The organism is Pseudomonas sp. NPDC078416, from assembly GCF_050268485.1.
Lineage (GTDB): Bacteria > Pseudomonadota > Gammaproteobacteria > Pseudomonadales > Pseudomonadaceae > Aquipseudomonas.
On record NZ_JBNNGV010000018.1, the window covers coordinates 1 to 114,152 of the forward strand.

General features: G+C 60.6%; 97 protein-coding genes. 51 read left to right on the plus strand and 46 right to left on the minus strand.

The annotated features are described in order from the left end of the window. The first annotated feature begins 388 nt into the window (after positions 1 to 388). The 4 genes from ACQKEN_RS16225 to ACQKEN_RS16240 all read left to right on the plus strand — a co-directional run bounded on the left by ACQKEN_RS16225 (position 389) and on the right by ACQKEN_RS16240 (position 3,975). Positions 389 to 1,711 (plus strand): MFS transporter, encoded by a 1,323-nt coding sequence (locus ACQKEN_RS16225; RefSeq protein WP_427686973.1) that lies wholly within the window; start codon positions 389 to 391, stop codon positions 1,709 to 1,711. 245 nt (positions 1,712 to 1,956) lie between these two features. Continuing rightward, positions 1,957 to 2,421 (plus strand): hypothetical protein, encoded by a 465-nt coding sequence (locus ACQKEN_RS16230; protein WP_427686975.1) that lies wholly within the window; start codon positions 1,957 to 1,959, stop codon positions 2,419 to 2,421. Between the two features lie 406 nt (positions 2,422 to 2,827). Continuing rightward, a complete protein-coding gene (locus ACQKEN_RS16235) occupies positions 2,828 to 3,151 on the plus strand; it encodes a hypothetical protein (RefSeq protein ID WP_133772376.1) in 324 nt (107 codons plus the stop codon). 200 nt (positions 3,152 to 3,351) lie between these two features. Next, on the plus strand, positions 3,352 to 3,975 hold the full coding sequence (locus ACQKEN_RS16240; protein ID WP_122536018.1) for a flavin reductase family protein: 624 nt from the start codon (positions 3,352 to 3,354) through the stop codon (positions 3,973 to 3,975). Here the strand turns inward: ACQKEN_RS16240 and ACQKEN_RS16245 are convergent, their stop codons facing one another. Both ACQKEN_RS16245 and ACQKEN_RS16250 read right to left on the minus strand, forming a co-directional pair. After that, positions 3,976 to 4,215, minus strand: a complete 240-nt coding sequence (locus ACQKEN_RS16245; protein WP_427686978.1) for a hypothetical protein — start codon at positions 4,213 to 4,215, stop codon at positions 3,976 to 3,978. Between the two features lie 118 nt (positions 4,216 to 4,333). Further along, entirely contained in the window at positions 4,334 to 4,687 is a 354-nt protein-coding gene (locus ACQKEN_RS16250; protein ID WP_427686980.1) for an antibiotic biosynthesis monooxygenase family protein, read from the minus strand. Positions 4,688 to 5,057: 370 nt separating this feature from the next. On the opposite strand from ACQKEN_RS16250, the gene ACQKEN_RS16255 reads away from it, so the two are divergent. Further along, a complete protein-coding gene (locus ACQKEN_RS16255; protein WP_427686982.1) occupies positions 5,058 to 6,011 on the plus strand; it encodes an AraC family transcriptional regulator in 954 nt (317 codons plus the stop codon). A gap of 42 nt (positions 6,012 to 6,053) precedes the next feature. On the opposite strand, the gene ACQKEN_RS16260 is transcribed toward ACQKEN_RS16255, so the two are convergent. Beyond that, on the minus strand, positions 6,054 to 7,685 hold the full coding sequence (locus tag ACQKEN_RS16260; protein ID WP_427687117.1) for a 5-guanidino-2-oxopentanoate decarboxylase: 1,632 nt from the start codon (positions 7,683 to 7,685) through the stop codon (positions 6,054 to 6,056). 142 nt (positions 7,686 to 7,827) lie between these two features. Here ACQKEN_RS16260 and ACQKEN_RS16265 point away from each other — a divergent pair, with 142 nt between their 5' ends. Then, positions 7,828 to 8,715 (plus strand): LysR substrate-binding domain-containing protein, encoded by an 888-nt coding sequence (locus tag ACQKEN_RS16265; RefSeq protein WP_427686984.1) that lies wholly within the window; start codon positions 7,828 to 7,830, stop codon positions 8,713 to 8,715. A gap of 460 nt (positions 8,716 to 9,175) precedes the next feature. After that, a complete protein-coding gene (locus ACQKEN_RS16270) occupies positions 9,176 to 10,681 on the plus strand; it encodes an MDR family MFS transporter (protein ID WP_427686986.1) in 1,506 nt (501 codons plus the stop codon). A gap of 18 nt (positions 10,682 to 10,699) precedes the next feature. On the opposite strand, the gene ACQKEN_RS16275 is transcribed toward ACQKEN_RS16270, so the two are convergent. Then, the gene (locus ACQKEN_RS16275) at positions 10,700 to 11,560 is read right to left on the minus strand and encodes a cache domain-containing protein (RefSeq protein ID WP_427686988.1); all 861 of its coding nucleotides are present in this window, start codon (positions 11,558 to 11,560) and stop codon (positions 10,700 to 10,702) included. Between the two features lie 217 nt (positions 11,561 to 11,777). After that, positions 11,778 to 12,437 (minus strand): TetR family transcriptional regulator, encoded by a 660-nt coding sequence (locus ACQKEN_RS16280; protein ID WP_427686990.1) that lies wholly within the window; start codon positions 12,435 to 12,437, stop codon positions 11,778 to 11,780. Positions 12,438 to 12,691: 254 nt separating this feature from the next. Between ACQKEN_RS16280 and ACQKEN_RS16285 the strand changes: the two genes are divergently transcribed. The 3 genes from ACQKEN_RS16285 to ACQKEN_RS16295 are packed head-to-tail and all read left to right on the plus strand — an operon-like array spanning position 12,692 to position 18,453. After that, positions 12,692 to 13,852, plus strand: a complete 1,161-nt coding sequence (locus ACQKEN_RS16285) for an efflux RND transporter periplasmic adaptor subunit (RefSeq protein ID WP_427686992.1) — start codon at positions 12,692 to 12,694, stop codon at positions 13,850 to 13,852. A gap of 3 nt (positions 13,853 to 13,855) precedes the next feature. Further along, positions 13,856 to 16,990, plus strand: a complete 3,135-nt coding sequence (locus tag ACQKEN_RS16290; RefSeq protein WP_427686993.1) for an efflux RND transporter permease subunit — start codon at positions 13,856 to 13,858, stop codon at positions 16,988 to 16,990. After that, the gene (locus ACQKEN_RS16295; protein WP_427686995.1) at positions 16,987 to 18,453 is read left to right on the plus strand and encodes an AdeC/AdeK/OprM family multidrug efflux complex outer membrane factor; all 1,467 of its coding nucleotides are present in this window, start codon (positions 16,987 to 16,989) and stop codon (positions 18,451 to 18,453) included. The genes ACQKEN_RS16290 and ACQKEN_RS16295 overlap by 4 nt, the downstream gene beginning before the upstream one ends. Positions 18,454 to 18,534: 81 nt before the next feature. Here the strand turns inward: ACQKEN_RS16295 and pcaD are convergent, their stop codons facing one another. From pcaD to pcaR, 6 genes are all read right to left on the minus strand, one after another. Further along, the gene (gene pcaD / locus ACQKEN_RS16300; protein WP_427686997.1) at positions 18,535 to 19,323 is read right to left on the minus strand and encodes a 3-oxoadipate enol-lactonase; all 789 of its coding nucleotides are present in this window, start codon (positions 19,321 to 19,323) and stop codon (positions 18,535 to 18,537) included. A gap of 87 nt (positions 19,324 to 19,410) precedes the next feature. Further along, a complete protein-coding gene (locus ACQKEN_RS16305; protein WP_427686999.1) occupies positions 19,411 to 20,700 on the minus strand; it encodes an MFS family transporter in 1,290 nt (429 codons plus the stop codon). 169 nt (positions 20,701 to 20,869) lie between these two features. Further along, a complete protein-coding gene (pcaF, locus tag ACQKEN_RS16310) occupies positions 20,870 to 22,072 on the minus strand; it encodes a 3-oxoadipyl-CoA thiolase (RefSeq protein ID WP_427687001.1) in 1,203 nt (400 codons plus the stop codon). Beyond that, on the minus strand, positions 22,069 to 22,848 hold the full coding sequence (locus ACQKEN_RS16315; protein WP_427687003.1) for a CoA-transferase subunit beta: 780 nt from the start codon (positions 22,846 to 22,848) through the stop codon (positions 22,069 to 22,071). Before ACQKEN_RS16315 ends, pcaF begins: the two co-directional genes overlap by 4 nt. Then, entirely contained in the window at positions 22,845 to 23,705 is an 861-nt protein-coding gene (locus tag ACQKEN_RS16320; protein WP_427687004.1) for a CoA transferase subunit A, read from the minus strand. The genes ACQKEN_RS16315 and ACQKEN_RS16320 overlap by 4 nt, the downstream gene beginning before the upstream one ends. Positions 23,706 to 23,874: 169 nt before the next feature. Further along, positions 23,875 to 24,717 (minus strand): pca regulon transcriptional regulator PcaR, encoded by an 843-nt coding sequence (pcaR, locus tag ACQKEN_RS16325; protein WP_065993181.1) that lies wholly within the window; start codon positions 24,715 to 24,717, stop codon positions 23,875 to 23,877. 819 nt (positions 24,718 to 25,536) lie between these two features. Between pcaR and ACQKEN_RS16330 the strand changes: the two genes are divergently transcribed. After that, complete coding sequence (locus tag ACQKEN_RS16330; RefSeq protein ID WP_037014498.1) at positions 25,537 to 25,734, plus strand: hypothetical protein; 198 nt, start codon at positions 25,537 to 25,539, stop codon at positions 25,732 to 25,734. Between the two features lie 245 nt (positions 25,735 to 25,979). Next, complete coding sequence (locus ACQKEN_RS16335) at positions 25,980 to 27,452, plus strand: inorganic phosphate transporter (protein WP_427687007.1); 1,473 nt, start codon at positions 25,980 to 25,982, stop codon at positions 27,450 to 27,452. A gap of 61 nt (positions 27,453 to 27,513) precedes the next feature. Here ACQKEN_RS16335 and ACQKEN_RS16340 read toward each other — a convergent pair whose 3' ends face one another. Next, positions 27,514 to 29,004: a helicase HerA-like domain-containing protein gene (locus ACQKEN_RS16340; protein WP_427687009.1), complete on the minus strand. Its 1,491-nt coding sequence runs from the start codon at positions 29,002 to 29,004 to the stop codon at positions 27,514 to 27,516. Between the two features lie 240 nt (positions 29,005 to 29,244). Between ACQKEN_RS16340 and ACQKEN_RS16345 the strand changes: the two genes are divergently transcribed. The 3 genes from ACQKEN_RS16345 to ACQKEN_RS16355 are packed head-to-tail and all read left to right on the plus strand — an operon-like array spanning position 29,245 to position 32,106. Next, positions 29,245 to 30,342, plus strand: a complete 1,098-nt coding sequence (locus ACQKEN_RS16345; protein ID WP_427687119.1) for a glycosyltransferase family 4 protein — start codon at positions 29,245 to 29,247, stop codon at positions 30,340 to 30,342. Next, positions 30,335 to 31,114 carry a DUF2334 domain-containing protein gene (locus ACQKEN_RS16350; RefSeq protein ID WP_427687011.1) on the plus strand — a complete coding sequence of 260 codons (780 nt, stop codon included), beginning with the start codon at positions 30,335 to 30,337 and terminating at the stop codon, positions 31,112 to 31,114. Before ACQKEN_RS16345 ends, ACQKEN_RS16350 begins: the two co-directional genes overlap by 8 nt. Further along, positions 31,111 to 32,106: a flippase-like domain-containing protein gene (locus ACQKEN_RS16355; RefSeq protein WP_192171701.1), complete on the plus strand. Its 996-nt coding sequence runs from the start codon at positions 31,111 to 31,113 to the stop codon at positions 32,104 to 32,106. The genes ACQKEN_RS16350 and ACQKEN_RS16355 overlap by 4 nt, the downstream gene beginning before the upstream one ends. On the opposite strand, the gene ACQKEN_RS16360 is transcribed toward ACQKEN_RS16355, so the two are convergent. Both ACQKEN_RS16360 and purU read right to left on the minus strand, forming a co-directional pair. Beyond that, positions 32,083 to 32,271, minus strand: coding sequence for a hypothetical protein (locus ACQKEN_RS16360; RefSeq protein WP_427687013.1), 189 nt, complete (start codon positions 32,269 to 32,271; stop codon positions 32,083 to 32,085). The genes ACQKEN_RS16355 and ACQKEN_RS16360 overlap by 24 nt on opposite strands. 104 nt (positions 32,272 to 32,375) lie before the next feature. Beyond that, entirely contained in the window at positions 32,376 to 33,227 is an 852-nt protein-coding gene (purU, locus tag ACQKEN_RS16365; RefSeq protein ID WP_074884652.1) for a formyltetrahydrofolate deformylase, read from the minus strand. A gap of 347 nt (positions 33,228 to 33,574) precedes the next feature. Between purU and mvaT the strand changes: the two genes are divergently transcribed. Further along, entirely contained in the window at positions 33,575 to 33,952 is a 378-nt protein-coding gene (gene mvaT, locus ACQKEN_RS16370; protein ID WP_065992265.1) for a histone-like nucleoid-structuring protein MvaT, read from the plus strand. A 99-nt stretch (positions 33,953 to 34,051) separates the two neighbouring features. On the opposite strand, the gene sbcB is transcribed toward mvaT, so the two are convergent. After that, positions 34,052 to 35,482 (minus strand): exodeoxyribonuclease I, encoded by a 1,431-nt coding sequence (gene sbcB, locus ACQKEN_RS16375; RefSeq protein ID WP_427687015.1) that lies wholly within the window; start codon positions 35,480 to 35,482, stop codon positions 34,052 to 34,054. 235 nt (positions 35,483 to 35,717) lie between these two features. On the opposite strand from sbcB, the gene ACQKEN_RS16380 reads away from it, so the two are divergent. From ACQKEN_RS16380 to ACQKEN_RS16395, 4 genes are read left to right on the plus strand one after another with little or no spacing between them, the layout of a single operon-like run. Next, positions 35,718 to 36,455 carry an RDD family protein gene (locus tag ACQKEN_RS16380; protein ID WP_427687017.1) on the plus strand — a complete coding sequence of 246 codons (738 nt, stop codon included), beginning with the start codon at positions 35,718 to 35,720 and terminating at the stop codon, positions 36,453 to 36,455. After that, positions 36,452 to 37,432, plus strand: coding sequence for a stage II sporulation protein M (locus ACQKEN_RS16385; protein WP_427687019.1), 981 nt, complete (start codon positions 36,452 to 36,454; stop codon positions 37,430 to 37,432). The genes ACQKEN_RS16380 and ACQKEN_RS16385 overlap by 4 nt, the downstream gene beginning before the upstream one ends. Further along, complete coding sequence (locus ACQKEN_RS16390) at positions 37,419 to 39,077, plus strand: DUF4129 domain-containing protein (protein ID WP_427687021.1); 1,659 nt, start codon at positions 37,419 to 37,421, stop codon at positions 39,075 to 39,077. The genes ACQKEN_RS16385 and ACQKEN_RS16390 overlap by 14 nt, the downstream gene beginning before the upstream one ends. Further along, positions 39,074 to 40,294 (plus strand): DUF4350 domain-containing protein, encoded by a 1,221-nt coding sequence (locus tag ACQKEN_RS16395; RefSeq protein ID WP_427687023.1) that lies wholly within the window; start codon positions 39,074 to 39,076, stop codon positions 40,292 to 40,294. Before ACQKEN_RS16390 ends, ACQKEN_RS16395 begins: the two co-directional genes overlap by 4 nt. A gap of 83 nt (positions 40,295 to 40,377) precedes the next feature. Here ACQKEN_RS16395 and ACQKEN_RS16400 read toward each other — a convergent pair whose 3' ends face one another. After that, positions 40,378 to 42,024 carry a diguanylate cyclase domain-containing protein gene (locus ACQKEN_RS16400; protein WP_427687025.1) on the minus strand — a complete coding sequence of 549 codons (1,647 nt, stop codon included), beginning with the start codon at positions 42,022 to 42,024 and terminating at the stop codon, positions 40,378 to 40,380. A 300-nt stretch (positions 42,025 to 42,324) separates the two neighbouring features. On the opposite strand from ACQKEN_RS16400, the gene ACQKEN_RS16405 reads away from it, so the two are divergent. Then, on the plus strand, positions 42,325 to 43,401 hold the full coding sequence (locus tag ACQKEN_RS16405) for an AAA family ATPase (RefSeq protein ID WP_427687121.1): 1,077 nt from the start codon (positions 42,325 to 42,327) through the stop codon (positions 43,399 to 43,401). After that, on the plus strand, positions 43,398 to 44,753 hold the full coding sequence (locus tag ACQKEN_RS16410; RefSeq protein WP_427687027.1) for a DUF58 domain-containing protein: 1,356 nt from the start codon (positions 43,398 to 43,400) through the stop codon (positions 44,751 to 44,753). The genes ACQKEN_RS16405 and ACQKEN_RS16410 overlap by 4 nt, the downstream gene beginning before the upstream one ends. An 11-nt stretch (positions 44,754 to 44,764) precedes the next feature. Here the strand turns inward: ACQKEN_RS16410 and ACQKEN_RS16415 are convergent, their stop codons facing one another. Next, positions 44,765 to 45,124 (minus strand): PilZ domain-containing protein, encoded by a 360-nt coding sequence (locus tag ACQKEN_RS16415; protein ID WP_427687029.1) that lies wholly within the window; start codon positions 45,122 to 45,124, stop codon positions 44,765 to 44,767. A 313-nt stretch (positions 45,125 to 45,437) separates the two neighbouring features. Further along, positions 45,438 to 45,812, minus strand: a complete 375-nt coding sequence (locus tag ACQKEN_RS16420) for a tetratricopeptide repeat protein (protein WP_074884629.1) — start codon at positions 45,810 to 45,812, stop codon at positions 45,438 to 45,440. A gap of 179 nt (positions 45,813 to 45,991) precedes the next feature. Here ACQKEN_RS16420 and pyk point away from each other — a divergent pair, with 179 nt between their 5' ends. Further along, positions 45,992 to 47,443, plus strand: coding sequence for a pyruvate kinase (gene pyk / locus ACQKEN_RS16425; protein ID WP_122535986.1), 1,452 nt, complete (start codon positions 45,992 to 45,994; stop codon positions 47,441 to 47,443). 226 nt (positions 47,444 to 47,669) lie between these two features. Then, on the plus strand, positions 47,670 to 48,902 hold the full coding sequence (locus tag ACQKEN_RS16430) for a hypothetical protein (RefSeq protein ID WP_427687031.1): 1,233 nt from the start codon (positions 47,670 to 47,672) through the stop codon (positions 48,900 to 48,902). A 38-nt stretch (positions 48,903 to 48,940) separates the two neighbouring features. Here the strand turns inward: ACQKEN_RS16430 and ACQKEN_RS16435 are convergent, their stop codons facing one another. Both ACQKEN_RS16435 and ACQKEN_RS16440 read right to left on the minus strand, forming a co-directional pair. Then, on the minus strand, positions 48,941 to 49,879 hold the full coding sequence (locus tag ACQKEN_RS16435) for an iron-sulfur-binding ferredoxin reductase (protein ID WP_427687033.1): 939 nt from the start codon (positions 49,877 to 49,879) through the stop codon (positions 48,941 to 48,943). After that, a complete protein-coding gene (locus ACQKEN_RS16440) occupies positions 49,872 to 50,993 on the minus strand; it encodes a GGDEF domain-containing protein (RefSeq protein WP_427687035.1) in 1,122 nt (373 codons plus the stop codon). The genes ACQKEN_RS16435 and ACQKEN_RS16440 overlap by 8 nt, the downstream gene beginning before the upstream one ends. 326 nt (positions 50,994 to 51,319) lie before the next feature. Here ACQKEN_RS16440 and ACQKEN_RS16445 point away from each other — a divergent pair, with 326 nt between their 5' ends. The 4 genes from ACQKEN_RS16445 (at position 51,320) to ACQKEN_RS16460 (ending at position 59,299) form a co-directional block, all read left to right on the plus strand. Next, a complete protein-coding gene (locus ACQKEN_RS16445) occupies positions 51,320 to 52,327 on the plus strand; it encodes a hypothetical protein (RefSeq protein WP_427687036.1) in 1,008 nt (335 codons plus the stop codon). Between the two features lie 81 nt (positions 52,328 to 52,408). Next, on the plus strand, positions 52,409 to 55,042 hold the full coding sequence (locus tag ACQKEN_RS16450) for a hypothetical protein (protein ID WP_427687037.1): 2,634 nt from the start codon (positions 52,409 to 52,411) through the stop codon (positions 55,040 to 55,042). Positions 55,043 to 55,134: 92 nt separating this feature from the next. Continuing rightward, positions 55,135 to 57,525, plus strand: coding sequence for an RHS repeat-associated core domain-containing protein (locus ACQKEN_RS16455; protein WP_427687039.1), 2,391 nt, complete (start codon positions 55,135 to 55,137; stop codon positions 57,523 to 57,525). 250 nt (positions 57,526 to 57,775) lie between these two features. Beyond that, the gene (locus tag ACQKEN_RS16460; protein WP_074884606.1) at positions 57,776 to 59,299 is read left to right on the plus strand and encodes a fumarate hydratase; all 1,524 of its coding nucleotides are present in this window, start codon (positions 57,776 to 57,778) and stop codon (positions 59,297 to 59,299) included. A gap of 74 nt (positions 59,300 to 59,373) precedes the next feature. Here ACQKEN_RS16460 and ACQKEN_RS16465 read toward each other — a convergent pair whose 3' ends face one another. The 3 genes from ACQKEN_RS16465 to ACQKEN_RS16475 all read right to left on the minus strand — a co-directional run bounded on the left by ACQKEN_RS16465 (position 59,374) and on the right by ACQKEN_RS16475 (position 62,110). After that, a complete protein-coding gene (locus ACQKEN_RS16465) occupies positions 59,374 to 60,531 on the minus strand; it encodes a phospholipase D-like domain-containing protein (RefSeq protein ID WP_427687041.1) in 1,158 nt (385 codons plus the stop codon). A gap of 149 nt (positions 60,532 to 60,680) precedes the next feature. After that, positions 60,681 to 61,019: an amidase gene (locus ACQKEN_RS16470; RefSeq protein ID WP_427687043.1), complete on the minus strand. Its 339-nt coding sequence runs from the start codon at positions 61,017 to 61,019 to the stop codon at positions 60,681 to 60,683. After that, a complete protein-coding gene (locus ACQKEN_RS16475; RefSeq protein WP_427687045.1) occupies positions 61,016 to 62,110 on the minus strand; it encodes a serine hydrolase domain-containing protein in 1,095 nt (364 codons plus the stop codon). The genes ACQKEN_RS16470 and ACQKEN_RS16475 overlap by 4 nt, the downstream gene beginning before the upstream one ends. A gap of 195 nt (positions 62,111 to 62,305) precedes the next feature. Between ACQKEN_RS16475 and olsB the strand changes: the two genes are divergently transcribed. Both olsB and ACQKEN_RS16485 read left to right on the plus strand, forming a co-directional pair. Beyond that, positions 62,306 to 63,061 (plus strand): L-ornithine N(alpha)-acyltransferase, encoded by a 756-nt coding sequence (gene olsB / locus ACQKEN_RS16480; protein ID WP_427687047.1) that lies wholly within the window; start codon positions 62,306 to 62,308, stop codon positions 63,059 to 63,061. Next, positions 63,061 to 63,849 (plus strand): lysophospholipid acyltransferase family protein, encoded by a 789-nt coding sequence (locus ACQKEN_RS16485; RefSeq protein ID WP_427687049.1) that lies wholly within the window; start codon positions 63,061 to 63,063, stop codon positions 63,847 to 63,849. Before olsB ends, ACQKEN_RS16485 begins: the two co-directional genes overlap by 1 nt. On the opposite strand, the gene ACQKEN_RS16490 is transcribed toward ACQKEN_RS16485, so the two are convergent. Further along, complete coding sequence (locus tag ACQKEN_RS16490) at positions 63,810 to 64,406, minus strand: ACP phosphodiesterase (protein WP_427687051.1); 597 nt, start codon at positions 64,404 to 64,406, stop codon at positions 63,810 to 63,812. The two genes, ACQKEN_RS16485 and ACQKEN_RS16490, sit on opposite strands and share 40 nt — an antisense overlap. Positions 64,407 to 64,683: 277 nt before the next feature. Here ACQKEN_RS16490 and ACQKEN_RS16495 point away from each other — a divergent pair, with 277 nt between their 5' ends. From ACQKEN_RS16495 to ACQKEN_RS16505, 3 genes are read left to right on the plus strand one after another with little or no spacing between them, the layout of a single operon-like run. After that, the gene (locus ACQKEN_RS16495; RefSeq protein ID WP_427687053.1) at positions 64,684 to 64,992 is read left to right on the plus strand and encodes an ArsR/SmtB family transcription factor; all 309 of its coding nucleotides are present in this window, start codon (positions 64,684 to 64,686) and stop codon (positions 64,990 to 64,992) included. A gap of 37 nt (positions 64,993 to 65,029) precedes the next feature. Continuing rightward, entirely contained in the window at positions 65,030 to 66,196 is a 1,167-nt protein-coding gene (locus ACQKEN_RS16500; RefSeq protein ID WP_427687055.1) for an MFS transporter, read from the plus strand. Between the two features lie 57 nt (positions 66,197 to 66,253). After that, positions 66,254 to 67,303 (plus strand): alkene reductase, encoded by a 1,050-nt coding sequence (locus ACQKEN_RS16505; protein WP_427687057.1) that lies wholly within the window; start codon positions 66,254 to 66,256, stop codon positions 67,301 to 67,303. Between the two features lie 88 nt (positions 67,304 to 67,391). Here the strand turns inward: ACQKEN_RS16505 and ACQKEN_RS16510 are convergent, their stop codons facing one another. From ACQKEN_RS16510 to ACQKEN_RS16525, 4 genes are all read right to left on the minus strand, one after another. Then, a complete protein-coding gene (locus ACQKEN_RS16510) occupies positions 67,392 to 68,087 on the minus strand; it encodes a hypothetical protein (RefSeq protein WP_427687059.1) in 696 nt (231 codons plus the stop codon). 285 nt (positions 68,088 to 68,372) lie between these two features. Continuing rightward, on the minus strand, positions 68,373 to 69,227 hold the full coding sequence (locus ACQKEN_RS16515; RefSeq protein ID WP_427687061.1) for an ATPase: 855 nt from the start codon (positions 69,225 to 69,227) through the stop codon (positions 68,373 to 68,375). Positions 69,228 to 69,294: 67 nt separating this feature from the next. Then, the gene (locus ACQKEN_RS16520; RefSeq protein ID WP_427687063.1) at positions 69,295 to 70,293 is read right to left on the minus strand and encodes an NAD-dependent epimerase/dehydratase family protein; all 999 of its coding nucleotides are present in this window, start codon (positions 70,291 to 70,293) and stop codon (positions 69,295 to 69,297) included. Between the two features lie 88 nt (positions 70,294 to 70,381). Further along, positions 70,382 to 71,281, minus strand: coding sequence for a LysR family transcriptional regulator ArgP (locus ACQKEN_RS16525; RefSeq protein ID WP_427687065.1), 900 nt, complete (start codon positions 71,279 to 71,281; stop codon positions 70,382 to 70,384). Between the two features lie 109 nt (positions 71,282 to 71,390). Between ACQKEN_RS16525 and ACQKEN_RS16530 the strand changes: the two genes are divergently transcribed. The 9 genes from ACQKEN_RS16530 to ACQKEN_RS16570 all read left to right on the plus strand — a co-directional run bounded on the left by ACQKEN_RS16530 (position 71,391) and on the right by ACQKEN_RS16570 (position 81,723). Then, on the plus strand, positions 71,391 to 71,789 hold the full coding sequence (locus ACQKEN_RS16530) for an ACT domain-containing protein (RefSeq protein WP_427687066.1): 399 nt from the start codon (positions 71,391 to 71,393) through the stop codon (positions 71,787 to 71,789). Between the two features lie 36 nt (positions 71,790 to 71,825). Further along, positions 71,826 to 72,428 carry a LysE/ArgO family amino acid transporter gene (locus ACQKEN_RS16535; RefSeq protein WP_427687068.1) on the plus strand — a complete coding sequence of 201 codons (603 nt, stop codon included), beginning with the start codon at positions 71,826 to 71,828 and terminating at the stop codon, positions 72,426 to 72,428. A gap of 203 nt (positions 72,429 to 72,631) precedes the next feature. Next, complete coding sequence (locus ACQKEN_RS16540) at positions 72,632 to 73,228, plus strand: superoxide dismutase (protein WP_065992213.1); 597 nt, start codon at positions 72,632 to 72,634, stop codon at positions 73,226 to 73,228. Between the two features lie 310 nt (positions 73,229 to 73,538). Further along, complete coding sequence (locus ACQKEN_RS16545; protein ID WP_427687070.1) at positions 73,539 to 75,590, plus strand: putative bifunctional diguanylate cyclase/phosphodiesterase; 2,052 nt, start codon at positions 73,539 to 73,541, stop codon at positions 75,588 to 75,590. A gap of 214 nt (positions 75,591 to 75,804) precedes the next feature. Beyond that, on the plus strand, positions 75,805 to 77,157 hold the full coding sequence (locus ACQKEN_RS16550) for an imelysin family protein (protein WP_427687072.1): 1,353 nt from the start codon (positions 75,805 to 75,807) through the stop codon (positions 77,155 to 77,157). A gap of 268 nt (positions 77,158 to 77,425) precedes the next feature. After that, positions 77,426 to 77,965 carry an AP2/ERF family transcription factor gene (locus ACQKEN_RS16555; RefSeq protein WP_065992198.1) on the plus strand — a complete coding sequence of 180 codons (540 nt, stop codon included), beginning with the start codon at positions 77,426 to 77,428 and terminating at the stop codon, positions 77,963 to 77,965. Between the two features lie 139 nt (positions 77,966 to 78,104). Then, positions 78,105 to 79,532, plus strand: coding sequence for a di-heme oxidoredictase family protein (locus ACQKEN_RS16560; protein ID WP_427687073.1), 1,428 nt, complete (start codon positions 78,105 to 78,107; stop codon positions 79,530 to 79,532). A 27-nt stretch (positions 79,533 to 79,559) separates the two neighbouring features. Continuing rightward, positions 79,560 to 80,624, plus strand: a complete 1,065-nt coding sequence (locus tag ACQKEN_RS16565) for an imelysin family protein (RefSeq protein WP_427687074.1) — start codon at positions 79,560 to 79,562, stop codon at positions 80,622 to 80,624. 1 nt (position 80,625) lies between these two features. Then, entirely contained in the window at positions 80,626 to 81,723 is a 1,098-nt protein-coding gene (locus ACQKEN_RS16570) for a DUF1513 domain-containing protein (protein ID WP_427687076.1), read from the plus strand. A 49-nt stretch (positions 81,724 to 81,772) separates the two neighbouring features. Here the strand turns inward: ACQKEN_RS16570 and ACQKEN_RS16575 are convergent, their stop codons facing one another. Together ACQKEN_RS16575 and ACQKEN_RS16580 are read right to left on the minus strand one after the other, a co-directional pair. After that, a complete protein-coding gene (locus ACQKEN_RS16575) occupies positions 81,773 to 82,531 on the minus strand; it encodes a hypothetical protein (protein ID WP_427687078.1) in 759 nt (252 codons plus the stop codon). Between the two features lie 25 nt (positions 82,532 to 82,556). Then, positions 82,557 to 84,596, minus strand: a complete 2,040-nt coding sequence (locus tag ACQKEN_RS16580) for a lipase family protein (RefSeq protein ID WP_427687080.1) — start codon at positions 84,594 to 84,596, stop codon at positions 82,557 to 82,559. A 341-nt stretch (positions 84,597 to 84,937) separates the two neighbouring features. Between ACQKEN_RS16580 and ACQKEN_RS16585 the strand changes: the two genes are divergently transcribed. After that, positions 84,938 to 86,104 carry an efflux RND transporter periplasmic adaptor subunit gene (locus ACQKEN_RS16585; protein ID WP_427687082.1) on the plus strand — a complete coding sequence of 389 codons (1,167 nt, stop codon included), beginning with the start codon at positions 84,938 to 84,940 and terminating at the stop codon, positions 86,102 to 86,104. 14 nt (positions 86,105 to 86,118) lie between these two features. Next, positions 86,119 to 89,199 (plus strand): multidrug efflux RND transporter permease subunit, encoded by a 3,081-nt coding sequence (locus ACQKEN_RS16590; protein ID WP_427687084.1) that lies wholly within the window; start codon positions 86,119 to 86,121, stop codon positions 89,197 to 89,199. A 232-nt stretch (positions 89,200 to 89,431) separates the two neighbouring features. On the opposite strand, the gene ACQKEN_RS16595 is transcribed toward ACQKEN_RS16590, so the two are convergent. The 5 genes from ACQKEN_RS16595 to colR form a co-directional block, all read right to left on the minus strand. Beyond that, positions 89,432 to 89,659, minus strand: coding sequence for a hypothetical protein (locus ACQKEN_RS16595; RefSeq protein ID WP_133772256.1), 228 nt, complete (start codon positions 89,657 to 89,659; stop codon positions 89,432 to 89,434). Next, a complete protein-coding gene (locus ACQKEN_RS16600; protein WP_427687086.1) occupies positions 89,656 to 90,375 on the minus strand; it encodes a lipopolysaccharide kinase InaA family protein in 720 nt (239 codons plus the stop codon). Before ACQKEN_RS16600 ends, ACQKEN_RS16595 begins: the two co-directional genes overlap by 4 nt. A 4-nt stretch (positions 90,376 to 90,379) precedes the next feature. Continuing rightward, on the minus strand, positions 90,380 to 91,048 hold the full coding sequence (locus ACQKEN_RS16605) for a class I SAM-dependent methyltransferase (RefSeq protein ID WP_427687088.1): 669 nt from the start codon (positions 91,046 to 91,048) through the stop codon (positions 90,380 to 90,382). A 161-nt stretch (positions 91,049 to 91,209) separates the two neighbouring features. Continuing rightward, on the minus strand, positions 91,210 to 92,532 hold the full coding sequence (locus ACQKEN_RS16610) for a sensor histidine kinase (protein ID WP_427687090.1): 1,323 nt from the start codon (positions 92,530 to 92,532) through the stop codon (positions 91,210 to 91,212). Then, positions 92,522 to 93,205: a two-component system response regulator ColR gene (gene colR, locus ACQKEN_RS16615; protein ID WP_037014624.1), complete on the minus strand. Its 684-nt coding sequence runs from the start codon at positions 93,203 to 93,205 to the stop codon at positions 92,522 to 92,524. The genes ACQKEN_RS16610 and colR overlap by 11 nt, the downstream gene beginning before the upstream one ends. Positions 93,206 to 93,439: 234 nt before the next feature. Between colR and ACQKEN_RS16620 the strand changes: the two genes are divergently transcribed. Next, positions 93,440 to 94,183, plus strand: a complete 744-nt coding sequence (locus ACQKEN_RS16620) for a phosphatase PAP2 family protein (RefSeq protein ID WP_427687092.1) — start codon at positions 93,440 to 93,442, stop codon at positions 94,181 to 94,183. Positions 94,184 to 94,829: 646 nt separating this feature from the next. On the opposite strand, the gene groL is transcribed toward ACQKEN_RS16620, so the two are convergent. From groL to ACQKEN_RS16645, 5 genes are all read right to left on the minus strand, one after another. Beyond that, positions 94,830 to 96,473: a chaperonin GroEL gene (gene groL, locus ACQKEN_RS16625; protein WP_331106322.1), complete on the minus strand. Its 1,644-nt coding sequence runs from the start codon at positions 96,471 to 96,473 to the stop codon at positions 94,830 to 94,832. A gap of 49 nt (positions 96,474 to 96,522) precedes the next feature. Continuing rightward, positions 96,523 to 96,816 (minus strand): co-chaperone GroES, encoded by a 294-nt coding sequence (locus tag ACQKEN_RS16630; RefSeq protein ID WP_037014630.1) that lies wholly within the window; start codon positions 96,814 to 96,816, stop codon positions 96,523 to 96,525. Positions 96,817 to 97,069: 253 nt separating this feature from the next. Further along, the gene (locus ACQKEN_RS16635; protein ID WP_427687095.1) at positions 97,070 to 97,576 is read right to left on the minus strand and encodes an FxsA family protein; all 507 of its coding nucleotides are present in this window, start codon (positions 97,574 to 97,576) and stop codon (positions 97,070 to 97,072) included. Between the two features lie 66 nt (positions 97,577 to 97,642). After that, positions 97,643 to 98,374, minus strand: coding sequence for a HugZ family protein (locus tag ACQKEN_RS16640; protein ID WP_427687097.1), 732 nt, complete (start codon positions 98,372 to 98,374; stop codon positions 97,643 to 97,645). A gap of 222 nt (positions 98,375 to 98,596) precedes the next feature. Then, positions 98,597 to 99,604: a DUF481 domain-containing protein gene (locus tag ACQKEN_RS16645; protein WP_427687123.1), complete on the minus strand. Its 1,008-nt coding sequence runs from the start codon at positions 99,602 to 99,604 to the stop codon at positions 98,597 to 98,599. A 160-nt stretch (positions 99,605 to 99,764) separates the two neighbouring features. Here ACQKEN_RS16645 and ACQKEN_RS16650 point away from each other — a divergent pair, with 160 nt between their 5' ends. Both ACQKEN_RS16650 and ACQKEN_RS16655 read left to right on the plus strand, forming a co-directional pair. After that, the gene (locus ACQKEN_RS16650) at positions 99,765 to 100,133 is read left to right on the plus strand and encodes an MGMT family protein (RefSeq protein ID WP_427687099.1); all 369 of its coding nucleotides are present in this window, start codon (positions 99,765 to 99,767) and stop codon (positions 100,131 to 100,133) included. A gap of 42 nt (positions 100,134 to 100,175) precedes the next feature. Beyond that, positions 100,176 to 101,741: an AmpG family muropeptide MFS transporter gene (locus ACQKEN_RS16655; RefSeq protein WP_427687101.1), complete on the plus strand. Its 1,566-nt coding sequence runs from the start codon at positions 100,176 to 100,178 to the stop codon at positions 101,739 to 101,741. A 231-nt stretch (positions 101,742 to 101,972) separates the two neighbouring features. Here the strand turns inward: ACQKEN_RS16655 and ACQKEN_RS16660 are convergent, their stop codons facing one another. Next, a complete protein-coding gene (locus ACQKEN_RS16660) occupies positions 101,973 to 102,821 on the minus strand; it encodes a mechanosensitive ion channel family protein (RefSeq protein ID WP_427687124.1) in 849 nt (282 codons plus the stop codon). A 152-nt stretch (positions 102,822 to 102,973) separates the two neighbouring features. Continuing rightward, complete coding sequence (locus ACQKEN_RS16665; RefSeq protein WP_065992166.1) at positions 102,974 to 103,459, minus strand: YajQ family cyclic di-GMP-binding protein; 486 nt, start codon at positions 103,457 to 103,459, stop codon at positions 102,974 to 102,976. 172 nt (positions 103,460 to 103,631) lie between these two features. Between ACQKEN_RS16665 and ACQKEN_RS16670 the strand changes: the two genes are divergently transcribed. The 3 genes from ACQKEN_RS16670 (at position 103,632) to ACQKEN_RS16680 (ending at position 107,246) form a co-directional block, all read left to right on the plus strand. Then, complete coding sequence (locus ACQKEN_RS16670; RefSeq protein WP_427687103.1) at positions 103,632 to 104,552, plus strand: putative 2-dehydropantoate 2-reductase; 921 nt, start codon at positions 103,632 to 103,634, stop codon at positions 104,550 to 104,552. Between the two features lie 62 nt (positions 104,553 to 104,614). Next, on the plus strand, positions 104,615 to 106,663 hold the full coding sequence (locus ACQKEN_RS16675) for an ATP-binding protein (protein ID WP_427687105.1): 2,049 nt from the start codon (positions 104,615 to 104,617) through the stop codon (positions 106,661 to 106,663). Positions 106,664 to 106,667: 4 nt separating this feature from the next. Further along, the gene (locus tag ACQKEN_RS16680; protein ID WP_427687107.1) at positions 106,668 to 107,246 is read left to right on the plus strand and encodes a cob(I)yrinic acid a,c-diamide adenosyltransferase; all 579 of its coding nucleotides are present in this window, start codon (positions 106,668 to 106,670) and stop codon (positions 107,244 to 107,246) included. A 150-nt stretch (positions 107,247 to 107,396) separates the two neighbouring features. Here the strand turns inward: ACQKEN_RS16680 and ACQKEN_RS16685 are convergent, their stop codons facing one another. The 4 genes from ACQKEN_RS16685 to secA all read right to left on the minus strand — a co-directional run bounded on the left by ACQKEN_RS16685 (position 107,397) and on the right by secA (position 113,112). Beyond that, on the minus strand, positions 107,397 to 108,341 hold the full coding sequence (locus ACQKEN_RS16685; RefSeq protein ID WP_427687109.1) for a Nudix family hydrolase: 945 nt from the start codon (positions 108,339 to 108,341) through the stop codon (positions 107,397 to 107,399). 2 nt (positions 108,342 to 108,343) lie between these two features. Next, positions 108,344 to 108,970, minus strand: a complete 627-nt coding sequence (locus ACQKEN_RS16690; RefSeq protein ID WP_074884490.1) for a glutathione S-transferase family protein — start codon at positions 108,968 to 108,970, stop codon at positions 108,344 to 108,346. A gap of 38 nt (positions 108,971 to 109,008) precedes the next feature. Next, positions 109,009 to 110,226 (minus strand): bifunctional glutamate N-acetyltransferase/amino-acid acetyltransferase ArgJ, encoded by a 1,218-nt coding sequence (gene argJ / locus ACQKEN_RS16695; RefSeq protein ID WP_427687111.1) that lies wholly within the window; start codon positions 110,224 to 110,226, stop codon positions 109,009 to 109,011. A gap of 135 nt (positions 110,227 to 110,361) precedes the next feature. Beyond that, positions 110,362 to 113,112, minus strand: a complete 2,751-nt coding sequence (gene secA / locus ACQKEN_RS16700; RefSeq protein ID WP_427687113.1) for a preprotein translocase subunit SecA — start codon at positions 113,110 to 113,112, stop codon at positions 110,362 to 110,364. A 319-nt stretch (positions 113,113 to 113,431) separates the two neighbouring features. Between secA and ACQKEN_RS16705 the strand changes: the two genes are divergently transcribed. Beyond that, a complete protein-coding gene (locus ACQKEN_RS16705) occupies positions 113,432 to 113,899 on the plus strand; it encodes a DUF721 domain-containing protein (RefSeq protein ID WP_427687115.1) in 468 nt (155 codons plus the stop codon). The last annotated feature ends 253 nt before the right edge of the window (positions 113,900 to 114,152 follow it).

A 114,152-nucleotide genomic window follows, 5' to 3' on the forward strand; every position in this document is an offset into this window, starting at 1 on the left:
CTTGCCCGCGAAGAGGCCGGGACATCCAACGCATATTGGTCGTCCGTGCTTACGCCTTCGCGGGCAAGCGCGCTCCTACATTCAGATGTGGCGCACGACAATTGGTCTGCGGCGTGACACCCGACGCATTCCCGGCTAAAGCCAGTCCTACAAAACTACGCGGGGTGTCAGTGGGACCGGCTTTAGCCGGGAAGAGACTTCGCTGTCAGATCGAGCCATGAGCGGATTTTCGCTCATGAGCTTCATAGAACAAGCGGAATTCCGCTCATCTGCTCCACGTCAAACCCTCTAAACCGGGGCTTTCAGCCTTTGGCACAGCTCCTGCTATCACTGTCGTCAGACCGCCTCGAAGCGTTCCTTCTAACAACAATGACCTGCAGGAAATCCCATGGCCATCCCCAATTCTGCCTCCCACGGAACGGCTGCCACGCCAGTCGCCGAGAAAACCACCGGAAGTCGTCTGAAATCCATTTTCAGCGGATCGGTCGGCAACATGGTTGAGTGGTACGACTGGTACGTCTACGCCGCCTTCTCCCTCTACTTCGCCAAAGTCTTCTTCCCCAAGGGCGACACCACGGCCCAATTGCTCAACACCGCCGCGATCTTTGCCGTGGGCTTCTTGATGCGCCCCATCGGCGGCTGGCTCATGGGCCTCTACGCGGACCGCAAAGGCCGCAAGGCCGCGCTGATGGCGTCGGTGCTGCTGATGTGTTTCGGCTCGCTGATCATCGCCCTCACCCCTGGTTACGAAACCATCGGCGTCGGCGCGCCGATCATGCTGGTGTTCGCCCGCCTGCTGCAGGGCCTGTCGGTGGGTGGCGAGTACGGCACCTCGGCGACGTACCTCAGCGAGATGGCGACCAAAGAACGCCGGGGCTTTTTCTCAAGCTTTCAGTACGTGACGCTGATCTCCGGCCAGCTCATCGCGCTGGCGGTGCTCATCGTGCTGCAGCAAACGCTGACCACCGAACAGCTGCAAACGTGGGGCTGGCGCATCCCGTTTGCCATTGGCGCGTTGTGTGCGGTGGTGGCGCTGTTCCTGCGTCGCGGGATGGAAGAAACCGAGTCGTTCACCCGCAAGAAGGACAAACCCAAAGAAAGCCTGATGCGCACACTGATGCGCCATCCGAAAGAGCTGATGACCGTCGTCGGCCTGACCATGGGCGGCACGCTGGCCTTCTATACCTACACGACCTACATGCAGAAGTACCTGGTGAACACGGTGGGCATGAGCATCACCGATTCGACGACGATTTCTGCCGCAACGCTGTTCCTGTTCATGCTGCTGCAGCCGGTAATCGGCGCGCTGTCTGACAAGATTGGTCGCCGCCCGATCCTGATTGCCTTCGGCGTGCTGGGCACTTTGTGTACCGTGCCGATCCTCACAACGCTGCACACCATCCAGAGCTGGTGGGGCGCGTTCTTCCTGATCATGGCCGCGCTGATCATTGTCAGCGGCTATACATCGATCAACGCCGTGGTGAAAGCCGAACTGTTCCCTACCGAGATTCGTGCGCTGGGCGTCGGCCTGCCGTACGCACTGACGGTGTCGATCTTCGGCGGCACGGCCGAATACATCGCGCTGTGGTTCAAGAGCATTGGCATGGAGACTGGCTACTACTGGTACGTCACGGCCTGCATCGCGGTGTCGTTGCTGGTGTATGTGTTCATGAAGGACACCCGCAAGCACTCACGGATCGAAACCGACTGATCTGGACGGAGCTGTCGAGCAGCTTCGCTCAGCTTACAAAGGGCAAAAAAAGGGCAGCTCACTCACATGAGCTGCCCTTTTGCATTCGCAGGCGCCGCTAAGTGCATGAATAACGCTCGCTTTTCGCAGTATCAATTTCAGCGATGATCGCTACCAATGCGATTGACTTCTTAATAATTCCGAGGCGAGTAAAGTTCACTCCATACCGAGTTACCCACTAACTAAATCGATCTGGAGCAACTACCATGAAAACTAACAAACTGATCTTCGGCCTCGCTTTCTCCCTTCTTGCCAGCAGCGCCTTTGCACTTCCCGCTGTTGATGCAAACCACTCAGCTAATGCTGCGGTCGTTGTAGAAAACGGCTCGTCCCACACCAACATCGGTCGCGTCGCTGCTGACGGTTCTGACCACGTAGGTGCCAACCGCCTTGCTGCTGACGGTGCCGACCGTGTCGGTGCAAATCGCCAGGCCGCTGATGGCTCGGATCACGTGGGCGCCAACCGCCTTGCTGCTGACGGTGCCGACCGCGTCGGTGCAAACCGCCAGGCCGCTGATGGTTCTGACCACGTAGGTGCAAATCGTCTTGCTGCTGATGGCGCTGACCGTGTCGGTGCAAACCGCCAGGCCGCTGATGGTTCTGACCACGTCGGTGCCAATCGTCTTGCTGCTGACGGCTCGGATCATGTTGGTGCAAATCGCCTGAGCTGATACATCCATGACGTCCTCTCAGCCCGGCTTTGTGCCGGGCTTAATTTTCTGCGTTACAAAACCTGAAACCCTTGGTTTGACTGGGCGCATGGCGAATTTCTCCAGCAACGCAGCAGGCGCACTCACCTCGATCTCCCTCACTCTCTGCCCAACCACCCAACCCTCCGCCACAACGCGCTATCAATAAATCTCTTTCGCGTCAACAGGCAAAATCGCCTTCTATTATGAAAATTGCCCCATTCCAGCGCAAATCTCTCTGCAACGCTTTAAAACCGGGCATCTCAGCCCACTATCATTTTTAGCGATGGTCGTTAGCAACAGCGTTAACTTCAACTTAATCCGTACGCGCGTAACATTAGCTCCATTCCCAAGTTGAAAAATTATTGAACTTACTGGAGCAACACTCATGAAAACGTCGAATATTATTTTTGGTATTAGTCTTTCCATTCTGGCATCGAGCGCATTCGCTCTGCCGGCTTCCGAACAGCACTCTGCATTTAACGGCACTGTTGTCGCAGAAGGCGGTTCTTCTCATACCAACGCGTCGCACACCGGTTCTTATCGTCAGGCTTCCGATGGTTCTGACCACGTCGGCGCCAATCGTCTCGCCGCTGACGGCGCTGACCGGGTCGGTAACAACCGCCAGGCTGCTGACGGTTCTGATCACGTCGGTGCAAACCGCCTGGCCTCTGACGGCGCTGATCGCGTCGGTGCCAACCGCGCCAGCTAAGCATTACCCGCTCATGTTTACCGCTTCATGTTTCACCTCCCGAACTCCCTTTGTAGCCCGACGCTTGTCGGGCTTTTTTTTGCCCGGGGTTCGGAGGTCGCTGGAATCCTCATTCAATGCCTTGCACTATGTCGGCCTGCATCCCGTGCACGCGCACACCGCGGCGGCCTCGCCGGCACACCCTCATTCAGGAACACACCATGTCAGACGATATTCATTTCTACGAACCGTCCAAAGGTCATGGACTGCCCCACGACCCGTTCAACGCCATCGTGGGTCCACGCCCGATCGGCTGGATCTCGTCTCAGGACGCAGAGGGCAAGCTGAACCTGGCGCCCTACAGCTTCTTCAACGCCTTCAACTATGTGCCGCCGATCATCGGTTTCTGCAGCATCGGTCGCAAAGACAGCCTGAACAATATCGAACAGACCGGCGAGTTCGTCTGGAACCTGGCTACGCGCAGCCTGGCCGAGCAGATGAACATGAGTTGCGCAGCCGTGCCGGCGGACGTGAGTGAGTTCGAACTGGCCGGCCTGACCGCAGAACCGTCGCGCATCGTTTCCGTGCCGAGGGTCAAAGAAACGCCGGTGTCGTTCGAATGCAAAGTGACGCAGATCATCCAGCTGCAACGCGCCGACAAGGAGGTCGTACCGAGCTGGTTGATTCTGGGGGAAGTGGTGGCCGTGCATATTGCCAAGCGGCTGCTGAAGGAAGGTGTGTATGACACCGCAGCCGGCGAGCCCATCCTGCGCGGCGGTGGCCCGGCTGACTATTTTCAGCTGAGCGCAGAGTCGCTGTTCAAAATGTACCGGCCAAAAGTCTGATCAATCCCGGGCGAACACCAGTTCGCCCTCTTGCGTGACGTCGGCGAGCCGCTCCAGCTCTGTTACGGCGGCGTCGTCAGCGGCAAGCGCGGTAGGGAATTTCTGTTCGGCGAGCACGCGGTGAAAGGTTGGCGCACCGCCCATGACCCGTGCCTTGACGGCGATCGCGGCGCTGTAGCCGTCGTCACCGGGGACCGCGGCTGAAACGGCTTCGTGATGCTGGAATTCTTTGCGTGCCATGGTTCGACGCCTTGCCTGGAAAAATGAAGGCGAGATTTTAAACGCAGGCGTTCGAACACCTGAAAGGTTTTCTTCGCAAGCCCTATCGGCTGCCCCCGAGCAATAGCACCGAAACCTGTTAGCCCGCCAGGCGAGCACACACAGGGGCATGAGTCGTCTGTGCCTGCGCCGCCGTCACGGTGGCGAAGGTTTGAAAGTCCAGGCTCGCCACCAGCATCTCGGTGACCAGTTCGGAGAACAGGTTCAGTTCAGGCGCGGCGAACCAGTCGTTCATTGCGGAGGGGTCGGCCCAGGAGCCGGTGATGACCCAGAGGTCTTCGTCGGTCAGGGATTTCTGCAGTGCGAAGTGCAGGCAACCCGACGCCGCGGCGGACGGGCTGATCAGGCTGCTCAAACGGGCGCCCAGTTGCGCACTGTGTCCGGGGCGAGCGCGGACGGATACCCAATGGCTCACGACTGAAGTATTTAGCATGCTCTGCGCTCCTTCTCTTTACGTGCCTGTCTTCTGGGGGGGGGCGCCGCGCTCCGGGTTCCGAGATCCATGAAACAGGCTGCGGCGGGAAGTGAAGGTTAGGGGCAGGCGCGCACCCTGCGGTAGCCAATTACTGCCCGGTTATTGCCTGATTCTGCGCTGGCAGGCTCATCGTGACGGCCGGATACGCCGCTGCGCCGTGTGATGCCCATGGACTTTCGAGCAACGATCTCCGACGAACAGTGGCCGTTCATGGCAACGCAACACAGCGGTAACAGAATCAGGCAAGCATCCGGCAGGATTCGCCTAACGCTTGCGCTTGCCCAAAAATAAGCTGTGCTGCATCAACGCCCTGTCAGAGGAATTCCCCATGTCGCTATCCGCCTTTGCGCCGTCCGCCACGGATGCTCGACCTGTTGCCGAGCTGAGCGCGCAGATGACGCAACAGCGCGCCGAACTGGCAGAGCTGATCCGCCGGCATGCCCCCGCCGATGGCAGTTTCCAGACGGTGATCAAGCCGCTGTTCATGGTTCGCCACGATCGTCCCTCGCAATCGGTGCCGGGGCTGGTGCAACCGGCGTTGTGCATCATGGCCCAGGGCCGCAAGGACGTGACCCTGGGCGGCGAGCTGTACACCTACGACCCGCTCAACTACCTGGTGCTGTCGGTGGCCCTGCCCATCAGCGGCAAGGTGATTTACGCGACCCCGGAAGAGCCGCACCTGGCCTTGCGCCTGGAAATCGATCCGGTGGAAATCAACGCGCTGATCGCCGAAGCCGGTCCGATGAGCGTGCCAACGCGTCACAGCGGACGCGGCATGTATGTCGAGCGGATCGACTCACAGCTGCTCGACGCCGTCATTCGCCTGATCCGCCTGCTGGACACGCCGAAAGACATTCCCATGCTCGCGCCGCTGATCAACCGGGAGATTCTGTACCGGCTTCTGCGTGGGAGCGAAGGGCATCGGCTGTATGAAATCGCCATCTCCAACTGTCAGACCCATCGCGTCACCCAGGCGATCAAGTGGCTCAACGACCATTTCCAGGAGCCGCTGCGGATTGAAGATCTGGCGAAGGAGGTGAACCTGAGCGTCTCGACGCTGCATCACCGTTTCAAGTCCGTCACCGCCATGAGCCCACTGCAATACCAGAAGCAACTGCGCCTGCAGGAGGCCCGGCGGTTGATGCTGGCGGACGGCCTGGAAGCCTCGGCCGCCGGTTACCGGGTCGGCTACGAAAGCGCGTCGCAGTTCAGCCGCGAATACAGCCGCCTGTTCGGCGCACCACCGTTGCGGGACCTGGCGCGCCTGCGCAGCACGGTTTGATCAGGCGGTGAATATGCCGTCTCGATCCACTTGGTGAAACCGTCAGACGCAGTTGCTCATCCACCGAGTCTGGTCGATCTCGATCAACGTCGGGCCGCTACGCTGGCTGGCTGAGTGCAGGGCGGCGGTCAGTCGCTCAACGCTGCCCACCGCTTCCGCGGCGCATCCCAGTGCCTTGGCCACACCGATGAAATCAGGCGTGTAGATGTCGACGCCGATGGGCTCAATGGCGCGGTTGACCATGTACTTCTTGATCTCTTCGTAACCCTGGTTATTCCACAGCAGCACGACGACGGGTGTTCGCGCTTCCACCGCACTCGCCAGCTCGGACAAGGTGAACTGCAAACCTCCATCACCGATCAGGCACACCACCGGATTGGACTCCCCGGCGTCGCGACTGCCGAGCCAGGCGCCCACGGCGGCGGGCAATGCATAGCCGAGGGTTCCGTAACCGGTTGACGAGTTGAACCAGCGCCGGGGCTTGTCGAGGTCCAGGGTCAGGTTGCCGGTGTAGACGGGCTGGGTGGAGTCGCCCACGATCACGGCTTCCGGCAGCACGTCGAGCACCGTCTTCAAGAACAGGGTCTGCGCACAGGTGGCATCGTCCCAGCCCGCTTCAAGAATCGTCTTCAGCGCCGCAACCCGCGCAGCGCCCCAATCTTCGCTGCGGAGCCCCAGCACTTCGCCGGCCAACGCATCCACCAAGGCCTTGGCGGCGCATTGAGCGTCAGAGACCAGCGCAACCGTCGGCGCAAAGTTGCGCACGGTCTGATCGGGGTCGATGTCGATGCGCAGCAACGCGCCTGGAATCTTGAAGTGGCCCTGAAAGGTGATGTCGTAATCGGTCTCGGCGAGTTCAGTGCCGATGGCCAGCACCACGTCCGCGCTCTCAATGACCTCACGGGTGGCATCGAGGGACTGGGTCGAGCCGATCAGCAGCGGGTGAGCGCCCGGCAGCATGCCTTTGGCGTTGATGGTCAGCGCGACCGGCGCGCCGAGTCGTTCGGCCAGACGCGTCAACGCCGGGGCGGCGTCAATCGCGCCGCCTCCCGCGAGAATCAAAGGCCGTTGCGCCGTGGCCAGCCGATTCGCCATTTGCCGGATCGCAGCGGGTGCCGGCCCCGCGCGGGCCACCGATACCGGCAGGCTGTGCAGCAGGGCGTCGGCATTTTCCACCAGCACGTCCAGCGGGATCTCGATGTGCACGGGACGCGGACGCGCCGCTTGAAACACCGCAAATGCCCGGGCCAGCACCGACGGCAATTCAGCCGCCGACATCAGCGTGTGAGAGAACGCCGCGACGCCCGCCACCAGCGCACTCTGGGACGGCAGCTCATGCAGCTTGCCGCGACCGCCGCCCAATTGGCTGCGCGACTGCACGCTGGAAATCACCAGCATGGGGATGGAGTCAGCGTAGGCCTGGCCCATCGCCGTGGTGATGTTGGTCATGCCGGGACCGGTGATGATGAAGCACACGCCGGGCTTGCCCCGGGTGCGCGCATAACCGTCGGCCATCAAGCCCGCGCCCTGCTCGTGGCGCGGCGTGACGTGCCTGATCGACGATCCCGCCAGCCCTCGGTAGAGCTCGACCGTGTGCACGCCGGGAATCCCGAACACCCGCTCGACCCCGTAACCTTCCAGCAACCTGACCAGCACTTCCCCGCACGTCGCCATGTGTTCCGCCTCGTTATCAGTCGTGCCCGACGCCCGCGCTCGGCAGGCTTGGTAGACGGCCATTGAAGCCGCAGGGCCGTATCGACCACAACGCAAAAAATGTCATGCTTAGCCATGTTCTCAGCTCATGGCTCGCCCGCCGATGAAACGCCTCCCTCCCCTTCCTGCCCTACACACGTTCCTGATCACGGCCAAGTGCTGCAATTTCACCCGAGCAGCCGAGGCGTTGCACATTACCCAAGGCGCGGTGAGCCGGCAGATCTCCGGGCTTGAAGCTCATTTGGGCTATCGCCTGTTCAATCGCGAGGCTCGAGGCTTGAGCCTGACCGCCCAAGGCCGTGAATGGCTGCCGCGCATCGAACAGGTGTTCAGCCTGATCGAAGAGGCAGTGGATCAGGTCGATGCCAGACCAAAGGCGCTGAAGATCAAGGCGCCGACCTGCATCAGCCGCTGGTTGTTGCCGCGCCTGCTGCAGTGGCAGAAAGAACGGCCTGACGTGCCGGTGCAATTGACCACGACCAGCGCCCACCTGGTGGATTTTCGCCGGGAGGATTTCGATGCCGCCGTCGTGTTCGGCGCGCATCCGGGTGACGCCACCCACGTGCAGCACCTGTTTGATGAACAACTGACGCCCGTGTGCTCGCCAACACTGACATCGAGCGATCCCCTCACACGCCTCGCCGACCTGGAAGGGCACATGCTCCTGCACCCTACCCTCGACGAGCGGGACTGGACGCTATGGCTGAAGGCCGCCGGGGCGAAGATGCGCCATGTCGAGCACGGCCAGCACTTCGACACGATGGACCTGGCGATGACCGTTGCATCACAAGGGTCGGGAGTTGCCATTGGCGACTGGTCCCTGATCGGTGAAGACCTGAGCGCGGGACGTCTGGTGATGCCGTTCGAGCTGAAAGTCAGGACCGGCGCGGCGTATTACTTCGTGCGTCCCAAGCGCGCCGAAATGAATGCTCCCCTTCAGGATCTGCTGGACTGGCTGTCGCTGCAGGCGGCTGAGCGGCGCATGGGCTGAGCGGCGCAATGCCGGCTCTTCCCCAAAGGCCCGACTGATACAAACATTCAATCCCCATCGCCCGGCTCGCACGCCAATAGCGACCTACACTGACAGTGTCCGCTCTGAAACAGATGTCCTACCGGATCGAGGCAAATGTCATGAGAACCACAATAAAAAGACAGTGCGTTTATGTTGTCGCCGTTGCTGCCGTGTTGGGCCTGTATGCCGCTGGTGCTTACCGAATCGAACAAATGAGGCAGACGCCACGCATGGCGGTGGTGTGCACGATGGGGCATTGCATGCCCACTGATGCAACGTTCAGTGCCCTTCGTTGACGGCAGACGCCGGTCGAACTAACGCGGGTCAACGTACTGCAAAAATCCCCACAGCCTGCTATCGATTAGCAAGCTAACGGACTAGACTTGGCGCAAATCCCTGCGTGTCTTCAGCGGGTCAATCTGCCAGTCGAGTCCCTTCTGTGACGAGCCTTAATCAACCCCGTCCGGACATCCGCAGCATTCTGTTTGCGCTGATGATGGCCGTCTTCCTCAGCGCGTTGGACCAGACCATTGTCGCGGTCTCGATGCCGGCCATCTCCGCTCAGTTCCAGGATTTCGACCTGCTCGCCTGGGTGATCTCCGCCTACATGGTCGCGCTGACCGTGGCGGTGCCGATTTACGGAAAGCTTGGGGATTTGTACGGCCGGCGCCGCTTGATGCTGTTCGGGCTGGCGACCTTTACCCTCGCCTCGCTGTTCTGCGCCATGGCCCAGAGCATGGAACAACTGGTGCTGGCGAGGGTGCTTCAAGGCATCGGCGCCGGCGGCATGGTTTCCGTGAGCCAGGCGATCATCGGTGACATCGTCCCGCCCCGGGAACGCGGTCGTTATCAGGGTTACTTCAGCGGGATGTACGCCGCGGCCAGCGTGGCCGGCCCTGTGCTTGGCGGCTTCATGACCGAGTACCTGTCGTGGCGCTGGGTGTTCATCATCAATCTGCCACTGGGAATGGCAGCATGGTGGGTGGCGCGCAAGACGCTGGTCGGCCTGCCGATTCCCCAGCGCAAACCGGTGATCGACTATTTGGGCACGGTATTGATGATCATCGGCCTGACCGCCCTGCTGCTGGGCATCACCGAAATCGGGCAGGGCCACAGTTGGCGCGACGAGTCGGTGGTCCTGCAACTGTCGGTGGCGTTGCTCGCACTGCTGATTTTTGTGCTGTATGAGCGGCGCACCCGCGAGCCTTTGCTGCCGATGCACCTGTTCGCCAACCGCAGTGCCGTGCTCTGCTGGTGCACGATTTTCTTCACCAGCTTTCAGGCCATCTCGCTGATCGTGCTGCTGCCGCTGCGTTTTCAGACCGTCACCGGCGCAGGGGCCGACAGCGCGGCGTTGCACCTGATGCCACTGGCCATCGGCATGCCCATGGGCGCGTACTTCGGCGGCCGTCGCACTTCACTGACGGGCCGCTACAAACCGATCATCCTCACCGGCGCAGCCTTGATGCCGCTGGCGATCCTTGGCATCGCCTTCACGCCGCCGCAGTCGGCCCTTCTGACGAGCCTGTTCATGGTCCTCACCGGCATCGCCAGCGGCATGCAGTTTCCGACCTCGCTGGTGGGCACGCAGAACTCGGTGGAGGTCAAAGACATGGGCGTGGCGACCAGCACGACCAATCTGTTTCGTTCACTGGGCGGCGCGGTCGGTGTAGCGACGATGTCGGCGCTGCTGCTGGCGATGCTCGCCGGTTCCGGCATTGCCCAGGTCGGAGGCAGCTCAGCGGCGGGCGAAGGTTCGGGCAATTTGCTGATGGATAGCCTGCACGCCGCCAGCGGCCCCGCACTTGAAATGCTGCGCGGGCAACTGTCGATGACCTTTCAGCACCTGTTGATGGGCAGCGCGGCGGTCTCGCTGCTGGGGCTGTCGGCCGCGCTGGCGATGCCGAATAACCTGCTGCGCGGGCGAGACGACAAGGACCGGTAAACGGACCTGTCAGGGCGATCAGCCGCTGTAATAACCCACCGCCACCAACAGTTCACCGACCTTGCGCACATATGCGTGCTTGTGTTCGATCTTGCTGGTGACCGGGTTGCGCCAGCGGTATTCGTATTCGCCTTCGGACTGTTTCTTGATGAGCTCAAGCATCGGAATGCCGACCGGCTTGCCTTCCGGGTCCTTGACCTTGCTGAAGTCAGTATTCACCAGCCGCAGGTTGGTGCCGTGGGCCAGATAGCGTTTGGTGTCGACGTTCACCACGAAGACGTACAGATCATCTTGCAGAAATCCGCCCTTGAGGTCATTGATCGCGCGGAGTGTGCCGTCCTTATCCTGTTCCAGCGCCCTGGACGCCTTGTCGAGCAACGTCCTCGCCTGCTCCGGCGAAGCGCGGGGCAAGTAGTAGCCGACGGCCAGAACCCGATCGCCGATGCGCTGAAAATACACGCGCTTGCGCTCGACTTTGCCGTCGCGCCAGTTCTGCCAGCGATATTCGGCCTGCTGAACGCCGGCGCTCTCAGGGGTTTGCAGCACCTGTTTGAAGTTTTTTTGCAGCTCCGGATCAAGCACCGACGATACGTCACGGTCGATCAACGCCACCGATGGCCCTCCACTTGCCAGCATGATCCCTTTGGTATCGGTGACGAACACATAACGCTCGCCATCGACAAACTCGCCCTGGCGGCTGAACTCGGCCAGCGCCTTGTCCCCCTGGACGCGGTAACGGGCCACGGCTTTTTCCAGCAGCGACTTGGCGGCTGCCGCTTCCTGCGCTTCGTCGCCCGCTGCCCAGCCTTGCCCCATGCACAGGGCGGCGAGCCCACCGAAGAGGAGTTTTCTGCATGCGTTTTTTGACACGACAGCCATGGCTTCGCCCCCACTCGTATTGGTTATGGGGGGAGCGTAGACGCAAGATCGGAATAGGGCAGCATTCGGCACTTCGATGGGAGCAGTGCCTGAATGAGCGCTGAATGACCAGACTCGCTGAGTAAAGCGAAGGTAAACCGCCTGTTCAGGAAGGCTCAGGCGCGGTATAGATACAGGCCAAGCGCCACACAGCGAACATTTGCCGCTTCAGGCAGGTTCAGTTGATTGAGGATGCGCGAGATACCGGGTCGCGTAACGCCGGACTGAAGCGAAGCATGTCGAGAACGCCGTCGACCAGACGCTCGGCCTCTTCCTGCAGGGAGAAGCTTTCCGGGACCAGCAGCCACTGCCCTAGAATGCCGTGTATATAAGCATGCAAACAGATGGCGCCGCGTTGCGGATTCAGGTCAGCCGGGAGCTGTCCCTGACGGGAAGCGTTGCCAAGCGCCAGCGCAATTCGCTCGTTGGCGTCGAGCCATACAAATTGACGTTGTCGCCGCATGTCACACATTTCGTCGGTAAATTCGAATTTATGAAACAGAATTTCATTGATGCGACGGGTCTTGGGATCGCCGGCAACTTGCTGAAACAAATGAATGAGAAGCTTGCGCGTCCATCCCAACGGATCAACTTCGTCTTCGCTTTCGCTCGCCCTCGCCATTTCTTCAAGAGGCTCGTGCAGGCTGTCGAGCATCGCCTGGACCAGATCGGCCTTATTGCTGAAATGCCAATAGATCGCGCCGCGGGTAACGCCAGCCAGCGCTGCAATGTCCGCGAGTGTCGTGCGGGAGACCCCTCGATCGTAGAAAGCTTGCTCGGCAGCTTCGAGAATCTGCCTGCGTGTTTCCTGAGCTTCTTCTTTCGTACGTCGGACCATGGCAGTCAATACCTCTCTAAAAATGCTTCAGGCGCTCCGGTCGAGCGGCCTGCACAGCACATCGGGCGGCCGTTGTAATGCCTTGTCCCGGATCTACAATTAATGCCCTTGCTGCGTTGGATTGTCGCAGCGTTGGGTGTTTACAAACAGCCGTGAACGTAAGTATATTCATTAGCATGCTATTTATCCAGCAGGAACCCCTTCCCGCACCTTTCCACTTTTCATGAGTTCAGGCTCCTGACCCGAGGATCTTCATGCAATTCAAGCCAGCTGTTACCGTACTGGTCACTGCCATCGCCCTTGCATCGCTGCTCAGCGGATGCAGCAAAAAGGAAGAAGCGGCCCCAGCACCACCGCCCCCTCAGGTCGGCGTCGTTACTCTCAAAACCCAGGCCTACACCCTGACGTCCGAGCTTCCCGGCCGAACCACTGCGTTCCGTATTGCCGAAGTGCGTCCGCAAGTGAACGGCATCATCCTCAAGCGCCTGTTCACTGAAGGTGCAGACGTCAAAGCCGGTCAGCAGCTGTACCAGATCGATCCGGCGATTTACCAGGCCACCCTGGACAGCGCCAAAGCAACCTACGAGTCCTCCAACTCGCTCGCTGGCCGCTACAAGCAGCTGATCAACGAGCAAGCGGTCAGCCGTCAGGAATACGACACGGCGGTGGGCTCGGCTCGGGAAGCGAAGGCGGCGGTGCAGACTGCAGAGATCAACCTGCGCTACACCAAGGTCTACGCGCCGATTTCCGGCCGCATCGGTCGTTCGCTGGTGACGGAAGGCGCGCTGGTCAGCAATGGTCAGGCCGACGCGATGGCCACCATTCAGCAGCTCGACCCGATCTACGTCGACGTGATCCAGTCTTCAGCCGAAATGCTCAAGCTGCGTCGCGACCTGGAAAGCGGCAGGCTGCAGAAAGCCGGCGACAACGCCGCCAAGGTCAAGCTGGTACTCGAAGACGGCAGTCTCTACCCGATCGAAGGCAAGCTTGAGTTCTCGGAAGTGTCGGTCGACCAGACCACCGGTTCCGTGACCCTGCGCGCCGTGTTCCAGAACCCGGACCACACGCTGCTGCCAGGCATGTTCGTGCACGCACGACTGCAATCGGGCGTGGCCGAGAACGCGATCCTGGTTCCACAGCAAGGCGTGACCCGCGACCTGAAGGGCACACCGACCGCACTGGTGGTCAACGCTGACAACAAGGTCGAGTCCCGCACCCTGGTTGCCAACCGCACCATCGGCAGCGACTGGCTGGTTGAGAAGGGCCTGAACGCAGGTGATCGCGTGATTACCGAAGGGCTGCAATACGTCAAGCCAGGTGCTGAAGTGAAAGTGGCCGAAGCCACCAACGTCAATGCAGCTAACCCGGCGCCTGCCCCGGCAACTGATAATGCCGCAGGCAGCAAAGGGGAGTAATTCATGTCGAAATTTTTTATCGACCGGCCAATTTTCGCGTGGGTAATTGCCCTCGTGATCATGCTGGTGGGGACGCTGTCGATCCTCAAGCTACCGATCAACCAATACCCGGCCATTGCGCCGCCGGCCATCGCGATCGCCGTGACCTACCCGGGCGCCAACGCGCAAACCGTGCAGGACACCGTGGTTCAGGTGATCGAGCAGCAGCTCAACGGCATCGACAACCTGCGTTATGTGTCGTCGGAAAGTAACTCCGACGGCAGCATGACCATCACCGCGACGTTCAACCAGGGTACCAACCCGGACATCGCTCAGGTTCAGGTGCAGAACAAGCTCAACCTGGCCACCCCGCTGCTGCCCCAAGAAGTGCAGCAACAGGGTATCCGCGTGACCAAGGCGGTGAAGAACTTCCTGATGGTCGTCGGCCTGGTCTCCGAAGACGGCAGCATGGGCAAGGAAGACTTGTCCAACTACATCGTGTCGAACATGCAGGACCCGATTTCCCGTACCTCCGGTGTGGGTGACTTTCAGGTCTTCGGTGCCCAGTACGCCATGCGTATCTGGCTCGACCCGGCCAAGCTGAACAACTTTCAGCTGACCCCGGTCGACGTCAAGACGGCCATCACTGCCCAGAACGTTCAGGTGTCTTCCGGACAGATCGGCGGTCTGCCTGCGCTCAAGGGTCAGCAGCTGAACGCCACGATCATCGGTAAAACCCGTCTGCAGACCGCCGAGCAGTTCGGCAACATCCTGCTGAAGGTCAATCAGGACGGTTCGCAGGTTCGCCTCAAAGACGTCGCCAAGGTCGGTCTGGGTGGCGAGAACTACAGCATCGACGCGCAGTTCAACGGCAAGGCGGCTTCCGGTCTGGCGATCAAGCTGGCGACCGGTGCCAACGCGCTGGACACTGCCAAGGCGATCCGCGCCACGATCTCGCAGCTGGAGCCGTTCTTCCCGCCTGGCATGAAAGTGGTTTACCCGTACGACACCACGCCAGTGGTTCAGGAATCGATTACCGGTGTGGTTCACACCCTGGGTGAAGCGATCATCCTGGTGTTCCTGGTGATGTATCTGTTCCTGCAGAACTTCCGCGCCACCATCATCACCACGATGACCGTGCCGGTGGTATTACTCGGTACGTTCGGGATCCTCGCCGCCGCCGGTTTCACCATCAACACGCTGACCATGTTCGGGGTCATTCTCGCCATCGGCTTGCTGGTGGACGATGCCATCGTTGTGGTGGAAAACGTCGAGCGGGTGATGGCGGAGGATAAACTTTCGCCGCGGGATGCCACCATCAAGTCCATGGAGCAGATCCAGGGCGCACTGGTCGGTATCGCACTCGTGTTGTGTGCGGTTCTGTTGCCAATGGCGTTCTTCGGCGGCTCCACGGGTGTGATCTACCGTCAGTTCTCGATCACCATCGTTTCGGCGATGGCGCTTTCGGTACTGGTCGCGCTGATCTTCACTCCGGCGCTGTGCTCCACCCTGCTCAAGCCGATCGATCACGAGAAGCACGGGCAGCCGAAACGTGGATTCTTTGGCTGGTTCAACCGCACCTTCGACCGCAGCGTCGTGAGCTACGAGCGCGGCGTCGGCAACATGCTCAAGCACAAGATTCCGGCCTTCATCGTTTATGCGCTGATCGTCTGCGGCACCATCTGGATGTTCACCCGCATTCCGAGCGCGTTCCTGCCGGAAGAAGACCAGGGTGTCATTTTCGCCCAGGTGCAGACGCCACCGGGCTCCTCGGCAGAACGTACGCAAACCGTCATCGACAACATGCGCAAGTACCTGCTTGAAGAAGAATCCGGCGCGGTCAACTCGGTGTTCACCGTTAACGGCTTCAACTTTGCCGGTCGCGGTCAGAGTTCCGGTCTGGCGTTCATCATGCTGAAACCGTGGGGCGATCGTGATGCCTCCAACAGCGTGTTCGAGCTGGCCAAACGGGCGCAGCAGCACTTCTTCGGTTTCCGCGATGCGATGACCTTTGCGGTCGTACCGCCTGCGGTACTGGAACTGGGTAACGCCACCGGTTTCGACGTGTACTTGCAGGATCAGGGTGGCGTGGGTCACGCCAAGCTGATGGAAGCGCGTAACCAACTGCTGGGCATGGCGGCACAGAGCAAGATTCTGGCGGGCGTGCGTCCAAACGGTCTGAACGATGAGCCGCAGTATCAACTGATCATCGATGATGAGCGTGCGCAGGCCCTGGGCCTGAGCCTGTCGGACATCAACACCACCCTGTCCATCGCCATGGGTGGCAACTACGTCAACGACTTCATCGACCGCGGTCGGGTCAAGAAGGTGTACGTGCAGGGCGATGCCAGTGCGCGGATGAAGCCGGAAGATTTGAAGAAGTGGTACGTGCGCAACACCGCCGGCGAGATGGTGCCGTTTGCCTCGTTCGCCACCGGCGAGTGGGTGTTCGGTTCGCCGAAGCTGTCCCGTTACAACGGTGTGCCGGCCGAGGAAGTGCTGGGTACTCCTGCGCCGGGTTACAGCACCGGTGAGGCGATGGCCGAGGTCGAGCAACTGGCGAAGAAGCTGCCGGCCGGCGTGGGTCTTTCGTGGACGGGTCTGTCCTATGAAGAGCGTCTGTCCGGTTCTCAGGCGCCGGCGCTGTACGCGCTGTCCATTCTGATCGTGTTCCTGTGTCTGGCCGCGTTGTACGAAAGCTGGTCGATTCCGATCGCAGTGTTGCTGGTCATCCCGCTTGGGGTTATCGGTGCGCTGATCGCAACGAGCCTGCGCGGTCTGTCCAACGACGTGTTCTTCCAGGTAGGTCTTTTGGTGACGGTGGGTCTGGCGGCGAAAAACGCCATTCTGATCGTCGAGTTCGCCAAGGAGCTGCACGAGCAGGGCAAGGACATCGTCGAGGCGACCATCGAAGCCTGCCGGATGCGTCTGCGGCCTATCGTGATGACGTCCATGGCGTTCATCCTCGGTGTGGTCCCGCTGGCGATTTCCTCGGGCGCCGGTGCCGGTAGCCAGCATTCGATCGGTACAGGCGTAATCGGCGGTATGATCACCGCGGTTATTCTGGCGATCTTCTGGGTACCGTTGTTCTTCGTTTCGATATCCTCGATGTTCAAAGGCAAACAGAAACACACTCCACACGATGAGGCTGGCCAATGAGCAAGTCCCTGATCTCGCTGGCGGTCACCGCGTTCATTCTCGGCGGCTGCTCGTTGATCCCCGATTACAAGCAGCCCGCCGCACCGGTGCCGGCTCAGTTTCCGCAAGGTCCGGCGTACTCGCCGGCTCAGGCGGCAAACCAGGCGGCGGCCGAGCAAGGCTGGCGTCAGTTTTTCCATGACCCGGCACTGCAGCAGCTGATTCAGACGTCGCTGCAGAACAACCGTGACCTGCGCGTCGCCGCACTGAACATCGACGCCTACCGCGCGCAGTACCGCATTCAACGTGCGGACCTGTTCCCGGCCGTGGCAGCCTCGGGCACCGGCACGCGTCAGCGCGTGCCGGGCGACCTGTCGCAAACGGGCGAGTCCGGTATCACCAGTCAGTATTCGGTGGGTCTGGGCATCAGTTCCTATGAGCTGGATCTGTTCGGCCGGGTGCGCAGCCTGAGTGAGCAGGCGCTGCAAACCTACTTCGCCGGTGAAGAAGGCCGTCGCAGCACGCAGATCAGTCTGGTGGCCAACGTGGCCAACGCCTACCTGACGTGGGAAGCGGACAAAGAGCTGTTGAAGCTGACCCAGGACACCCTGGGCGCCTTCGAAGAAAGCCTGCGTCTGACCTCTCGCAGCAGTGAAGTAGGGGTGGCCTCGGCGCTGGACCTGGCGCAATCGCGCACCTCCGTCGAGAGCGCCCGCGTCAAGCTGGCCCAGTACCAGCGGCTGGTCGCCCAGGACGAGAACAATCTGGTGCTGCTGTTGGGCACCAGTCTGCCGGCCAACCTGCCCGCTTCGCAGCCGTTGAGCGCTGACATGCTCAACGAAATGCCAGCGGGTCTGCCGTCGGAATTGCTTCAGCGTCGTCCGGACATTCTTCAGGCCGAATACAACCTGAAAGCGGCCAACGCCAATATCGGCGCTGCACGTGCCGCGTTCTTCCCGAGCATCAGCCTCACGGCCAGTGCCGGCACGGCGAGCGGCGATCTGAGCGGCCTCTTCAAAGGCGGTTCGGGTACGTGGCTGTTCGAGCCGACGATCAATCTGCCGATCTTCAACGCGGGCAGTCTGCGCGCCAGCCTCGACTACTCGAAGATCCAGAAAGACATCGGCGTCGCCAACTACGAGAAGGCGATTCAAACCGCGTTCCAGGAGGTCTCCGACGGTCTGGCCGCGCGCAAGACTTACAACGATCAGCTCAAAGCGCAGACCGATTTCGTCAACGCCAACCAGGACTACTACCGTCTGGCCGAGCGTCGCTATCGCATCGGGATCGACAGCAACCTGACCTTCCTCGACGCCCAGCGTCAGTTGTTCACCGCGCAACAGTCGTTGATCACCGATCGCCTGTCGCAGCTCAACAGCGAGGTCAATCTGTACCGCGCCCTGGGCGGCGGCTGGTACGAACAGACCCCGACCGGCGAGCGTCAGCCGACCGCGGGTGATGTGCCCTCTACCCGTTTGTTCTGATCCAGCACCCATGAAAAAACCCACCGATTGGTGGGTTTTTTTTGCCTGTTTTCAGGCTGTTTCAAGCAATGGCCACAGCGGTTACGCCAACAAAAACTCCGTCACACGCAGGGCAAAGACTTCGCCCAGCTCAACGCTGCACAGGTGCGCAGCGTAGTAGTCGGAGAGTTCGCTGCCGTGGATGTGGTTCTGCAAAAAGTGCCCGTCCGCGACCGTGGTCACGACGTCGTGGCTGCCGCAGATGATCAGCGTGGGCACGGTGATCGAACTGACTTCGTTGCGCAGATCGGCATCCCGGACAGCCGCGCAGCAGGCGGCGTAACCCAAGGGAGAAGTTACTGCCAGCACGTCGGTGACGGGCGTGACCTTGTCGGGATGCTGGCTGGCAAAGCCCGGGGTAAACCAGCGACCTATGGCGCCAACGGCCATCTCTTTCATTGCCCGTTCGGCGCCTTTCTCCACCTGCGCGATGCGCGGCGCCCAGGTTTCCGTGTCGCCGATCTTCGCGGCGGTGTTGCACAGAATCAGCTTGTGCAGCCGGTCGTTGGCATGGATGCCCAGCCACTGACCGATCAGGCCGCCCATGGACAATCCGCAGAAATGCGCGCGATGAATTTTCAACGCATCGAGCAGGGCCAGCACGTCTCGCCCCAGTTGCGAGAGGGTGTAAGGCCCTTGAGTGACAAGGGACTTCCCGTGGCCACGCGTGTCGTAACGCAACACGCGGAATGACTTGCTCAGCGCCGGGATCTGCGCGTCCCACATGTGCAGGTCGGTGCCCAGCGAGTTGGACAGCACCAGCACCGGGGCATCTACCGGGCCATCAATCTGATAATGCAGCTCACCGTCTTCGAGTTGTACGAACGCCATGGCAGTCGCTCCGTTAAACACGTGGAATAAGTGTGATGAACAGGGGTAGCACGCGCCCTGCAAGGACGCGCGCCTCAAGATCCGGGATCAGTGATCTTCGTGCAGGTAAGCCGGCTTCTTCGGCAGTCGCAGGCTGAACAGGAAAGCAACCGCCATCATCACGGTGACGTACCAGTAGAAGGTGTTTTCCATGCCCATGTTCTTGAGGCCCAAGGCCACGTATTCAGCCGAGCCGCCGAAAATCGCGTTGGCCACGGCATAGGCCAGGCCGACGCCCAATGCACGGACCTGCACCGGGAACATCTCGGCTTTCACCAGCCCGCTGATGGAGGTGTAGAAACTGACGATGGCCAGCGCCAGTGTGATCAGCACGAAGGCCATGACCGGGTTGGTGGTAGTTTTCAGCGTCAGCAGCAGCGGCACGGTGCAGAGCGTGCCCAGCCCGCCGAACCACAGCATTGAAGCCCGACGACCGATCTTGTCGGCGAGCATGCCGAACACCGGCTGCATGCACATGTACAGGAACAGCGCGCCGGTCATGATGTAGCTCGCGACCTTGGCATCCATGTGCACAGTGTTGACCAGGTATTTCTGCATGTACGTGGTGAACGTGTAGAAAATCAGCGAGCCACCGGCGGTATAGCCCAGCACGGTGATGAACGCCGCCTTGTGATCGCGGAACAACGCAGACATGCTGCCCGCATCCTTGTTCTGACGCACTTCAGCGGTGGTGGTCTCTTTCAGTGACCGACGCAGCACTAGCGAGATCACTGCCGCCACCGCACCGACCACGAACGGAATCCGCCAGCCGTAGGCTCTCAGCTCATCGGCGGTGAGAAACTGCTGCAGGATGACCACGGTCAACACGGCCAACAGCTGACCACCGATCAGGGTGACGTACTGAAACGAAGCGAAAAACCCGCGCTGCCCCCGCAACGCGACTTCGCTCATGTACGTGGCCGTGGTGCCATATTCACCGCCCACCGACAGGCCCTGGAACAGGCGCGCCATCAGCAGCAGAAACGGCGCCCAGGCACCGATCGATGCATACGTGGGCAGGCAGGCAATGACCAGCGAGCCCGCGCACATCATCAGCACGGAAATCATCATCGAGTTCTTGCGGCCGTGTTTGTCGGCCACGCGACCGAACAGCCAGCCGCCGATGGGACGCATCAAGAAGCCTGCGGCGAAGACGCCCGCTGTATTGAGCAACTGAACGGTCGGGTCATCGGAAGGAAAGAACGCAGGCGCGAAATAGATGGCGCAGAAGGCGTAGACGTAGAAGTCGAACCATTCGACGAGGTTGCCCGATGAGGCGCCGACGATGGCGAAGATCCGCTTGCGCCGCTCTTCTCCGGTGTAGTGAGTCGTTGTCATTATTATCTCCCCAGGTGTTAGTAAGGTCCGCCAGTCTAAGACATAACCTGCAACATTTAGACTTAAGCAGTAACGTTTCGACATCACAAGGACAACCACCCGAGTCAGCAAGTTGCCCTTTTCATGAAGGCAACCGATGACTCGGGTGGTTGATTTGCGAGGAGGTCGTTTAGCGCGCTATCGCAAGGGCCAGCCCCTGCCCCACGCCGACGCACATCGTGGCCAGCGCCTTGCTGCCGCCGGTTTTCTCCAATTGATGCAACGCGGTCAGCACCAGCCGCGCGCCGCTCATGCCCAGCGGATGCCCGAGGGAAATCGCCCCGCCGTTGGGATTGACCTTGGGTGAATCGTCAGCGATGCCCAGTTCACGCAACACCGCGAGGCCTTGGCTGGCGAACGCTTCGTTCAGCTCGATGACGTCGAAATCACTGACCGCCAGCCCCAGCCGTGCCACCAGCTTGCGCACCGCCGGGACCGGACCAATGCCCATGACGCGCGGCTCTACGCCGGCACTGGCCATGCCCAGCACGCGGGCGCGTGGGGTCAGACCGTGTTTCTTGACGGCTTCGGCGGACGCCAGAATCATCGCCGCCGCGCCGTCGTTCAGGCCTGCTGCGTTACCGGCTGTGACGGTTTTGCCAAGCCCGTTGACCGGCTTGAGCTTGGCGAGCGCCTCAAGGCTGGTGTCGGCGCGCGGGTGTTCGTCGGTGTCGACGACGGTCTCGCCTTTCTTGTGGGCGATGCGCACGGCCACGATTTCCTCGGCGAAGAAGCCCGAGGCCTGAGCCGCCGCCGTGCGCTGCTGGCTGCGCAGGGCAAACGCGTCCTGGTCCTCCCGAGAAATGGCGAAATCCTCAGCGACGTTGTCGCCGGTCTGCGGCATGGTCTCAACGCCGTACTGGTCTTTCATCTGCGGATTTACGAAACGCCAGCCCAAGGTGGTGTCTTCCAGCTTCTGGCTGCGGCCGAAAGCTGTGTCAGCCTTGCCCATCACAAAAGGCGCGCGGGACATTGACTCGACGCCACCAGCGATGGCCAGCTCCATTTCACCGCAGGCGATGGCGCGGAACGCAGAACCCACCGCGTCCAGGCCCGAGGCGCACAACCGATTGAGGGTCACGCCCGGGACGCTGGTCGGCAACCCGGCCAACAGCGCGGCCATACGGGCGACGTTGCGGTTGTCTTCACCGGCCTGATTGGCGCAGCCGAGGAACACTTCATCCAGCTCATCCCAGTTGACCGACGGGTTGCGCGCCATCAGGGCTTTGATGGGCAACGCTGCCAGATCATCCGCCCGAACGGTCGCCAGGGCGCCGCCAAAACGGCCGATAGGGGTGCGAATCGCATCGCAGATAAAAACATCACGCATCATGCTTCTCCCGGCGTCTGGCCGTGGGCGGCCGCGGTTCGCGCTTCAAGATCACGCAGCGCGTTCAGTTCGTACTCACTCGGCGCGTCGGAATTCGCAACGGTGTCGGCAAAACGCACGTTCCAACCGGTCGCGGCGATCACCTGCTCGCGGGTCACGCCCGGGTGCAGCGTGGTCACGACAAATTCATGGGTGCCCGCTTCCGGCTCCATGATGCACAGGTCAGTGATGATGCCGACCGGCCCTGCACCTGGCAGGCCAAGACGCTTGCGCGAATCGCCGCCTTCGCCATGGCCGACCGAGGTCAGGAAGTCCAGCTTATTGACGAACGTCCGCGGCGACTGTTTGAGGATGATCAGCACTTCTTTGGCGGAGCCTGCGATCTCCGGCGCGCCCCCCGCACCCGGTAGGCGCACTTTCGGGTCGTGATAATCGCCGACCACCGTGGTGTTGATGTTGCCAAACCGGTCGACCTGAGCCGCGCCGAGAAACCCGACATCGACCCGACCGCCCTGCAGCCAGTACCGGAAAATCTCGCTGGTGGACACCACGGTGTCAGCGGTTTCCGCCAGTTCGCCGTCACCGATGGACAGCGGCAGCACGTCAGGTTTAGCGCCAATTGGCCCTGATTCGTAAATCAGCACCACGTCAGGCGCAGATGTGAGGCGCGCCAAATTGGCCGCTTTGGAGGGCAGGCCAATGCCGACGAAGCACACGGCGCCATTTTTCAACCGGCGCGCGGCGGCGACGGTCATCATTTCGCTCGTGGAATAGTTCATTGGTTGGTCTCCGCCGCGTGGGTCAGCTTGTGCTTGAACTCACCGAAATCCCGGGTGCCATGGATGTATTCGTCGATCCAGGCGGTAAACGCCTCACGGTCACGGGCGATGGCGTCCCACGCCTGATAGAAACGGTTGTCGCGCTCGTAGTAGCCGTGGGCGTAGGAAGGATGCGCGCCGCCCGGCACGACGCAAACCGCACTGAGCGCCCAGGTTGGCAGGACACAGGCATTCATCGGAGCCTTGAGGTCATCGACAATTTCCTCGACTGTGACGATGCAGTTTTTGGCCGCCAACGCAGCCTCTTTCTGTACACCCAGGATGCCCCACAGCAACACGTTGCCTTTGCGGTCCGCCTTCTGCGCATGAATGACCGTAACGTCCGGCCGCACCGCCGGCACTGCGGCCAGCACTTCTCCGGTGAACGGACAGGTGACTGATTTGATCAGCGGGTTGACCTTCGGCAGGTCGGAACCGGCGTAAGCACGCAACACCGCGAAAGGCAGCCCCGATGCCCCCGCCACATAGGCGTTGGCGAGGTCGGCATGGCTGTGTTCTTCAATCTCCAGGGGCTGCGGCCATTGCCGTTCGACCGCATCGCGAAGCCGGTGCAACGAGCCAACGCCGGGATTGCCGCCCCACGAAAAAATCAGGCGTTTCGCACAGCCTGCGCCGATTAGCTGGTCATAGATCAAGTCGGGAGTCATGCGCACCAGCGTCAGATCTTTCTTCTTCTGACGAATGAGCTCGTGTCCGGCTGCTGTAGGAATCAAATGGGTGAAGCCTTCCAGTGCAACAGTGTCGCCATCGTTGACGAACTGCCTCACGGCCTCGTGGAGGGAAAGAATTGCAGCCATGGGGTGCTCCAGGTTCACACTCGGTTGCCAATCCTCGATAAAGGCGGCGTTGCACATGAGGTTATGCCTGGGGACGGGGCGGAACAATCCGATAACCGACTAAGTGTTCGATCACCGAACAGAGAGTAGTGATTGTGAACCGGCTGCGGTTAACCGGTACTTTGAGCCATCAGGTAAACAGCTGCGTGCTGAGGTCGCGACTGGCATCCAGCATGATCGGCAGAAACTTCTGCTCCAGCTCGTTACGCGTCACCCGACCCGCGCTGGTGCTGACATTCAGTGCCGCGAGCACCTGACCCGATGCGTCGTAGACCGGCACCGCAATGGAGCGTAACCCCTGCTCTAGTTCCTGATCGACGATGCACCAGCCCTGCTGCCGGACTTGCTGCAGACATTCGAGCAAGGCTTCGGGTGTGCGCAAGGTGCGGCTGGTTTTAGGTTGCAGGTCGACATGATCGAGGTATTCCTGCAATGACACATCGTCCAGCGCCGCCAGCAGGATTCTGCCCATGGACGTGCAGTACGCCGGCAAACGCCCGCCCACTGCCAGATCCACGGAGATCAAGCGCTGAGTCGTGGCGGAGCGGGCTATATAAAGAATGTCGTCGCCTTCCAGCGTGGCCATGTTGCAGGCCTCGTGCAGCTGATCACTCATGCGGTCCAGATACGGCTGCGACGAGACCGCCAGGGGGGTGGACGACAAATAGGCGTGGCCGAGGGTCAGCACTTTCGGCAGCAGCGAGTACGTGCGGCCGTCAGTGGTGGCGTAACCCAGCTTGATCAGTGTGTGCAGGCAACGACGAACCGCCGCCCTGGGTATTTCCGTACGGTGGCTGATCTGCGCGATGGTCAGGTGCCGCTTGCGCTCCTGAAACGCATGAATGACCGCCAACCCTCGCGCCAGGGAGGTCATGAAGTCCGGATCACCCGTGAGCGCCTGAATCCTTTTAGCAGGGGACGCAACAATCGGCGGCGCAAGTGACGTGAAAGAATTACGCAATTGATCGTTCATGCTGGCACCGTTCGTCGTGGCCGCGAAAGCCTTGTAGAACGCCACTCTCGCCTGTTTTTGAACCCACGGCAAGCCAGCTTTGGGCGATTATCGAACGAGTGGGCGATAATCGCAATTGACCGGCCGTACGGTTGCTTATACCTTTCACATGCCATATGAGGCTTCTTTGGATTACTGGTCAGGTACCCACTGAGAAGTCCCAGGCACGGCCTTGCTAACCCAAGGCCGTTTTTGTCTCTCGCCTCCGCATTTATCTGTAAGCGTATAAATACACATCGGCTATTCGCGCCTTCACGACCCGTGAATTTACGTCGCCAGAAAACTGCCTGTAGCGTTAAACATTTGACTCCCCAAGTTCCGTCATAAATCGGACAGTGCAACTTAGGAATCTTCGTACATAAAAAAGGTATAAATCCTCAGTTGCCCGACTGCGACAGTCTCGACAGTTGACTCGCCTGCGCATCTTCGCGATAGTGGCCGTCATTGAAGCCCAATAACGCTATCGCGCGGTTTAATCCTCTGCCTTATCTGGCATGGATCCAAACTCACGCAGGCATTGCTCGAATCGATCGCAATGCTCGGCGACGGCAGGCCAATACCTTGGTCATTTGCCATCCTGCAGGCAATCAATAAAGAATGTTGCTACGACAGATTTGTCATTCTGGTGCACGTAGCCGCCCTTGGTTGAAGTGTGAATCATCTTGCGCAGCGCCCCTGCCCGATGATTATTCCTGATCCGATACATTGCGATCATCAGGTCCGACACTTTCAGACTCGGCGTCATCACCGGGATTAAACTCGACCCGATCAGGTATTAACGTGACCAAAGATGAACTGCGCGCAGAATTAGAGCGCCAGGAACAACGTTACAAGGAAGTGTACGGCGGCGAAGTCACAACATACGCCGCCCAGCCCGAGCCAGAGCGCAAGCCGTGGCGCAAAAGGGCCAGCCTGCTCGACCAGGCTTTCAAGCAAGAGCTGCAAAAGATGGAAGAAGAACTCAAGGAAGAGCCGTGAGCCGTGCGCTTGCCTGTCGTTGACTCAATCAACCGACGGCAAGCGTTTCAACTGCTTTAAAAGCCAGGTTTTACAGACTCGTCTTCAGGTCAGGGATGCTTAGCACTCTCCTTCACGACAGGAAGTCAACGGGCTGGCGGGACAGAAATTTCGTTGCAGGCTGCTACCAATGACCAGCGCGCCTATCGCGCAGTTTTTTTTCTGTCATAATCCCGCCCCCTTAAGACCGGGTCAGAAAACCTTCCATGATCGATCTATTCAGCGGACTGGATGCTTGGGTGATTGTGAGCTTGTTGCTCGCCCTGGCGTTTGTCCTCACCTTCGAGTTCATCAACGGCTTTCATGACACCGCCAACGCGGTGGCGACAGTCATTTACACCAAGGCCATGCCGCCCCATCTGGCGGTATTTTTCTCGGGTGTGTTCAATTTTCTCGGGGTGCTCCTGGGTGGCGTCGGCGTGGCGTATGCCATCGTCCATCTGCTGCCGGTCGAGTTGTTGATCAACGTCAACACCGGTCATGGTCTGGCCATGGTGTTCTCGCTGCTGGCTGCGGCCATCACCTGGAACCTCGGCACCTGGTATTTCGGTATCCCGGCGTCCAGCTCCCACACGTTGATCGGTTCGATCCTGGGTGTAGGCCTGGCCAACGCGCTGATCAACAACATTCCGTTGGGCGAAGGCGTTAACTGGCAGAAAGCGATCGATATCGGCGCTTCGCTGGTCTTCTCGCCACTGGCCGGTTTCATCGTGGCAGCTCTGGTATTGCTGGGGCTCAAAGCCTGGCGCCCCCTGTCCAAGATGCACAAGACCCCGGAACAACGCCGCAAGCTCGACGACAAAAAGCATCCTCCTTTCTGGAATCGCCTGGTTCTGGTGATTTCGGCGATGGCGGTGAGCTTTGTGCACGGCTCCAACGATGGTCAGAAAGGCATCGGCCTGATCATGCTGGTGCTGATCGGTATCGTCCCGGCGCAGTTCGTGCTGGACCTGAGCACCACGACCTACCAGATCGAACGCACCCGCGACGCGACCCAGCACCTGAGCCAGTTTTACCAGCGCAACAACGCGACGCTCGGCGAGTACCTTGCACTGGGCAAATCGGCGGCGGGCGACTTGCCTGAGCGTTTTAGCTGCAACCCTGAACAGACCGAGCCGACCATCGATGCCCTGTTGAATAACCTCAAGGGCGTCAACGACTACCACAGCCTCGCACCGGAGCGTCGCATCGAAGTGCGTCGCTACTTGCTGTGCCTGGACGACACGGCACGCAAGGTCGGCAAGCTGCCAGCCCTGGATGCCCGTGAAAAGTCGGATCTGGAGAAGCTGCGCAAGGACCTGACTGCGACCACTGAGTACGCGCCGTTCTGGGTCATCTTCGCCGTTGCACTGGCGCTGGGTATCGGCACCATGGTCGGCTGGAAACGCGTCGTGCTGACCATCGGCGAGAAGATCGGGAAGCAAGGCATGACCTACGCTCAGGGCATGTCCGCACAGATCACCACCGCGAGCGCCATTGCGCTGGCAAACGTGTTCAGCCTGCCTGTTTCAACGACTCACATCCTGTCGTCCGGCGTGGCCGGGACCATGGTGGCGAATAAGAGCGGCCTGCAGGGCGGCACGGTTCGCAACATTCTGCTGGCGTGGGTGCTGACCCTGCCCGCCACGGTCGCGCTGTCGGCAGGGTTGTTTTGGTTGGCGTCCAAAGCGCTGGCCTGACCTGGCTGCACCGCCTGATCTGAAAAAGCCCATTCATTGAATGGGCTTTTTTGTGCGTGCCCTAGCGGCGTTTCTTGCTGCCGCCCAGCAACGAACCCATCAACCCCCGCACCAGTTCGCGGCCTATCTGGGTAGCGGCCTGGCGCATCGCACTCTTGACCGCCTGCCCCGCCAGTCCGCCCAGAAATCCACCGGCCATGTCGGCAAAGCCGCCTTCTGATTTCTCTTCAGCGGCCGGTGTTTGTGCGGAATCTACCGATGCGCCTTTGCGCGCCAGCAGCATTTCGTAAGCCGATTCGCGATCCACAGGTTTGTCATAGCGACCGGCCAGTGGCGACCGGGCGATCAGCGCGGCGCGTTCGGCCTGGGTCAACGGACCGATGCGCGATTGCGGCGGCGCGACCAATACGCGCTGGACGATTTCAGGCGTGCCCTTGTCCTGCAGGGTACCCACCAGCGCCTCACCGATACCCAACTCGGTCAGCACCGAGAGCGCGTCGAACTCGGGATTGGGACGAAAACCGTCCGCCACGGCCTTCAGCGATCGTTGCTCCTTGCTGGTGAACGCGCGCAGGCCATGCTGAATCCGCAAACCGAGCTGGGCCAGAATGCTGTCTGGCAGATCCCCCGGCGACTGGGTGACAAAATACACACCGACACCCTTCGAGCGAATCAGCCGCACCACTTGTTCCAGACGCTCCTGCAGCGCCTTCGGCGTATCGGCAAACAGCAAATGCGCTTCGTCGAAGAACAGCGCCAGCAAGGGTTTATCGGCATCGCCGCGCTCAGGCAATTGCTCGAACAACTCCGCCAGGAGCCACAGCAGGAAGGTGGCATAGACCTTAGGCGACTCGTGCACCAGCCGACTGGCATCAAGCAGATGAATGTGCCCGCGGCCGTCGCTGGCGGGCTGCAAAATGTCTTCCATTTGCAGCGCCGGCTCGCCGAACAAGGCCTCGGCGCCTTGCTGCTCAAGGACCGCCAGCCGACGTAATAGCGCCTGACTGGAACCTGTGGTCATCAGCGCGCTGTCGTCGCCTAGCACCTCGGGGTTGTCGCGCAGATGGTTGAGCAGCGCCTTGAGGTCCTTGATGTCCAGCAACAAGAGCCCTTCCCGATCCGCTACCTTGAACGCCGCATACAGCGCCGACTGCTGGCTGTCCGTCAATTCCAGCAAACTTCCCAGCAGCAGCGGCCCCATTTCTGACAGGGTCGTGCGCAACGGATGGCCGGTTTCACCCTGTACATCCCACAGCGTCACCGGATAGCCCTGAGGTGTATGGTGCAGCCAGGGCATGCCGGCGATGCGCTCGGCGATCTTGCCTTGAGGCTCGCCCGGGGCGCCGAGCCCGCAGAGATCACCCTTGATGTCCGCCGCGAACACCGCCACGCCCGCATCGCTGAACACCTCCGCCAGGCGCTGCAGCGTGACGGTTTTTCCGGTGCCGGTCGCGCCGGCCACCAGCCCGTGGCGGTTGGCCAGGCGCATCGCCTGCCCGATCGGCTGGCCCTTGAGGTCAGCGCCAATAAGAATCTGTCGTGAGTCAGGCATCCGTTCACCCAAGCGTCGCATTTGATATTCCCGAGAGTACTGCGGCAGCCGCCCGGATGGACCGGAACCGCTGATCAGGCCTCAGGCCACCTCTCTACTCTAGCGCAAGCGGCGCAATGCTCGTCCATGGTCATGGTCGTGGGCGTGGATGCGACGATCTGCAACCGAACATCTGTATCTGTGGATGGTCAACCAGAAGGACCGATCAATGGACGGAGGCATCCTGTGCATATCGCTGACATGACCATGTTCTACGCCCCTGCCAGCGGTGGCGTGCGCACGTATCTGGACGCCAAACACCATCGCCTCGCGCTTTACCCGGGCGTGCGACACAGCCTGCTGATTCCCGGTCCGCAAAGCAGTCATGAAGACGGCGTGTACCGGGTTCCGGCGCCGCCCGTGCCTTTTGGCAACGGCTATCGGTTTCCGCTGCGCGTCGGTCCCTGGCGAGAGGCCCTGCGAAGCCTGCGGCCGGACCTCATTGAAGTCGGCGATCCCTACCTGACGGCCTGGGCTGCACTGGATGCCCGACGTCAACTGGACGTGCCGGTCATTGGCTTCTACCACTCCGACCTGCCGCTGCTGGTGAGCAACCGCATCGGCACCTGGCTGGGCGCCAACGTCGAGAATTACGTCAGCAAGCTCTACGGCAACTTCGACCGGGTACTGGCGCCAAGCGCCGCGATGGCGTACAAGCTGATCCGCCTGGGTGTGAAGAATGTTCATGTACAGCCGTTGGGGGTCGATCTGCAGACGTTCCATCCCTCTCGGCGAGATTCTGGTCTCAAGGCCGAGCTGGGCCTGACAGAAGAAACACACCTGCTTATCTTCGCGGGCCGAGGCTCGAAAGAGAAAAACCTGACCGTTCTCCTCGACTGCATGAAGGCGCTCGGCGCGGGTTATCACCTGTTGCTGGTGGGTTCCCATATGCCAGCCGGCGTGCCCACAAACGTGACGGTTGTGGATAAATTCCGCCCTGCCTTAGAAGTCGCGCGTCTGCTGGCGAGCGCTGATGCGCTGGTGCATGCAGGGGATCAAGAGACCTTCGGTTTGGTGGTGATCGAAGCCATGGCCAGCGGGATTCCGGTGGTCGCCGTGGATGCCGGCGCGTTCCGCGAAATCATTCCTGCGGACTGCGGCCTGCTGTGCGAAGCCAATCATCCGCTGGCCATGGCGGCAGCCGTGCGTCAGCTGTTTGCAGAGAACGCGGCACGCCGGGGCGCAAACGCGCGGCGCCATGTCGAGGCGCACTACGCGTGGGACACCGTGGTCGCCGGCTTGCTCGGCCATTATCAAGCGGTGCTCGGCGCCCATCAGCCGGTCTATGCCCATGGCTGAGATTCCCGTAAACACGCAGCGCAGCCTGATGCTGGTGCTCCACGACGTGGCCCCGCAGACCTGGCCGGATTATCGCCCCTTCGTTGAGGCGGTCGACACGCTAGGCAACATTCCCATCACCTGGCTGGTGGTGCCCGATTTCCACAAGCACGACCCGATCGACGCCAACCCGGGCTTCCAGCGCTTGATGCATGACCGTCTTGCACGGGGCGATGAGCTGGCGCTGCACGGTTACTACCATTGCGACGACAGCCCTGCCCCGCGCACGCCGCAGGAATTTTTCATGCGGCGCATTTACACCTGGGAAGGCGAGTTCTACACCCTCGACGAGCAGCAGGCGATGCAGCGACTCGAAGCCGGCATGGAAGTGTTCCGGCGCAACGACTGGCCGCTTCACGGGTTCGTCGCCCCCGCCTGGCTGATGAGCGAAGGTACGCGCAATGCCCTGGGAAAATTGCCATTGGACTACACAAGTGATGCCCAACACTTGTATCGTCTGCCGGACTTTTCCGAGATCGATGCGCCCGGCATCGTCTGGAGCGCTCGCAGCGCCTGGCGCCGGGGGGTATCGAAAATCGTCAGCAACCACCGTGAGGCTCAATTGCACAACGCCGCAACTATTCGTCTGGGTCTGCACCCTGTAGACATGCGCCACGACTTTTCCCGTCGTTACTGGCTGCAAGCCCTTGAGCGCCTGCTGAACGACGGCCGTACGCCGACGAGCAAATTTGCCTGGTTACAGGGGCTGAATGCCGCCAGGTCTGCGGCGTGAGGCGACTTGGCTGGCTCGCAGCAGCACTGATACTCGCGCTGCTGATTCCGTTCTTCATGGGCGGCGCGGACATGTTTCATCGCCTGCGCAACTTCCCGGTGATGCTCCTGATCGGCATGTTCGTCATGGTGCTGGTGGGCTGGTGCATGAACACAATGCGCCTGCGCCTGTTGCTCGGCGACGCCGCCAGCGGGATCGGCATGCGCAAAAGTCTCGCTGTGGTGATGGCCACGGAGTTTGCCTACTGCGCCACGCCCGGGGGCAGCGGCGCTCCCTTGACGCTGGTCGCGCTGCTTTCGCGCAGCGGCATTGGTCCAGCGAAAAGCACCGCGGCCTTCGCCACTGACCAACTGATGGACCTGGTTTTTTTCCTGCTCGCACTGATCGGCATCCTGATTTACGCGGTGTTCCACCAGCTCAGCGAAAACCTCGAGTGGATGCTCATTGCCAGCGCCCTGCTGATCGGCGCCGGGCTATGCGCGTGCGCGGGTTTCGCGCGGTATCACCGACGCATCATTCTGTTCAACGGTCGGGTGCTCAAGCGCCTGAAACGCAAGAACACCACGCGTATTCGCTGGGCGCGCAAGCTGTTGCATTTTCGCGACGCGTTGGCTGAAACCTGGAAGATGCCCCACCGCATATTGCTGCAAGTGTTTGCGCTGACCTGCGTGCACTGGAGTCTGCGTTACAGCGTGCTGTACCTGGCGCTGCAAGGGTTGGGCGTGAATATCGACTGGGCGTGGACGTTTCTGGTGCAGATGCTGTCGCTGAGCGCCGGGCAGTTCAGTCTGTCGCCGGGCGGTGCCGGAGCGGCGGAATTGACGTCGGCGGCCTTGCTGGCGCCGATGGTGGGCAAGTCGACGGCAGCGGCGGCGATCCTTATCTGGCGGATCGTCACCTACTACTTTTACCTGGTCGCGGGAGGTCCGGTGTTCCTGTTAATGGTCGGGCGCCCCCTGTTGAACAAGTTACTGCGGATCAAGACCGTCTGATTCGTCTTGCTGTTCGGCAGACGTCAGTTCTTTCCATAACGCTTCAGCCCCTTCGAAGTCCGTGCCGTCTTCCGGCGACATTGCGTCGACGTCGTAACGGCTCAGGCATCCCTCGCCAAGGGTCGGAGGGGCTTTGGAGGTGGCTTTGTCGAGGGGGTTGGTCATGTTGATTCCGCCTGTCTTGCCGTAGAAGCCTGATGGTTCGGACACAATCGCGTTGCAGTGTGCCGCTGAACTTCAGCGGCACACCAAAGACGCTCAATCACTGGTTAATCAAAGACCACTGTCTTGTTGTCATGCACCAGCACGCGGTCTTCCAGATGCGCGCGCAGGCCGCGAGCAAGTACCATCTTTTCCACATCGCGACCGAAACGCACCATGTTCTCGATGCTGTCGCGATGGCTGACGCGCACTACGTCCTGCTCGATGATCGGACCGGCGTCCAGTTCTTCGGTGACATAGTGGCAAGTCGCGCCGATCAGTTTCACGCCGCGCAGCGACGCCTGGTGATACGGCTTGGCGCCGACAAATGAAGGCAGGAAGCTGTGGTGGATGTTGATGACTTGATGCGCGTATTCCCGGCACAGTTGCGGCGGCAGGATCTGCATGTAACGCGCCAGCACAACAACGTCGGCTTCATGGTGTTTGACCAGACGCGAGACTTCGGCGAACGCCGGCTCTTTGTCTTTCGGATCAACCGGCACGTGGTAATAAGGAATGTTGTGCCACTCGACCATGCTGCGCAGGTCCTGGTGGTTGGAAATCACGCAGGCGATTTCGCAGTCCAGTTCATCGCTGTGCCAGCGGTGCAACAGGTCGGCCAGGCAGTGGGACTCCCGGCTTGCCATGAGCACGACGCGCTTTTTCTGCGCGGAGTCGGTAATGCGCCAGTCCATCGAAAACTCTTCGGCGATGGGCGCAAAGGCTTCGCGGAAACCTTCGAGGTCGAAAGGCAGGGTATCGGCGCGCATTTCATGGCGCATGAAAAACCAGCCGCTGAGGTTGTCAGAGTGATGGCTCGCTTCGGTAATCCAGCCGTTGTACGACGCCAGAAAGTTACTGACCTTGGCAACGATACCGACACGGTCCGGGCAAGCAATCACCAGACGAAAAGTGCGCATGTGAAAAACTCCAGAACTTCGCAAAGGCCGCCATTCTAGCGATTACCTGAGGACTGTGCAGTACCCGTATGCCGCTCATTTCAGGCGGCAAAAAAGCGCACCCGGCGGGGATTAACGCGTAAGTGCCGGACCGGTTCATCGGCGACGGAAACACGACGCCAGATACATCACTAAAAACTCCAGGGTCATTGGCGTTCTTTAACGCAACATGTGAATGTAAATCGACGGTATGTCCGAGGCTATTTCAAAATGCTACGGATAAAACTTTTCTTAAATGTTTACTTGCGCAAACACTCTGATTATTATGCGCCCATCGCATCAAGCCCATCACAACATAGGTAATCCCCATGTCACTGATCAACGAATACCGCGCAACAGAAGAAGCCATCAAAGAACTGCAAGCCCGCCTGCAAAACCTGCAACAAGACGACAAACTGCAGAAAGAACTTGAGTTCGAAGGCAAACTGCGCACGTTGATGGGCGAATATCAGAAATCCCTGCGTGACATCATCGCGCTGCTGGACCCAGAGTCTAAAATGAAGGCGCCACGTGGCGCTGCTGTAAAGCCGGTCGGCACCAAGCGCGCTCGCAAGGTCAAGCAGTACAAGAACCCGCACAACGGTGAAATCATCGAAACCAAAGGCGGCAACCACAAGACGCTGAAAGAGTGGAAAGCCAAGTGGGGCGGCGACGAGGTTGAAGGCTGGGCAACTCTGCTGGGTTAATTCCCGGATTTAGAGTCAGCCGTCGCACTGAAACGTTCGACCCAAAAAACGCCAGCTACTGCTGGCGTTTTTTATTGCCTGCCATTAACCCTTCTTCGCTTAAAGCCCCAGACGCTGTTTCAACACAAGAGAGTAATCCTGCCATTGGGCAAGCACCTTGAGTTGCTCGGGCGTGGCCTTCAGTGAGAGCTCGACCAGCGCACGGCTGAATGCCTTGAGCGTAATGGGCGCGCCGGCCTGAGCGTCGCTCAGGCGCAACTGACAAAACGCCAACCAGCGTTGTTGCTCGGCAACACTCAGGGTTTCGGAAAAGTTGCGGGCGCGATAGCGGAATAACAACTCAGGCAGTCGGGGATCATCGAACGGCCAGACATCGGTCGCCAGCTGCTGCGGCTCGGCAATTCGCACCTGCTCGCAGAGTCGGCGGTCCCGATCATTGATGAAGCCATCGTATAACTGCTGTTCCGGATCCTCACTGGCAGCGAAGTTGTCGCTGGCGTACACGCTTTTCAACTTGTCCTGCCAGATCGTCTGGCCTTCATTCAATGCAGCGACGCGTGTCTTATAAACACCCATGTCCAGTTGCAGACGCTCACGGTCCTCTTCGCGGAGGACGCTCAATGGGGCAATGACCGGGCATTTATTAACATGCAGCAATTTGAGCGGAACGGGGAGCTGGCCTTCGAGCAGGTCTTCGCGACGGGTATATAGACGCTGACGCAAGGTCTCGCCGTCTTCGTCCAGCAACGGGCTGTGGTCATGGAACAGGTCGCAGACAATCAATGCATTCCGGTTGACCGGATGCCAGGCCAGCGGGAGTACAACGCTCACATAACTTCGCGCCGCCGAAAACCGACCCGATATATGCACAAGCGGCTGCATCAATCGAATCTGATCCTGCACCTTGTGCTTGAAGCGCAGTTCAAAAAGGTAATCGTAAAGTTTGGGTTGTTTATCGCGGACCAGACGCGCCAGCGCGATGGTTGCGCGGACATCGGAGAGCGCGTCGTGGGCATGGCCATGGTCGATTCCGTTTGCCGCCGTCAGCCGCTCGAGTTTCAGCGTGACCCGTCCCTCTTCTTGCGGCCAGACAATGCCCTCCGGACGCAACCCATAGGCCGTGCGCACCACGTCGATCAGATCCCAGCGGCTGTTACCGCCCTGCCACTCGCGGGCGTAGGGGTCGAAGAAGTTTCGGTAAAAACTGTAGCGGGTCATCTCGTCGTCGAAACGCAACGTGTTGTAACCCGCGCTGCAGGTACCGGGGCGAGACATCTCGGCGTGCAATCGCGTCATGAAATCCGCTTCACACAAGCCCTTTTCCGCGAGCCGGTCAGGCGTGATGCCTGTCACCAGACACGCCGCCGGATGGGGCAGGATGTCATCGCCGGGCTGGCAATAGAGATTGATCGGTTCGCCGATCTCGTTGAGCTGATCGTCCGTACGAATGCCCGCCACTTGCAGCGGCCGGTCGTTGCGTGGATTGATCCCGGTGGTTTCGTAGTCGTACCAGAAGATGCTGGAAGTCACGGGCTGATCCTGAACAAAAGACCGGGCGAGTTTAACAGATGCCCTTGCACGTCTGACGCCAGCGAAGACACCCCACGGCCCGGGATACTGCGACACAGTTTGTGCGAAAGTGGCGGCTGTCGATGGACAGCAAGTTGTAACAGGACCCTTCCCACACAGCGTCCAGAATCATCCTGTTGCTTACCCACTCAAGCGTGGCTAGCATCAAACCTCTTTCACCGGCGTACCTTTCCTTATGTCCCTTTCCCATGCAGAGCCAGGATGTGCTGCACCGCTTGCCCTGCTGGACACCCGTGTTCACCTGGAAACGCCCGAGGGCATCGACCTCATCCTGCGCCCCGCCGGTTTATTGTCCCGCTCAATTGCGTTCGGCATCGACCTGATGATTCGTGGCGTATTGCTGGGTGCGCTGTTTTTTGTGCTGGGAACACTGGGCGACTTCGGCACCGGACTGTTCATGCTCGCGCTGTTTCTCGGGACCTGGGGTTACATGGTGCTTTTCGAGGTGCTGCATCAGGGGCGCACCCCGGGCAAACAGATCATGGGGCTGCGGGTCATTCACGATGACGGCACGCCGATTGGCTGGTCGGCTTCGGTGCTGCGCAACCTGCTGCGTTTCGTCGACATGTTGCCCTTTGGCTACTGCGTTGGCGGGTTCACCTGTTTGCAGCACCCGCTGTTCAAGCGCCTTGGGGACCTGGCGGCCGGCACGCTGGTCATCTATCGGGATCTACCCCCGCAACGACCGCCACTGGCTCAAGCCACTGCGATCAATCCGCCGCTGCCCCTCTTGCTGGAGGAGCAGCGCACCCTGCAAGCCTTTGCCGAGCGACACGGCACACTTTCTACGGCGAGGGCTCAGGAGCTCGCCGCGATCGTCACGCAGCCGTTGCAGCTGTCTACCTCGCCAGATCCGCACTCTCCGGTCCAGCAATTGAATGGCATTGCTCGCAGCCTGGCCGGTTCATCATGAAACAGAGCCTGTTCGAACAACGTCACGCAGAAGACTGGCAGCGTTTTGAAACGCGCCTTGAGGCGCTGGAACGCAGTCGCCGCAAAAGCGAATCCGGCGCGGGCTTCAGCCGCGAATACCGTCAGATCTGCCAACACCTGGCGCTGGCGATTGACCGTGGGTACGCCCGTTATCTGGTCGAACAACTGCAACAGCTTGCGATGCGCGGCCACCAGCAGTTGTATCGCCACCGAAGCCGGTTCACTGCGCAATTGCTGAGCTTTGTGCTGGCAGACTTCCCGCGGCTGGTGCGTGCCGAATGGCGATGGGTCGGCCTTGCCGGCCTGCTGTTTTTCGGAAGCCTGACGCTCATGGCGCTGCTGGTCTACGGCTATCCGGATCTGGTGTACAGCGTCGTCAGCCCGGCCGATGTCGCCCAAATGCACGCGATGTACGAGCCCGCCGCACGGCGCATCGGGCAGACAGCCGAACGCGCCTCGAGTACTGACTGGCTGATGTTCGGTTACTACGTCATGCACAACGTCGGCATTGCTTTCCAGACCTTCGCCAGCGGCCTGTTCTTCGGCGTCGGCAGTCTGTTTTTTCTGTTCTTCAACGGGCTGATGATTGGCGCGGTTGCAGGCCATCTCACTGACGCCGGCATGGGCCAAACCTTCTGGCCGTTCGTGGTCGGGCACAGCGCCTTCGAGCTGACCGGCATCATGCTGGCGGGTGCGGCGGGGCTGAAACTCGGATGGGCGCTGGTCGCTCCCGGCAGACTGCGGCGAGGCGAGGCGCTTCGCCACGCTGCCCGGATCAGTGTGCGACTGGTTGGCGGGGTCATGATGTTCCTGCTCATCGCTGCATTCATTGAAGCGTACTGGTCGTCGATGAGCTGGCCGCCAGCGGCGGCCAAATATGGGGTGGGCGCTACTTTGTGGCTACTGGTCGGCGCCTACCTGACTCTCGCTGGACGGACGCCCCATGCGCCTGACTGACACCAGCGTTGTCATACGCCCACGTACATCCTGGGAGGCCATCGACCTGGGCGTTCTCCTGGCGCAACGGCACCGCGCCTTGCTGATGACCAGCTGGGCGATCGTCACCTTGCCGATCTTCGCGCTGCTGACCCTGCTGTTGTGGGATTACCCGTCAGTGGCTGTGCTGGTGTTCTGGTGGCTGAAGCCAGCCTACGAACGCTTGCCGCTGCTGATTCTGTCCCAGGCGCTGTTTGGCTCGGCACCTTCGCTCAGGCAGGCGCTGAAAAGTTTTCCGTCCGCACTCAAACCGCAGTTGATAGCGAGCCTGACATGGCGGCGTCTGAGCCTTAGCCGCAGCTTCTATCAGCCGGTGCAGCAACTGGAAGGGCTCGACGGGTTGCCGCGTGCCCAGCGGATTGCCGTGCTTGGCCAGAAGGATTCCGGGGCGGCGCGTCTGTTGACCGCCCTGGGCAGCACGCTTGAAATGACTTTCTGGATCGGCCTGATGGTGTTGTTCTACGCCATGATTCCGCCGCAGATCGAAGCCGATTGGTCATGGCGCAGCCTGCTGGACATCGAGGGTGAGTGGAGCTGGCTGGAACATCTGACCAACGGGTTCTATGCCCTGGTCCTGATCGTCTGGGGGCCGGTTTATGTGTCGTGCGGGTTTGCGCTGTACCTCAATCGCCGAACCGCATTGGAGGCGTGGGACATCGAACTGGGCTTCCGCAAGCTGCGTCAGCGCGTGCTCGGCAGCGCACTGGCGTTGTTACTGGGCGGCGTCCTCGCGCTGACGTTGCTACCGTCTTCAGCCATGGCAGCGTCGGCGTCTAACCCTTCGATGACAGACCCGTCAGTGGCAGACGAAATCCCCAGCGAGTCGGGCAATAGCTGCCCGCTGCCGCCGCTGGACAACCCGCAGACTGACGAAGACGTGGCGCCGCCCGATTCACCTCGTCTGCTCAATCAGCCGCTGACCAGCCAGGCGTCACAGAACGCCATCCATGCCGTGCTTGAACAGCCGCCGTTCAAAAATCCCAAACCAGTGTCCGGGTGGCGCATCGCCCAGCCCAAACACGATGCCAAGCATGACGCCACGCAGGATGCCAAGTCAGCCGAGACACCCAACTGGCTGGCGCGACTGGTCGTCGGCGCGCTCAACGTGGGCAAAACCCTGTCGGCTGTTTTCGGGGCGCTGTTATGGACGCTCCTCGGCCTCACGGTCGCGTGGGTGATCTGGCGGTATCGCGCCTGGCTCGCCACCTTCGTAAGTAAAAGCCCACGCAAGCCAACTGCACCAAAAGACATCCCTCACCAACTCTTTGGCCTGCAGGTCCGCGCTGAAACCCTGCCAACGGATGTCGCCGATGCAGCGGAAAGGCTGTGGCAACAGTCACCGCGCGAGGCATTGAGTCTGCTTTACCGCGCACTGCTGAGCCGCCTGTTGACCGATTACCAGTTGCCGCTGAAAAGCGCGGACACCGAGGGCCAGATACTGGCGCGTATCGCCGAGCTCAAGCAGTCATCCCTCGATGACTTCAGCCATGAGCTGACGCGCCACTGGCAGAATCTCGCCTATGGGCATCAGCTGCCGCCGGATCAGGCACGACAGGCGCTGTGTTCAGGCTGGCGGAAGTTGTTCGCACCGGGAGCAGGGGCATGAGCCGGCGCTGGATCATCGGGCTGGTCGCCGCGCTGATGCTGGCAAGCATCGTCATTGCCAGTGTGCCTGTGCTGAAGCGGCTTGAGCGTTATCAGGAAACCGTCGACCAGGGCCCTTCTCCCGAGGCGATGGCCAACCCCTACCTTGCCGCTCAGACGTTCCTGCGTCAGCGAAACATTCCGGTGAAGACGGCCGAAACCCTCGCCTCTCTTCCTGACATCAAGGATCAGCCGCAAACGCTGATGCTGCTGGATTTTCGCGAGAACATGACGCCGTCCGAGGTCAAGCGCTTGCTGGCCTGGGCCCGGTCAGGCGGCCGCCTTCTGTTTGTTGCCGAACAGTTGTGGGACCCCGCCAAGGGGAGCAGCGGCGACCTGTTGCTGGATCAATTGCAGATTCATCAATTCCTTACCCAGGACCTGCTGGAGCAGGACCGCGAACGACAGCGCGAACAGCTCAAGCCGGTCATCCCGTTGAGCACGCCGGACATTCAAGGCCCCGAAACGCCGTGGCCCGAGTTGACCCGGCTGTTCGTGCAAAACGAAGACGACCCCGCCTACATGAGCTTCGACCCCGCCTTCCATCTGGATGACCCCGAGGATCATGCACGGTCATGGGCCAACAGCGCTGATGCCACGCACCTGCTGCAAATGGTGTACGGCTCCGGATTGATCACTGTCGTCACCGACGCCGACCTCTGGAAGACCCACGCCATCGGCGAATACGACAATGCCTGGCTGCTCTGGTACCTGAGCCAGGACAGCGCCGTCACGATGGTGCTGCGCACTGAGCACGACAACCTGTTCGGCCTGCTCTGGAAATACTTCCCACAGGCCCTGCTCGCTCTGGCGCTGTGCCTCATCGCAACGCTGTGGCATGCCGGCATGCGCCATGGCCCGATGCTGCCCATCCTGTCGCGCGGCCGCCGTCAGCTCGGCGAACACCTGCGCGCAAGCGCCGACTTCATGCTCCGCCGCGAAGGTCAGCACGCCGCGTTGCGCGCCTTGCAGCAGGACATCCTGCGCCGCGCCCGGCAACGGCATCCCGGTTTTGAAACCCTGGCCGTTACCGAGCAGTGGCAGACACTGGCGCGCATGACGCGTCAGTCCACCAGCAACATAGGTCAGGCGTTAAGACCCCGGCCCGAGCAACGCCTGTCCAGCAGCGAATTCACCCGACAGGTTGCGTACCTGCAAACCCTGAGAAACGCTTTATGATCTGGCACCGTGGCAACGGTGGCGATCCATTCCAGGACAACCAGCCTCGTGAATCTCCAGTCATGCCAGGCCAGCCAAGCGTTTTACGCATCGGAAACAGGTGACAGACCGGCGATATCGTAAAACTGTGCCTGAGCTTTTCCCGCACGCTTGGCCCGATACAGCGCCTCATCGGCCTGCGCCAGGACGTCGGTAAAAGCACCGCCTGTCCAGACAGACCCACCAATACTGGAACTGACGTTAATAACCTCGCCAGAGAGGGTCATCGGTTCCGCAAGTTTCGCTATCACCCGTTGAGCGGCGCGCTGAACGCTGGATAACGATTCACCTGGGCGCAAGGCCAGGAGAAGCACGAATTCGTCGCCACCGTGACGCACGGCAATGTCCCCATCACGTACCGTGGCCAAAAGCCTCATTCCGACTTGCTGAAGCAGCGCATCACCCGTGGCATGCCCGAAACGGTCATTGACGGACTTGAATCCGTCCAGGTCCAGACACAGAACGCCGTAGCTGAGTCCCTCTCTCCATTCGCTGCGCACAGCCTCGACATATTTTTCCAGCGCCGCTCGGTTAGGCAGGCCGGTCACCACATCTCGGTAGGCAATGCCTTCAACCATCGCCAACTGGCTTCTCTTCGACGTCAGACTGTCGACGAGGTGGCGGATCGCGACACTCAGTGTTTCTACTTCCCGCGAACCGTGAAGTAACGGAATACTCACATTGGCGCCTTCAGACAGGCGAGCAGCCGCGTCGGCGATTTTGTTGACCGGCTGGGTGATCATCCCTGCCGCAAACCAGCCAATGATCGCGAAGGCGATGGAGAGTGCACTGCCCCAGGCAAAGATCTCGCTGCGCACCTTCAAGGCTTCGGCAAACGCAACGGTCACAGGTTGCCTGGCAATCACCGTCCATCCCAGGCCGGCGTAATCGCCAATCCCCACACTCTTGGCAGCGCCGGTCAGGTACTGAATACCGTCCGGCCAGGTTTCAACCGAGCCGCTTTTGCTGACCACCCGGGGGAGCTGGAGGCCGAGGGGTTGGCCAATCAGTTGCCGGGGCCCGAGCAATACTGTTCCGTCCTCGCCAATGACCAGGAACTCCAGACTCGGTAAACGCCGCTGCAAAGGCTCCAACAGGGTCCTGCCCACCTCATAGGCCCACTGCCAGGAAAGGTGAGTGGCGAGAACACCTGCAAGCCGTCCGGATTCATCCCGCACCGGCATGCTGATGTCGACAAACTTCATGGCTTCCCCGGAGGGATTGGGAAGGAGCTTGGCGAGCAGTACCGCCTCATGTACATCGCCGATAAAGACCTTGTCGACACCATTGGCGAAAACAGGTCGTTTTGAAATGTCCACGCCCTCCAGCACGCTGTTGGTAGCAGCGACTACCGTGCCGTGGGCGTCAGTAAGACCGATCCAGGAATAACTGGGAAAGTTGTGGCTGAGGCTATTTAAAAGCCTGCGCGCCTGGCCCGCGCGTGCCGGGTCACGCAGCGCTTCCAGGTCACTGAGCACTGCAAGCTCTTTGGCACGGGCGTTCATGTCGAAGTCGAGACGGTCCACCATTAAATAAGCGGACTCGGTGAGCTGCAGCCCGGTCTGCTCCTTCAGACTGGAAATCGAGGATTCACCGATGACGGCGCCAAATATGCAGCTCAGGACAAGCACGAGGATTGCCACAACGATCGCGACCTGCGCCCGTAAACTATGGAGAGAAGCAAGAATCATCGCGTTTACACCGTGCCGGAGATCGGAAGGGCCGCCGTCCTTAGGCAGTGTTCCACACAATGTCGGCTGCACACCGGATTTCTGGAGGGGTGAAGGTGCGGGCTGATCGCCACGCCCACCGGTCGCGCATCTGTATACACCGTGAAATCAGTCCATTCGAGGCGTGTTCGGGTGCTGCTGCGTGGTATTTCGGGTTGCGTTGATAAAGTGCGATTACACTCTCGAAACCCGCTGAATTAGGTAAGCACCTGATCAATGACAGATCTAACAGATTCAACAGTCGGCAAGGTTCATGAATCGCTGAGCGATCAACCGACCGAGCCAGGCCACGCGGCCAATCACCTTCCCATCCCTGAACCCGCAGCCGCGGACCACAAGCACAGCGAGCCGGCCACCGCTTCGGGCAGCCATCCGGCGCAGCAGCGCCAGCGTGCGATTCATCTGGCGCAGGCGGTGCGGCACGAGTTGCAAAAAGCCGTCATCGGCCAGGACGCGGTGATCGATGATGTCCTGACAGCGCTGATCGGCGGTGGCCATGTGTTGCTGGAAGGCGTGCCCGGGCTGGGCAAGACGCTGCTGGTGCGGGCGCTCGCCCGGTGTTTCGGCGGCGAGTTCGCGCGCATTCAGTTCACCCCTGACCTGATGCCCAGCGATGTCACCGGCCATGCCGTGTACGACATGCAGAGCGAGCAGTTCAAGCTGCGCAAGGGGCCGCTGTTTACCCATCTGCTGCTCGCGGACGAGATCAACCGCGCACCGGCCAAGACTCAGGCCGCGCTGCTTGAGGCGATGCAGGAACGTCAGGTCACCCTGGAGGGCCGCGCGCTGCCGGTGCCGCAACCGTTCATGGTGCTCGCGACGCAGAACCCGATCGAGCAGGAAGGCACTTACCCACTGCCCGAAGCCGAGCTCGACCGCTTCATGCTCAAAGTGCGTATGGATTATCCCCAGGCTGATCAAGAGCTGGATATGGTCCGCCAGGTCACCCGTTCGACGCGCTCCGACATGCTCGACGTCCAGCCCCTGCGCACCTTGATGCAGGCAAAAGATGTGCTGGCGCTGCAACGCATCGCTGGCGATCTGCCGGTGGATGAACAGGTCCTTGATTACGCCGTGCGGCTGGCCCGCGCCACCCGCACCTGGCCGGGCCTGACACTCGGCGCAGGGCCGCGTGCGTCCATCGCACTGATTCGGGGAGCCCGCGCGCGGGCACTGTTGCGTGGCGGCGAGTTCGTGGTGCCCGACGACGTCAAAGGCTGTGCCCTGGCGGTGCTGCGTCATCGCGTGAGGCTTGCGCCGGAGCTGGACATCGAAGGGTTGTCGGTGGATCAAGTGCTCAAGCAATTGCTGGATCAGGTGGCAGCGCCGCGTCGATGAAGCAACTGCTCAAGCCGTCGACACGGATGCTCTGGTGGCTGGCCGTTCTGCTCGGCGTCTCGGTGCTGCTCGGTATTCTGCAGGCATTGGGACGAGGTCCCGTTGCGCGTCTGGACGGCCTTTTCTGGACCCTGCTGTGGGGAATGGCTGCCCTTGCGGGGCTGGATGCGGCCTGGCTGTGGCGCCTGCCCTCCCCTCGGGTCAAGCGGCACTTGACCGGCAGTCTGGGAATGGGACGCTGGAGCGAGGTGCGGGTCGAGCTGGAATACGATTCACCCCGCGCGCTGCACATGACTCTTTTTGATCATGGCCCCTCAGAGCCGGACGCCCGCTATGAAACCGAAAGTCTGCCTCAGGACGTCGTGCTGCGCCCGCAACGCACGGCCCAGTTGACCTATCGACTGCGCCCGGCCAGTCGGGGGGATTTCACCTTCGAACGGACCGAGGTCCTCATGCGAAGCCCGTTGCGCCTGTGGTCATCCCGGCGCTATGTGCCCAACCATGACGTCGTGCGGGTGTACCCGGACTTCGCGCGTTTGCAGAACGGGCAACTGCTGGGCGTCGAGAACTGGCTCAGGCAGATCGGCATTCGCCAGCAACCGCGTCGGGGACTGGGCCTGGAATTTCATCAACTGCGCGAATTTCGTGAAGGCGACAGCCTGCGTCAGATCGACTGGAAAGCCACGGCCCGGCATCGCGCGCCCATTGCGCGGGAATATCAGGATGAGCGCGACCAGCAGATCCTGTTCATGCTCGACTGTGGCCGACGCATGCGCAGCCACGACGGGGAGCTGACCCACTTCGACCACGGGCTGAACGCTTGTCTGCTGCTGAGCTACGTGGCCTTGCGTCAGGGCGATGCGGTCGGTCTTTCCACCTTCGCGGGCGCACAGGACCGACATCTGCCGCCCGCCAAAGGCGCCAGCCAGCTGAACGTGCTGTTGAATCACCTCTACAACGTCAACGCGACCCAGCGCCCCGCCGATTACGCGGTGGCGATGCGAAACATCCTCGCGCGGCAGAAGCGCCGGGCGTTGGTGGTGTTGATCACCAACCTGCGGGACGAGGATGACGAGCAATTACTCGAAGCGGTGAAACAGCTGAGTCGCCATCACCGGGTGCTGATTGCCAGTCTGCGGGAGGCCGTGCTGGACGACCTTCGTCAAACGCCGGTGCAGACCTGGCAACAGGCCGTTGACTATTGCGGAACGGTCGACCTGCTCAACGCACGCAGCGGACTGCACGAGCGTTTGATCGCCCATGGAATCCCTGTGCTGGATGTGCGCCCCAGAGAGCTGGGGCCGGAGCTGGTGAGCCGATACATGAGCTGGAAGAAGGCCGGCGCCCTGTAGGGCGCCTGGCTTCAGGCAGACGCTTCCAGCGGATAGAAACTGAAGTAGTGCTGCAAGGCCTGAATGAGAACGAAGTATTCCGCAGGCGCCGCTTGCAGGCGGAAGCCGGAATCAAAGATGCGCGGGGTTTCGTCCTCATGACACCACAGACAGCTGGCGTCGATATCGATGTTGTAGAGGCCGTTCTTGCCGTCGGGCACTTTAAGGCGCAGCTGAAACTCGGCCCCCACCAAAATGGGCAGATCGCTGATCAGCATCAAGCCCTGCTCTGACACGTTCCCCAGGCAACCCAACGGTTTATCGGTGTACCGGTTGAACACTTGCAGGTAGTAAGGCAGTTGGTGACGTTCTATTCGTCTTTCATTAAGCATTCGGACACTCGCCCTGAGATGACCATTGAGCATGGCCGCGCTAGTGCTTTGGGATTCGGTTGCACGGAACTGCCAGACCCGTGTCGCCAGAATCCATCAGTGGAAAAACCGATGACGACATCTGACTCATCCGGCACTGGCAAAAGTCACTGATACGAGCGGCCGATTTGCGATAACCACACCTATCGCCCCGCTTTCGGATCAGTGGCGCTGCCACGTTCGTCAAAACACTTAGGTCCCTACTCATCGCAGCCTAGCTCAGGTTCTCCCGATATCCACCCGGAAACGTGACCGTATATCCACTCGGGTGTAACTAGCGTGAAGCAGCGCGCGGTGTGGCGGGCGGCGCCAGGTTGTCATGGCCAAGCTGATGCAGGGTGTCCAGACGGGCCTTGGCGCGGAACGCATACTCGCTTTCCGGGAACTGAGTGATGATGTACTGGTAGGTCTGCACCGCATCCATGTAGAACTTCTGGCGTTCCAGGCACTGGCCACGCAACATCGACACTTCGGGCTGTACGTAGCGACGCGAACGGCTTTCCCGATCGACTTTCGACAGGTTGTACATCACCGCGTCACAGTCGCCCTGGGCGTAGGCGCGGTTGGCATTGTTCAAATGGCTGTTCATTGCCCAGCGGGTACAGCCACCCAAGGCAAGCAGCGCCACTAATATCATCACGATTCGCATGAGAGTCTCCTGTGCTCAGCCCTTGTATCGGCGTATTCCGGGATTTCTTCAAGGCCGATTTGAGCGCCGCCGGCCTGCCGATTGCCCAGCGATCAGGGGGTCAGGTAGTGCAAAGGAACAATGACTACAGCGCAATACAGTAGTAGCCTCTCGCTGCGCTTCATTTAAGGAGTTTGTGCATGACCGTTCGCCGCACCAAAATCGTAGCCACACTGGGCCCTGCCAGTAATTCGCCAGAAGTCATCGAGAAGCTGATTCTTGCTGGCCTGGACGTCGCCCGCCTGAACTTCTCCCACGGCACGCCCGACGAGCACAAGGCTCGCGCGAAGCTGATCCGCGACATCGCCGCCAAGAACGGCCGGTTCGTCGCGTTGCTGGGTGACCTTCAAGGCCCGAAAATCCGCATCGCCAAATTCGTCAACAAGAAGATCGAGCTGAAGGTAGGTGACAAGTTCATCTTCTCCACCAGCCATCCTCTGACTGACGGCAACCAGGACATCGTCGGTATCGATTACCCCGATCTGGTCAAGGACTGCGGCGTCGGCGACGAGCTGCTGCTGGACGATGGGCGCGTGGTCATGCGCGTCGACACGCAAACCGCCGATGCACTGCATTGCACCGTGACCATCGGCGGCCCGCTGTCGGATCACAAAGGCATCAACCGTCGCGGCGGCGGTCTCACGGCTCCGGCGCTGACCGAGAAAGACAAGCAGGACATCAAGCTCGCTGCAGAAATGGACCTGGATTACCTGGCCGTTTCGTTCCCGCGTGATGCGGCCGACATGGAATACGCGCGCAAGCTGCGTGACGAATCCGGCGGCACGGCCTGGCTGGTGGCGAAGATCGAACGCGCCGAAGCCGTTGCCGACGACGAAACCCTCGATGCGCTGATCCGCGCCAGTGACGCGGTCATGGTTGCCCGTGGCGACCTGGGCGTGGAAATCGGCGACGCCGAGCTGGTGGGCGTCCAGAAGAAAATCATCCTGCACGCACGTCGCCATAACAAGGCGGTGATCGTTGCCACGCAGATGATGGAATCGATGATTTCAAGCCCGATGCCAACCCGCGCTGAAGTGTCCGACGTGGCCAACGCCGTGCTCGACTACACCGACGCCGTGATGCTGTCCGCTGAAAGTGCCGCCGGCTCTTATCCGGTCGAAGCCGTTGAAGCGATGGCGCGTATCTGCGTCGGCGCCGAGCGTCATCCGACCGGCAAGACCTCCAGCCACCGTGTCGGTCACTCCTTCACCCGTTGTGACGAAAGCATCGCGCTGGCGGCCATGTACACCGCCAACCACTTCCCTGGCGTGAAGGCGATCATCGCGTTGACCGAAAGCGGCTACACCCCGCTGATCATGTCGCGCATTCGCTCATCGGTACCGATCTACGCGTTCTCCCCGCACCGCGGCACCCAGGCGCGCGCGGCGATGTTCCGTGGCGTTTACACCATTCCGTTCGACCCGGCGGCATTGCCGCCAGGTCAGGTCAGCCAGTCGGCTGTGGACGAACTGGTCAAGCGCGGTCTGGTTGAGCAAGGTGACTGGGTCATCCTGACCAAGGGCGACAGCTACCACACCATCGGCGGCACCAACGGCATGAAGATCCTGCACGTCGGCGACCCAATGGTTTAAGCGGCACCGCAACACCAAAAAGCCCCGCCTCGTGAGAGTGCGGGGCTTTTTTATTCCCTCTGTCCCGCCCTGACTGCGGTGGGGCAGATGCAGGCCGACCATCACAGTCTGTCTGAGCAAGAGTCAGTTCAAACAGGCGCTTTCGACTGTCATTTATGCCAGTAGATTCGGCACAGGCACAGGCCTACAGTCAAGTTTTCAAAACACCATCGGAAGGGGAAATCAAATGAACAAGGACGCATTTGTCAGTGGAGGGCCGGATCCAGACTTCGGTACCGATGGACTGGCCAACTTACCGGCTTCCATGGGATATGCAGGCAATTTGACTTGGGCGCCCGGGACTAGCCCGTTGGTTGGGGGCTCTTCAAGTACTGAGGAAGGGAAGTTTCTTGTAACGCGCTTGCTGAACAATGGCACCGTTGACGCAAGCTTCGGCAAAAACGGCGTTATTCAGGATCAGGTCATGGCGCAACAGAGATCTGTGGCAATCGGCGCTTTCGAGGCCGAACAGGATAAGACGTTAATTGTGGTGACCACCACGACCCTTGGTAGCCCGATTATTCCCTGTGCAACGCGATACTCACACGACGGCACCCTGGACCCGGACTATGGACAAGGCGGCATCTTGCAGCTCCCTTATCCTGGCACCCTAAGCAACGACGGAATACCGGATAACGACCCTATGCCGGATGTTGAAGGCCAACGTTATTCACTCCCGTCACCCATGCGAACCGGATTAACACCCTCTGGCAAGCTCATAGTCGGTTGGTGGTACTCCGTCGAGAAAAGAACGGTTATTTACCGGATTGATGACACCGGCCAACTGGACACTTCCTTCAATGAGGTGGGCTACGTGCATTACCCTGAGGCGCTGGGGTCCAGCTCACTGGATGCGTTATTGGTCTTGGCGTCGGGAAAGATCTTGGCCGTCGGCGAGCATAGAAGTGAATCCGGCGACTTCTACCCGTTTTTGGTCAGGTACACCGATACGGGGGCACTGGATGTTGGGTTTGGAAATGGCGGAAGCGGTTTCGTAGAACTTCCACTGCAGAACTATGCCGGTTTTCGTGTAAACGGCTGCATTGAAACGACGCAGGGGAACCTGATCATTTGCGGTCGGGGTGCAAACGGCAATGCAGCGCTTATTGGTCTTGATAAGGACGGTAGAATTGATGAGTCGTTTAACCCCGACCCAGTCCCCGATCTGTTCCAGTGGCTCAGTGCAGCGTACGACGGAGACAAACTCGTCGCTGCAGGGCATACGTCTGACCCCCGCTACCTCATTGTCGCGCGCTACAACACCGATGGCTCTCTCGATCGTGCGTTCGGGACCGATTCAGGCTGGGTACGCCTCGACTACCCCGGCATACCCGAGTCTTCAACTCCGTATGACGTAAAAGCCGTCGAGGAAAGGATTCTGCTAGCCGGCGGCAGCTTCGTCACGCGTATTCTCGCCTGAGCGCATGGTGTGAGGAGCCGGCAAAGGGTTGGCGGACTTCAGCCTCTCTCGACAAACTCGTCAGAGAGCACCTGACCACGGGGCAACCCCGTGATAAACAGCCGCTTCGAAAACGCCTCGACGCTGGTGGGTGATCCGCACACCAGCGCGATGGTCTGGCGGGATGTCACGCGCAATCCGCCCAGCACAGCCGCAAAGGCCGGCAGTTCAATCGACTCCACGGAAAGAGTTGAGTGCCGGGTCGCCAGCTCGCTCAAGGCGTCCGTCAGGTAATGCTCCTGCGCATCGCGCGCCAGATGCAACACGCGGATGTCGCCCTGATGATCCTGCCGCAACGCTTCGCGCAGCACTCCCCACAACGGCGCTAACCCGGTACCCGCTGCCAGCAGCCATAACGGCCGGTCCTGCCAGTCAGGGTCATAACGCAGCGCGCCGCCCTGCAGTTCGCCGAGGCGGACCGGATCGCCGTTTTCCAGCGTACGCGCCACATCAGTGAAAGCGCCCGGGCGCTGGCAATCGATATGAAACTCCAAAAAGGGATCGTCCCCTGGCACGCTCGCCAACGAGTAAGGCCGCGCTACGCCGCTCTCGGTCCACAGCACCAGATGCTGGCCGACGCGATAGCGCAACGGACGTTCGGGGTTCAGTCGCAGGCGCAGCACCGACGGACTCAGCCAGTCCGCACCGACGACGGTCGCTGGCAGGCCATCGCGCAACGGGTCGAAGACTTCCACCGTCAGATCGCCAACCACCTGACACTGGCACGACAGCCGCCAGCCCTGACCGCGCCTCGTCGAGTCCAGTGCTTCAGGTTGTGTATCCAGAGGCTCGCCACTGACGCAGCGCACCATGCAGGCATGGCAACTGCCGGCACGGCAGCTGTAGGGGACGGACAGACCGGCGTCGTTCAAGGCGTCGAGCAAATTGTTCCCGGGTGCGACCGACCATCTCCGGTCGCCTACCTGCAACTCAGGCATCGGCGTAATCCCAGGCGCCGTGGCAGCGATTGCGGCCTTGGTGCTTGGCGCGATACAGCGACTGATCGGCACGCTGTAAAGCGCGGTCCATGCGGTCACCGCGCTCAATGATGGCCATCCCGATCGACAGGCTCAGATCCAGCTCTGGAAATTCAGGCAGCGTGACGTGGGTGAAGGCCAGGCGGATGCGTTCGCAGCAGTCGATCAGTTGAGCGCGGGTACAGCGCGGAATGAGCAACACGAACTCTTCACCGCCATAGCGGGCCAGAATGTCATCGGCCCGCAGGCACTGAGCGGCGGTCTGGCCAAAGATCTGCAGCACCCGGTCGCCCGCAGCATGACCATGAAGATCGTTGACTCGCTTGAAGTGGTCCAGGTCGATCAGCGCCAGGCCTGCGGTGTAGTTGCCGTTCATAAGCTCGAGTTCGCGGGTGGCGATGCGCAGGAAGTGACGGCGGTTATAGAGGTTGGTGAGCTCGTCGGTGGACGCCAGCTCTTCGAGCTGCAACATCATGCCGCGCAAGGTTTCCTGATGCGCCTGCAGAGTGATCCGTCGCTGGTGCATGCGGTTGCGCGAGTTCTGGACGAAGCGTGCGAACAGGCACAGCCAGGAGAAGATGATAAACAGCGCGCAGGTCTGCAGCGCGGCGAGCCCCGGATCGTCGAGCTGGTCGTGCGCCGCATCCCACAGGTTCAGCCCTATGAAGCCCAGCAAGGCGAACACTGAGCAGCGAAGAAAGACTTTGGGTCTCAGGTGAAAGAGACCGAACAGCAACACCAGCACATAGAACACCAGAAAAGTGCCTCGGGCCGAATCCATATGGGCGAGCACAAACGTCTGCCAGCACAGCCCCATGAGCACTTGAAATTCGGTCAGGCTGGGATCCTTGAAACGCTGGTTGTAGCCGCCGAAGAACACCAGGCTCAGCACGCCCTGCATCAGAAGCACAGAGACGCTGGCGAGCCAGACGCCAAAAAAAGTCGAGTGGTAGTAGCCGGTGCAATACGCAACCATGACGAGCACGATCAGTAACACGTAGGTGCCGGTTGCCAGGCCAAAACGCTTTAGCCGCAAGCGCTGGATAGATCCGTCTAAAAGAGGCTGGTTGGTCATCGTGTAGGGTTTCGTCCTGTCCGGCCACAGGGGCCTGCTTCGCGCCGCTGGTCGAAGATGCAAGCGAACGCTTCGATCATCCGGGAAGAGTGCCAATGTAGAGGAAACGGCGCGTTTCGCCAACGCGCCCGTCGCCCGACGCGAAGATAGTACCGTTTGAGTGTAAGGAATCTGGTACGACTCGACGCGACCGTGTCCGGTGGGGGGCGACTTTCGCACGAAACATCATGTTAAACCTCGTGATGCACTCTATATATATTTATGCCAGCTCGGACGACTCATACGCATAACCTCAGGTTGCACCCAACAACCACGGAAGGTTACCCATGCAAATCGAATTCAAAGATGACGCCAAATGGCTGAGCAAATTCAAGATTGACGTCACGTCCAACTCGAACAAGCTTTATAACAATGGCAATCAGCAAGTCAAAGTCACGGTCAGCCTGACACCCATCAAAGGACAGGAAATTACCGATCAACAGATGGACAGCATCTGGATCTTCCTGATTAAGGACGGCAGCGACTATCGCGATCTGGGCGGTGGCTTCGGCCAAGGTGCCGGGAGTTCAGAATGGGCGAAAAACAGTAACGCCGAGCCGGAAGATTTTTTCAGGGTATCGCTCAAAAAGAATACACAGTTTGAATACTACGCCGCGTCGGGTTTTGCGCCTCACAATCTGCGCGAGTCCGCAGCGCGGAGCCGGGATTTCTATATCTCCACACTGGCCCATGGTGGCGAACGTTACAAGATTTATGCGGCAATCATGAAAGAAGAGGGGGTTCAGTACGCTACCAGCACGTCACGTTTCAACTCGCATGTCGAACTGGAGACCCTCAGCTCCCCGCGCCGCAGACGCACCGACTTTACGCTGGAGCGAGTCCATGCTTTCGAAGGCTCCACCGACAACGAGAAGACCGCCGTAGACATTGACGTCTATTACCTGCAGTTTGCCGAGCGGACGTTGAGGATTGTCCACGGCGTCCCGCTGGATGGCGACCAGAGCACTTATTATTACGACGACTGGAAAAACGCCGACCCGCTTTTTTCACTCACCGGCATCCACTACAACGAAACCCAGTTTCACTACGGATTCAAACCTGGAGCTGCACGAGACTTCAGCTATCAAAATGTTTCCGTCGCAATAAACACTCGTCCCGGGGCGATGAGCTTTTTACGCATGGAGCTGATCGGCCCGGCCGGTTTGGCGCCCGACGCCCCGGCGTACGGTCCGAAGCGCTGGATAGTGTTTGACCAATATGGTAATTGGCACGGCATTGAAATGACCCAAAAGAATTCGGGCAATGAGATAGATTTCATCATGCATGACATGTAAGTCGAACTTGAGCCGGCGCGTCATATCGCCCCTCTTGACGCGCTTTTTTCACTTAATGGCTTACCACTAAAGAGAATTCGCATGTCCAGCATTCATACCCAAGCCAGCAACTTCATGGACTGTATAAAGACGGGTGTCGATGCCCGCACCGGACAATTCACCGTCGCTTTCAAACTGCCTCTATTGCCGGCCAACAATCTGGCCGGCCCGGCTCTCACGCCCACCCTCACGTTCGGTGTACTCGGCTCGACCCGCAACAAAGGGTTCGGACTGGGCTGGTCGCTGGACTTGAGCGAACTCGATCTGCAACAGGATGCGCCGACGTTGCGCCTGTCGACGGGTGAACAGTTCGCCGTCGACCTGGACGACACCACTTTCACACCGGGCAGTGAGCTCAAGCTGTTCGACGCCAAACTCAAATCCATGGTGGTGACGTGCGAGCAGGAAGATGTGTTCCGCGTGGATCAGAAAAACGGTCAGACCGAAATACTCACCCGACAGCACGACAGCGCGCGCTACCTGACCACCGAGCTGCGAAGCCCGGAATGCAATCGCGTATTCGTCGAATGGGCGCCTCATGGCAATGACGACTTCATCCTTGAAACGATCCGCGATGAAACCCGGGTTCTGCTCGAGGTGAAAACCGATGGCGCCGAAGTCGTATTTTCGGTGCCGGGACGCGAGGACGAGACGGTGCGCCTGCAACTGGCCAACGACAAACTGAGTGACATCCACCTGCCTGGAATCGAGACGCCCTTCTCCATCGTCTACGACCATCATGCCCTCGACGCCCAGAACCACCTTCTGCTGCCCACCCGCCTTTCCAGCCCGTTGGGCGCGACCGATTCAGTGATCTGGGCCACCGGCGAAGAAGGCCACCGTCTGCCGCCCGGTGCACCCTTCGAGGTATTGCCCCGGGTTCTGGAGTGGACTCATTCAGCGGGAACGGACGCTACCGCGCTCACCCGCTCCTACGAATGGTCCGGCGCCCATAACTTCCTGGGGTTCGGCAGCGAACAGGCATTCGACTGGCAGCAAGGCCGCGACAACCTCTATCAGGTCGATCAGGATTACGACTACGAAGTCGTTGAAACCCTGGCCGGCCCTGACGGTGACACACTTGCGACCCTCACCCGGACGTGGAACCGCTTCCACTTAATGACCCGCGAAGTAACACGCCGGGGCAGCGCCGAGAGCCGCATCGAAACCACTTTCGGCCTTGACCCCGAGGCCGACTGGGACGGCCAGCCCGCGTGGTACCAACTGCCGCATCAGCAGACCGTCACCTACATCGACCATAGTCGCGCAGGTCTGCAACGCAGCGAGCACACCGACTATCGCTATGACGTGTCGGGCAACCTCATATTCACCCGATCGCCCGCCGGTGTAGAAGAGCACAGCGAGTATTACCCCGCCGAAGGCACCCCCGCTTCGGCCGATGGCACCGGTTGTCCGCCCAACGCACTGGGCATGGTCCGGCATCTGAAGAAGAAGACCATCAAACCTGCGCGCCTCGATGACGGCACTTACGGCGGCGCGCCCGTCATCTCCACCACCTACACCTACGAAGCGCTGGCCTCAAAGCTTGAAGGCGGACCCGCGTTTGTCGTGGTAAACAGCGAGACCGTTCGGGAAGAGAGCCGCGGGCGCCTGCTGGAAACCACCACTCAGACCTACGTGACTGAACCGGGACCGCACTATGGACGCCTCGACAGCAAAGTCACGACACTCAACGGCAAAGCCACCACGACGAGCTTCCGCTATGAGCTGAGCGAGGACGAGCTGAGCACGCACACCTCTCTCACCGGTTTCGAGAACACCGCACTCGTGCGCGCGACTCAAAGCGGCGCCCGATCGCTCCTTACGGGAAGGTTTACACGGGAACGGAATCAGGCTGGCGTCGTCTCCCGTTACGTCTACGATGCGCTCGGTCGCGTGACGCTTGCGGTGACCGCCGATGACAGCCGCTACGAAGCCCGGCGCACTTCCACCTACCATGTGAACGATCAGAAAGCACACGATTGCAGGACCGGAAACGAGAATCCGGTGATGATCGAGCATCGTCATTCGACGGGTCAGCGTCGTCGCCAATGGCTCGATGGCGAGGGCCGCACTGTCCGCGTTGAGCTTGAAGACATCGACCACGCCCCTGACGTGTTCCGTGAAATTGCCTGCTGTGTGTTCGACGCCGAAGGCCGCACGGTCAGCGAAACGCAGCAGGACTGGCTGCGCGATCCGGAAGATCCGGCGACCGTGACCGCACTCAGACTGACGACCCGGACGCACTACGATGACTGGGGCCAGGCAAGCCTGAGCATTACCCCCGAGGGTGTCGAAAGTCATACCGAGCACAACCCGGTGAGCCTCACTGCCAACAGCTGGCAACAGAGTGGATCACTCAAGGGGCCAAGTACGCTCACGCAGCACAATGCGGCTGGCAGCGCGATCAAGGAACAGCTGTACGACGCCGACGGTGTATTGATTCGGTCCAAAGAATGGCAGCGGGACGGACTGGACCGTATTACCCGAACAACCCTCCGGGTACCTGGCGAGGCAGATCGCGTGACGTGCGTTGAGCTGGACGCATACGGGCGCATCGTCGAGCAGCGGCTGGCTGACGACACGGTCGTGAACTGGACCTTCGCCGCTCACAGCGATGACAACCACCCTGAGTCAATCGCCGTCACCGCGCCCCTCGTCACCCTGGCGTCTTGAGCACGGCATCCGAGCACCCGAAGTCATGAACGGGAAGCCTGCGGCACACCGCAGGCTTCCCACTGGATGGGACATTTCGAAGGATCGAAAACATGAACAACGCCACGATAATCGGTCGTCAGACCTTCGACGGCCTGGGTCGTCAGCTTTCGGTGGAAGCAGCGGGCTATCTCACGCGCTTTCATTACGCCAAAGGACAACTTCCGCCGACGGCCAACACCTTGGCCGACGGCAAACGCGTCGAATTCACCTACGAGCCGGAATTGAACAACCGTTTGCTCAGTGTCACTCCTCACGAACAGCCAGCGCAGACCATCGCCTATCACCCCTTGGGCATGCCCGCCTCGGCAAGCGGTGCGCTGGGTACCGAGTCCTTCGGTTTTACCCCGTCCGGGCAGCCCGATCAGGACACGTGGACCGTTGGAGATGCCCGCCATGGGACCCGCTGGCATTATTCGCTGAACGGCTTGCTTCAAGGGTTCGATGACGCGATGGGCACGCCACATCGGCGCAGTTTCGACAGCCATGGTCGGGTTTCGGAAACCCGAGTCGGTCATCTCGTTACCCGCTATCGCTACGACGCCCTTTCCCGCCTCGCTGAAATCTCCGTCATGGATCAGCTCGACGCGGGAAAACTGACCACCGCACTGACGTACGACAGTCTGGGACGCGAGCACACGCGGACCTTCACCGCCGTGACGCCCGACGGCCAGTCGCACATCTGCACTCAGACATTGAGCTATTCGGCGCTGGACCAGATCACCTCGCGCATCTGGACCGAAGACTCCCGGCCCCGTAAGGAGACCTTCGAATACGACATCAGGGGACGCCTGGTCGGCTTTGCCGCAGACGCCGACGCAGCCCCGGAAGACCCCTTCGGCAATCCCATCATCAGCCAGGCCTTCACTTACAATTCCCTCAATGGTCATGAAAAAGTGGTGACCACCTATGCCGACACCAGCGTCGATGAGGCCCGCTTCACCTACGCCACCCACAACCCGGTTCAGCTGGAGTTGGTCACCCATACCCACCCGTCATGGCCCGGGGAAGTGAAGCTCAACTATGACGACTGCGGGCGCGTCGTCAGTGACAGCCTGGGACGTCGCATGGTCTGGAATGCCCAGGATCGCCTGATTGAAATCCGCCAGGATGGCCGGTCCTGCCAGTACGGCTACACGGCTCATGGCCGTCTGGTCGATCGCACGGTCGACGGCACGCTGAGCCGCAGCTTTTACAGCGGCGAAGAACTGACCCACGAAATGACGGGCGACGTCAGCCTGCAATTCAACTCCGGTGAAACGGGCCTGTTTGCCGTCAGTAAAGTCACTGCGGCTCTGCGCGAAACCACGTTGCTGGGAGCAGATGGGCAGGGAAGCGTGCGCCTTGAGTCCCGTAGCACGGTGCGAACACGCCGCTACAGCGCTTACGGTATGGAGTCCCGAAATACACACGCGGTGCCATTCGGCTACGCAGGCCAGCGCCACGAACCGCTGACCGGCATTCAGATTCTGGGGGACTATCGTCCATACGATCCGGTGCTGATGTGCTTTTTAAGCCCCGACAGCGAAAGCCCTTTCGGCAAGGGCGGCATCAACCCTTACGCTTATTGTGCGGGGGATCCGGTCAATCGGATCGACCCTGACGGCCACAGCTGGGTCAATTACCTCTTGGCAGGGGCAGGTCTGGCGATTGGTATCGCTGCAGCGGTCGCCAGCTTTGGAGCGGCGTCTACGGTCATCGCCTCGTTCGGTTATGCCGGATGGGCCGCACTGACGCCGAGTGCAGCGATGATCATCGGCGCGGGCGCCCTGGACGTCGCGTCCGTCGCCACAGGGGTTGCAGGGCTGATAAGCCAGGCCACCGGCGCGGATGAGAGCGTCGGCAACGTGCTGGGCTGGGTTTCGTTTGGGACAGGGCTGGCGGCTGGCGCGCTGAGCGGCCTCGCCGGATCGGTCGCCAGGATCGGAGGGCGCAAACCCGGCAGCCCTTCTGTGCCAGTGCGTCGAGAGTCCAGCGCTGAAATACTCTTTGAAAAAACCCGCGGCGAACATGATGTGACGTTTCATAAAGCACTCTGGGGAGAGAGCGGTTTGAAGGGCTTTGAAACACACGGCACGCCAGAAGGCTACCTGATGAACGCCAAGGGGATCTTCGAGCCGGCTGCCAATGTCGCAAAACGGGAGATAGCGCCTCGTCTGGCCGAATACGAGGCTCACCGGCCACTGGTGCTGCTGGCGTGCGAGGGTGGATCCAGCGGCGCCGCACAGGAAATCGCCAACGTACTGCGCAGGCCGGTCATCGGCTACGACGAGGTCATTTACGTGGGCGGTCCCAGCCATATTGGATCGTTTGGGTACCACCAAACCCCTACCGGCATCGTGACGACCCTGCCCCTCAAACGGTTGAAAGGCGGAAGAGATCAGGGTTTTCACTTAGGCCCGAATTACGGATTCGCCACGCCGCGGACCTATTCTCCCGCTTGACTCGCCCGCGCCGCAGCGCTGCACGGGCTGAAGCAGCGCCGGCACCCTGCCATTCAGCGCCCCCTGCCGTTAATACCAACGTTTACCCTGCGGCAGGGTGTCGCGCCGGCGGTCAGGCGCTATACTGCCGCGCCTTTTCCTGCCGCGGCGCCTGATGGGCAGCCGGGCCAAAGGCCGTTTACGCGAGTGTCCATTACACCCTGCGCGAACAGCCCTATTCAAAGTTCCCGCCTGAGAGAGGAGAACGCCCATGACCGTGATCAAGCAGGATGACCTGATCCAGAGCGTCGCCGACGCCCTGCAGTTCATCTCCTATTACCACCCCGTTGATTTCATTCAGGCCATGCACGAGGCCTACCTGCGTGAAGAATCCCCTGCCGCACGGGATTCCATGGCTCAGATTCTGATCAACTCGCGCATGTGCGCCACCGGCCATCGGCCGATCTGCCAGGACACCGGCATTGTTACCGTGTTCGTCCGCGTCGGCATGGACGTGCGCTGGGATGGCGCGACCATGGGCCTGGACGACATGATCAACGAAGGCGTGCGTCGCGCCTACAATCTGCCGGAAAACGTCCTGCGCGCCTCGATCCTCGCCGATCCGGCCGGCGCCCGCAAAAACACCAAGGACAACACTCCGGCGGTCATTCACTACTCCATCGTCCCGGGCAACACCGTGGAAGTGGACGTGGCGGCCAAGGGCGGCGGTTCGGAAAACAAATCGAAGATGGCGATGCTCAACCCGTCCGACTCGATCGTCGACTGGGTGCTGAAAACCGTGCCGACCATGGGCGCGGGCTGGTGCCCACCGGGCATGCTTGGCATCGGCATCGGCGGTACCGCCGAGAAAGCTGCGGTCATGGCCAAGGAAGTCTTGATGGAGTCCATCGACATCCACGAGCTCAAGGCGCGCGGCCCGTCGAACCGTCTGGAAGAAATGCGTCTGGAGCTGTTCGAGAAGGTCAACCAGCTAGGCATCGGCGCCCAGGGCCTGGGCGGTCTGACCACCGTGCTCGACGTCAAGATCATGGATTACCCGACCCACGCCGCATCGCTGCCGGTGTGCATGATCCCCAACTGCGCCGCCACCCGTCATGCCCACTTTGTGCTCGATGGCTCCGGCCCGGCTTCGCTGGAAGCACCACCGCTGGACGCCTACCCCGAGATCGTCTGGGAAGCCGGTCCGTCGGCGCGCCGCGTCAACCTCGACACGCTGACGCCGGAAGACGTGCAGAGCTGGAAGCCGGGCGAAACCGTCCTGCTCAACGGCAAGATGCTCACCGGTCGCGACGCGGCGCACAAGCGCATGGTCGAGATGCTCAACAAGGGCGAAACCCTGCCGGTGGACCTGAAGGGTCGCTTCATCTATTACGTCGGCCCGGTCGATCCGGTCGGTGATGAAGTGGTGGGGCCTGCCGGTCCGACCACTGCGACGCGGATGGACAAGTTCACCCGCCAGATCCTCGAGCAGACCGGCCTGTTGGGCATGATCGGTAAATCCGAGCGCGGTCCGACCGCCATCGAAGCGATCAAGGACAACAAAGCCGTTTACCTGATGGCCGTGGGTGGCGCTGCCTACCTGGTTGCTCAGGCGATCAAGAAGTCGCAAGTGCTGGCCTTCCCGGAACTGGGCATGGAAGCGATCTACGAGTTCGAGGTCAAGGACATGCCGGTCACGGTTGCAGTAGACAGCCAGGGCGAGTCGGTTCACATCACCGGTCCCGCCATCTGGCAGAAGAAGATCAGTGAAAGCCTGGCGGTAGAAGTGCAGTAACCGTTTCAATCGCTAAAACGAAAAAGCCCGACCTGTGAGTCGGGCTTTTTTGTGGGCGATGAGTTGTAAAGCGCTCACCCACGCCGATCCAGCACATTCACCACCAACCGATCCAGCCATCCCCACACCCGCTCCTGAGCCCGTCGCCACAACGGTCTGGATTTCCAGCCGTCCAGGGTGATTTCACTGCTCACGGCAAAATCTTTAGTGAAGCTGGCGGCCACGGCGTGGGTCAGCGCGGGGTCAATCGCTTCGAGGTTGGCTTCCAGGTTGAAGCGCAGGTTCCAGTGATCGAAGTTGCAGGAGCCGACGCTGACCCAGTCGTCAATCAGCACCATCTTCAAGTGCAGAAAGCACGGCTGGTATTCGAAGATTTTCACCCCGGCCTTGAGCAGGCGCGGGTAATAGCGGTGGCCGGCGTAGCGAACCGAGGGGTGATCGGTGCGCGGCCCGGTGAGCAACAAGCGCACGTCGACGCCACGGGAGGCGGCACGACGCAACGCGCGGCGGACTTTCCAGGTCGGCAGAAAATACGGCGTCGCCAGCCAGATGCGCGTCTTGCTGGTGTTCAGCGAACGCACCAGGGACTGGACGATGTCGCGATGCTGGCGGGAATCGGCATAGGCCACACGGCCCAGTCCATTCCCGCTGACGGGTGCCTTGGGCAAGCGCGGCAGACCGAAGTTTTCAGCCGGCCGCCACGCCCGCCGCCGGGGGTTGGCATGAAACTGGCGGTCGAACAGCGCCTGCCAGTCGATCACCAGCGGCCCACGGATCTCGACCATCACCTCATGCCATTCGCTGCTGTTCAGGTCCGGGCGCCAGAACTCGTCGGTGACACCCGTCCCGCCCACCACCGCCAGCTCTTTGTCGACCAGCAACAGTTTGCGGTGGTCGCGGTAGAGGTTGCGCAAGCCCCGCCGCCAATGCACAGGATTATAGAAACGCAGGATCACGCCAGCGTCGGTCAGTCGCTTGCGCAGGCTGATCGTAAACGCCGCAGAGCCGAAGCCATCGAAAAGACAACGCACGATGACCCCGCGACTCGCCGCGCTGATCAGCGCCTGCACGATCGCTTCGGCACAGGCGCCGGCCTCGACCAGATACAGCTCGAGCTCGATCTGCTGCTGCGCACCTTCGATCGCGGCAATCATGCGCGGAAAAAACGCAGGGCCGTCGATCAGCAGGTTGAACTGGTTTTCTTCACGCCAAGGAAAAATCGCGCCCCTCATGGGCGGCTCGCCGTGGCGGTCGAAGCGCAGGCATCCAGGGTGTTTGCCGCACAGGCAAGAGAGGAAGGAAGGCGAAGGGGCATGCGGACTCCAGAGGGTGCGATACGCAACCCTATCCGGCTGTCTGACCGCAGGCAAACTTCAACGTTCTACGGCACCGGCGGCGACAACCGGCAGCCCTGGCGGTGGCCTTCCCAGCGGGCTTCGCTTTCGCGGCCCAGCCCTGTCGAAGTGACGCGCTTGCCCAAAGCGTCTTCGTCAATCGTACTCGCCAGCCATTGCTTCACGTAGCTGCGGCAATAGTCCGCCGGGTTATTCATGACGAAGCGACACGAGCAATATTCCTTGGCGGTGTAGGCGCTGATGATGCTGGGGAACACCTGCAGTTGAACGCGCCAGTTCCAGATCAGCACGGCAATGATCAGCAGCACCAATAGGCCGAGACTGCTGAACGGGCGGCGTCGGATAAATGCTTTGCGAGCGATCATTTGCCACCCTCCCCGGCCAAAGCGTTCAGCGCCAGCTTGAGCAACTGGTTGTGGTCATAGCTGCCGTCGCGATCGTCGGCGTAGCGAACGATCACCAGTCCTGCGCTGGGGATCACGTACAGCGCCTGTCCCCAATGGCCGAGGGCCGCAAAGGTGTCGGGCGGTGCGTCGGGCCACGGGCCGGGCTTGCCGTCGGCGGTCTTGTTCAGCCACCAGTGACCGCCGGGGGCTTCATCGGTAGGGGTCGGGGTCAGGGATTTGAACGGCGTCAGGTTGAAATCAACCCAGGCCTTGGGTAGCAATTGCCGGTCCTGCCAGCGCCCGCCGCGCTCCATCAGCAGGCCGATGCGCGCCAGATCGCGGGCCGTCATGTACGCGTAGGACGACCCGACAAAAGTGCCGGCGGCGTCGCGCTCCCACGTGGCGCTGGTGATGCCCAGCGGGTCGAACAAGGCGGTCCACGGGTAATTGGCGTAAGCGCTGTCACCGACCATGCTTTTAAGTGCGGCGGCGAGGACGGTGCTGTCGCCGCTGGAATAGCGGTATGAAGTGCCGGGCGCACTGGCGACGGCATGTTCGGCGGTGTACCGCGCCATATCGCCGCGCCCTCGGGTGTAAAGCATCGCCACGACAGAGGAGTTGAGCGGCGCGTATTCGTAATCCTCCTGCCAGTCCAGCCCCGAAGCCCAGTGCAGCAGGTCCTGAAGTTTGATATCCGGATGCGCGCCGAACGGCGGGTAGAACCTGGCGACGGGGTCTTCAAGCTTGAAACGGCCTTCACCAAATGCGACGCCCAGCACGCTGGCCAGAATGCTTTTGCTCATCGACCAGGTCAGGTGCGGGGTGTCTGCCCGGGTCACGCCGCCGTAGCGTTCATACACCACTTCGCCGTCGTGAATGATCAACAGCGCGTCTGTGCGCACGCCCTTGCGTTCGACCTCGTCGCGGGTCGGGAAGGCGTAAGCGTCGAGGGCAGTAATGGCAGCGTTTTGACTGAGCAAGCGCTCGGACCAATCCGGCGTCGGCCAGGTTTCGGCAGCTGCTGAACAGCTGATGAGGAACAGCGCGAGTGTTAACAGCAGACGGGTCATGGACAGGACTCGGGCTCGGATGCACGCAACCCTAGCACTCAATAATGACAGCCGATTGAACACAAACCCCTGTCACGCAACCATCACCAAAGCTTAATGGAGGTGACACGGCCTCTCCCTAGCCTGAATTCGGACAGCAATGCTCGAACAATCAGTCGACCCGCCTGGACGAAGGCGGGATTACGGAGACGCCGCATGACTCAGATCGCCAGCATTCGAGACACCCGAACCGAACGTCGCCTGCAGGCAGAACGCCTGGTCGGTGAGAAGGCCCTGCAGGAAGCACAGGCTTTGCGCTTCAGTGTGTTCAGTGGCGAATTCAACGCCAAGCTCAAGGGCGCCGAGCTGGGCCTGGATATCGATGATTACGACGTTCACTGCATGCACATCGGCGTGCGCGACCTGAGCAGCGGTCGTCTGGTCGCCACCACCCGTTTGCTGGACCACAAAGCCGCCAACACGTTGGGCAAATTCTACAGCGAAGAAGAATTCAGCCTGCACGGCCTGCGGCATTTGCAGGGCCCGATCCTGGAACTGGGTCGGACCTGCGTCGATCCTTCCTACCGCAACGGCGGCACCATCGCCGTGTTGTGGAGCGAACTGGCCGAGATCCTCAACGAAGGCGGCTACAGCTACCTGATGGGCTGCGCCAGCATCCCGATGCAGGACGGCGGCATTCAGGCCCACGCGATCATGCAGCGCCTGCGCGAACGTTATCTGTGCACCGAGCACCTGCGCGCCGAACCGAAGAATCCTCTGCCGACGCTGGACCTGCCCAACAACGTCATCTGTGAGATGCCGCCGCTGCTCAAGGCCTACATGCGCCTGGGCGCGAAGATCTGCGGCGAACCGTGCTGGGACGAGGACTTCCAGGTCGCCGATGTCTTCATCCTGCTCAAACGCGACGAGCTGTGCCCACGCTACGCCCGCCATTTCAAGGCAGCGGTGTGATGAGCACCTGGCGCAGTCATGCGCGCGTGGTGCGGGTGCTGTGGGTGATTGCGCTGGGCCTGAGCATCGCCGGCACCTTTGCCCTGATGGAACGCCTGCGCATCGGCAATTCCATGGCACGACGCCAGCGCTGGACCGCCTGGTTCATGGCGCGCTTGAGTGCCGCGCTGCCGTTTCGCGTGAAAGTCAGCGGAAAGTTGCCGAGCGAGCCGATGTTGTGGGTGAGCAATCACGTATCGTGGACCGACATCCCGCTGCTGGGAATGCTGGCGCCGCTGTCGTTCCTGTCCAAGGCCGAAGTGCGCACCTGGCCGGTGGCGGGCTGGCTGGCGTTGAAAGCCGGAACGTTGTTCATCCGCCGGGGCTCGGGCGACAGCAAGCTGATTCAGAAGCAGATGGGTCAGCATTTGCTGGGTAAGCATTCGCTGGTGATCTTCCCCGAGGGCACCACCACCGACGGCCGCAGCTTGCGTACCTTCCACGGCCGTTTGCTGTCGAGCGCGATTGAAACCGGCGTGCCGGTGCAGCCGGTTGCCATTCAGTATGTGCGCGACGGCCAGCCGGATCAGATCGCGCCGTTCATTGGCGACGACGACCTGCTCTCGCACCTGCGTCGACTGTTTGCCAATGAGGTAAGTGAGGTGCACATCCAACTGCTCTCGCCCATCGCGTCCCACGGCAAGGAGCGCGCAGCGCTGGCGTTCGAAGCGCAGCAGGCGGTGCAGGTCGCGCTGTTCGGCGAGGCGGTTCAACCGGCGATGGTACGTTCCGCAGCCAAAGCCGCCTGAGCAAACGCCTGAAGCTCAGGGTAAAACGCGCTGAAATCGTCACTCAACGGTCGATACAGCGCGTGCAGCTCCTGGTTGACCCCGGCCAGCCCTTCCGGGCGTGACAGGCGACGCGAGATACCGGCCAATGCATCGCCCACCACCGAAAATTCACGGTATGAACCCAGCCAGTCCTGTGCCTCCATGCGCGGCGCAATCAGCGCCAGACGCTCCGGCAACGCGAGCTCTTCGGACAGCACGCGGTAAACCTTGCGAGTAAAGGTATCCAGTGGCTCGTCGGAATACTCATGCCAGTCCCGCGCCAGGCAATGGTCGAAAAACACATCCAGCGCAATGCCGGCATAGCGGCGTCGGCCATCGGGAAAGCGTCCCAGTGCCTGCTTGATCAACGGGTGCGAGTCGGTGAATGCATCAATGCGCCGATGCAGACGAATCGCGCTTTCGATGTCCGCCGGGAAACGCCCGGGCAGCAGCCCTTTGACAAAATCGCCGTACAGGCTGCCCAGCAATTGCGCCGGAGCCTGCCCGCCGAGGTGCAGGTGTGCGAGGTAATTCATGGTGCTTGCCTATCGCTGCGAGCCTTCTTTGTGCGCCTGATCCCGCCGAATGTGCGGGGACTCATGCGCAATGTCGCTCGTACAGTCGCGACATTCCCTGCGCCTGTAAAGCGGGAATACCCTTGAATACTGTCGCAATACCGCAGTCGATCCCATATCGTTATAACCCGATATAACGATTCGGACTCTGCTAAGCACCTAATCATATTTGTATATCGCGATTTATAGATATAAGGTTCGCCCCATCGCGATACAGCGCACCTGCACTGAGAACGACATGCCTACCGACATCGATATCGACGAAATCATCAAAGCCCTCGCCCACCCGGTTCGCCGGCAGATTCTGGACTGGCTCAAAGACCCGGTTGCGACCTTCCCCGATCAGCGTCACACGATTGATGGCGGCGTCTGCGCCGGGCAGATCGACCAGCGTGCCGGTCTGTCGCAGTCGACCGTTTCCGCCCATCTGGCAACGCTGCAACGGGCCGGTCTGATCACCAACCAGAAACACGGCCAGTGGCATTTTTTCAAGCGCAACGAAGACGTCATTCAGGCGTTCGTGCAGCAACTGGCGCAGCGGCTCTGAGCCCTGCGCCACACACTCGCCTTTCAGGAGACGCAACGTGCCCCTTTCACTACTCATTCTGGCCCTGAGCGCCTTTGCCATCGGGACGACCGAGTTCGTCATCATGGGCCTGCTTCCCGACGTCGCCAGCGACCTGGGCGTCAGCATCCCGGGCGCCGGCTGGCTGGTCACCGGCTACGCCCTGGGCGTCGCGATCGGCGCGCCGTTCATGGCGATGGCCACCGCCAAACTGCCGCGCAAAGGTGCACTGGTTACGCTGATGGGCATCTTCATCATCGGCAACCTGCTTTGCGCTGTGGCGGCTGACTACAACATTCTGATGTTCGCCCGCGTGGTTACCGCGTTGTGCCATGGCGCGTTCTTCGGCATCGGGTCGGTGGTAGCGGCAAATCTGGTCCCGGCCAATCGCCGCGCGTCGGCCGTTGCACTGATGTTCACCGGTCTGACCCTGGCCAACGTCCTCGGCGTCCCGCTGGGCACCGCACTGGGGCAACAAGCCGGCTGGCGCTCGACCTTCTTCGCGGTGACGGTGATTGGCGTCATCGCCTTCATCGGCCTGATCCGCTTCCTGCCGAGCAAACGCGATGAAGAGAAACTCGACATGCGCGCCGAACTGGCTGCACTCAAAGGCGTAGGTATCTGGCTGTCGCTGAGCATGACCGCGCTGTTTGCGGCCTCCGTGTTCGCGCTGTTCACCTACGTCGCGCCGCTGCTGGGCGAAGTCACCGGCGTCTCGCCTCTGGGCGTGACCTGGACGCTGATGCTCATTGGCCTCGGTCTGACGCTGGGCAATATCATCGGCGGCAAACTCGCCGACCGCCGACTGGCCGCCACGCTGATCGGCGTGTTCATCGCCATGGCGGTGATCTCCACGGTGTTGAGCTGGACCAGCACGGCGCTGATCCCCGCGGAGGTCACCCTGTTCCTCTGGGCCACCGCCGCGTTCGCCGCCGTGCCTGCCCTGCAGATCAACGTGGTGACCTTTGGCAAGGCCGCGCCCAATCTGGTGTCCACCCTGAACATCGGCGCCTTCAACGTCGGCAACGCGCTGGGAGCCTGGGTCGGCGGTAGCGTCATCGCCCATGGTTTGGGACTGACCACCGTGCCACTGGCGGCCGGCGTGCTGGCGGTGCTTGCCCTGCTGGTCACGCTGATCAACTTCCGTCAGCGCAACGATGCCGAACTGGCCGCCGTGACGAACTGATTCCCCGAATTTGAAACCTGCGGATCCACCTTTACCGATTGCACTAAGGATTTCACGATGACCACGATTTTTGATCCGATCAAGATGGGTGACCTGGAACTGGCCAACCGCATCATCATGGCGCCGCTGACCCGCTGCCGCGCCGACGAAGGCCGCGTACCCAACGCGATGATGGCCGAGTATTACGTTCAGCGCGCCTCGGCAGGCCTGATCATCAGCGAAGCCACTTCGGTCATGCCGATGGGCGTTGGCTACCCCGACACCCCGGGCATCTGGTCCAACGATCAAGTGCGCGGCTGGTCCAACATCACCAAAGCCGTGCACGCCGCCGGTGGCAAGATCGTGCTGCAACTCTGGCACGTGGGTCGCGTTTCCCATCCGACCTACCTGAACGGCGAAACCCCGGTCGCGCCGAGCGCCATCCAGCCAAAAGGTCACGTAAGCCTGGTGCGTCCGCTGTCTGACTTCGTCACCCCGCGCGCGCTGGAACTGGCGGAAATCGAAGAAATCGTCGACGCCTACCGCGTCGGTGCCGAGAACGCCAAGGCTGCCGGCTTTGACGGCGTCGAGATCCACGGTGCCAACGGTTACCTGCTCGACCAGTTCCTGCAAACCAGCACCAACACCCGCACCGATGCCTACGGCGGTTCGCTGGAAAACCGCGCGCGTCTGCTGCTGGAAGTGACCGACGCCGCCATTGAAGTCTGGGGCGCTGGCCGTGTCGGCGTACACCTGGCACCCCGGGCTGATGCCCACGACATGGGCGACGCCAACCCGGCAGAGACCTTCACCTACGTCGCCCGCGAACTCGGCAAACGCGGCATCGCCTTCATCTGCGCCCGCGAACGTGAACTCGACGACAGCCTCGGCCCACGCCTGAAAGAAGCCTTCGGCGGCGTGTTCATCGCCAACGAGAAATTCACCAAGGACAGCGCCAACGAGTGGCTGGCGAGCGGCAAGGCGGATGCAGTGGCGTTTGGCGTGCCGTTCATTGCCAACCCTGACCTGCCGGCACGTCTGGCCAAGGATGCTCCGCTGAACGAGCCGCATCCGGAAACTTTCTATGGGAAAGGCGCCGAGGGTTATCTGGATTACCCGACGCTGTAAGCTGCACCGCTCATAACGTAATAAAACGATAATAAAAAGCCCCGACTCGGAAAGAGCCGGGGCTTTTTTTTACAACTGACGTTTCAACTTACAGCTCCGGATAATCAGTAGCCAACACATTGCCTTCCGAATCCGTAACAGTGCCATCCGGGAACCGCCAGGTACCATCCGGATAACTAACGGTGCCGTCAGGGTGCATGTAACTGCCGTCGGTATATTGATAGGTGCCGTCCGGGAACTTGATCGTCCCGTCTGCGTAAACAATGGTTCCGTCCAGATACTGGACGTTGCCATCGGCATCCGTAACGTACTCGCCTCCGGCATCGGCTACGCGGCCGTCCGGCAACTGTTTGTCTCCATTCGACAGCAGGTAAGTCCCCAACGGATACAGCAGCGAGACGACACCGGTAATCGTATCAACCACCGACAGCACTTCAGCCAGACGAGGTGGGATCAGCGGCCTGGGCGGCAGCACCAGCGACGCGGGTGGCTTGACCGGCCCCGGGGTGACAGGTTTGGGAGGACGCGGTTTAACGGCCGACTGCGGTGGTTTCACTGGTTTTACAGCCGGAGGTCGTATGACCGGCGGTTTAATCGAGGGCGGGGTCGTCACAGGTGGCTTAGTAACCGGAGGCTTTGTACCAGGTGGCGTCGTCACGGGTGGCTTTGTCACGGGAGGTTTGATTTTGGGCGGCTTCGCGGCATTTCGGGCAAGGCCTGCACCGCTGACGATGCTTTTACCGATCGAGCGGCTTTGACCGTTTTTAGTCTTGAATTCATTCATTCTAGTCATCCTTGACTGTTGTAACGAAACATCCCGCTGGAGGGGCATCCGTTCTTCAAAAGCGCTTCGTTATTGAATCGCTTCACTGAGTGAGTCATAAATAACAGCGTTATTGCGAATCACTGGATAGAACCATAATTCAAAACAAAATAAACGCAATTCAAAAACCCAATGAAATATCAAAATCGGAAATGGCCTACAGGGCGGAGTTAAACATTTACCCGCAACTTCTCTCTGCGTCACTTCCCCGATGACGTCACAAACAGCGACGTCATCGGGGGAGCTTCAAGGTCGAGCATTAATCTGCTGCGACAACGTCTGAATCTGACTCTGCAACGTATTGATCGTCCGCGTCATCTGCGCACGAAACGCATCGAACTCCTGCAGGCTCGCTCCCGACGAAGCAGCCGCCGCCGGACGATTCTCCAACTCACTCTTCACCACCACCATATCCTGCTCAAGCTGCTCGATCGCCTGACTGCCGTTCGCCTTCTTCAGGTTCGCCACATCCGCAGTCAAACCCTTCAACTGCGTCTCCAGCCGCTCCTGCTCAGCTTGCGCCGACTTGCCATCCGGCACCGCCGCCTTCAACGCCGCCAGCTCAGTCGCCACCGCCTTCAACTGATCCTGCAACTGCTGATTGACCGCCTGCTGCTGCGCACTCTGCGTACTGATCTGCTCCAGACGCTTGTCCAGACCGCCCTGCAAACCCGCCACGCCCTGCTGTTGCCTGCTCTGATCAGCCAACTGATCCTGCAACTGCTTGATCTGCGCCTTCAACGCCTCGCTGCTGCTCGCCATCGACTCGGTCGCCACCACCTTGCCGGAAATATCCTGCAAGCGTCCCGCCGCCTCCTCGCTGATCCGCGCGAAGCTTTCCTGGGTCGCCACCAACTGCTGCTCCATCAACGAGACCTGCTGAAAACTCCACCAGCCCAGGCCGCAAAACGCGATAAACAACACAACGATCAGCGTCCACAACGCACCGGTACCGGGCGCCTTAACCTTCACCACCGGCGTATCGCGCGAATACACGGTCGTGCGCTCGCGGGCACCCGGTGGCGGCAGAAAATCATCGTCATCGTCTTTGGCGCTGAGGCTCGGGACGTCGTCGACGTCGTCATAGGGATCTTTGCGCATGGGTTTACCTTTGAAAAAACCGCTGAATCTGAATGGCTCGCAGTATAACCACGGATGTTGATGCCTTTTACAACGCCCCGCCGTGCTGGGCTTTCCACCAACCGCAGAACTCGTCGAGGGCGGTCCACACACTGACGTCGGGCTGGTAATCCAGATAATGCCTGGCGCGATTGATATCAAGCGTGAAATCCCGGCTCATCACCTGCATCCCGATGCGCGACAGCGTCGGTTCAGGTTGCCCCGGCCAGATCAGGCACGCCGCCTCGTTCATGGCCGCGGCGGTGTATGCCAGGCCGTAAGACCGATAGCGCCTGACCGGCGGCAATTCCATCTGGCGCATGACGTAATTGACCACGTCCCAGAGCGGGACCGGCGCGCCATTACTGATGTTGTAAGCCTTGCCCAGCGCTGACCCGGCTGCCAGCAGACTGCTGAGCAGCGCTTCATTGAGGTTCTGAATGCTGGTGAAATCGACCTTGTTCAAGCCGTTGCCGATGATCGACAGGCGATTCTTGCGCTGCATCTCCAGCAGTCGCGGAAAAATGCTCGTATCCCCCGCGCCTGTGACAAAACGCGGGCGCAAGGCGATGACTTCCAGACCGAACTCTTCAGCACCAAACACCTTCTGCTCGGCCAGGTATTTGGTCGCGGCATAGTGATTGCCGAAGCGCTTGGGCACTTGCTCTTCGCGGATATCGAGGTGCGACCGGCCATCGAAATAGATCGACGGCGACGACAGATGCACCAGCCGCCGGACCCTTTGTTTCAGGCATGCTTCGACGACGTTTTCAGTGACCTGAACGTTGCCCTGATGGAAGTCCTGGCGTCGTCCCCATGTCCCCACCGCTCCCGCGCAATGGACCACGGCTTCGACGTCGTCACACAGCGCATGAACAAGCTCCGGATCACAGAGGTCGCCCTGAATGAACTCGGCGCCGCGCCGTACCAGATGCTCGACACCCTCAGCACGGCGGCCGTTGACCCGGACGTTCAAGCCTTGCTCCAGCGCGAAACGCGCGAAGCGTCCGCCGATGAAGCCGCCTGCGCCGGTGACCAGAATTTTCATTGCCTGCTCCGTTTAATCTTCTTTTGCCAGTGATCGCCGCGGCTGTTCTGCGAACGATCCCACACTCTGCTGCATCGCCTGTTGACGTTCACTCAGGCTGCAACGGCACCAGCCATTGCCCCGCTTTTTTCGCCAGATGGTCCGTCAGCTCTGTCAGCAGCCGACCGCCATTGCGCCAATGATGCCAGTACAACGGCACATCAATGCAGTGGTCAGCCAGCAACTCGACCAATTGACCGCTCGCCAATTGCCCACGGACCTGCAGTTCCGGCACCAGTCCCCAGCCCATTCCGGCTTCGACCATGCGCGTGAACCCTTCGGACGAAGGACACAAATGATGCTCAAAGCCGCCTTCGACTCCCAGCGAAGCGAGGTAGCGGTGCTGCAGGAAGTCATCCGGGCCGAACACCAGCGCAGGCGATCGAGCCACCGCCTGGGGCGTAACGCCTTGTGGGAAATGCCGATCAATAAAGTCAGGACTGGCCAACGCCCGGTAGCGCATGGCGCCGAGCAATAGACTTCTCGCTCCCGCCACGGGCCGTTCACTGCCGCACAGACACGCGGCCACTTCACCGGCGCGCATGCGTTTAAGGCCGACATCCTGATCCTCTACCACCAGATCAGTGAGCAATCGATGCGCGGCACAGAAGTCCCCGACCGCGAGGGCCCACCAGGTCGCCAGGCTGTCGGCGTTCAGCGCGATGCGCAAACGTTCGGGCATGCCGCCTTCGTCCAGGGCTGGCACCACGCTTTGCAGGTCACGCTCCAGCAAACGCACCTGCTGAACATGGTTGAGCAACCGCCGACCGATCTCTGTCGGCGTGGGCGGCGTCGCCCGGACCAGCACGGGCTGCCCGACCCGCGCTTCCAGCAACTTGATGCGCTGGGACACCGCCGACTGCGAAAGGCCGAGTACCTGAGCAGCGCGCTCGAAGCCGGCCTGCTCGATCACCGCCGCCAGCGCGGAAAGCAACTTGTAGTCGAACATCAGTTTCCCTAATGGGTGATGAGCGTTATTGGTTTTTCTTATACCCGCTCTCGACTGACAATCGCCACCACTGATTCACGGCACACTCTTAATGGACGGCGAACGATCAATGACTGGCGAAACCTCCCTCAGTGCGTTGCTGCGCAGCATGAACCCCAAGCTGAACGACGGAGATTACGTGTTCTGCACCGTGGCTGACGGCAGCCACGTGCAGGGCATTGAGGTGATCGGCAGCTTCCGGGAGCGCGAAGGCCTGACCGTCATCCTCGAACGCGGACAGGCGCAGCAACTGGGCCTGGACTGCGATTACGTCATGGCCTGGATCACCCTGACCGTCCACTCCTCACTCGCGGCCGTCGGGCTGACCGCCGCGTTCGCCAGCGCACTGGGCCAGGCGGGCATCAGTTGCAACGTGGTCGCAGGCTTTTACCACGACCATCTTTTCGTGGGTAAGGACGATGCGCTGAAGGCCATGGACACCTTGCGCTCGCTAGCGACGAACGCCTGATCCCGCCCATTCCTGAACTGATCGAGGCCCGACATCATGTGGCAAAGTTACCTCAACGGCCTGCTGGTTTCTCTCGGGCTGATCATGGCCATCGGCACCCAGAACGCCTACGTGCTGGCGCAAAGTCTGCGTCGCGAACACCACCTTTCCGTGGCCTTGCTGTGCATCGTGTGCGATGCCGTACTGGTGGCCGCCGGTGTGTTCGGGCTGGCCAATGTGCTAGCCCACAACCCGACGCTGCTGGCGGTGGCGCGCTGGGGCGGGGTGGTGTTTCTGCTGTGGTACGGCGCCATGGCCCTGCGCCGTGCATTGTCGCCGCAGAGTCTTGCTCAGCGCGATGCCGACGGCCAGCGGTCACGCCGCGCGGTATTGCTGACCGCGTTGGCGGTAACGTTGCTCAACCCGCACGTTTATCTCGATACGGTGCTGCTGATCGGCTCGCTCGGCGCGCAACAAGCGGTGCCCGGCGCCTATGTGGCCGGAGCGGCGAGCGCATCAGTCGTGTGGTTTTCCACGTTGGCGATTGGCGCCGCCTGGCTGGCCCCGTGGCTGGCACGCCCAACGACTTGGCGCCTGCTGGACCTGATGGTCGCGGTGATGATGTTCAGCGTGGCGGTGCAATTGATCAGAACGGCATGAACATCGGTCTGGTGCGATGCGCATTTCGGCGCAACGCGCTGGAACCTCTATCCCCTACAGTTGTTGCGTGGTTAAGGTCAGGGGCCGGTGCTATGATCCAGCCCCTGCGCTGCAAAGAGTACAAACTCGCCAGCGTAAGTTCTGTCTGGCCGCCCGTGATCGGCCTTGCGCAAACCGCAACTGACCTGATTAGGAGAATTACCATGGCTTTTGAATTGCCTCCGCTGCCGTACGCACATGATGCTCTGGCACCGCACATCTCCAAGGAAACTCTGGAATACCACCACGACAAGCACCACAACACCTATGTCGTGAACCTGAACAACCTGGTGCCAGGCACCGAGTTCGAAGGCAAGACTCTGGAAGAAATCGTCAAGACCTCTTCGGGCGGTATCTTCAACAACGCCGCTCAAGTCTGGAACCACACGTTCTACTGGAACTGCCTGGCGCCAAACGCCGGCGGCCAACCGACTGGCGCCCTGGCTGACGCGATCAACGCCGCCTTCGGCTCGTTCGACAAGTTCAAGGAAGAATTCAGCAAGACGTCCATCGGCACCTTCGGCTCCGGCTGGGGCTGGCTGGTGAAGAAAGCCGACGGCTCCCTGGCACTGGCCAGCACCATCGGCGCCGGCAACCCGATCACCAGCGGCGACACCCCGCTGCTGACCTGCGATGTCTGGGAACACGCTTACTACATCGACTACCGTAACCTGCGTCCAAAGTACGTCGAGGCGTTCTGGAACCTGGTGAACTGGAAGTTCGTTGCCGAGCAGTTCGAAGGCAAAAGCTTCACCGCCTGATGAATGCTTGAATGCTCGAATAAAAAAAGCCCGGCACGTCCGGGTTTTTTTTCGCCTTCTCTTTGTCGTTTATGTATTGTCTGGAAGCGATAGCCGACTAATATCAAATTCCGTGCTGATTCAAACGGCTGGGCTCAAGTTTTCCCCGCGTACGACCGACACTGTACGGATAGCCTGAGTGGCATGCCTATTAACTGTTTTCCCGATTGATGGGGTCACGCGCACGCCAGAAGCGCCTGACCCGAATGCCTGCATTGCAAGTGCTTGCACGCAGTCAGCCCGCTATCAGCATGGATGAAGGAATGGCCATTTGAAGCTGGAACTCAAACACAGCTTGTCGGTGAAGCTGCTTCGCGTTGTGCTGCTTTCAGCGCTGATCGTGGGGGTCGTGCTCAGTTGCGCACAGATCGTCTACGACGCGTACAAAACCCGCCAGGCCGTTGCCACGGATGCGGCACGAATCCTCGACATGTTTCGCGACCCGTCGACCCAGGCCGTCTATAGCCTGGACCGGGAAATGGGCATGCAGGTCATCGAAGGGCTGTTTCAGGACAAGGCCGTGCGCCAGGCGTCCATCGGTCATCCGAACGAAACGGTGCTTGCCGAGAAATCCCGCGACCTTGAAGCCACCCCCACCCGCTGGCTGACCGATCTGATCCTTGGCCAGGAACGAAGCTTCACCACGCAACTGGTTGGCCGCAGCCCGTACAGCGAATATTACGGCGACCTGCGCATCACCCTGGACACCGCCACATACGGCGAAACCTTTCTCACCAATTCCATGATCATTTTCATTTCCGGCGTATTGCGCGCGCTGGCGATGGGGCTGGTGCTGTACCTGGTTTATCACTGGCTGCTGACCAAACCGCTGTCGAGAATCATCGAGCACCTGACCAGCATCAACCCCGACCGCCCCAGCGAACACCAACTGCCCTTGCTCAAAGGCCACGAAAAAAACGAGCTGGGGGTCTGGGTCAACACCGCCAACCAACTGCTGGCGTCCATCGAGCGCAACACCACCCTGCGCCACGAGGCTGAGTCCAGCCTGCTGCGGATGGCCCAATACGACTTCCTTACCGGTCTGCCCAACCGGCTGCAACTGCAGAAGCAGCTGGACAAAATCCTCGTCGACTCCGGAAAGGTGCAGCACCGCGTCGCCGTGTTGTGCGTCGGTCTGGATGACTTCAAAGGCATCAACGAACAATTCAGTTATCAGGCCGGCGATCAGTTGCTGCTGGCCCTCGCCGATCGATTGCGCAGCCACAGTGGCCGCCTCGGCGCCCTTGCCCGCTTGGGCGGCGACCAGTTCGCGCTGGTTCAGGCCGATATCGAACAGCCCTACGAAGCTGCCGAGCTGGCGCAGAACATTCTGGACGATCTGGAAGCGCCCTTCGCCGTCGATCAGCAGGAGATTCGTCTGCGCGCCACCATCGGCATCACGCTGTTCCCCGAAGATGGCGACAGCACCGAGAAGCTGCTGCAGAAAGCCGAACAGACCATGACGCTGGCCAAGACCCGCTCGCGCAATCGCTACCAGTTTTATATCGCCAGCGTCGACAGCGAGATGCGCCGTCGTCGCGAGCTGGAAAAAGACCTGCGCGAAGCCATGGCCCGCGAGCAGTTTCATCTGGTCTATCAGCCGCAGATCAGCTATCGCGATCACGGTGTGGTCGGCGTCGAGGCCTTGATTCGCTGGATTCACCCGGAACATGGCTTCGTGCCGCCTGACCTGTTCATCCCGTTGGCCGAGCAGAACGGCACCATTATCGCCATTGGCGAGTGGGTGCTGGATCAGGCCTGCAAACAGCTGCGCGAATGGCACGATCAGGGCTTCAGCGACCTGCGCATGGCGGTGAACCTGTCCACCGTGCAGCTGCACCACGCCGAACTGCCACGGGTGGTGAACAACCTGCTGCAGATCTACCGCCTGCCGCCCCGAAGCCTGGAGCTGGAAGTCACGGAAACCGGCCTGATGGAAGACATCACCACCGCTGCGCAACACCTGTTGAGCCTGCGCCGCTCCGGGGCGTTGATCGCCATTGATGACTTCGGCACCGGTTATTCATCGCTGAGTTATCTGAAAAGCCTGCCGCTGGACAAGATCAAGATCGACAAAAGCTTCGTGCAGGACCTGCTCGACGACGATGACGACGCCACGATCGTGCGTGCCATCATTCAGCTCGGAAAAAGCCTGGGCATGCAGGTGATTGCCGAAGGCGTGGAGACCGCCGAGCAAGAGGCGTACATCATTTCCGAGGGTTGCCACGAAGGTCAGGGCTATTTTTACAGCAAGCCACTGCCGGCGCGGGAGCTGCTGGCTTACCTGAAGCAAGCCCAGCGCACTCACAGCGAGGCGCTATAGCACGTCTGCCTTCCGACACGAATGCAGCCGCTGTGCAGATTCTCCCTGCCATTCTGAAGCCGCAGCTCAGACCTCCTTTGAAACAGCTTGAAATATCTCCCTCCGACTGCCTGGGCAAATGGCCTTTACACCGAATGCAAATCTTTCGCATTATGGCGCAGCATTTTTTGGCGTTCGCCACCGTTTACACCTCTTCTCGATGCAGGATTCCGTCATGATTCGTATGCCCCTGGCAACCGCAAGTCTGCTGGCTGTCGCTATTGCTCTGGCCGGTTGTGATCAAGGCAAGGACAAACCCGCCGCTGCAGCGCCTGCGCCGGCACCTGCCGCAGCCGCCCCGGCGCCAGCCCCGACCTCCGCCGCCGCACCTGCCCAGTCCAGCGAAGCCGCCACTAAAGCAGTGGTCGCCAACTACGCCAACATGGTATTTGCCGTCTTCAGCGACGCCGAATCCACTGCCAAAAACCTCAGCACGGCAGTCGACGCTTTCCTCGCCACCCCCAATGACCAGACCCTGAAAGCAGCGCGTGCAGCGTGGGTCGCGGCGCGCGTCCCTTACATGCAAAGCGAAGTGTTCCGCTTCGGCAACACCCTCATCGACGACTGGGAAGGTCAGGTGAACGCATGGCCGCTGGACGAAGGCCTGATCGACTACGTCGCCAAGGATTACCAGCATGCGCTGGGCAACCCGGGCGCCACCGCCAACATCATCGCCAACAAGTCGGTGCAAGTGGGCGAGGACAAAGTCGACGTCAGCGAAATCACCCCTGAAAAACTCGCCAGCCTCAACGAGCTCGGCGGTTCGGAAGCCAACGTAGCGACCGGTTATCACGCCATCGAATTCCTGCTCTGGGGCCAGGACCTGCACGGCACCGGCCCAGGCGCCGGCGAGCGTCCGGCCAGCGATTACATTGAAGGCCAGGGCGGCACCGGCGGCCACAACGACCGCCGTCGTGCCTACCTGAAAGCAGCCACCGACCTGCTGGTGAGCGACCTCGAAGAAATGGTCAACAACTGGAAGCCGGGGGTCGCCGACAACTACCGCGCCACGCTGGAAGCAGAATCCGGCGAGAGCGGGCTGCGCAAAATGCTGTTCGGCATGGGCAGTCTGTCCCTGGGTGAACTGGCGGGCGAGCGCATGAAAGTCGCGCTGGAGGCCAATTCCAGCGAGGACGAGCACGATTGCTTCAGCGACAACACCCACAACTCGCACTTCTATAACGGCCTGGGCATCCGCAACGTTTACCTGGGCGAATACACCCGCGTCGACGGCAGCAAAGTGACCGGCCCAAGCCTGTCTTCGCTGGTGGCCAAGGCCGATGCCGCGACCGACCAGACTGTGCGTGCCGACCTCGACGCGACTCAGGCAAAGCTGCAGGTCATCGTCGACCACGCCAACAAGGGCGAGCATTTCGACCAGCTCATCGCGGCGGGCAATACAGCCGGCAACGAGGTGGTGCGCGACGCCATCGCCGCGCTGGTCAAACAGACCGGCGCCATCGAGCAAGCGGCTGGCAAGCTGGGCATCACCGACCTGAACCCGGACAACGCCGACCACGAGTTCTGATCCACTCCACGTCCGCGTCAACGCCTATGGAGCCGCCACTTCCGGAGTGAAGTCGGCCCCACTGCAAACGAATGCCGACCCGACCACGGGCCGGCATTTTTTTGGTCAATCGACGCTTCAAACCCCACCAAAACGGACCTTACCCAGGGACCGATCTGTAAGCTTTGTAGGGCATTTCCTGTTCGTTCCTTGTCGGATTGAACACGCCTCCCCCGCCGCCGATCATGCGCACTTCCTTGCCCCCACCCTATCCAGGAGGAGACAGAAAGTGCCCAAGAGAAACAATAAAAGGCGCCGCGTCAGTAAGCTCAAAGCCAACGATTACGGTATCCACCTGCTGGTCGGCGTCAAGGGCCCGCGTGCCTGGAAGGTGACGATCTACCGCGATGGCAGGACCTTCAACCGGCTTTTTTCGTTCTCCCGCTACGGCGGCCGTGATCCGGCACGACAAGCCGCCGACGCCTGCCGTGACCAGTTGCTGCTGGCCCACTTGCCCAAGCTCAGCCGCGACATCCGTCAACGCATCATTGCCACCAACACCAGCGGCTATCCGGGGGTGCATTACCGCTGCTACACCGGCATCGCCTATTGGGTAGCGCGGACCACGCTGCGCAACGGCAGCAGTGTCACCAAGTCGTTCAGGGTCGAACATTACGGTTACGAGAGGGCCAAGGAGCTGGCGATCCGCGAACGGGAACGGCAGCTCGACGGGATTGGCGATTACCGGTCATTCAAGGTGGTCGAGGGCGAACGGCGTCTCATGCAACTGCTGGTGGAAAACCCGGCCCTGGAGATCGCCGGGGCGTGAGTTTTGCCGGCCCGCTGCCTGCGGATGATTTGGTAACAACACGTTACGAGAGGACCTTCAAACGCTAATCCCTCTTATTCATAAAACACGGGGCTGGTAAGCTTGCTCGCCCCGATTTCCTCCCCTTTGCAGGACCTGTATGACTGCGCGGTTCCGTCCCTCGTTTCTCCTGCTGATGGCGCTGGCCGTCAGTGGGTGCGATGACGCCCCGCGTTTCACCGCCGCCGAGCCCGGCGAGTCGCGCTCTGGCGGCGCCACCACCGTCAACAAAAGCGACCGCAATGCGTTTTCCCTGCCATCGGCCAACCTGTCGCCCGCTCGGCGGCTGGACTTCAGCGTCGGCAACAGCTTCTTTCGCAACCCTTGGGTAATAGCACCCTCAACGACCACCGCCCGCGACGGGCTGGGTCCGCTGTTCAACACCAACGCCTGCCAGAACTGCCACATCAAAGACGGCCGCGGCCATCCGCCCGAGCCCGGCGCCGATAACGCCGTGTCCATGCTGGTGCGCCTGTCGATTCCCGACGATCCGGCATTTGCCGAACACATCAAGCAGTTGGGCCTGACGCCCGAGCCTGTGTACGGCAAGCAGCTGCAGGACATGGCCATCCCCGGCGTGACGCCCGAAGGCAAGGTTCGGGTCGACTACGATTCAATGACCGTGCATTTTCGCGACGGCACCCCGGTGCATCTGCGCCGCCCTACCCTGCAGATCACCCAGCCCGGTTACGGCCCCATGCACCCGCAGACCCGAGCTTCCGCGCGCATCGCCCCGCCGATGATCGGCCTTGGGCTTCTGGAAGCCATCCCTCAAGCCGCGATTCTGGCCAACGCCAACCCGAACGATGAACAGGGCACCGGCATCACCGGCAAACCCAACTGGGTGTGGGACGACGCGCAGCAGAAATCCGTCCTCGGTCGTTTCGGCTGGAAAGCCTCCCAGCCGAGCATCAAACAGCAAAATGCCCACGCACTGGTGGGGGACATGGGCCTGACGTCCACCTTGATGCCGGTCGACGACTGCACGCCGTCGCAGACCGCGTGCCGTGCCGCGCCCAACGGCAACGGCCCGAATGGTGAGCCGGAAGTCAGCGACAACATTCTGCGGCTGATCACCTTCTACACCCGCAACCTCGGCGTGCCGGCGCGTCGCGACGTGGCCAACCCCCAGGTGCTGGCGGGCAAGAATCTGTTTTTCAAGGCGGGATGCCAGCAATGCCACACGCCGCAATTCACCACCTCCGCCGATGCCGCCGAGCCTGAGCTGGCGAATCAGGTCATTCGCCCTTACACCGATCTGCTGCTGCATGACATGGGCGAAGGCCTGGCCGACAACCTCAGCGAATTTCAGGCCAGCGGCCAGCAGTGGCGCACGCCGCCTTTGTGGGGCATCGGCCTGACGCAAGCCGTCAGTGGCCACACGCAGTTTCTGCACGACGGGCGCGCCCGCAACCTGATGGAGGCCGTGCTCTGGCACGGCGGCGAGGCGCTGCCCGCGCAACGTCAGGTGTTGGCCTTCGACGCGGAACAACGCGCGGCGCTGCTGGCGTTTTTGAATTCTCTCTAACGTATTTCTGAAGATAAGGAGTCGGGCATGTTCCGCCCCAAGTTGTTGCTCACCAGCCTCGCCGCATTGGCTCTGGGCGCGTGCGCGCCGTCGGACCCGCAAGCCGTGACGTCTGCCGCCATCGCCAGTCAGGTTATCCTGCCGACCTACAGCCGTTGGGTCGATGCCGACCGGCAACTGGCGATCAGTGCGCTGTCCTACTGCCAGGGCAAATCCGACCTGGACACCGCCCGCGCCGACTTCCTCCACGCACAAAAAGCCTGGGCCGAGCTGCAACCGCTGCTGATCGGGCCGCTGGCCGAAGGCAACCGCGCGTGGCAGATTCAGTTCTGGCCGGACAAGAAGAACCTCGTCGGTCGTCAGGTCGAGCAACTGGTTACCGCACAGCCGCAGATCAGTGCCGACGCGCTGGGCAAGTCCAGCGTGGTGGTGCAGGGCCTCTCGGCCTATGAATACATCCTGTTCGACGCGGACATCGACATGGCCAACGCCGAGCAGAAAGCCCGCTACTGCCCGCTGCTGGTGGCCATTGGCGAGCGTCAGAAGGCGTTGGCCGAAGACATCCTCACCAGTTGGAACAGCAACGACGGCATGCTCGCTCAGCTGAGCAAGTTTCCCAATCAGCGCTATGCCGATTCCCACGAAGCCATCGCCGAGTTGCTGCGCGTGCAAGTGACTGCGCTGGACTCGTTGAAGAAAAAACTCGGCACCCCGCTCGGCCGTGGCACCAAGGGCGTGCCGCAGCCATTTCAGGCCGAAGCCTGGCGCAGCAAGGCTTCGCTCAGCAGCTTGCAGGCGAGTCTGGCCAGTGCCCAGACGGTCTGGGCCGGTGTCGATAACAAGGGTTTGCGCGGGCTGTTGCCCAAAGAGCAGAAGCCTTTGGCCGACAAGATCGATGCCGCCTACGCTGAGAGCAATAGACAACTGGCCGCGTTGAAACCACCGCTCGGGGATCTGCTGGCCACCGAAGAAGGCCGTCAGCAGCTCAACGCTTTCTACGACAGCCTCAACGTGGTTCATCGCCTGCACGAAGGCGAGCTGGCCAAAGCGTTGGGCATTCAACTGGGCTTCAACGCCAATGATGGTGACTGATATGTTGCGACGTCAGGCTCTGGGTCTGGGCAGCCTGCTGCTCAGCGCCGTCACGTTTGGCGGCTGGACACTGTTCGCGAAAAAAGGCGAAAGTCCGCTGCTGTTGTCCGCTCGGGACGATGGCAACGGCCAGCACTTCGCCGTGGGCTATCGCGTCGACGGCACGCAGGTTTTCGCCACCGCCGTCGCCCAGCGCTGTCACGACATCATCAATCACCCCAATCTGCCGATCGCGCTGTTCGTCGCGCGCCGGCCGGGGACCGAGAGTTACCTGATCGACCTGCGGGACGGTCGCTTGCTGCAGACCATCACCTCGCAACCCCACCGACACTTCTACGGCCACGCCGTCATTCACAAAGACGGCGAATGGTTGTACGCCACCGAAAACGACACGACGGAACCGGGCCGTGGACTGTTGGGCGTGTATCGATTCGTGGATGAGCGGCTGCAACGCACCGGGGAAATTTCCACCCATGGTGTAGGGCCGCATCAGGTTTCATGGATGCCGGACGGCGAAACCCTTGTAGTCGCCAACGGCGGCATTCGCACCGAGGCCGAGAGCCGCGTCGAAATGAACCTCGACGCCATGGAGCCCAGTCTGGTGCTGATGCAACGCGACGGCACGCTGTTGAGCAAAGAGACCCTGGCCCAGCAGATGAACAGCGTGAGGCATATGGCGATTGCCAGCGACGGCACGATTGTCGCGGGCCAGCAGTTCATGGGGCCCTCCCACGAATCCGCCGAGTTGCTCGCCATCAAGCGACCGGGCCAACCGTTCCAGGCCTTTCCGGTGGCGGAGCAGCAGTTGCAGGCCATGGCGCATTACACCGCCAGCGTTGCCATTCACAACGACCTGCGGCTGGTGGCACTGACCGCACCGAGGGGCAACCGCTTCTTTATCTGGGATCTGGACAGCGGCGCGCTGAAGCTCGACGCACCGCTGCCTGATTGCGCCGGAGTGGGTGCTGTGACCGATGGCTTTGTCGTGACCTCGGGCCAAGGCCGCTGCCGTTTCTATGACTGCCGCGAGACAGCGCTGGTCGCCAAGCCGCTGGAGCTGCCGGCGGGGTTGTGGGACAACCATTTGCATTTGGTTTGATTGGGGATATGCGGCGGCCAGGCGGCAGCGGTGCAATGAGAAACCTCATTCATTTGCCGTCGCCCCCCAGGCGAACCTTCTGCATCTTTTCAAAGTCAGGCACCGCTCGCCCGTCGAACTGCTTCGTTCCATCGGGATAAACGAAAGTGATGTAATCACCCCTTTTGTGTTTTTTGGGCTCCGCCGATCGCACCACGTAGTCTCTATGCAGTACGGGCTCGAAATATATGTTTCGAGCTTGACGTGCCTCGTAGGTAAACGTACCTCCTTCCTCATCGGCAAGCATGGCCCACTTCTGATGCCCCCGAATGTAACTTTCGTGTATCCATGGATAGTAATCTTTCACAACATTCAGATCAGGCCCCTCTGCCGTCCAGGAATAGCCCGTTTGAAGTTGAGGATTATTGTGATCGAACACCACAATGATGTTCCCACCTGCCCCCTCTATTACGTCCTCCCCCAAGACATTGGGCACAGGGTACGAAACGCCGAACCTTACGTTGCTTAAATGCCACTCGCATGGACCACCACCGTCAACAAATAACTGTGCGGTAAAGGTGTCGTCATTTCCTGCACGCTTGAGCTCCATCTCATACCCGTTGTATCCATCAAGCGGTTCGGGACGCCCGTTACTGTCGTGCGCAATGCGTTTACAGATTGAGGACCGGTACATGACATGCATTGCGTCAGTTATCAGGTCCTTGGGCACCTTGACCGTAATAGTCACCTTCTCGCCTCCCGGGGTGGGAGAAAAGCTGAGGTCTTTCGCGCAGCCACCCACGGAACCGAATATCAGAAGACAGGCCACGGTAGTTCTTGAACATGAAGCAAAACTAAACATTCCATGCCCCTGATGTACTGACACTCGCATCAAGACGCAACAAAGCTTCGGGGCCGCCTTCTGCTTGCCGTGTCACTTCCAGTGCAGCACAGACTTCTTCATGCATCACAAGAAACAGACGATTGCGTTCTAGCTCATCTTCTGGAGCAGTGCTGCCGTGATTAACCATCTGATCCTTGAAGCGCTTGATCCTGGACTGTGCGGCGAGAGGGGGCTCACGATCAGGTTTAATGGCGGCAAGCAAGCGGCGGGTGATATGCGCCATATACTCGCCCATCATGTGGTTACCGATGCCCAGCAGCCCTCCCGGCTTGACGTTTTTATAGGGTGGGAATAATCGCGCACGCGCATCTGGTTGCAGGCTGCCCATAAAACGGAGTTGCGATTGCTCACTTTTTTTATTTTCCATCTTGTTGAGACTTGGCACCAGGTACAGGTTAGGCCGCTCGCGCAGGCGGGTTTTTATGGTGTTGTAATAGGGTGCCCCAAGACCATCCTTGCTACCTTGCGCCGCATAGTCAGAGCCGCGACTCTGCATGTGCTGCTCTACCCGGTATAGCATGGCGAGTTCCCCGTGATGGGCGTAAGGATCACCAAATTCTACAAGGTCGTTGGCGAGGGCTTGACCCATTGACCAGGCGAAACCCAACGTCGTGCCTAAGGGGCCATACAAGCCATAGAGGTAGTTGTCGAGGTCAGCTTCAGGCGGCACGCTGGGAATCGTGTCGGTATCATTCACGTGACGATAGTGGTCCACCTCCGCTAACCCCTTGATCGCAGCGAGGGTAAACGTGCGAGGCATGCCGTAGGTGTACAGAAGTGGGCTGCTGTCCTTCAGCGTGGCTGCATGTATTAGCCCTAGAGCGCCACCCAAACTATGGCCGCAAATGAATAAGTCCCTACCGGCACTTCTGGCAGGAAGTAATTTATCGAAGTGCTCACTGAATAGATTCTGAGCAACTGCAAAGGCTCTTCGAAACCCTAAATGAACTCGGCCCTCAAGTCCCAAGGCTGTGCACGGTTCCTTTGGAGCACAGGCTTCTTTTAGCCCAGGCTGGACAGGTCGAAAGGTAAGGTCGGTGGCAAGGTCAGGAGCGTGAATGCGATCAAAATCAGTCCCTCGCCAAGCCACCAGCATGTGGGTAGCGTTGCGGACGTAGAAGAGTTGAGTATCGCCCTGAGGAATGGCTACTTTGGTACTGTTCAACACTTCGCAAGACTCATATCGGTCATCAAAAGGGACGTCGGCGACGACACAGGGCCAGTTCTTCCCCCCATCCCAAACCCGCGGCGTTCGTGACATGTCCAGACACTGCCGCGCAAAAAACTCTGCAGGGGCGCCGTGCCGCGTTTTGTCCTCATTGCTGTACGACAGAATGCTCATCAGCCCCAGGTTGTAGGCATTCGCCAAGCTGTACCTTTTCTGCTTGTGCAGCACCAGTGACCACGCCCGAAACGGACAGACCTCCAATACATGACGTCGGTCGAGCGCTTCGTAAGGCGCGGTGAAACCCGAGAAGCTTGCATCAGGAAAATGGTAAGCAGGCAATGGCTTGTGCTTCGCCAATTCAGGCCTGACAACCGGCAGCCCATCGCACAACTGCCCGATTCGCAGGTAGTGGTAATCATGGCCTTGCTCATGCGCTGTCTTTTCAACAGGCGAAAAACCTGAACGCTGCTCGCCATACAGCGGCGTGCTCTCACCGAACCCGGGCCTATCGGGCTCAGGGCGAACAGCTCGCAAACGCCTTTGTTGCAGCACCTCAGCTAACGGCGTTGCCGGCATCAGCAACGTCATGTCGAGTGGGTAAAGATCCTCAAGCCGAATAACACCTTCGGCATCGGTGATACCTGTGAATTCGGGAACGCATCCATCCCGCACCGCCTGATTGACGGCCCGCCACGGCAGATTGGCCAATGGCTCGCCGAGTTCGTCCACCAGTTGAAATTCAACCCAGTGTTTTTTCTGCGGGCCGGCGGTCACGGCCTTGTAGGTGCAAAATATATCGGTTTGGTGCTGTCTGTCGCTCATGACGGATCCTTCCTCATTGACAGTATGAAGTTGCTTCAGGTAGTCGTGCATCGCGGCAGGCGGTAAGTCCGCTGCGCGTCAAAGCGAGCGAAGATGCGTGATTTGAAAGTGCGACTCCATAGGGGAAACACGAAGGGGACGCGTCCTAACGAAGATCCGGAATCGCCCTACACGAATCCAGATTCAGGGCACCACATTTATCAACCGTGCTGCCGGAGCGGGCAGGCGAGCTCCTACAGTCCGCGGGAAGCGCCCTCAAAATCCACCACTGCCACTGGCAACTAAATCGCGACAAGACTAACGTGCTCGCCTGATTCATCGGTTTTCCAAGGAAGTGGAATATGTTGCGTCGCCGCATGTTGATCATGTTGGGCATTGTCCTGATCGTGGTGCTGGCCCTGGGCGGGTATAAGGCGTTTTCGGTCTATCAGCAGATCCAGCAATTCACGGCGCCGAAGCCGCCGATCAATGTCGCGGTGGCCGTTGTCGAGGAGCGGCCGTGGCAGAATCGTCTGCCGGCCATCGGCACGCTCAAGGCATCCCAGGGCGTGGACCTGTCGCTGGAAATCGCGGGCACGGTCAAGGCTGTGCAGTTCGAATCCGGCCAGAAGGTCAAGGTCGGTCAGCCACTGCTGCAGCTCGACAGCGATGTGGAAAAAGCCCTGCTGGGCACCGCCGAAGCGGACCTCGGTCTGGCGCAGGTCGAGTACGGACGCGGCAGCAAACTGGTCGGCGAATCCGCCATCTCCCGCGGCGACTTCGACAAGCTCGCCGCCACCCAGAAGAAAGCCGCTGCCACCGTCGCGCAACTGAATGCCTCCCTGGCGAAGAAGCGCATCCTCGCGCCCTTCAGTGGCACCATCGGCATTCGTCAGGTCGACGTCGGCGACTATCTTGCCAGTGGCACGGTAATCGCCACGCTCCAAGACCTGACCAGCCTGTACGCGGACTTCTTCGTGCCCGAGCAAATGCTGCCGAAGCTGGCCGTCGGCCAAGAGGTGCAGGTGAGCGTCGCGGCCTACCCTGACCGCGTATTCACTGCGCGCATCAGCGCCATCAATCCCAAGGTTGAAGACACCACCCGCAACGTGCTGATTCGCGCCACCCTGCCTAACCCCGACAGCCAACTGCTGCCCGGTATGTTTACCAGCGTGCAGGTCCTACTCGGGCAGGACACGCAGCAATCGGTGCTGCCGGAAAGCACGATCACCTACACGCTGTACGGCAACTCGGTCTATGTCGTGGTGCCGAAAAAGAACGCCGACGGCCAACCGGAGAAGAACAGCAAAGGTGAGCCTCAGCTCATGGTCGAACGACGCTTCGTCGAGACCGGCGAACGGCGCGGCGGGTTGGTGATCATCAGCAAAGGATTGAAAAGCGGCGAGCAAGTGGTCACCGGCGGTCAGCTCAAACTGGATAACGGCGCCGCAGTTGCTATCGCGGCTGACCCGGCGACAGCGGCTAAAACCATTCCGGCGGCGCAGGACAGTCAGCCAAAAGCTGACTGATCAAGGAATCGATCATGGCGTTTACAGACCCGTTCATCCGTCGCCCGGTACTCGCCAGCGTGATCAGCCTGTTGATCGTGCTGCTGGGTTTTCAGGCGTTCAGCAAGCTCACCATCCGCCAGTACCCGCAGATGGAAAACGCGCTGATCACCGTGACCACCGCTTACCCCGGCGCCAACGCCGAAACCATCCAGGGCTATATCACTCAACCGCTGCAGCAGAGTCTGGCCAGCGCCGAAGGCATCGACTACATGACCTCGGTCAGTCGGCAGAACTTCTCGGTCATTTCCATTTATGCGCGTATCGGCTCCAACAGCGACCGTCTCTACACCGAGCTGCTGGCCAAGGCCAACGAGGTCAAGAACAAGCTGCCCCAGGACGCCGAAGACCCGGTGCTGAGCAAGGAAGCCGCCGACGCCTCGGCACTGATGTACATCAGCTTTTACAGCGCCGAGCTGAGCAACCCGCAGATCACCGATTACCTGTCCCGGGTCATTCAGCCGAAGCTGGCGACACTGCCAGGCATGGCCGAAGCCGAGATTCTGGGCAATCAGGTGTTTGCCATGCGCTTGTGGCTCGACCCGGTGAAGCTCGCCGGTTTCGGCCTGACCGCCAGCGACGTCACCGAAGCGGTGCGCAAGTACAACTTCCTGTCCGCGGCGGGCGAGGTGAAAGGCGAGTACGTGGTCACCAGCGTCAACGCCAGCACCGACCTGAAATCCCCCGAGACCTTCGCGGCCATCCCGCTCAAGACCGTGGGCGACAGCCGCGTGCTGCTGGGCGATGTGGCACGAGTGGAAATGGGCGCCGAGAACTACGACACGGTCAGCTCGTTCGACGGCACGCCGTCGGTGTACATCGGCATCAAGGGCACGCCCAGCTCGAACCCGCTGGACGTGATCAAGGAAGTGCGGCGCATCCTCCCGGAGCTGGAAGCCCAGTTACCGCCGAGCCTCAAAGCGTCCATTGCCTACGACGCCACGCTGTTCATTCAGGCCTCGATCCACGAAGTGGTGAAGACCCTGATCGAAGCGGTGCTCATCGTCATCGTCGTGGTATTCCTGTTCCTGGGCGCCCTGCGTTCGGTGCTGATCCCGGTAATCACCATCCCGCTGTCGATGATCGGCGTGCTGTTCTTCATGCAGTTGATGGGCTATTCGATCAATTTGCTGACGCTGCTGGCGATGGTGCTGGCCATCGGGCTGGTGGTGGACGACGCCATTGTGGTGGTGGAAAACATCCATCGGCACATCGAGGAAGGCAAGACACCCTTCGATGCGGCCATCGAGGGCGCCCGCGAGATCGCCATGCCGGTGGTGTCGATGACCATCACGCTGGCAGCGGTGTACGCGCCCATCGGTTTTCTGGAGGGACTGACCGGTGCGCTGTTCAAGGAGTTCGCGCTGACGCTGGCCGGCGCCGTGGTGATCTCCGGGATCGTCGCGCTGACCCTGTCGCCGATGATGTGCGCCGTGCTCCTGCGCCGGGACGAGAACCCCAGCGGCCTGGCGCACAAGCTCGATCACGCCTTCGAAAGCCTGAAGGTCCGTTATCAACGCCTGCTTCACGGCACGCTGAATACGCGGCCGGTGGTCATCGTGTTCGCGGTGCTGGTGCTGTGCCTGATTCCGGTGTTTCTCAAGCTGAGCCAGTCGCAACTGGCGCCGGATGAGGACCAGGGCATCATTTTCATGATAGCCACTGCGCCGCAGCCGACGAACCTCGATTACATGAATAAATACACCGACCAATTCATCAGCATTTTCAAAGCGTTCCCCGAGTACTACTCGTCGTTCCAGATCAATGGCTTCAATGGGGTGCAGACCGGCATTGGCGGCTTCCTGCTCAAGCCATGGGATGAGCGCAGCCGCACGCAAATGGAGTTGCTGCCCCAGGTGCAGGCCAAGCTCGACGGCATCACCGGGCTGCAGGTTTTTGGCTTCAACCTGCCGTCGTTGCCCGGCACAGGCCAAGGACTGCCGTTTCAGTTCGTGATCAACACACCTGGCGACTACGCCGCGCTGCTGGAGGTGACGGATCGCATCAAGAAACGCGCCGCCGAATCGGGCAAATTCGCGTTTCTGGACGTTGACCTGGCGTTCGACAAACCGGAAGTGGTGGTCGACATCGACCGCGCCAAAGCCGCGCAGATGGGCGTGTCGATGCAGGACCTTGGCGGCACTCTGGCGACGCTGCTGGGCGAGGCGGAGATCAACCGATTTACCATCGACGGGCGCAGCTACAAGGTCATCGCCCAGGTCGAGCGGGCCTACCGCGACAACCCGGCGTGGCTGGCGAATTACTACGTCAAGAACGCTGACGGCAAGATGCTGCCGCTGTCGACGCTGATCACCGTCAGCGATCGGGCCAGGCCGCGGCAGCTCAATCAGTTCCAGCAGCTCAACTCGGCGATCATTTCCGGCTTCCCGCTGGTGAGTCAGGCTGAGGCAATTGAGTTGTTGAGACAGATCGCCATCGAAGAATCGCCGCCGGGTTTTGCCTACGACTATGCTGGCGCCTCTCGCCAGTACGTCCAGGAAGGCAATGCGCTGTGGGTGACGTTCGGCCTGGCCCTGGCGATCATTTTCCTGGTGCTGGCCGCGCAGTTCGAGAGCTTCCGCGATCCGCTGGTGATTCTGGTGACGGTACCGCTGTCCATCTGTGGCGCATTGATTCCGCTGTTCCTCGGCATTTCGTCACTGAACATCTATACGCAGGTGGGCCTGGTCACGCTGATCGGGTTGATCAGCAAGCACGGCATCCTGATCGTGGAATTCGCCAACCAGCTGCGCCGCGACAAGGGCCTGACCGCGCGGGAAGCGGTGGAGGAAGCCGCAGCGATTCGTCTGCGGCCCGTGTTGATGACCACCGCCGCGATGGTGTTCGGCATGGTGCCGCTGATTCTCGCCACCGGCGCGGGCGCGGTCAGCCGGTTCGACATCGGAACGGTGATTGCCACGGGCATGTCGGTGGGGACGTTGTTCACGCTGTTTGTGCTGCCGTGCGTGTATACGCTGCTGGCGCGGCCGGATGATGCGCGGCCCGATAGCAGTGCCATTGGCGATGCGGGTGCTCATACGAGTAGCGGTGCCTGACGCAATTCTGTAGGAGCCGGCTTGCTGGCGAACGCGTTCGTCCAGATACCTCATTGGCGTCTGCCGTAACCGGTTCGCCAGCAAGCCGGCTCCTACAGATCACATCAAGCCGATAGATCCCATCAAGCCGATGCCCTGAGTACAGGAGGCGAGCCAGGCACTGACAATCCCGTCTGCAACAAAAAAAGGCCCTGATTTTTCGGGGCCTTTCGGTGAGTGCAGCAGGAAGGAATCAGCCTTGCGGTCCGCTTCCCTGGGCCAGGCCGAACATCAACAGGAGCAGATCATGATCGGGCCGGGCCGTGTCGGACATCCTGGCCACCCGAGGCAGCGGGCAATGGCCTTCGCCATGCACTGCGCTCAAAATCTTCGGCCCGGGCTGATCCCAGGCGGCCAAAGCGATGGAAGTCACCCCCAACGCCCCGACCAAAAACAAACCTCGCGCCATTTCTAACTTCATCGCTGTAAACCTTTGATGGGCCTGCCAAACGCGGTCTCGTAAAAGTAGACCAGCTTGGTCCAGTCCGCAGGCTGAAACGACGAATGGCGACGGAGCTGTTTCATGTCGTGCTGTGCGGCGGCATAGGACGTGAGGCGCTGGCGGCATTTCTCGAGATCGAGCAGTGCAACTTCGGCCTTGGCATTGGCGCCCTCGCCCACCACCCGGACAAAGACGTGCTTGATGTAAATGCAGCTGTGCTGCCAGCGCCCCTTGTGCATGCGGGCCAGATTGCCGGCGATTTCCTGCAGCATTTGCTCATAGACCGCTTCGCCATGCTGCTCGCGACCGCCGGCACGCAGCCAGTTTTCGAATTCGTCGAAACCGTCCAGCGACGCCGTGACCAGCAATGCGCGCCACTCATTGTTCTCGTCGCGCTCGGCACCGCAGAAGACCATGCGCGGCACATTGACGTCGAGCTGGCGAAGACCCTCAAGGGCATCACGTTCGCGCAGCACAGTCGGACGACCAAACGGGTGCAGCCAGCTGCGATAGATATGGCCTGTCTGGCGCTTCACATACAGCAGCCGACCGTTTTCCGAGACGACGCGCTGCACGCCACTTTCACCGCCACGGCGCACGTTGGGCTCTTCCACCCATTCGCCCCGCGTGTTCCAGAAATAGGCGAAGCGGTCCTTGGCGGGGACGGTTAACTCTGTTGCGAAATCCACGGCCATCCTGTTACCTCTTACGTAATAGATACACACGCCACATGGCGTACATCGGCAGGAAATCCAGGCGCTCCTGAATCCGAAACCCTGCCTGTTCAAATTCGGCTTCCACGTTAGCCACCGGCAGCACGAAGCGATTCTGGTAATCATGTTTCGGTCGCGACCCTTCGGCGCGGCGTCGCTTCCAGGCCTTGAAATTGCCATCCACCCACAGCGACACGATCACGCTGTCCCGGCTCACCCGGTGAAACTCCTTCAGCAGCACGGCGCGGTCTTCCGGCTTGCCGATGTGGTGCATCAAGCGCATGCAGAAGATGCTGTCGACGGCGTTGTCCGGCATCTCGATGGCAAACGCCGATGTCTGCAACGGCTGGACGCGTTTGACGACCTCGGCAGGTTGCGACTCGCAGGCAATCTTGACCATCGATGCCGAGTTGTCCGCCCCGATGATCACCCGGTTGGCTTTCTCGGCCAGCACCGGCCAGAAACGTCCGGCGCCACACGGCAGGTCCAGTACCAGACCCGGCTCGCCCGCCAACGCCAGCGCGCGTCGAGCCAGTTGTTTATCCCGGCGATCCGACAAGCGTCTGGCCAGTCCATCGTTGTGTTTGCGCAAATACTTTTTAGCGTGTTCGTCGTCGTACTTTCGTGAAAAATCCAGCTCGATCCGCTTGGTCATGACTGCATCTCCTGAAGTGAGATGGCCAAACTAGGCAGCGGAGCGTCACGCTCAGGTCACATGAATGTGAAAAAAACGTGCGAAAAATTGAAGTTATGTTACGAGATTTTTCAAGGACTTAGGGCCAGCATACGGCCATATTCCGATGAACTTCAGCACCTTTACACAGGGGATACATTCGTCGACGGCAACCGAATGGGCTCCCTGGCAGGCCGCAACCCCATGTCCACGCTGAATCTGCAGCCGTTGGGCTCCATGGTGTCCAGGCTCACCGACCACCCCTGGTTTTCGCAGATTCGCTGCACCAACGACAGTCCCAGGCCCAAACCTTCGCCCCGTTGCTCGGTGCCGCGCACGAACGGCTGAAACATCGCCTCACGCTTTTCTTCCGGGATGCCCACGCCGGAATCCTCAACCATGAACCCGCCCTCACGCAGCGTCAGGCGGATAAAGCCGGTGTCGGTGTAGTGCAACGCATTGCGCAGCAAGTTGCCCATCACGGCATAGAGAAAGGTGGCGTTGTAGGCGGTTTCGGATGGCTCGCCGGGCAGGTATTCCAGGGTCAGCCCTTTGCGTTCGATCGGTTCGCGCCACAGGCTGATCAGTTGTTGGGCAGCACCCTGCAGCGTCAGTTGCGGATGCAGGGCGAGGTCGTCCCGTTGAGTGCGGGCCAGCATCAGGAAGGTCTGCACCAGATCGCGCATCTCCTCGCATGCCCGTGCCACGCGTTCGACCTGGGCCCGTGCGCGCTGGTCCAGCGCCGGGTTTTCCAGCAGCAGCTCACAGGAACTGGCCAGCACCATCAACGGGGTGCGCAACTCGTGGCTGACGTCGCTGGTGAACATCCGTTCGCGGGTCAGGGCATCACGCAGACGGCCCAGTGTGGCGTCGAAGGCCACGGCCAGCTCGCCCACTTCGTCAGCGGCGTAATCAGGGGCCAGGGGCGGCGCGAGGCCGAGCAACTGATCGCGATGCCGAACCTGCCGCGCCAGGCGCACCACCGGCGCCATCACCCGACGCGCCAGTATCCAGCCGAGGAAGACCGCCAGCGCCAGGGCCAGAACAAAGCCCACCAGCACGACGGCGAACAGCACGCGCTCACGCTCTTCGAAATCGCTTTGATCCTGGAGCAGCACGTAGTGGCGACCGTCGACGATCTCAACCATGGCGTGGTAGGACAACGGCCCGCGAAAGACTTCGTGAAAGCCCGGCTCCAGATGACGCAAATCCTTCGGCAGCTCGAAATCCCCAGGGCCGCCGCTGAAGTAAAACAGCTGATCCGGCTCGGGGCGATGGTTCCAGTCGTTGACGCTGTCCATCAGCAGCAGCCGCGTCAGGTCGCCACCCAGTCCGGCCGAAATCAGCTTTTCTTCGACCAGGTGCACCGTCGCGACAATGCCCATCGCGAAGCACCCGGCCACCAACGCACTCATCAGGGCGAAGGCGATGATGATCCGTTGGGCGAGGCTCTGCTTAAACTCCATCACGCCCCTCGGCGAGGCGGTATCCGACACCGTGAACGGTCTGCAACAGCGGCTTGGCGAACGGCTTGTCGATCACCTGACGCAACTGGTGAACATGGCTGCGCAGGCTGTCGCTGTCCGGGCAGTCATCGCCCCACAGGGCTTCTTCCAGAACTTCACGACGCAGCACGTGAGGGCTCTTCTGCATCAACACCGCCAGCAATTTCAGGCCCACCGGGTTGAGTTTGAGCAGACGCCCTTCGCGGGTGACTTCCAGGGTGTCGAGGTCATAGATCAGATCAGCGACCTGCAGGGTACGCCGCCCGCCGCCCTGGGCACGCCGCAGCACCGCCTCGATGCGCGCCGCCAGTTCCGACAGCGCGAAGGGCTTGAGCAGGTAATCGTCCGCACCGGAGCGGAACCCCTGCAGCCGGTCGTCAAGCTGGTCGCGGGCCGTGAGCATGATCACCGGGGTGTCGCGACGTGCGTCTTCACGCAGGCGCTTGCACAGGGTGTAACCGTCGATGCCGGGCAGCATGATGTCGAGCACGATCAGGTCGTAATGCTCGGTGGCTGCCAGGTGCAGACCGGACAGACCGTCTTGGGCGCAATCGACGGTGTAACCCTTCAAACCGAGGTAATCGGCGAGGTTTGCCAGGATGTCGCGGTTGTCTTCAACCAGCAGAATTCTCATGGCGCGTGTCTCCCTATGCGGTGTGGCGAGACCCGGGACACGGCGCGAGAGGCCGTTCAACAAGGTCAGAGTTGGCGGCAGCTTACGGCGATGCGCGCTCAAGGGCCAGCACCGACGTGCATAACGTTTTTTTCACTCGCGGTTCACGGCGCCACGACAGCGTTCTGCTCAGACTTCGCACCGCTCCGGCTCACTACCCCCCGCTCGCCCCTCGCCCACTACACGGGATTCGCCATGTCACACGCACTCGAACGGCCTGCCTCACGTCCGATCAATTTCTGGGTTTACCTGGGCATCCCGGCAGTGACCGCGATCGTTCTGGTATTGCTGGAATTAACCTCGCTGGACATGGACATCGCCAAACTGGCCTACGACCCGGTAGCGGGCGAGTTCATCGGGCGGCACAGCTTCTTTCTGGAGGACGTGCTGCATGACCGCGCCAAACAGGCCGTTATCGCCATAGGCGTGTTGTCCTTCGTCAGCTTTATCGCCTCGTTCTTCGTCAGTGTGCTGAAGCCGTGGAAACGTGAACTGGGCTGCATGGTGCTGTCGATGGCGTTATCCACCAGCTTCGTCACGCCGGTGAAAGTCGTGACATCGGTGCAATGCCCATGGAGCCTGAAAGAATTCGGCGGCCAGGAAACCTACAGCGAACTCCTCAGCCCCCGCCCTCAAACAGACAAACCGGGCCGCTGCTGGCCCGGCGGTCACGCGGCAACGGGCTTCACCTTGTTCGCCCTGTTCTTCGTCTTCCGCGACCGCAAACCCCGCCTGGCCAAAGCGGGCCTGATCTTCGCGGCGGGCCTGGGCACCGTCTTCTCCGTCGGACGAATGCTTCAAGGGGCGCACTTCTTCTCCCACAACATCTGGACAGCCGTGTTCTGCTGGCTGCTTTGCCTGGGGGCGTATTACTTCGTGCTGTACCGACCGGCGAAAAACAAACACCCGGTGGCGAGCAGTGAAGTCGTTTCGGGGTAGCCCCTCCCAGAGTGACGCAGAGCGTCACGGCCTGCATGCCCATGCAGAGGGTGGGCACGATCCAGATCGCTCTCATCCGGGCACGGCCAATTTGTTGGAGCCGGCTGCTGGCGAACTCGGTGGGTCAGCCACGACAGTGTCGCCTGAAACGGCGCATTCGCCAGCAAGCCGGCTCCTACAGAGGAATGCACTCACTCAGCGGGACCGGCTTTAGCCGGGAAGCCGTTGTTCTGCATCTGCCTTTGATCTGCTTTTGATCTTCATACACAGGAGGTCCAGTCACCGCCAAACGCGACTTGGGTGCAGGCTGAACGCAGGTCTCGCGGAGTGGGCCGAGCGGCATGGATGCCGCGAGAGCGCCGTCAGGACATGGATGTCCGTTCGGCGCGGGCCCACGGAGCGTCGTCGGAGTGAGGGTATTCCGACGAAGGAGGAACCCAACCAGGAGCAAGCACCCTTGGTTACTTGGGGATGGTGCGACTTTCGACTTTTCCAAGTAACTCGCCGGAGGCGAAATGTCTGCCCCTAGGCAGACGCTCATGATCCTGAGGCTTTTCAAAGGTAACTTGCGGAGGGAGTCATTTAGCTCCGCCCATAAAAAAACCCCGCCGAAGCGGGGTTTTTTCTACATCGGGGTAAGGCTGGCTTACATCATGCCGCCCATACCACCCATGCCGCCCATGTCAGGCATACCACCACCAGCAGCCTTCTCATCAGCCACATCAGCGATCATCGCCTCAGTGGTGATCATCAGACTGGCGATCGACGAAGCAGCCTGCAGAGCAGAACGCGTCACCTTGGCCGGATCGAGAATACCCATCTCGATCATGTCGCCGTACTCGCCGCTCGCAGCGTTGTAACCGTAGTTACCGGTACCCTGCTTGACCTTGTCGACCACAACGCTAGGCTCGTCACCCGAGTTCGCCACGATCTGACGCAGAGGCGCTTCAACCGCACGACGCAGCAACGCGATACCGACGTTCTGATCAGCGTTGTCGCCACGCAGTTCGGAAATCGCCTGCAGCGAACGAACCAGCGCAACACCACCGCCAGGCACCACGCCTTCTTCAACGGCTGCACGGGTTGCGTGCAAGGCGTCTTCAACGCGGGCTTTCTTCTCTTTCATTTCAACTTCGGAACCAGCACCGACCTTGATCACTGCAACGCCGCCCGACAGCTTGGCCAGACGCTCTTGCAGTTTTTCTTTGTCGTAATCCGAAGACGTGTCGCCGATCTGCTGACGGATCTGCGCGATACGACCGTCGATGTCGGCACGAACGCCAGCACCGTCGATGATGGTGGTGTTCTCTTTGTTCAGCACAACGCGCTTGGCGTTACCCAGGTGTTCCAGGGTAGCGGTTTCCAGGCTCAGGCCGATCTCTTCCGAGATAACGGTACCGCCAGTCAGAACAGCGATATCCTGCAGCATGGCCTTGCGACGGTCGCCGAAGCCAGGAGCCTTGACCGCTGCAACTTTCACGATGCCGCGCATGTTGTTCACGACCAGAGTCGCCAGTGCTTCGCCTTCAACGTCTTCAGCCACGATTAGCAGAGGACGGCCAGCTTTCGCGACGGCTTCCAGAACGGGCAGCATTTCGCGGATGTTGGAGATCTTCTTGTCAACCAGCAGCAGCAGCGGGCTGTCCAGCTCGGCAACCATGGTGTCCGGCTTGTTGATGAAGTACGGGGACAGGTAGCCACGGTCAAACTGCATGCCTTCAACGACAGACAGCTCGTTTTCCAGACCCGAACCTTCTTCAACGGTGATAACGCCGTCTTTGGTTACACGGTCCATGGCTTCAGCAATGATGTCGCCGATCGAGTTGTCGGAGTTCGCCGAGATGGTACCGACCTGGGCGATTGCCTTGGAGTCGGTGCAAGGCTTGGACAGCTTCTTCAGCTCGGCAACAATGGCGATGGTCGCCTTGTCGATACCGCGCTTCAGGTCCATCGGGTTCATGCCGGCAGCGACGGCTTTCAGGCCTTCGTTGACGATGGCTTGAGCCAGAACGGTGGCGGTGGTGGTACCGTCGCCAGCGTCATCGTTCGCACGGGAGGCAACGTCTTTGACCAGCTGCGCGCCCATGTTTTCGAAACGGTCTTTCAGTTCGATTTCTTTGGCTACGGACACACCGTCTTTGGTGATCAGCGGAGCGCCGAAGCTTTTTTCGATGATGACGTTACGGCCTTTAGGGCCCAGCGTTGCTTTTACTGCGTCGGCCAGGACGTTGACACCAGCCAGCATTTTTTTACGGCCAGCATCGCCGAATTTAACTTCTTTAGCAGCCATGATCGTTATTCCTTAAATACTTTGTAGTAACGGGAAATGGGGTATCAACTCAGCCTTCGACGACCGCGAGAATTTCGTTCTCGCTCATCACCAGCAGGTCTTCGCCGTCTACTTTCACAGTGTTGCTGCCGGAGTAAGGGCCGAACACCACTTTGTCACCCACTTTCACGGCCAGCGCGCGTACTTCACCGTTGTCCAGGATGCGACCGTTGCCGACGGCGAGGATTTCGCCACGGTTAGGTTTTTCAGCAGCCGAACCAGGCAGCACGATACCGCCAGCAGTTTTTGTTTCTTCTTCGCTGCGACGGATTACGACGCGGTCATGCAGAGGACGAAGCTTCATTGTCGATCTCCTAATTATGGTTTTTAAACGCCCGGTGCGAACACCGGCGGGTTAAAACATCCGGGCTTGCCGGTTACGGTTCGCGAGCGAACCGCAGAATACGGTCTGGCGAAACGCGCCAGAAACCTTGCGGTGACCCATACATAAGGGCGAGCAAGCCGAATTCAAGGCTGACCCCAGAAATTTTTTGAAGGAAGTGTGGTCGCGAAAACAGACACGGCACCCGCAGGTGCCGTGTCGTGGTGGTGTTGAATCACTTTTTATCCAGTGGCTCGAATTCGCCTTCGATCACCTCACCCTCGATGACTTCAGGGCGGCGTGCTTCAGGACGGGCAGCACCGGGGTGCATGGGACCTGCGGAATTCGCCGCGTGCATGTTCTCGGCAAACGCACGCTGGCGCGCGGCCTGGGCTTCGGCGCGGTTGCGCACCTTGCCGACGATCAGGCGACGGGAGAACGGCATCAGGAACAGCAGGCCCAGCACGTCACTGATGAAGCCAGGAAGAACCAGCAAACCGCCGCCGATGGTCATCATCAAACCGTCGAGCATCTGCTGCGCCGGGAGTTCGCCACGGGCCAGACTCTGCCGGGCACTCAGCGCGGTGGCCACGCCGGCAATCCGCACCATGAAAACACCGAGCATTGACCCGGCAACGACGAGCAGGAAGGTCGGCAGGAAGCCGATCGACATCCCGACTTTCACCAGCACGAACAGCTCGAGCACCGGAAAAAGCAATAAAAGCAGAAGAAAAACGCGCATCAAAGTGAGTTCCTAGACGGAAGAAGGCTTCCAGTAGACCTTACGTGACGTCGCAAAGTCGTTAATTCAAGCCTCGGCCTGTTCAAGTGTGGGCCATTTTTCAGCGTGAGCCAGCTGAGTCAAGGCCTGGCGGACGTGTGTCGGCGTGTTACAGGGCTCTGCGAAGGCCAGCCAGTACAGACTCTGGCCCACCCGTAGGTGCATGCCCTCACTGTCGATGCCGACCAACGTGGCCGGCTCGGTCTTCGGCAGGCCGGCCAGTTCGACGCAGTGGGCAATGGCTTTGGCGTGGTCGGCATTCATATGCTCGACCATGCTGAGTTCGGCAGCGCCAGCGAATGGATTGGCCAGCGCTGCGTCGTCCAGCCAGTGGATCGCGCCAAAGCCACCTATAAAGCGATAGCGCACCGGCTTCAGCACCCAGAAATCGAAATCGTGGGCGCTGTGGTAACTCTCGGATTCAGGGAAATAACGGTAGTAACGCTGAGCGGCGGCTTCAACCTGAGCGTGGTCGATGATTTTTTCAGCCTCGGCCATCAGCGTGACGCGCCCCACCGCTTGCACATCCTCGGCGCCGCGCTCGCCCACCAATAAAGAGCACTTGGCGTCAAGCTGCAGGTTATGGGTGTGCTGCGCGATACGGCTGATGAGAATCAGCGGACGGCCTTGTTCATCCAGGCAATAAGGCACCACCGAGCCAAACGGGTAACCGGGCATCGACTTGGAATGGGTCGACAATACGCCACGGTATTCCTTGAGCAGCAAGGCTCGTGCTTGCCGGTTGGCGCTGGCGCTCATGTGGGGCTCCTGAACAGTAAAACGAAAGCATCGAGGGACGCGAAGCAGCAGACGGCGACGCATGCCACACGATAATCGTTATCGTCGGAAGGTGCCAGATTGAGCGGGAGTGACGATTTGGCGGAGGGTTCGCGTAAAAGATAAAGCGTTATAACTGAAGCCAGCCGACGCGCGCAGATCAGGGAGTGATCTGCGCACGCTCAGGCATGGATAAAGCGGCTGTTACCAGGAAACACCAAAACCGGCGGTGTAGCGGGTCTTGTCCAGGTCGCCGTTATCAGAGCCGCTGATGATGTCCTTCTCGGCCTTGAGATTGAGGGACGCCCATTCGGTGACTTTGTAACGCAGGCCCACTTCCGTTTCCAGGCTGTAGTCCGCCACGCCACTGAGCGGCTTGCCGAGTTCACCATTGGTGAAGAACTCGACCTTCTTGCCAATCAGGTAGCGGTTGTAATCCCAGGTGCCGGACACGGAGTAGAAGTTGTCCTTCTCGCCGTTGGAATATTCAAAATCAGTGCGGTTCAGCAAGCCGCCCACTTTGAACGCACCCAATTCATCGTCCCAGAACTGGTAACCGGGACCGGTACCGACGGTGCGCTGACGGGACAGGTCTTCAATGGTGTCGCGCTTGTAGGTGATGCGCCCGTCCCAGAACCACTTTTCAGTGAGGAACCGGTCGACCGAGTATTCGGCATCCCAGTTATTGGTGGTGGTCAGGCTGTCCTGCGATTCGCGGTTGTATTCGCCCTTGGCGTTGTGGCGCCACTGGCCATGGGTCGCGGAGGTCTTGAAGGCGATGTTGTAATCGTCGGTGTCGTTCTCGGCGCGCTGGAAATCCAGTGCGGCATCGATATTGCCTTTCCAGACCAGATCGGTGACCACCGGCTTGGGCTTCATGATCTGCTGGATACTCGCCAGCTCCACCGTCTTCGGCGCATCGCCGTTGGCCAGCGTGACCTTGCCGTCTTCGGCCGGCTGCAGTGACTTGGCAACTTCGCCAGTGGTGGCGTCCTGCTTCACTAGAAGGTGCTGGTCACTTTCCAGCGTCTTGATTTCCTTCCAGTCCAGCGGGACGTCGCCTGCATATTTGGTGTTGATCAGCAGCTTGCCGCCGTCGAAGAACTTGATGGTCCCCGTCATCTTGTCACCGTTCTTCAACCAGACGGTGTCGGCGAGCAATGGGGTAGAAGCACTGGCAATAGCAACGCACAACAGGGTTCTGGACAACATAAGCAACGACAAGGCTCTGGTTCGCGGAAAATCGGGCATTATCCGGATGGACAACGTCTTGGCAATCGGCAGACCGCCGACACAGGTATCACTGACAGTAGGAAGTTTCCCTAGTTCCTTATCGAAAATTTCCGTTCATCCCTTTTACAGGAACGAATGCGTGATCGAACACTCTTCCGCGCACGACGACCCTACCGGTCTCTCACCTGCAGAGGCACGTCGCACGGCGTTATACCTTACGCTGCATCAAGTTCCCGAAGGCAAAGTGGTCAGTTATGGGCAACTGGCCGAGCTGGCCGGTTTGGGACGAGCGGCGCGCTTCGTTGGCAGAGCGTTGAGCCAGTTGCCGGACGGCAGCAGCCTGCCCTGGCATCGCGTGATTGGCGCCGGCGGGCGCATCAGCCTGGCGTCCGGAACCCTGTCTGGGGAGGAGCAACGGGCGCGCTTGCGGGCCGAGGGCGTGACCATCCGTAACAATCGTGTGGATATGCTGCGTCATGGCTGGCGCCCGACAGAGCACAACGGTTAGAGTGCGCGCTTTGTTTACGTAACCTGAGGCAGATTCCAGCCCATGCCCCGCAAAACCTGGCGCGCCGCGCTCGCCGCATATGCCAGCCCCTCTACGTTTGTGCTCCTGTTGCTCGGCTTTGCCGCGGGCATGCCCTACATGTTGGTGTTCTCAACGCTGTCAGTCTGGCTGCGTGAAGCCGGCGTCGCGCGTGAAACCATTGGCTACGCCAGCCTGATCGGTCTGGCCTATGCCTTTAAGTGGGTCTGGTCGCCGCTGCTCGATCAATGGAGCCTTCCGTTGTTGGGCCGGCTCGGCCGACGCCGCTCGTGGCTGGTGCTCTCGCAATCGCTGGTGACCCTGGGCCTGATCGGCATGGGGTTCTGCGACCCGCAGCAGCATCTGTCGTGGCTGATCGCGATTGCGGTGCTGGTCGCGTTTTCATCCGCGACCCAAGACATCGCCATCGACGCCTACCGCCTGGAAATCGCCAGCGACAGCCAGCAGGCGACCCTCGCCGCCAGCTACATGGCCGGCTATCGCGTCGCTGCCCTCCTCGCCACTGCCGGCGCGTTGTACTTCGCCGAAGGCTTCGGTTCGACCGGCTTCGCCTACAAACACTCGGCCTGGGCCGGCACGTATGTGCTGTTCGGCCTGCTCATGGTGCCGGCGCTGATCACCAGCCTGATCATGCGTGAGCCGTCCGTACCGATCCGTACCCAGCTGTCTGCCGTGCGCTACGGCTTTGCCCATCAACTGGCCTCGGTGTTCGTGCTGATCATTCTGTTGGTCTCGGTGCCGGCCATGTTCACCCAGCTATACAACACCGATTTCGCCAGCGTGCTGTTTCAGGGGACCACCTGGAAAGACCTGCTGATGGAAGACCGCGCCTTTCTTCGCGCGATCCTCTACACGCTGCTGACCGTGGCCTGCCTGTCGTCCATGGGACGCCGCGGCCTGGCGCCGGTTCTGACGCCGATCAACGACTTCATCCTGCGCTATCGATGGCAGGCGTTTCTGCTGCTGGGGCTGATCGCGACGTATCGCATGTCCGACACGGTCATGGGTGTGATGGCGAACGTGTTCTACATCGACCAGGGTTTCACCAAGGATCAGATTGCCAGCGTCAGCAAGATTTTCGGTCTGGTGATGACGCTGGCCGGTGCGGCGTTCGGCGGCCTGGCGATCGTGCGTTTCGGCATTCTGCCGATTCTGTTCATCGGCGGCATCACGTCGGCGGCCACCAACCTGCTGTTCCTGATGCTGGCCGACATGGGCCCGAACCTGAAGATGCTCATCGTCACGATCTCGCTGGACAACTTCAGCTCGGGCCTCGCGACGTCGGCGTTCGTGGCCTACCTGTCGAGCCTGACCAACCTCAAGTTCTCGGCCACTCAATACGCGCTGCTCAGCTCGATCATGCTGCTGTTGCCGCGTCTGATTGGCGGCTATTCCGGGGTCATGGTGGAGAAGCTGGGGTATCACAACTTCTTCCTGGCGACCGCGCTGATGGGCGTGCCGACGCTGTTCATGATCGCCCTGCACTGGGCGCAGGAAGCACGCCGGGAAGCGCGGGAAGAACGGGAAGACGGCAACGACGCCGCCAAATCTGCGGATTCAACTCTGTAAGGCGCTGGCGAACCTCATTCTGTAGGAGCCGGCTTGCTGGCGAACGCGGTAGGTCATTTACCTGCAATGGTGAGGGACATACCCGGTTCGCCAGCAAGCCGGCTCCTACAAAGCCATTCGACACCCGATCAATCAGATGGCGACACTTGGCCCCGCAACCATGACGGACCCACTCAACAAAAAGCCCCGCACTCTCACGAGTCGGGGCTTTTTGGTTTCTGCGATCGAGCGTTACGCCTTTGAGGGCTGCTCGTCCTGCACCACACGAATCACCCGCTGCGGGAACGGGATGTCGATGTTGGCCGCCCGCAGACGGTCGCGGATTTCAGCGTTGAAGCGGTTCGACACGTCACCGAAGTCACCGGTCTTGGTCCACACACGCAGGGACACGGTAATCGAGCTGTCGCCCAGTGCCGCGACCACCGCCTGTGGCGCCGGGTCCTGCAGGATGCGCGGATCATCCGCCATGTCCATCAACACTTGCAGCGCCTGCTTGAGGTCGGCGTCGTAATCGATGCCCACGTCGAAGGTGATCTTGCGCGTCGGCTGGCGGTTTGTATTGGTAATAATGCCGTTGGACAGGTTGCCGTTGGGCAGGATCACCGTCTTGTTGTCGCCGGTGCGCAGGACGGTGTGGAAAATCTGAATCCCGTCCACGGTGCCGGACACACCCTGGGCTTCGATCCAGTCGCCAATGCGGAACGGACGGAACAGCAGAATCAATACGCCGCCGGCAAAGTTCGCCAGGCTGCCCTGCAACGCCAGGCCGATGGCCAGACCCGCCGCACCGATCGCGGCAACGAATGAGGTGGTTTCAACCCCGATCATCGACGCAACGCTGACGATCAGCAGGATCTTCAGAATGATGTTGGTGATGCTGCTGATAAAGCCCTGCAACGCCAGGTCGACGTGGCGCAGCGCCAACAGCGCACCCACGCGGGAAGTCAGTCTATTGATCAGCCACCAGCCGACCAGCAGGACGACCACTGCCAGCAGCACCTTGCTGCCGTATTGCATGACCATCGGGATCCAGGCCTGAGACGCTTTCACCAGATGGTCTACCTGGCCGTTTAAATCCAAGTCCATCTATTTCTCCTCGGGGTCGCGACATGGAAGGCTGAAGCAACGGTGCCGAGTGGGCCCGTTATTTCAGCGAGACCTGCATTCGGACGCACAGGAACCCCTCGGGTTCCTGAGCCAACATGAAATCGCAGGGCAAATCGCGGGGGGAATCAGTCGCGGAAGTTGTTGAACTGCAGCGGCATGCCGAATTCATGACCACGCAGGGCGGCGATTGCTTCTTGCAGGTCATCACGCTTCTTGCCGGTGACACGCACCTGTTCGCCCTGAATCGCGGCCTGAACCTTGAGCTTGGCCTCTTTGATGTGAGCGACGATCTTCTTCGCCAACTCCTTGTCGATGCCTTCCTTGAGCGTGGCTTCCTGCTTCATGACCTTGCCGGACGCGAAGGGATCCTTCAGTTCCAGGCACTGCACATCAATCTTGCGCTTGACCAGGGCCAGCTTGAGGATCTCGATCATGGCTTCAAGCTGAAAACCTTCTTCGGCCGTCATCTTGATCAGCAGGTCTTTTTCCGTGAACTCGAAGCTGCCTTTGCCTTTGAGGTCGTAGCGGCGGTCCAGCTCTTTGATCGCGTTGTCGACGGCATTCGTGACTTCGTGTTTATCCAGTTCGGACACTACGTCGAACGAGGGCATGTGGATTCTCCAATTGATACGGCGCGGCTCAACATGTGGATGGAGCACGCCTGACTTGACGGTATGAAAGCCCGGTCATTATAACGAGACTTTTCCCACGTTCATGTGAGCCTACGATGTTGATTTCGTTTTCCTTGCGCACCGATATCATCGTCACCGGGCGTCATTTCTTTTGAATTCCGTGTGCTGGCACGTTCTGGGCGCGGGCAGTCTGGGCAGTCTGTGGGCCACGCGACTGGCCCGGGCAGGCTTGCCGGTGCGGCTGATCCTGCGCGACGAGGCCCGACTGACGGCCTACGACGCGCAAGCCGGGCTGGCACTCAACGAAAAAGGTCAGCGCCAGACGTTTGCCATTCCGGCGCAGACGGTCAGCGCAGATGAACCCATCCAGCGGCTGCTGGTGGCATGCAAGGCCTACGATGCAGAGCGCGCCGTTGCAGCCGTCGCCCATCGCCTGACCGAGGCGGCTGACGTATTGCTCCTGCAAAACGGTCTCGGCAGCCAGGACGCCGTGGCCGCCATGATTCCTGAGGCACGCTGCATCTTTGTCTCCAGCACCGAAGGCGCCTACCGCGATGAAGACTGGAGCGTGGTGTTTGCCGGGCAAGGCTCCAACTGGCTGGGCGACACACAGCAGGACGCGGCGCCGGCCTGGCTGGATGAGCTCAAGCAGGCGGGCATCCCCCATCAGTGGACCGCTGACATCACCGAACGCCTCTGGCGCAAGCTCGCGCTCAATTGCGCCATCAACCCGCTCACCGTGTTGCATCAATGCCGCAACGGGGAGCTGCAGGCTCATGCGGAGGAAGTGACGACGCTGTGTGCCGAGCTCGGCCAGGTATTGCGATGCTGCGATCAGCCCGGTGCGGCGGAAGGGTTGCTAGAGCAGGTGCAACAGGTGATTGCCGCCACCGCCGGGAATTATTCCTCGATGCATCAGGACGTCGCCCAGGGCCGTCGCACCGAGATCCGCTACCTGCTCGGGCATCTCTGCGCCACGGCGGCCGCCCTCGATTGTGCCGCGCCAACGCTCAACCAGCTACGCTTGCGGTTGATCGAACACCTCAACGCCCGGGGTCTGCCCAGCGACTGACGGGTTTGCTCGCGGGCGGAACAGCGCTAACCTGCCCGCTCCTCATTCCGGTGACCTGCCCCATGCCATTGCGCCAGCGCCTCGAAAACCTGCCGGTCGGTCAGAAACTCCTGGCCGCCTTGCTGGTGTTGCTCACCACTGTGCTGGTGGTTGCCAACCTGACCTTCATCAGCGCCGCCTATTACATCTCTCAGGAAGCGATGGCGCCCCAGGCATTGCAGACGATCGGTCGGCTGATCAGCAATCCCGGGCTCTCCGAACAAGCCCTGTCCTCGACCTCCAACGCCCAGGCGCTGCTCAAGGAACTGAAAAACTACGGCCCGTTGCGCGCGGCGGCGGTGTACGACAGCAGCGGTACGCGTCTGGCGCAGATGCAGCAAGGCGACAAGCTGCGCATGCCCGACCACTACCGGGATCTGGAGAGCTGGCGCATGACCGAGTTTCGCAACACTCAGGTCATCCCCATTCCCAAAGCCGGGCAAGCACAGGGGCATCTGTTGCTGGTCGCCAGCAGCGAATTGCCGACGGCGTTCTACACCGGCACGCTGACCGCCAGCCTCGGCATCCTCATTTTTAGCATCCTGCTCTGGGCCGGCGTTGCCCGGCAGATTCGGCGCTTTATCACCGAGCCGATCTACCAGCTGGAAGACCTGTCGCGGCGAGTCACCCGCGAGGAGAACTACGCGCTGCGGGCGACGCCCGGCAACAAAGACGAAATCGGCTCGCTGGCCGAGGCGTTCAACACCATGCTCTCGCGCATGGAAGCCCGTGAGCAGCAGCTCAGACGCGCCCGTGATGATTCCCAGGAAGCCTACGATCAGGCCCAGGGTCTGGCGGAAGAAACCCGTCACACCAACCGCAAGCTGGAGCTGGAAGTTCAGGTGCGCAGCAAGATCGAGAAGAAGCTCACGGGTTTTCAGAATTACCTCAACAGCATCATCGACTCCATGCCGTCGGCGCTGATCGCCCTGGACGAGCAGCTGTACGTCACCCAGTGGAATCAGGAGGCCGGCGCCCTGTCCGGCACGCCGCTGGACGAAGCGCTCAACCAGCCCATCTACTCGGCGTTCCCGCCGATGCGCGCGTTCCTGCCGCAGATCAAGCAGACCGTCGAGCGTCACACCGTCACCAAGATCGAGCGCGTCACTTGGGTCAAGGGCGAGGAGTCGCGTCATTACGCCCTCACCTTCTACCCTCTTACCGGCGATGCCGGCCGTGGCGCGGTGATCCGCATCGATGACATCACCCAGCGACTGTCGCTGGAGGAAATGATGGTTCAGTCGGAGAAAATGCTCTCGGTCGGTGGACTTGCCGCCGGCATGGCCCACGAGATCAACAACCCCCTCGGCGCGATCATGCACAACGTGCAGAACATTCGCCGTCGGCTGTCGCCCGATTTGCCGAAGAATCTGGAACAGGCTCAGCAGGAAGGCATTCAGCTGGCGGCGGTGAATCAGTACCTGATCGCCCGGGAAGTGCCGCAGCTGCTGGACGGCATTCAGTCGGCCGGGGCGCGAGCGGCGAAGATCGTCAGCCACATGCTCAGCTTCAGCCGGCGCAGCAACCGTCAGCTGGCGCCCTGTGATCTGCCGGCACTGATCGATCAAGCCGTGGAGATCGCCAGCAACGACTTCGACCTCACCATCGGTTTTGACTTCAAGGGCCAGAACATCATTCGCCAGTTCGATCCTGACCTCGGCCCGGTGCCGGCGACGGCCAACGAACTGGAGCAAGTGCTGCTCAACCTGCTGAAGAACGCTGCTCAGGCCATTCACCAGCGCGAAAATCCCGGCGAGCCGGGGCGCATCATTTTGCGCACGCGCCTGAACCCGCCGTGGGCGGAAATCCAGGTAGAGGACAACGGCATCGGCATGCCGGAAAGCGTGCGCAAGCGCACCTTCGAGCCGTTCTTCACTACCAAGGAAATCGGCCAGGGCACCGGACTCGGGTTATCGGTGTCGTATTTCATTATCACCAACAACCACAAAGGCCAGATGGAAGTTCATTCCACCCTCGGCCAGGGCACCTGTTTCACTTTGCGTCTGCCGCTGGTGGACAATTCGATAGATATGCCTGCACCACAGGTCATTGGTCAGTACGACCGGGAGTAGAGCCATGGGATTTCGCTTGTCGAAAATTTACACGCGCACGGGTGACACCGGCGAAACGGGTTTGGGCGACGGCCGTCGGGTGCCGAAGGACCACCCGCGGGTCGAGGCCATCGGGGAAGTTGATTCGCTGAACAGTGAGGTCGGCGTGTTGCTGGCCGGCCTGACGGCAGCAGTCGCGACCCATCCGGCGCTGCAGGAAGTCATCGACGTATTGGCGCCCTGTCAGCATCGGTTGTTCGACCTGGGCGGCGAGCTGGCGATGCCGGAATACCAGGCGTTGAATGCGGCGGAGATCGAGCGTCTGGAAACGGCGATCGATCACTGGAATGAAGAGCTGGGGCCGCTGGAGAATTTCATTCTGCCGGGCGGCTCGACGCTGATCGCCCAGGCCCACGTTTGCCGGAGCCTGGCGCGCACGGCGGAGCGACGCTGTCAGCACCTGAACGCGGTCGAGCCACTGGCAGGGTTCGGGCTGGCGTACATCAATCGGCTGTCGGACCTGCTGTTTGTGGCGGCGCGGATCATTGCCCGGCGTGAGGGGGTGGCGGAGATACTGTGGGAGCCTGCGAAGAAGCCGCAGTGACCACACAGAACGGTGCCAGTCGGATTCACTGCTGAAGATGGACGCCGCTTCTGTAGGAGCTTGCCCGCGAACGCGATCAGCCTGTGGCATCGATTTCGCTGACTCACCGCGTTCGCCAGCAAGCCGGCTCCTACAGGGTTAACGGTGTTGTTAACTCTGCGGCCAGAACGCTCTGATCCCCGCCACGCCCTGCGCACCACATTCCCACGCCTGCTGGCGATCCGTCGGCCCTACCCCGCCCAGCAAATAAACGGGCTTGCTGAAACCCTCGATCAATTCGCGGGCTTTGTCCCAGCCTAGCGGCTGTGCGTCAGGATGGCTTTGCGTCGGCAACACCGGCGAGAGCGTGACGAAATCCACGCCCATCTGCTCGGCCAGACTCAACTCTTCAGCGTCATGGCATGAAGCCGCCAGCCAGCGGTCTTCAGGAAACGGCCGACCCTTGCTGGCGTATTTGCGCAGCTGTTCGCTGGTCAGGTGCCAGCCCGCCGCCGGAAAGTCACCCAGCCATTCGCGCGGCCCTTTGAGCATCAACTGCGCCTTGCCCGCGCACAGCCCGACCGCGTCAACCGCCACGTCACGGTATTTCGGGTCGTACATGTTCGGCGCACGCAGCTGAACCAGCTTGATGCCGCCAGCCACCGCGGTGCGTATGCCGCGCAGCAGCTCCGGCGTTTCCAGATTGTCCGGGGTAACCAGGTATTCACCCGGCAAACGCGCAGCGGCCACGATCGGCCGATTCGCTGCCGGAAACTCGTACTCGGCCAGTTCCCGCTGCGACACCCAGGCCAGCGGTTGCCCTTCAACACCGTGGGGCTCGCCGGTAAACGACGAAACTTCCCACACGTCCAGCAACACCTGCTTATCCGGATAGTCGTGCATGATCTGGATCAGCGGACGCGCCGCCGTGACCACGATGCCGAGCTCTTCATGCAGCTCGCGGGACAGCGCGGCTTCGACCGATTCATCGGCCTCCACCTTGCCGCCGGGAAACTCCCACAAGCCGCCCTGATGCTGTTTGTCGGCGCGTCGGGCGATGAGAATCTTGCCCTCGGTGCCACGGATAACCGCCGCGGCTACATGGATGCGTTTCACGTTCAACCTTCCTCCAGACCCGCCTGCTGCCAGCGCTTGAACTCAGGCCACTGATAAATCGTTTCGACATAGGCTGCCGCGTCCGCTGGCAGCTCGACGTGATAGGTACGAAAACGCACGGCGACCGGTGCGAAGAACGCATCGACGATGCCCGGCGTGCCGAACAGGAAACCCTCACTCACGCCCGACACCGCGCGGCATTCACGCCACAGCGCAACCATGCGTTCGATATCTGCCTGAGCTTCGACCGCAATGATTTCCAGCGCCTCGTCCTGACGCAAGTCCATCGGCAAACGCGAGCGCAGTCCGACAAAACCGCTGTGCATCTGCGCGCACGCCGACCGGGCCTGAGCGCGGGCGGCAACGTCAGCTGGCCACAATCCTGCATTCGGAAAGCGCTCCGCCAGATACTCACAAATCGCCAGTGAGTCGACGATGGTGCCGTGCTCGCACTTCAGCGCAGGGACTTTACCGGTCGGCGAATGCTCCAGAATCAGCCGCGTGGTGTCGGCCTGATTCAGGCGAATCACCTGATCGGTGAACGCTTCGCCGGTCAGCGCAAGCGCCAGCCAGGGGCGCAACGACCAGGAGGAATAACGTTTGTCGCCGATGATCAGGTGCAGGCTCATGTCTTGGCTCCGTTGAAACCGGTGGACTCGCTCGTGACTCAGGTGCGGTATTCCGCGTTGATTTTCACGTATTCGTGCGACAGGTCGGTGGTCCAGATGGTTTCGCTGCAATCGCCACGGCCCAGCTCGATGCGGATAGTGATCTCTTCCTGCGCCATCACCAGCGAGCCTTGCTCTTCAGTGTAGGTGCTGGCGCGGGCGCCTTTGCTGGCGATGCACACGTCACCCAGAAACACGTCGATCTTGCTGACGTCGAGGTTCGGCACGCCCGCGCGACCCACGGCCGCCAGGATCCGGCCCCAGTTCGGGTCCGACGCGAACAGCGCGGTTTTAATCAACGGCGAATGCGCCACGGTGTAACCCACGTCCAGGCATTCCTGGTGATTGCCGCCGCCGTTGACTTCGACGGTCACGAACTTGGTCGCGCCCTCGCCGTCACGGACGATGGCCTGAGCGACGTCCATGCAGACTTCGAAGACGGCTTTTTTCAGTGCCTCGAACAGCGGCCCTTTGGCTTCGGTGACAGCGGGCAGGTCAGCCTGGCCGGTGGCGATCAGCATGCAGCAGTCATTGGTCGACGTGTCGCCATCGATGGTGATGCGGTTGAACGACTTGTTGGCGCCGTCGCGAATCAGGTCCTGCAGCACGCTCGGCGCCACCTTGGCGTCGGTGGCGATGTAGCCCAGCATGGTCGCCATGTTCGGACGAATCATGCCCGCACCTTTGCTGATGCCGGTCACGGTGACGGTCACGCCATCAAGCACGAACTGACGGCTCGCGCCCTTCGGCAGCGTGTCGGTGGTCATGATCCCGGTGGCCGCCGCCGCCCAGTTGTCGACGGACAAATCATCCAGCGCCGCCTGCAGCGCGCCTTCGATCTTCTCGACGGGCAACGGCTCGCCGATCACGCCAGTCGAAAACGGCAGCACAGCGCTGGCATCGACCCCGGTGATTTCGGCCAGCTTGGCGCAGGTGCGCTCGGCGGCAGCCAGGCCTGGTTCGCCAGTGCCGGCATTGGCGTTGCCGGTGTTGGTCAGCAAATAACGCACCGTGCCTTGAACACGCTGTTTGGCAAGGATCACCGGCGCCGCGCAAAACGCGTTCAGGGTGAACACGCCTGCAACGCTGGAGCCTTCGGCGCAGCGCATGACCACAACATCTTTGCGCCCCGGGCGCTTGATGCCGGCGGAAGCGATGCCAAGTTCAAAACCGGGAACCGGGTGCAGCGTCGGCAAAGGACCAAGACCAACAGCCATGAAGTGCGCTCCTTGAAAGACAGTCACGCCATGCGGCCCCGCCGACACGGCTCGATTGATTGAAAAACGCCGCGACGGCAGAGCCGGTCGCGGCGTGATTTTACAGTTCAGCCAAAGCTTGTCGCGGCTTACAAATCAGTTGATCTGGCCGTGACAGTGCTTGAATTTCTTGCCCGAACCACACCAGCACAATTCGTTGCGACCCAGCTTCTGGTCGTTGCGAACCGGCGACAGCGCGGCGGCTGCGGCTACCGCGACGTCTTCACCCTCTTCGGCGAGCAGGTCAGGCTGATCCAGGCCCGGCGCTTCGGCGTGCTGGAACTGCATGCGCTGGGCCAACTCCTCGGCTTCGCGGCGCAGACGCGCCTCTTCCTCGGCTGGATCTTCGCGGCGAACCTGAACGTGGGACAGCACACGAATGGCATCGCGCTTGATCGAATCGAGCAGCTCCTGGAACAGGGCAAACGACTCGCGCTTGTATTCCTGCTTCGGGTTCTTCTGAGCGTAACCGCGCAGGTGAATACCGTGACGCAGGTGATCCATGGTCGACAGGTGGTCTTTCCACAAGTCGTCCAGCACGCGCAGGAGAATCTGCTTCTCGAACGTACGCAGCGCCTCGGCACTGGCCTGATCTTCTTTCTCGTTGTAGGCCGCCAGAATGGCTTCCATCAACTTCGGGCGCAGGGTGTCTTCGTTCAGGTGATCGTCTTCGTCGAGCCACTGCTGGATCGGCAGCTTCACGCCGAAGTCGCTGTTCAGCGCAGCTTCCAGACCCGCGACGTTCCATTGCTCGGGCAACGACTGAGGCGGGATGTGAGCGGAAATGGTGGCGTCGAGGACTTCTTCGCGGAACTCGGCAATGGTGTCACCAATGTTGGTCGCAGCCAGCAGGCTGTTACGCATGTGGTAGATCACTTTGCGCTGTTCGTTGGAAACGTCGTCGAACTCGAGCAACTGCTTGCGGATGTCGAAGTTGCGGCCTTCGACCTTGCGCTGCGCTTTTTCGATCGCGTTGGTCACCATGCGGTGTTCGATCGCTTCGCCGGACTGCATGCCCAGCGCCTTCATGAAGTTCTTCACCCGGTCAGAGGCGAAGATGCGCATCAGGCTGTCTTCCAGCGACAGGTAGAAACGGCTTGAACCGGTGTCACCCTGGCGACCGGCACGACCACGCAGCTGGTTGTCGATACGGCGGGATTCGTGACGCTCGGAAGCGATGACGTGCAGACCACCTGCTTCAATCACCTGCTGATGGCGCTTCTGCCAGTCGGCCTTGATCTGCGCGATCTGCTCAGGGGTCGGGTATTCCAGGCTGGCCACTTCAACTTCCCAGTTACCGCCCAGCAGAATGTCAGTACCGCGACCGGCCATGTTGGTGGCGATGGTCAGCGCACCCGGACGACCGGCCTGGGCGATGATTTCAGCTTCTTTTTCGTGGAACTTGGCGTTCAGAACCTTGTGCTCGATGCCTTCCTGCAACAGCAGCCGGGACATGTGCTCCGAGGTTTCGATCGTCGCCGTACCCACCAGCACCGGACGTTGCTCGGCCAGACAGGCCTTGATGTCGGTGATGATCGCCGCGTACTTCTCTTCGGCGGTCAGGTACACGAGGTCGTTGAAGTCTTTGCGCGCCAACGGCTTGTTCGGCGGAATGACCATCACGGCCAAGGCGTAGATCTGGTGGAATTCGAACGCTTCGGTGTCCGCCGTACCGGTCATGCCGGACAGCTTGTTGTACAGACGGAAGTAGTTCTGGAAGGTGGTCGAGGCCAGGGTCTGGCTCTCGGCCTGAATATTCAGGCCTTCCTTCGCTTCGATGGCCTGGTGAAGGCCTTCGGACAGACGACGACCCGGCATGGTACGCCCGGTGTGTTCGTCGACCAGCAGGATCTGGCCGTCCTGAACGATGTACTCGACGTTGCGATGGAACAGCTTGTGGGCACGCAGACCGGCATAAACGTGGGTCAAGAGACCGAGGTTATGCGCGGAATACAGGCTCTCGCCTTCAGCCAGCAAGCCGACTTCGGTGAGCATTTCTTCGATGAACTGGTGACCGGACTCGTTCAGCTCCACCTGACGGGACTTCTCGTCAATGGAGAAGTGACCCTGTTTGGTGACCACGCCTTCCACTTCCTCGATGTGCTGCTCGAGCTTGGGGATCAGCTTGTTGATTTCGGTGTAGAGCTTGGAGCTGTCTTCGGCCTGGCCGGAGATGATCAGCGGCGTACGGGCTTCGTCGATAAGGATCGAGTCGACTTCGTCGATCACGGCGAAATTCAGTTCACGCTGGAATTTGTCTTCCAGGCTGAACGCCATGTTATCGCGCAGGTAGTCGAAACCGAATTCGTTGTTGGTGCCGTAGGTGATGTCGGAGGCGTAGGCGGCGCGTTTCTCTTCCGGCGGCTGGAAAGGCGTGACTACGCCTACGGTCAGACCGAGGAATTCATACAGCGGGCGCATCCAGTTGGCATCACGACGGGCCAGGTAGTCGTTCACCGTGACCACGTGCACGCCTTTGCCGGACAGTGCGTTGAGGTAGACCGCGAGGGTCGCGACGAGGGTCTTACCCTCACCGGTACGCATCTCGGCGATCATGCCTTCGTGCAGTGTCATGCCGCCGATCAGCTGTACATCGAAGTGACGCATGCCCATCACGCGTTTACCCGCCTCGCGGCAGACCGCGAAGGCTTCGGGCAAGAGCTGGTCGAGGGTCTCACCTTTGGCTATGCGGGCCTTCAACTCGTCGGTCTTGGCGCGCAGCTGTTCGTCCGAGAGGGCGAGCATTTGCTCTTCGAAGCTGTTGACGACCTGGACCGTCTTGAGCATGCGCTTCACTTCGCGCTCGTTCTTGCTTCCGAAAAGTTTTTTTAACAAAGGTGCAAACATATCGAAAGGATCTTCCACACATAGGGATGGAGGGCGGCCCCGTGAGTCGCCCGAGCAGCCCTCATGGCCGCATGCGAACGAGCATTCTACCCGGAAATGGTGGTGAGGAAAGTGGCGTTATTCCACGATGCTGGCACAGCAATGTTACGGGGCAGAAGTACAATAGGGTCATTTCCCGTGACTTCAACCCATGCGGGTGAGAAGTTTTATTAATGTTTTTTCATGATCGCGCCGTGCATTTGCACCCGGAACGCCTGACCTAAAGGTGCTTCAACCGATTCTGCTAAGATCACGCCTTGGCAACACAAGGCACCCCACCATGGCATTTCGTCCCCTACCGGCGCGCGCACCGGCTGTTCTCCTGCGCGAAGCCCGGCCGCTCAAAGCCATCTTCAACCACGCCCAACGCCTCGCACACTTGCAGCGGCTGCTGGAAAGCCAGCTACAACCCGCTGCCCGCGAGCACTGTCACGTCGCGTCATGGCGCGAAGGCACATTGCTGCTCATCGTCACCGACGGCCACTGGGCCACTCGGCTGCGCTATCAACAGAAGCGTTTGCAACGGCAACTGGTGGCATTCAACGAATTCTCCAACCTGACCCGCTTGCAACTGAAGGTACAGCCCGCAAGAACCCACAGGACTGAGATGGGGCATACACGCGATCTGTCGGTTGCAGCAGCCGAAACCATCACCGCAACAGCGGAAGGCATCACCGACCCGAAACTGCGTGCCGCGCTCGAGCGGCTGGCTGCGCATGCGGCGCCCAAAGGGACTGGGGAATCGTGAGTTCGGCGGGAACAGTGGCCCGCTTACGCGGTGACGCGGAGCGTCAAAGGATGCATACCCACGCGGAGCGTGGGCACGATCAGCATCAGTGATTTTGGCAAGTCCGAGAATGCCAGCGCCCGCGATGGCCTCTTCCCGGCTAAAGCCGGTCCTACATTTACTGCAGTGGTCTAATTTCCCCGGACACCTCGATAAGTGGAAAATACATTTATCGAGGAGTTTTTCATGACCAGAAAACGCAATAGGTTTGATG

Bases quoted from the DNA above. Each gene is read 5' to 3' on its own strand.
- ACQKEN_RS16620 (WP_427687092.1), top strand. From the start codon at position 93,440: ATGTCACACGCACTCGAACGGCCTGCCTCACGTCCGATCAATTTCTGG.
- mvaT (WP_065992265.1), top strand. From the start codon at position 33,575: ATGTCACTGATCAACGAATACCGCGCAACAGAAGAAGCCATCAAAGAA.
- ACQKEN_RS16390 (WP_427687021.1), top strand. From the start codon at position 37,419: ATGCGCCTGACTGACACCAGCGTTGTCATACGCCCACGTACATCCTGG.
- ACQKEN_RS16475 (WP_427687045.1), bottom strand. From the start codon at position 62,110: ATGACCCGTCTGCTGTTAACACTCGCGCTGTTCCTCATCAGCTGTTCA.
- ACQKEN_RS16510 (WP_427687059.1), bottom strand. From the start codon at position 68,087: ATGAATGAATTCAAGACTAAAAACGGTCAAAGCCGCTCGATCGGTAAA.
- pcaD (WP_427686997.1), bottom strand. From the start codon at position 19,323: ATGGCGTTCGTACAACTCGAAGACGGTGAGCTGCATTATCAGATTGAT.
- ACQKEN_RS16240 (WP_122536018.1), top strand. From the start codon at position 3,352: ATGTCAGACGATATTCATTTCTACGAACCGTCCAAAGGTCATGGACTG.
- ACQKEN_RS16395 (WP_427687023.1), top strand. From the start codon at position 39,074: ATGAGCCGGCGCTGGATCATCGGGCTGGTCGCCGCGCTGATGCTGGCA.
- ACQKEN_RS16450 (WP_427687037.1), top strand. From the start codon at position 52,409: ATGTCCAGCATTCATACCCAAGCCAGCAACTTCATGGACTGTATAAAG.
- pcaF (WP_427687001.1), bottom strand. From the start codon at position 22,072: ATGATGCGTGATGTTTTTATCTGCGATGCGATTCGCACCCCTATCGGC.
- ACQKEN_RS16440 (WP_427687035.1), bottom strand. From the start codon at position 50,993: ATGACCAACCAGCCTCTTTTAGACGGATCTATCCAGCGCTTGCGGCTA.
- ACQKEN_RS16655 (WP_427687101.1), top strand. From the start codon at position 100,176: ATGCCCCGCAAAACCTGGCGCGCCGCGCTCGCCGCATATGCCAGCCCC.
- ACQKEN_RS16280 (WP_427686990.1), bottom strand. From the start codon at position 12,437: ATGGTCCGACGTACGAAAGAAGAAGCTCAGGAAACACGCAGGCAGATT.
- ACQKEN_RS16490 (WP_427687051.1), bottom strand. From the start codon at position 64,406: ATGAATTACCTCGCACACCTGCACCTCGGCGGGCAGGCTCCGGCGCAA.
- ACQKEN_RS16610 (WP_427687090.1), bottom strand. From the start codon at position 92,532: ATGGAGTTTAAGCAGAGCCTCGCCCAACGGATCATCATCGCCTTCGCC.
- ACQKEN_RS16515 (WP_427687061.1), bottom strand. From the start codon at position 69,227: ATGCGCAAAGATCCCTATGACGACGTCGACGACGTCCCGAGCCTCAGC.
- ACQKEN_RS16540 (WP_065992213.1), top strand. From the start codon at position 72,632: ATGGCTTTTGAATTGCCTCCGCTGCCGTACGCACATGATGCTCTGGCA.
- ACQKEN_RS16225 (WP_427686973.1), top strand. From the start codon at position 389: ATGGCCATCCCCAATTCTGCCTCCCACGGAACGGCTGCCACGCCAGTC.
- ACQKEN_RS16630 (WP_037014630.1), bottom strand. From the start codon at position 96,816: ATGAAGCTTCGTCCTCTGCATGACCGCGTCGTAATCCGTCGCAGCGAA.
- ACQKEN_RS16550 (WP_427687072.1), top strand. From the start codon at position 75,805: ATGATTCGTATGCCCCTGGCAACCGCAAGTCTGCTGGCTGTCGCTATT.
- ACQKEN_RS16445 (WP_427687036.1), top strand. From the start codon at position 51,320: ATGCAAATCGAATTCAAAGATGACGCCAAATGGCTGAGCAAATTCAAG.
- ACQKEN_RS16535 (WP_427687068.1), top strand. From the start codon at position 71,826: ATGTGGCAAAGTTACCTCAACGGCCTGCTGGTTTCTCTCGGGCTGATC.
- olsB (WP_427687047.1), top strand. From the start codon at position 62,306: ATGACTCAGATCGCCAGCATTCGAGACACCCGAACCGAACGTCGCCTG.
- ACQKEN_RS16275 (WP_427686988.1), bottom strand. From the start codon at position 11,560: ATGGCTGTCGTGTCAAAAAACGCATGCAGAAAACTCCTCTTCGGTGGG.
- ACQKEN_RS16315 (WP_427687003.1), bottom strand. From the start codon at position 22,848: ATGAACTATTCCACGAGCGAAATGATGACCGTCGCCGCCGCGCGCCGG.
- ACQKEN_RS16430 (WP_427687031.1), top strand. From the start codon at position 47,670: ATGAACAAGGACGCATTTGTCAGTGGAGGGCCGGATCCAGACTTCGGT.
- ACQKEN_RS16285 (WP_427686992.1), top strand. From the start codon at position 12,692: ATGCAATTCAAGCCAGCTGTTACCGTACTGGTCACTGCCATCGCCCTT.
- ACQKEN_RS16265 (WP_427686984.1), top strand. From the start codon at position 7,828: ATGAAACGCCTCCCTCCCCTTCCTGCCCTACACACGTTCCTGATCACG.
- ACQKEN_RS16305 (WP_427686999.1), bottom strand. From the start codon at position 20,700: ATGACAACGACTCACTACACCGGAGAAGAGCGGCGCAAGCGGATCTTC.
- ACQKEN_RS16585 (WP_427687082.1), top strand. From the start codon at position 84,938: ATGTTGCGTCGCCGCATGTTGATCATGTTGGGCATTGTCCTGATCGTG.
- ACQKEN_RS16460 (WP_074884606.1), top strand. From the start codon at position 57,776: ATGACCGTGATCAAGCAGGATGACCTGATCCAGAGCGTCGCCGACGCC.
- groL (WP_331106322.1), bottom strand. From the start codon at position 96,473: ATGGCTGCTAAAGAAGTTAAATTCGGCGATGCTGGCCGTAAAAAAATG.
- pyk (WP_122535986.1), top strand. From the start codon at position 45,992: ATGACCGTTCGCCGCACCAAAATCGTAGCCACACTGGGCCCTGCCAGT.
- ACQKEN_RS16260 (WP_427687117.1), bottom strand. From the start codon at position 7,685: ATGGCGACGTGCGGGGAAGTGCTGGTCAGGTTGCTGGAAGGTTACGGG.
- ACQKEN_RS16380 (WP_427687017.1), top strand. From the start codon at position 35,718: ATGTCCCTTTCCCATGCAGAGCCAGGATGTGCTGCACCGCTTGCCCTG.
- ACQKEN_RS16345 (WP_427687119.1), top strand. From the start codon at position 29,245: ATGACCATGTTCTACGCCCCTGCCAGCGGTGGCGTGCGCACGTATCTG.
- ACQKEN_RS16565 (WP_427687074.1), top strand. From the start codon at position 79,560: ATGTTCCGCCCCAAGTTGTTGCTCACCAGCCTCGCCGCATTGGCTCTG.
- ACQKEN_RS16245 (WP_427686978.1), bottom strand. From the start codon at position 4,215: ATGGCACGCAAAGAATTCCAGCATCACGAAGCCGTTTCAGCCGCGGTC.
- ACQKEN_RS16470 (WP_427687043.1), bottom strand. From the start codon at position 61,019: ATGATCGCTCGCAAAGCATTTATCCGACGCCGCCCGTTCAGCAGTCTC.
- ACQKEN_RS16595 (WP_133772256.1), bottom strand. From the start codon at position 89,659: ATGAAGTTAGAAATGGCGCGAGGTTTGTTTTTGGTCGGGGCGTTGGGG.
- ACQKEN_RS16605 (WP_427687088.1), bottom strand. From the start codon at position 91,048: ATGACCAAGCGGATCGAGCTGGATTTTTCACGAAAGTACGACGACGAA.
- pcaR (WP_065993181.1), bottom strand. From the start codon at position 24,717: ATGAACGATCAATTGCGTAATTCTTTCACGTCACTTGCGCCGCCGATT.
- ACQKEN_RS16495 (WP_427687053.1), top strand. From the start codon at position 64,684: ATGCCTACCGACATCGATATCGACGAAATCATCAAAGCCCTCGCCCAC.
- ACQKEN_RS16645 (WP_427687123.1), bottom strand. From the start codon at position 99,604: ATGTTGTCCAGAACCCTGTTGTGCGTTGCTATTGCCAGTGCTTCTACC.
- ACQKEN_RS16435 (WP_427687033.1), bottom strand. From the start codon at position 49,879: ATGCCTGAGTTGCAGGTAGGCGACCGGAGATGGTCGGTCGCACCCGGG.
- colR (WP_037014624.1), bottom strand. From the start codon at position 93,205: ATGAGAATTCTGCTGGTTGAAGACAACCGCGACATCCTGGCAAACCTC.
- ACQKEN_RS16525 (WP_427687065.1), bottom strand. From the start codon at position 71,281: ATGTTCGACTACAAGTTGCTTTCCGCGCTGGCGGCGGTGATCGAGCAG.
- ACQKEN_RS16250 (WP_427686980.1), bottom strand. From the start codon at position 4,687: ATGCTAAATACTTCAGTCGTGAGCCATTGGGTATCCGTCCGCGCTCGC.
- ACQKEN_RS16360 (WP_427687013.1), bottom strand. From the start codon at position 32,271: ATGACCAACCCCCTCGACAAAGCCACCTCCAAAGCCCCTCCGACCCTT.
- ACQKEN_RS16705 (WP_427687115.1), top strand. From the start codon at position 113,432: ATGGCATTTCGTCCCCTACCGGCGCGCGCACCGGCTGTTCTCCTGCGC.
- ACQKEN_RS16640 (WP_427687097.1), bottom strand. From the start codon at position 98,374: ATGAGCGCCAGCGCCAACCGGCAAGCACGAGCCTTGCTGCTCAAGGAA.
- ACQKEN_RS16560 (WP_427687073.1), top strand. From the start codon at position 78,105: ATGACTGCGCGGTTCCGTCCCTCGTTTCTCCTGCTGATGGCGCTGGCC.
- ACQKEN_RS16235 (WP_133772376.1), top strand. From the start codon at position 2,828: ATGAAAACGTCGAATATTATTTTTGGTATTAGTCTTTCCATTCTGGCA.
- ACQKEN_RS16680 (WP_427687107.1), top strand. From the start codon at position 106,668: ATGGGATTTCGCTTGTCGAAAATTTACACGCGCACGGGTGACACCGGC.
- ACQKEN_RS16590 (WP_427687084.1), top strand. From the start codon at position 86,119: ATGGCGTTTACAGACCCGTTCATCCGTCGCCCGGTACTCGCCAGCGTG.
- ACQKEN_RS16400 (WP_427687025.1), bottom strand. From the start codon at position 42,024: ATGATTCTTGCTTCTCTCCATAGTTTACGGGCGCAGGTCGCGATCGTT.
- ACQKEN_RS16455 (WP_427687039.1), top strand. From the start codon at position 55,135: ATGAACAACGCCACGATAATCGGTCGTCAGACCTTCGACGGCCTGGGT.
- purU (WP_074884652.1), bottom strand. From the start codon at position 33,227: ATGCGCACTTTTCGTCTGGTGATTGCTTGCCCGGACCGTGTCGGTATC.
- ACQKEN_RS16665 (WP_065992166.1), bottom strand. From the start codon at position 103,459: ATGCCCTCGTTCGACGTAGTGTCCGAACTGGATAAACACGAAGTCACG.
- ACQKEN_RS16505 (WP_427687057.1), top strand. From the start codon at position 66,254: ATGACCACGATTTTTGATCCGATCAAGATGGGTGACCTGGAACTGGCC.
- ACQKEN_RS16340 (WP_427687009.1), bottom strand. From the start codon at position 29,004: ATGCCTGACTCACGACAGATTCTTATTGGCGCTGACCTCAAGGGCCAG.
- argJ (WP_427687111.1), bottom strand. From the start codon at position 110,226: ATGGCTGTTGGTCTTGGTCCTTTGCCGACGCTGCACCCGGTTCCCGGT.
- ACQKEN_RS16570 (WP_427687076.1), top strand. From the start codon at position 80,626: ATGTTGCGACGTCAGGCTCTGGGTCTGGGCAGCCTGCTGCTCAGCGCC.
- ACQKEN_RS16690 (WP_074884490.1), bottom strand. From the start codon at position 108,970: ATGAGCCTGCACCTGATCATCGGCGACAAACGTTATTCCTCCTGGTCG.
- ACQKEN_RS16385 (WP_427687019.1), top strand. From the start codon at position 36,452: ATGAAACAGAGCCTGTTCGAACAACGTCACGCAGAAGACTGGCAGCGT.
- secA (WP_427687113.1), bottom strand. From the start codon at position 113,112: ATGTTTGCACCTTTGTTAAAAAAACTTTTCGGAAGCAAGAACGAGCGC.
- ACQKEN_RS16580 (WP_427687080.1), bottom strand. From the start codon at position 84,596: ATGAGCGACAGACAGCACCAAACCGATATATTTTGCACCTACAAGGCC.
- ACQKEN_RS16230 (WP_427686975.1), top strand. From the start codon at position 1,957: ATGAAAACTAACAAACTGATCTTCGGCCTCGCTTTCTCCCTTCTTGCC.
- ACQKEN_RS16530 (WP_427687066.1), top strand. From the start codon at position 71,391: ATGACTGGCGAAACCTCCCTCAGTGCGTTGCTGCGCAGCATGAACCCC.
- ACQKEN_RS16520 (WP_427687063.1), bottom strand. From the start codon at position 70,293: ATGAAAATTCTGGTCACCGGCGCAGGCGGCTTCATCGGCGGACGCTTC.
- ACQKEN_RS16350 (WP_427687011.1), top strand. From the start codon at position 30,335: ATGGCTGAGATTCCCGTAAACACGCAGCGCAGCCTGATGCTGGTGCTC.
- ACQKEN_RS16600 (WP_427687086.1), bottom strand. From the start codon at position 90,375: ATGGCCGTGGATTTCGCAACAGAGTTAACCGTCCCCGCCAAGGACCGC.
- ACQKEN_RS16635 (WP_427687095.1), bottom strand. From the start codon at position 97,576: ATGCGCGTTTTTCTTCTGCTTTTATTGCTTTTTCCGGTGCTCGAGCTG.
- ACQKEN_RS16320 (WP_427687004.1), bottom strand. From the start codon at position 23,705: ATGGCTGCAATTCTTTCCCTCCACGAGGCCGTGAGGCAGTTCGTCAAC.
- ACQKEN_RS16295 (WP_427686995.1), top strand. From the start codon at position 16,987: ATGAGCAAGTCCCTGATCTCGCTGGCGGTCACCGCGTTCATTCTCGGC.
- ACQKEN_RS16420 (WP_074884629.1), bottom strand. From the start codon at position 45,812: ATGCGAATCGTGATGATATTAGTGGCGCTGCTTGCCTTGGGTGGCTGT.
- ACQKEN_RS16415 (WP_427687029.1), bottom strand. From the start codon at position 45,124: ATGCTTAATGAAAGACGAATAGAACGTCACCAACTGCCTTACTACCTG.
- ACQKEN_RS16675 (WP_427687105.1), top strand. From the start codon at position 104,615: ATGCCATTGCGCCAGCGCCTCGAAAACCTGCCGGTCGGTCAGAAACTC.
- ACQKEN_RS16465 (WP_427687041.1), bottom strand. From the start codon at position 60,531: ATGAGGGGCGCGATTTTTCCTTGGCGTGAAGAAAACCAGTTCAACCTG.
- ACQKEN_RS16485 (WP_427687049.1), top strand. From the start codon at position 63,061: ATGAGCACCTGGCGCAGTCATGCGCGCGTGGTGCGGGTGCTGTGGGTG.
- ACQKEN_RS16335 (WP_427687007.1), top strand. From the start codon at position 25,980: ATGATCGATCTATTCAGCGGACTGGATGCTTGGGTGATTGTGAGCTTG.
- ACQKEN_RS16290 (WP_427686993.1), top strand. From the start codon at position 13,856: ATGTCGAAATTTTTTATCGACCGGCCAATTTTCGCGTGGGTAATTGCC.
- ACQKEN_RS16410 (WP_427687027.1), top strand. From the start codon at position 43,398: ATGAAGCAACTGCTCAAGCCGTCGACACGGATGCTCTGGTGGCTGGCC.
- ACQKEN_RS16255 (WP_427686982.1), top strand. From the start codon at position 5,058: ATGTCGCTATCCGCCTTTGCGCCGTCCGCCACGGATGCTCGACCTGTT.